The following is a 113,491-nucleotide window of genomic DNA, read 5'->3' as shown; positions in this document are numbered from 1 at the left end:
CGTCGCGCAGCACCGAGCCGCGCGGCAAAATCAGGGCGGCCGTCGCGCCCGAAGCGAGGTCGAGGCGCAGGCGGCAGCGTTCGCGCTGGTCGTAAGCCAGCACCACCTCGTCGGTGATCCGGTCGGCCCGCTCCAGGCGGGTATGCAAGGTCAGCATCGGCGTCTCCTCAAAACAGAAAATAGCGTTGCGCCAGCGGCAGCTCGGTGGCCGCTTCGCAGGTCAGCAGCTGGCCGTCGGCGCGCACCTCGTAGGTTTCCGGGTCGACCTGCATGACCGGCGTGGCGCCGTTGTGGATCATGTCGGCCTTGGTCAGTCCGCGCGTGGCGCGGACCGGCAGGACGGTCTTGGCCAGCCCCAGGCGCTGGGCGATGCCATCGTCGAACGCGGCCTGCGACACGAAGGTCACGGATTTTTTGAGCCCGCCGCCGAAGGCCCCGAACATGGGCCGGTAATGCACCGGCTGGGGTGTCGGAATCGAGGCGTTCGGGTCGCCCATCTGCGCCATCGCGATCATGCCGCCTTTCAGGATCATCGACGGCTTGGCGCCGAAGAACGCCGGCTTCCACAGCACCAGGTCGGCCAGCTTGCCCACCTCGATCGAGCCCACCACGTGGGCGATGCCGTGCGTGATGGCCGGATTGATCGTGTACTTGGCGATGTAGCGCTTGACCCGGAAGTTGTCGTCGGTGGCGCCCGGCCGGTCCGGGTCGGCCAGCGGGCCGCGCTGCACCTTCATCTTGTGCGCGGTCTGCCAGGTGCGCAGGACGACTTCGCCCACGCGGCCCATCGCCTGCGAGTCGGACGACATCATCGAGATCGCGCCCAGGTCGTGCAGGATGTCTTCGGCGGCGATGGTTTCGCGGCGGATGCGCGATTCGGCGAACGCCACGTCTTCCGCGATCGCGGCGTCGAGGTGGTGGCATACCATCAGCATGTCCAGGTGCTCGTCCAGCGTGTTCACCGTGTACGGGCGGGTCGGGTTGGTCGACGAGGGCAGCACGTTGGCTTCGCCGACCGCGGCGATGATGTCCGGCGCGTGGCCGCCGCCCGCGCCCTCGGTGTGGAAGGTGTGGATCGTGCGGCCCTTGAACGCGCCCAGCGTACTTTGCAGGAAGCCGGCCTCGTTGAGGGTGTCCGAGTGCAGCGCGACCTGCACGTCGAAGCGTTCTGCCACGGCCAGGCAGTTGTCGATCGCCTGCGGCGTGCTGCCCCAGTCTTCGTGCAGCTTCAGGCCGACGACGCCGGCGCGGATCTGTTCTTCGAGGGGGCCCGGCAGGCTGACGTTGCCCTTGCCCAGGAAGCCGAGGTTCATCGGAAAGGCGTCGGCCGCCATCAGCATCGAATGGATGTGCCAGGGGCCGGGCGTGCAGGTGGTGGCGGCCGTGCCCACGGCGGGACCGGTGCCGCCGCCGAGCATGGTGGTGACGCCGCTGCTCAAGGCCTCGTCGATCTGTTGCGGGCAGATGAAATGGATGTGGGCGTCGACGCCGCCCGCGGTGACGATATTGCCTTCGCCCGCGATGATTTCGGTCGCCGCGCCGATCGCCATCGTGACGCCCGGCTGGATGTCCGGATTGCCGGCCTTGCCGATCGCCGCGATGCGCCCGTCCTTCAGCCCGATGTCGGCCTTGACGATGCCCCAGTGGTCGACGATGACGGCGTTCGTGACGACCGTGTCCATCACCTCCGCGTGCAGCCGCTGCGACTGGCCCATGCCGTCGCGGATCACCTTGCCGCCGCCGAATTTCACTTCTTCGCCGTAGTGGGCGGCGGCGTAGTCGTGTTCGATCTCGATGAACAACTCGGTATCGGCGAGGCGGATGCGGTCACCCACGGTCGGTCCGAACATCTCGGCATAGGCCTGCCGGCTGATGGTCGCCATGTCAATCTCCTCCGAGCGGCGGCAGGGCGCCCATCACCTGGCCGTTGAACCCGTACACGACGCGCGCGCCGGCCAGCGCCACCAGTTCGACCGTGCGGTGCTGGCCCGGTTCGAAGCGCACGGCCGTACCGGCCGGGATGTTCAGGCGCATGCCGAGCGCCGCCGCGCGGTCGAAGCGCAGCGCCGCGTTGACTTCGGCGAAATGGAAGTGCGAGCCGATCTGCACGGGGCGGTCGCCGCCGTTCGCGACGCGCAGCGTCACGGTCGGGCGGCCGGCGTTGATGACGATCTCGTCGTCGCGCAGCAGGTATTCACCAGGGATCATGGGAGGCCTTACGCAATCGGGTGGTGGACGGTGACCAGCTTGGTCCCGTCCGGGAAAGTGGCTTCGACCTGGATGTCGGGGATCATCTCGGGCACGCCCTCCATGACGTCGCCGCGCGCCAGGACGGTGGTCCCCGCGTGCATCAGCTCCGCGACGCTGCGGCCGTCGCGCGCGCCTTCCATGATGGCGGCGGAGATGAGCGCCACCGCTTCCGGATAGTTGAGCTTCAGCCCGCGCGCGCGGCGCCGCTCCGCCACCAGGGCGGCGGTGAAGATCAGCAGTTTGTCTTTTTCTCTTGGGGTCAGGTCCATGTCGGCACGGTGCGAAACGAGGGATTTTCAGGTGGCCCAGATGCGGGGGGAAAGGGCGGCGCGGCCGATCACGTGCGGGCGCAGCAGCTGCCACACGCCCGTCATCACGCGGCGCGCGTGTTCGCTGTCGCCGCACAACAGGCGCGCGATGAACACGGATTTCAGCTGGCTCGCTCCGAGCGCCGGATCGAGCGCGCGGATCTGCGCCAGCAGCGCGGCGGGCAGCGCAGGGCCGACCGCGGTGAGCGTGGCGCAGACCGTGTTGCCGTCCAGGCCGAACGGGCCGTTCATTGCCGCCGAACCGGCATCGATGCGGGCCTGTTCGTACCACAGCAACTGGCTGCCGCTCCAGATCTCGGCATGCAGGCGCAACCCGCCGCGCTCGAAGCGTTCGCCGCTGGCCTGGCGGCCGAAGCACAGGATGTCGCAGCCGACATAGCGTGCGCCGGCGCCCAGGCGCACGACCTGGCGCTGCACGGCGCGCGCGCCGTCGAAGTAGATCGTCTCCTGCGGCAGCCATTCGAGCGCCGCGCCGTCGCCGGCGGCCAGCCGCAGCGACTGGTGCGCCGCCCCATCGTCGCCGCGATACCACTTGGCCGCGCCGGGCGAGGTCAGGAACGCATGCGCGGCCGGGCCGACCTGCGCGTCGATCTCGAGCCGGTCGCCGGCGCCGATGCCGCCCGGCGGATGGACCACGATCGCGTGCACGGTCTGCGCGCCTTCCGGGTACAGCGCCTTTTGCACGCGCAGCGGACCATGATGGCGGTTGCGCCGCAGGCGGCTCGCGCCCCCGTCGAAGGCGAACTCCAGTTCCAGCCTGGCCAGCCAGCCGGCAGGGGAGTCGATGTGGTTGTTCGGCTCATCTCGCATGCCGGCCTACGTAGCAGTTTCCGTGCCACGGGTTTCCGCGCGCACGGCATATATCAGTGCATCGCCGCGATGGCGGCGGCCCGCGGTGCACCGTGCCGATGCATTCACGATGCCGTCCGCATGCGATGGGCGACGATGGTGCGGCGGCATGCGGCGGACGCACCGTTTTCGTCCGGTGCGCGCGGACGTCTCGGCGCCGCCACTACGTTGCTTGACGTATGTGCAGGCGCCGTCGAGCTGGCTAATCTGATTGCAACACCGCAACCCCAACCGCAATCAGAAAAGGCTCAGCCATGCGTACCATCTCGCTCCACCACCTTGCCCGCGGCGCCATCGGGATCGCCTGCCTCAGCGTCCTGCAAGCCCATGCCGGCGCCACGATCTCGATGGGCGACGACCGTTCGGTCAGCGTCGGCTTCGGCATGCGCGCCAGCTATGCCAGCATCGAAAACGGCGCGCCGGACGGCAGCTCGCACTCGAACGACTTCAACCTGGACAGCGCACGCATCTTCCTCGGCGCCGCGCTCACCAAGAACATCAAGGGCATGCTCAACACCGAATGGGACGGCGAACAGATCCGCGTGCTCGACGCGGCCGCCATGTTCAGCGTGTCGCCCGAACTGAACGTGTGGGCCGGCCGCCTGCTGTCGCCCAGCGACCGCGCCAACATGGCCGGTCCCTACTATTCGCTGGGTGGCGGCTACTGGGCCGGCGTCGCCTCGCGCTACGGCTACAACGGCGGCATCTTCCGCGGCCGCGACGACGGCGTGGTCGTGTGGGGCAACGCCATGGACGGCAAGCTGGGCTACTCGTTCGGCGCCTTCGAGGGCCACACCTTCGGTATCGGCTCGCTCACCCAGTCCCAGGCCCGCGCGGCGCACGTGGACGCGGGCGACTCGCTCATGTACGCGGGCCGCCTGCAGCTCGACCTGTGGGACGCGGAGCCCGGCTACTACGGCACCGGCAACTACCTGGGCGACAAGGACATCCTGGCGTTCGGCGTCGCGGCACGCACCCAGAAGGACGGCGTGCTGACGGCCGCGCGCAGCGGCGACTATCTCGGCTACAACGTCGACTTCCTGCTGGAGAAGAAGCTGCCCGGCGGCGCCGTCGGCGTGGAAGCCGCCTGGTACCGCTACGACACCGGCAACGTGGTCCGGTCCGAGCAGGGCGACGCCTGGTCGACCGGCCTGTCGTGGGTCTTCGGCCAGGCCATCGGCGTGGGCAAGCTGCAGCCGTTCGTGCGCCTGCAGAAGTTTGCCGCCGACACCGGCATCGACCAGCGCCAGGACGACGTTGGCGTGAACTACATCATCAGCGGCTACAACGCGCAGGTCGGCGCGGTGTATTCGCGCACCCGCGTCACCGGGCAGGCCTCGAACTCGAAGTTCGTCGTCGCCCTGCAGGCCCAGTACTAAGCGATCCATTCTCCTACTTTGACACTCCCGTGAGGCTCACCATGCAAAACCGCCGTACCTTCATCGCCACCCTGACCCGCGGCGCCGCCGCCGCCGCACTGATGGCGGGCAGCTTCGCCGCCCACGCCGCCGACACGATCAAGGTCGGCATCCTGCATTCGCTGTCGGGCACGATGGCGATCTCGGAAACCTCGCTCAAGGACGTGGCCCTCATGACCATCGACGAGATCAACGCCCACGGCGGCGTGCTCGGCAAGAAGCTCGAGCCGGTGGTCGTCGATCCGGCATCGAACTGGCCGCTGTTCGCTGAAAAAGCCCGTGAACTGATCAGCAAGGACAAGGTCGCCGTCGTGTTCGGCTGCTGGACCTCGGTGTCGCGCAAGTCCGTGCTGCCGGTGTTCAAGGAACTCAACAGCCTGTTGTTCTACCCGGTGCAGTACGAAGGCGAAGAACTCGAGAAAAACGTGTTTTATACGGGCGCCGCGCCGAACCAGCAGGCGATTCCGGCAGTGGAATACCTGATGAGCAAGGACGGCGGCGGCGCGCGCCGCTTCGTCCTGCTCGGCACCGACTACGTGTACCCGCGCACGACCAACAAGATCCTGCGCGCTTTCCTGAAGAGCAAGGGCGTGAAGGACAGCGACATCATGGAGGTCTACACCCCGTTCGGCCATTCGGACTACCAGACCATCGTCGCCAACATCAAGAAGTTTTCGGCCGAGGGCAAGACCGCCGTCGTCTCGACCATCAACGGCGACTCGAACGTCCCGTTCTACAAGGAGCTGGGCAACGCCGGCCTGAAGGCGACGCAGGTGCCGGTGGTGGCGTTCTCGGTCGGCGAGGAAGAGCTGCGCGGCGTCGATACCAAGCCGCTGGTCGGCCACCTGGCGGCCTGGAACTACTTCGAGTCGGTCAAGAATCCGGTCAACGCCGAATTCGTCAAGAAATGGCGCGCGTACGCCAAGGCCAAGCACCTGCCGAACGCCGACACCGCCGTGACCAACGATCCGATGGAAGCGACCTATGTCGGCATCCACATGTGGAAGCAGGCCGTCGAAAAGGCGGGCAGCACGGATACCGACAAGGTGATCGCGGCCATGGGCGGCCAGGCGGTGAAGGCGCCGTCCGGCTTCACGCTGACCATGGACGCCACCAACCATCACCTGCACAAGCCGGTGATGATCGGGGAGATCCGCGCCGACGGCCAGTTCAACGTGGTGTGGAAGACCAAGCAGACCGTGCGCGCCCAGCCCTGGAGCCCCTACATTCCGGGCAATGAAGGCAAGCAGAAGCTGTAAGCCGTCCCGAGGAAAGCCGCCGTTCCGCGCCGCCCGGGCGCGGGACGGCGCGCCAGCGCCTCCACCCAACCGCCTTCTTTGGCCGCAGCCATGATTCCAAGATCTCTTTCGCGACGATTTTTCCGCCATTTACTGTGCGCCTTCGCACTGCTTCACTGCGCCCTGGCGCAAGCGGTCGACCCGGCGCTGCTCGGCGCCCTGGCCGGCGACGACACCGATGCCCGCATCGCGGCCGTCCACCAGCTGGCGCTCGCGGGCGACCGCGATTCGCTGCGCGTGCTGGACGCCCTGCACGCCGAGACGGCGTACGTCGCGCCGGATGGCCGCCTGCTGGTGGTCGAGGACGACAAGGCCTGGGACCCGGCCACCGGCGCCACGACGGCGCCGCCGGATGGCGTCGACGGCCTGGTGATCAACAACCGGCTGCGCGCCGCGGTCGACGCGGCGCAGGCAACGGTCGACCTGGGCGCCGCGCAACCGGCAACCCGGCTGGCGGCCGCGCACGCGATCCAGTCCGCCGGCGTCGAGCCGGCCCAGGCGCCCCTGTTGCGCCGTGCCCTCGCCCGGGAGACCGACCCGGACCTGCGCGCGCTGCTGGCGCAACTGGCCGCCAGCGCGGACCTGCAGGCACCCAGCGCGCAGGTCCGCCTCGACGCGGCGCGCACCCTGGCCGACAGCAGCGACGCCCAGGTGCGGCCGCTGATCGAGGCGCGCCTCGCGGGCGGCGAGACCGACGCCCGGGTGCGCGCGGCGCTGGCCCAGTCGCTGCACGCCATCGACAACCGCATCCGCCGCACGGAAATGATCGGCAACCTGTTCTACGGCCTGTCGCTGGCGAGCGTGCTGCTGCTGGCCGCGCTCGGGCTGGCCATCACGTTCGGCCTGATGGGCATCATCAACATGGCGCACGGCGAGCTGTTGATGATCGGCGCCTATACCACCTACGTGGTGCAGACGCTGTTCCGCCACTACCTGCCCGGCGCGCTGGACTGGTACCTGCTGGCGGCCTTGCCCGCGGCGTTCGCCGTGGCGGCGGGCGTCGGCATGCTGCTCGAGCGCAGCGTCATCCGCTGGCTGTACGGCCGGCCGCTGGAAACCCTGCTGGCCACCTGGGGCATCAGCCTGCTCCTGATGCAGACCGTGCGCACGCTGTTCGGCGCACAGAACGTGGAAGTGGCCAACCCGACGTGGATGTCGGGCGGGATCACGGTGCTCGGGTCGCTGGTGCTGGCCTGGAACCGGCTGGTCATCATCGGCTTCGCGCTGGCGGTGGCAGGCGCGCTCTGGCTCATCCTGAACAAGACGCGCCTGGGCCTGTTCGTGCGCGCCGTCATGCAGAATCGCCGCATGGCCGACTGCGTGGGCGTGCCCACCGGGCGCATCGACATGCTGACCTTCGGCCTGGGCTCGGGCATGGCCGGGCTGGCCGGCGTGGCGCTGTCGCAGCTGGGGAACGTGGGGCCGGACCTCGGGCAGTCCTACGTCATCGATTCCTTCATGGTCGTGGTGCTCGGCGGCGTGGGCCAGCTGGCGGGAACCGTCATCGCCGCGCTGGGGCTGGGCGAAGTCGACAAATTGCTGGAACCGCTGGCCGGCGCGGTGATCGCCAAGATCCTGATCCTGGTCTTCATCATCATCTTCATCCAGCGCCGTCCGCAAGGACTGTTCGCGCTGAAGGGCAGGAGCGTCGAATGAAAGCGCAATCGCTGTTCTCGGGCCGCGCGTGGAGCGCGATCCTGGCCTGCGCCGTGGTGCTGGCCATGCTGCCGCTGCTGAATCTCGCGTTCGCGCCCGGCCAGGCGCTGCACGTCCCGGCCTGGATCGTCGCGCTGGGCGGCAAATTCATGTGCTACGCGCTGGCCGCGCTGGCGCTGGACCTGGTGTGGGGCTATACCGGCATCCTGTCGCTCGGCCATGGCCTGTTCTTCGCGCTCGGCGCGTACGCGCACGGCATGTACCTGATGCGCGCGATCGGCCGCGACGGCGTGTATCAGAGCACGCTGCCGGACTTCATGGTCTTCCTCGACTGGAAGGCCTATCCGTGGTTCTGGTCGTTCACCGACAGCTTCGGCTACTGCATGCTGCTGGCGGTGGCGGCGCCCGGCCTGCTGGCCTTCGTGTTCGGCTACTTCGCATTCCGGTCGCGCATCAAGGGCGTGTACTTTTCCATCATCACGCAGGCGCTGACCTATGCGTTCATGCTGCTGTTCTTCCGGAACGACACGGGCTTCGGCGGCAACAACGGCTTCACCGACTTCAAGCGCATCCTCGGCTACGGCATCACCACGCCGCAAACCAAGGCGGCCCTGTACCTGGCGACGCTGGCCGTGCTGCTGGCGGCCCTGCTGCTGTGCCGGGCGCTGGTGACGTCGCGCCTGGGCCGGGTGCTGCAGGCGGTGCGCGATTCCGAAGCGCGGCTGATGTTCATCGGCTACGACCCGCTGTGGTTCAAGCTGTTCGTCTGGACGGTGTCGGCCATGTTGTGCGGACTGGCCGGGGCCCTGTATGTGCCGCAGGTGGGCATCATCAACCCGTCCGAGATGTCGCCGGCGAACTCCATCGAAATGGTGGTGTGGGCCGCGGTCGGCGGGCGCGGGACGCTGGTCGGACCGATCCTCGGGGCGTTTGCCGTCAACGGCCTGAAAAGCTGGTTCACGGCGGCGTTCCCCGACCTGTGGCTGTTCGTGCTCGGACTGATCTTCATCGGCGTGACCCTGTTCATGCAGAAGGGGATGACGGGCGCCTTCGAAGCGCTGTGGCGGATGCGCCGGCGGCGCGCGGCCGCGCCGGCGTCCGGCGCCCCGGCGGAATCCGCGCAACGCGGCAAGGAGGCGGCATGAGCACGGTACTCAAGCAGGACGACGCGGTCGATACCCGCCACGGCGTCATCCTGTACCTGGAAGACGTCACGGTGTCGTTCGACGGATTCAAGGCGCTCAACAAGCTCAATCTCGACATCTCGGTCGGGGAGCTGCGCTGCATCATCGGGCCGAACGGCGCGGGCAAGACCACGATGATGGACGTCATCACCGGCAAGACGCGGCCGAGCGGCGGCTCGGTCTTTTTCGGCCAGTCGCACGACCTGGCGGCGATGACCGAATACGAGATCGCCCACGCCGGCATCGGCCGCAAGTTCCAGCGTCCGACCGTGTTCGAGCATCACACGGTGTTCGACAACCTCGAGCTGGCCATGAAAGCCGACAAGCGGATCTGGCCGACCTTGTTCGCGCGCCGCAGTGCGCAACAGGACGAGCGCATCGACGCCGTGCTGCGCCTGATCCGGCTGCACGACCAGGCCCGGCGCCCCGCGGGGCTGCTGTCGCACGGCCAGAAGCAGTGGCTCGAGATCGGCATGCTGCTGATGCAGGAGCCGCAGCTGATCCTGCTGGACGAGCCGGTGGCCGGCATGTCCGACGCCGAGACCGAACGCACCGCGGAGCTCCTGAACGAATTGCGCGGCAAGCACTCGATCGTCGTGGTCGAGCATGACATGGGATTCGTCGCCGAGATCGCCCGCCAGGACAAGGTGACGGTGCTGCACGAGGGGGCGGTGCTGGCCGAGGGCCGGATGGACCAGGTGCGGCAGGACGAGCGGGTCATCGAAGTCTACCTGGGACGGTAACGCCATGCTGAAAGTCGAACAACTCAATCAATATTACGGCTCGTCGCACACGCTGCGCGGGGTGTCGCTGGAACTGCACCGCGGCGAATGCCTGACGCTGCTGGGCCGCAACGGGGTGGGCAAGACCACGCTGCTCAAGTGCCTGATGGGCGTGCTGCCGGTCGCATCCGGTTCGGTGGCGCTGGACGGGCGCGACATCACGCGCCTCAAGCCCCACCAGCGCTCGCGCGGCGGCATCGCCTACGTGCCGCAAGGACGCGACATCTTCGCCCGCCTGACGGTCGAGGAAAACCTGCTGATGGGGATGGCGAGCCTGCCGGCGCGCGAAGCGTCGCAGGTGCGCGGCGAGGTGTACGAACTGTTCCCGGTGCTGCGGGACATGCTCGGACGGCGCGGCGGCGACCTGTCCGGCGGGCAGCAGCAACAGCTGGCGATCGCGCGCGCGCTGCTCTCCAGGCCGCGCCTGATCATCCTGGACGAGCCCACCGAAGGCATCCAGCCTTCCATCATCAAGGACATCGAGCGCGTGATCCGCATGCTGCGCGAACGCGGCGACATGGCGATCCTGCTGTGCGAGCAGTACTTCGACTTCGCGCGCGCGCTGGCCGACCGCTTCGTGGTGCTGTCGCGCGGCGAAGTGGTGGCCACGGGCGCGGCGGCGCAGATGGACACGCCGGAGGTGCGGCGCCACCTGTCGGTGTAGGTGCAGGTGTAGGCAAGCGCCCGGCGTCAGGCGGCCAGCAGCGGTCCGGCGCCGTCCTGGCCGGCCGTGCGCAGGCGGTTCATGGCCTGCGCCGCCGCCGCGGTGCGGGTCTCCACGCCCAGCTTGTCGAACACGTGTTCGAGGTGCTTGTTGACGGTGCGCGGGCTCATGCCGAGGATGTCGCCGATGTCGCGGTTGGTCTTGCCCATGACGACCCAGTGCAGCACCTCGGCTTCGCGCCGGGTCAGGCGCAGCAGGGACGACAGGCGTTCGACCTGGGCGGTGTCCGATTCTTCGCGCAGGACCACGGTCCACTGCTGCGGGTCGCGCATGTCGGCCACGCTGAACAGGAGCCGGCGCGTCGGCAGGGCGATGGTGAGAACGACGCCGGGGCTGCGCGGCAGCGCGGCGAGCCAGGCGGCCAGGCTCGCGTTCGCGGCGTCGCGGTCCGGCTGCTCGGGACCGGCCAGGTAGGCATCCATCCATTGGCGCGCCAGCGGCGTCTGCCAGATGATGCGGCCGCTCCCCGGCACCACCGCGCACACGGCGTGGCCGAAGGCGTCCAGCGCGCTGCTGGCCTGCTGCATCAGCCGCGCGGCGCGCAGGTGCGACTGGATGCGCGCCAGGACTTCGCTTTGCCGCACCGGCTTGGTGACGTAATCCGTGCCGCCCGCCGCGAATGCCGCCACCACGTGTTCGCTGTCGGTCAGGCCGGTCATGAAGATGATCGGCAGCTGGCGCAGCCGGGGCATGGCGCGCAGGCGGCGGCAGACTTCGAACCCGTCCATGCCCGGCATGACCGCGTCGAGCAGGATCACGTCGGGGACGACCTGTTCGATGCGCTCCAGCGCGGCCGCGCCGCTGTTCGCCACCAATACCGTGTAGCCCGATTCGTCGAGCGTATCGTGCAGGACCGCGAGGTTTTGCGGCACGTCGTCCACGATGAGAATCACTTGCCCTTCAAGGCATCGCTGTAGCACCGGGTCCTCCCTGTTCCAGAAAGCGCGCCAGCACGTCCAGCTCGAAGCGGCTGGCGTGCGCCTGCACGGTATCGCAGAACCCGGCGTAGGCCGGGTCCAGTGCGCGAATGATGTCGAGCCGCGCCTGCAGCCCGCGCACGTAGCCGAGCTTGAGCTGTTCGCGCAGGGCGTCCAGGTGCTCGGCGGGCGGGATCGCGGCGGCGCCGCGCGCCGGGCCCGTGCCGGCGCCGGCCTGCGTCACCCACGTCAGTTCCAGCTTGCGGCCGATCCAGTCCAGCAGCTCGTTGACGTTGACCGGTTTGACGAAGAAATCCTCGCCGGGGATGGCGGCCGGATTCTCCTGTCCCTTGTCGAACGCGTTGGCCGAGACGATCGCGATCGGCACCTGCGACCGGTGCACGTCGCGGATCAGGCGCGCGACTTCCCAGCCGTCGATGCCCGGCATGGCCAGGTCCAGCAAGATCAGGTCCGGCGCCAGCTCGCCGACGCGCCGCAGGCATTCGGGACCGGAACCGGCCTGCTCGACCACGAAGCCCAGCGGCGCCAGCGCACAGCGCAGCATCTCGCGGTCGACCGCTTCGTTGTCGACCACCAGCACGCGTCGGGGCGGGCCCTGGAATCCGATCCGGTCCCGCTGTTCCGCGGCGTTCGGCGGCGGCGCCTGGACGCGCGGCAGGCGCAGGCGGATGCGCACCGTCGTGCCCTTGCCGGGGACGCTGTCCAGCTGCAGCTCGCCGCCCATCAACTGGGTCAGCACCTTCGTGATCGGCAAGCCCAGGCCCGTGCCGCCGGTGCCGGCGCGGTCGCTGGCGCTGCCGCGCGAGAACGGCTCGAAGATCCGTTCCAGTTCGTCGGGCTGGATGCCGGGTCCGGTGTCTTCGACTTCGAACAGCGCCGTCTCGCGCTGGTAGCGCAGGCGCAGCACGACGCTGCCGCGTTCCGTGAACTTGAACGCGTTGCCGAGGATGTTGATGAGGATCTGGCCGAGGCGCTTGCGGTCGGCCAGCACGTGCCCGGCCAGCGTGCCGTCGACGTCGAAGCGGAAATCCAGCCCGCGCTCGGCCGCCTGCTGCTCGAACATGCGCACCAGCTGGGCCATGAACGCCGCGAACGGGAGCGTCTGCATGTTGAAACTGAATTTGCCGCTCTCGATGCGCGCCATGTCCAGCGTGCCTTCGATCAGCGACAGCAGGTGCTCGCCGCTGCTGCGAATCACCTGGATCGCCTGGCGCCGCTGGGCCGGAATGGCCGGGTCGTTGTCGAGCAGCTGCGCATAGCCCAGGATGCTGTTCAGCGGCGTGCGGATTTCGTGGCTGAGGCCCGCCACGTAGCGGCTCTTGGCCTGGTTGGCCTGGTCGGCCGCCCGCTTCGCCTGCTGCAGCTGGGCGTCGGTGCGGCCGTGCAGTTCGATCTCGCGCGTCAACAGGCTGGTCTGGCGATTCGATTCTTCCTGCGCCACGCGCCGGCTCTGGCTGGTCAGCACCAGCCACCAGGCGGCGATGGCGCTCACCAGCGTCAGCGCGCCGAACAGCTTGATGAAGGCCAGGTGCAGGCGGGCCAGGCTGGCGGCGTCGCCGGGCAGCGCCGCCTCGTGCTGGTAGAGCAGGGCAAGCAGCGCGGCGAGCACCGCCAGGATCACCAGCATGAGCAGCACGAAATGCGCCAGGCCGCCGGTGAGGTAAGGCCACGCGGCGCGCGGCAGCATCGCTTTCGCGGCCGCCTCCCACTGGGCCGACAGGCGGGCGTGGGGCTTGCACACGTCGTCGCAGCGCGCATCGAGGCAGCAGCACAGCGAGCAGATCGGACCTTGGTAGGCCGGGCAGTGCGCCGTGTCCTCGGCTTCGTAGCTGCGCTCGCAGATCACGCATGTCTGCTGGCGCGGCGTCGCGTGGGCGGGCGAGGGCGCGCGCGCGATGTAATAGCGGCCCTTCGTCAGCCAGGCGATCAGCGGCGCGGCGGCCAGCGCGGTGGCCAGGGCCACGACCGGAGACAAGGCTTGCGCCGTCGTTCCCAGCGTGCCCGTGTACGCGCAAATCGATGCGAGCGACGCCAGCAGCATGGCGCCCACGCCCACCGGATTGATGTCGTACAGGTAGGCGCGCCGGAATTCGATGCCCGCCGGGCTCAGGCCGAGCGGCTTGTTGATGACGAGGTCGGCCACCACGGCCGCGATCCAGGCGATGGCGACGTTCGCATACAGGCCGAGCACGTGTTCGAGCGCGGTGAACACGTCCAGCTCCATCAGCAGGACGGCGATGAGCGCGTTGAACACGGCCCACACCACGCGGCCGGGATGGCTGTGCGTCAGCCGCGCGAAGAAATTCGACCACGCGAGCGAACCCGCATACGCGTTGGTCAGGTTGATCTTCACTTGGGCGACGACGATGAAGAACACGGTGACGGCCAGGGCGAACGCCGGATCGCCGAAGACCTGGCGGAACCCGGCCAGGTACATGTGGGTGGGATTGACCGCGTCCGCCCAGGACACGCCGGACCGGAGCGCCAGCAGTGCGAGCAGGGCGCCGCCCAGCATCTTGAGCATGCCGAACACGATCCATCCGGGCCCAGCGCCCAGCACGCCGATGTGCCAGCGCAGGCGGTTGTGCGGCGTCTCTTCCGGCATGAACCTCAGGAAGTCGACTTGTTCGCCGATCTGGGTGACGAGCGCCACGCCGACGGCCATGGCCGCGCCGAATCCGGCCAGCGTGAAGCCGGCGGTGGACGACTGGCCGGAAAATCGCGGCAGCTGCGCCAGCACGTCCGGCCGCTTCGCGAAGATGTACGCGAACGGGAGGACCTGCAGGCAGATCCAGACCGGCAGCGTGGCCAGCTGGACACGGCTGATCAGCGTGACGCCGTGCGTGACCAGCGGGATCACGATCAGGGCGCTGACCAGGTAGCCGATGTGCAGGGGCATGCCCAGCGCGAGCTTGAGCGCGTACGCCATGATCGCGGCTTCCAGCGCAAACAGGATGAAGGTGAACGAGGCGTAGACGAACGACGAGATGGTCGAGCCGATGTAGCCGAAGCCGGCGCCGCGCGTCAGCAGGTCCATGTCCAGGCCGTGACGGGCGGCGTAGTAGCTGATCGGCAGGCCGGTGAAGAAGATGACGATCCCCACCGCGATGATGGCCCAGAAGGCGTTCGTGAAGCCGTACGTGACGGCGATCGAGCCGCCGATCGCTTCCAGCACCAGGAACGAGATCGCCCCGAACGACGCGTTCGACACACGGAATACCGACCACTTGCGAAACGCGCGCGGCGTAAACCGCAGCGCATAGTCTTCGATGGTCTCGTTGGCCACCCAGGTGTTGTAGTCGCGCCGGATCTTGATGATGCGTTGTGGCGCTTCCTGGGTAGCGTTGCACTGTTGTGGTGCGCTGTCCGGCATGGGCTAGGGCATTTGGGTTGTGAGTGCGCGTGAATTGGGCCAGGACGAGCTGCTGCAAGAATTGGGCCCGTTGCCCAGGCACGCACCGGTATGGCAGCCATCGATCGAGCTGGCATAAAACCTGCATCAACCTCTTCATCAGCCGCCGCCGCCGCGGTCAATTCGACTCGATCGGAGCCCAAGATGCATGCAGAAACCCTTCCCACCCCGTCCGTCGCCCAGCCCGAGGCCAAGCTGTCCGGCGACATGTTCGGCGTCCTGATCAACCTGTCCGGCCGGCGGCGCTTTACTTCCCAGCGGGTCGTGCTGTATTCGGTACTGGCCTCGATCGGCCATGACGGCGCGGACCAGACCGCCCGTGAAACGCTGGCGGCGTTCAAGGATGCACATATCACGCTGGTGCAGGGCAAGCAGGGGGTGCCGGGCATCTTCTGCCAGCAGTTGCATGACGCCTATTTCGGCACGCTGCGGGGGGACCGGATGATCCGCGATTTCATCGCATTGGCCGAGAATACGCTGGACGCCATCGCCGCGGTGTCGCGGCGCGCGCCGGCGTTGCTCGATGAGCTGGTGCGCAGCGCGACACCGCTGCTCAGCGTGCTCAACGCCCTGACCCTGGTGTACGAAGAACAATCCAAGCGCCATGCGCTCCAGCAGCGCAGGCAGATGCAGGAATTGATGGGTGACATTAAAACCATCGCGCGGCAGGCACGCATGGTCGCCTTCAACGCCCAGGTCGTTGCCGCGCGCGCCGGCCACGTCGGCAGGGAGTTCGCCGTGGTGGCGAGCACGATGAGCGACGTCACCGGCGAGATCGACGAATTGGTGCAGAGCGCCCTGGCGGGGGCGTTGACGGCCTGACGCGGCCTCGTCATTCGAAGCCCAAGTTTGAACTGGCTCAGCAACTTTCCCGCCGTATCGGATCAAAAAATTGTAGTTTCTGCGAGCAACAGTCTCGTGCACTGAGCCATGCTCCGTTCCCCATCGGCGGCGTTCCAGCGTCGCCCCCACCAACCGCATTTCCGGCTTTATCCAACGCCGTTCACGTAACGGCATTTTTCATTCTGGCGCCTCGTATTGTTCGTTCAGTGGCAGCTTGATAAGCCCAACCACGTCCATGGCACAAAATGGCCCAGGGGAAATGCGCTGCCGCTACAATATGACGATGTATACAGCCGGCCTTATCTGCGAACTTGCCCTACGCCTGCACCGTTCCGGTGAAGCGCAGCTTCGGCTCCGCTTTCCGCCACTCGAAGGCGGCGGCTACACAGACCACACTGCTCCGATCCTTCGTTTTGACAAAAAGGCGCATCAGGTCCGTCAGTTCGCCGGTTTTCCAAGCCAGCCAGTTTTCCTCTTGGCCCCTGGCGTGCGCTTGAGCCAAGGGGCTGAGCCGTGCACGCGATCAAACACCTTGCGCCGTATCGGTTGTAGCCGGGCAACAGACCCGCAATTTGGGACGGAGGAACAAGCATGACGCCAGAAACCAAGGCCCGTCAGCAGATCGACCAGAAACTCGAACAAGCCGGCTGGGTGATTCAGGACATGAAACAGTTGAACCTGTCAGCCGGATTGGGCGTGGCCATACGTGAGTACACTACCGACACCGGCCCGGCCGATTACGTGCTGTTCGTGGATCGCGTGGCCTGCGGCGTAATCGAGGCCAAGAAAGACAGCGCTGGCGAGAATCTCACCGCGACCGAAAGCCAGACCGAGCGCTACGCCAGCGCCAACCTCAAATGGCGCCAGGACAACACGCCACTACGCTTTCTGTTCGAGGCCACCGGCCAGATCATCCGCTTCACCGATAACGCCGACCCGGCACCGCGCTCGCGCGAACTGTTCCACTTCTTCCAGCCCGACCAACTCAAGGAATGGCTGGCCCAGCCCGACACCCTGCGACGCTGCCTCGCAGAGCAGATGCCCGCGCTGCCCGAACAAAACCTGCGCGACTGCCAGATCAGCGCCGTCATCGGGCTGGAAAAATCGCTGGCGCAGAACAAGCCCCGCGCGCTGATCCACATGGCTACCGGCGCGGGCAAGACTTTCACCGCCATCACCGCCGTCTACCGCCTGCTCAAGTTCGGCGGTGCCAAGCGCATTCTGTTCCTGGTCGATACCCGTAACCTCGGCAAGCAGGCGCACCAGGAATTCATGGCCTATACGCCGCCGGACGATGCGCGCAAATTCACCGAACTGTACAACGTGCAACGGCTGGCATCTTCCAGCATCGACCCGCACGCGCAAGTGTGCATCAGCACCATCCAGCGCATGTACTCCATCCTTAGCGGCGAGCCCATCGAAGAAGCCGCCGAGGACTTGTCGCTCAACGAGGTGCAGCAAACGGCCAGGCAGGAAAAGCTGGTGCGCTACAACGCGGCGATTCCGGTCGAGGAATTCGACTTCATCATCATCGACGAGTGCCATCGCAGCATCTACAATCTGTGGAAGCAGGTGCTCGACTACTTTGATGCCTACCTCATCGGCCTTACCGCGACGCCGGACAAACGCACCTTCGGCTTCTTCAACGAGAACATCGTTGCCGAATACAGCTACGAAGACTCGGTGGCCGATGGCGTCAATGTCGGCTATGACGTGTACGAGATCGTCACCGAAGTCACCCGGAAAGGCGCGGAGCTAAAGGCAAAAGAATGGGTGGACCATCGCGACCGCGCCACCCGCAAGAAGCGCTGGGCCGAAACTGAGGAAGACACCGCCTACTCTGCCAAAGAGCTGGACAAATCGGTGGTCAATCCGAGCCAGATCCGGCAGGTGATCCAGGCCATGAAGACGGCGGTGGAAACGCAGATCTTCCCCGCCCGCAAGGAAACGCCGAAGACCCTCATCTTCGCCAAGACCGACAGCCATGCCGACGACATCATCAACATCGTGCGCGAGGTCTACGGTCAGGGTAACGCGTTTTGCCGTAAGGTCACCTACAGTGAAAAGGACGCCGATGGCGTGCTGGCGAGCTTTCGCAACGACTTCCATCCACGCATCGCCGTCACCGTGGACATGATCGCCACCGGCACCGATGTGAAACCCCTGGAAGTGCTACTCTTCATGCGAGATGTTCGCAGCAAGGGCTATTACGAACAGATGAAAGGCCGTGGCGTGCGTAGCCTCGACGCCGACAGCCTGAAGCGCGTCAGCGGCAGTGCCAACGGCGCCAAGACTCGCTTCGTACTGATCGATGCGGTGGGCGTGGAAAAATCCTGCAAGACGGAAAGCCGCTCGCTGGAAAAGAAACCCGGCGTGGCGCTCAAGGATCTGCTGCAGGGCGTGGCCTTGGGACACCGCGACGACGACACCGTGCTGTCACTGGCCAACCGCCTGGTACGCCTCAACAAGCAGCTCGACGACAAGGCCAAGGCCCGCATCGAAAAGCACAGTGGTGGCATCCCGCTGGGCGACCTGGGCAAGGCGCTGATCCATGCGCTGAACCCGGATGCCATTGTGCAAACCGCGCTCGCCACGGCGAAAGCGAAGGAAATCACCCGTGACGAAGACAGCTTGCTCCCCGAAGAAATCGAGGCCGCTCGCAAGACCCGCGTGATGGCAGCCTGCGCGCTTTTCGACATACCGGAGCTGCGCGACGAAATCGAAAACGCCCGCCGCGAGCGCGAGCAGCTCATCGACCACATCAACCTTGACCAGGTGACATTCAGCGGCTTCTCTGAGCAGGCCGAGCTGCAGGCACAAAAGGCCATCCAGAGCTTTGCCGACTACCTCAAGGCGCACAAGAATGAAATTACAGCCCTCGGCTTTTTCTACGCCCAACCCTACCAGCGGCGTGCGCTCACTTTCGATATGATCGAAGAGTTGCACGAGCAGTTGAGCCGTCCGCCGCTGATGCTCACCACCGAGCGGCTGTGGAGCGCCTATGCGCGGGTGCAGGCCAGTCAGGTGAAAGGCGTGGATAAGAAACGCCAGCTTACCGATCTGGTGTCCCTCGTGCGTTTCGCGCTCGGGTTGGACGGCGAACTTAAACCGTTTGCCGACGAAGTGGACCGGCGCTTCCAGGCCTGGATCTGGCGTCACAACGCCCAGCGCGGGACGGCCTTCACGCCCGAGCAGACCGAATGGCTGCGGCTGATGAAGGAGCACATCGCCAGCTCATGTTCGATCAGCCGCCAGGATTTTGATTACGCCGAACTGGCCGGCAAGGGTGGGCTGCAGAAGGCTTGGGGGTTGTTTGGCAAGGAGCTGGATACGCTGATGAATGAGATGAATGAGGAGTTGGTGGCGTGAGCAGGTTTCTGAAGCTGCCGCTCGCAGAGCTGTGCGAGAAGATCACTGATGGCACGCATCACTCGCCACCGAATGGCCCAATCGGTGCGTTCAAGTACGTCACCGCGAAGAACATCAAGCCGTGGGGTTTGGACCTTGAAGATATAACTTATGTCGATGCGGAGATGCATGCTGAGATTTATTCGCGTTGTGATGTTCGAAAGGGAGATGTCCTATATGTCAAAGACGGTGCCGGTACCGGTGCGGTCGCATTGAATACACTGGATGAGCCCTTCTCACTGCTATCAAGTGTTGGTGTTCTTCGTCCTGGTCCGGCGCTGTTTCCAAAGTACTTGCTGTACGCGCTCCAAGAGCCGGATACCAAGCGATCAATGCTCGATAACGTTGCCGGTGTTGCAATAACCCGGCTGACGCTTAAAAAGCTCAATGCTTCTGAGATTCCAATCGCGCCGCCGGCCGAACAAGCCCGCATCGTCGCAAAGCTCGAAGAACTGCTGTCCGACCTCGATGCCGGCGTTGCGGAGCTGAAGGCTGCGCAGAAGAAGTTGCAGCAATACCGCCAGTCTCTGCTCAAGGCGGCCGTGGAAGGCGCGCTCACGGCCTCATGGCGTGAAGCACACCGTGCTGCGAACACGCCCCTTGAGACCGGCGCGCAACTGTTGGAGCGCATCCTCCGCGAGCGGCGTGCCCGCTGGGAAAAAAAGCAGCTCGCCAAGTTCAAGGAACAAGGTAAAACCCCGTCCAAGGATTGGCAAAAGAAATATCCCGAGCCCGTCGCGCCAGACACCACTGGCCTGCCGGAGCTGCCGAAGGGGTGGGTGTGGGCATCGTTAGATCAACTGCTGAGCCGATTGCGCAGCGGCACTGCCGAAACCTCGACGAGAGAATTGACGCCGTATCCGGTTCTCAAATCGAGTGCAGTCCGCCAAGGGAAGATTGACTTTGGTGCGCTCAACTACCTGCACGCAGATCAGTGCCGCAATGACGATTACCTGGAGGACGGTGACCTGCTCATCTCGCGGCTGAGTGGTTCGGTGGAATACGTCGGATGTTGTGCCGTTGTCCAAGCGGTTCCGCCGATGTCGGTTCAGTACCCGGACCGGATCTTTTGCGGCAAGCTGTCATCGCCTTCACAACACATAGCTATCCATGTGGTGAATACCCTACGCAGTCCGAGCGCACGCATTCGGATTGAAGCGGCTGCAAAATCCACCGCTGGGCATAAGCGGATTTCCTTGAGTGATTTGCATCCTTTTCCGGTGCCGTTGCCGCCTCTTGCAGAAATGGCAGCTCTCGGAGAAATCGTGCAGACCGCGCTTACATGCTCGGATGATATGGAAGCCGCGCTAGAACTGGCACGCAAACAATCCACCGCTCAACGCCAAAATATCCTCCGCGCCGCCTTCGCCGGCCAGCTAGTGCCGCAAGACCCGGACGACGAACCGGCCAGCATGCTGCTCGAACGCATCCGCAGCGAGCGCGCCGCGCAGCCCGCCACGAAAAAGCCGCGAGGGCGCAAGACAGAGGAAGCCGCAGCATGAATGACTTGGCTGAGGAGCCGTGGAGCGAGGACGATTTCGCCGGCCTGGCCGAATCCTGCGATCTGGAGTGCAAGGCGGCACAGGGGCGCGATGGGCGTGGCGAACTGCCGGAGGATTTCTGGAAGAGCTACAGCGCCATGGCCAATACCGACGGCGGGGTCATTCTATTGGGCGTGCAGGAGAAGCCGCGCGGGCAGTTCCGGGCGCTGGGGCTTTCCGATGTCGAGCGGGTGCGCAAGGCGCTGTGGGATAACCTGCATAACCGCAAGCAGATCAGCCTCAATTTGTTGAGCGAGACCGACGTCCAGCCGATCCAAGTCGCCGGCAAAACGATGCTGCAGGTGCGGGTGCCACGCGCGGTTCGTCAGCAGCGGCCTGTACATGTGGGCAGTAATCCGTTCGGCGGCACGTGGCTGCGCCGCTTTGAAGGCGACTACGCCGCCGATGATGAAGCGGTGCGCCGTATGCTGGCAGAGCGTGTGGAAGATGCGCGCGACGAGCGCGTGCTCAAGGGCTTTGATTTCAGCGACTTGGACATGGACACTGTAGCTGCCTACCGTAACCGCTTTGCAGCAGTAAAGCCGGGGCATGTGTGGACAGATCTGCCCGTGCCGGAATTTCTTGAGCGCATAGGCGCCTGGGGCAAAAACCGCGAAGAAGGCTATAGCGGGCTGCGGCTGGCGGGCCTGCTGATGTTCGGCCGCGCCGAGGTGATTCGCGACGCGTTGCCGCATTACATGGTGGATTTTCAGGAGCGTCCCGAGGCCAAAACCGAGAGGCGCTGGATCGACCGCTTGGTGCCGGACGGTAGCTGGTCAGGCAATCTGTACGACTTTTTCCGCCGCGTGTACCAGAAGCTCACGGCCGAGCTGAAAGTGCCGTTTCTGTTGCAGGATGGGCAGCGGGTGGAAGACACTCCTGTGCACGAAGCTCTGCGCGAGGCGCTGGCCAATACGCTGATCCATGCGGACTACTCGGGACGCGTGTCGGTGCTGGTGGTCAAGCGGCCGGATATGTATGGCTTTCGCAATCCGGGACGGATGCGCATTCCGCCCGAAATCGCCATTCATGGCGGTAACAGCGATTGCCGCAACCGCCGCGTGCAGACCATGTTCCAACTGGTGGGCTATGGTGACCACGCCGGTTCAGGCTTGCCCAAGATTTACACCAACTGGGCAGGCCAGCACTGGCGCCGCCCGGTGTTATACGAGTTGCCGGAGCCTGAGCAGACGCTAATGGAGTTGCGCATGAGCAGCTTGGTGCCGGCGCAAGCCATTGCCGAGCTGACAAAGCTGTTGGGCGCGCGTTTTGCCGCGCTGCCAGAAACCGCGCGCCTGGCCCTCATCACGGCGCAGGTGGAGGGACTGGTTAGCCACGACCGACTCAAGCAGATCTGTACCGACCATCCCGCCGATCTGACAAAGATGCTGCGCGGCCTGGTGCGGGACGGTTTTCTGGTACCGGACGGCGCTGGCCGAGGAATGGTTTATTTTCTCCCTTGGCAACGGCGCTCGGCAGCGACTGTTTTTGACTTGGCCGATCAGGCCGGTTCGGCGACTAGCGCTGATGTTGTACCACCGGAGCTCACTGGCGTATCACCGGAGCTAGCAGCTCTACCACCGGAGCTAGTCGCCGTACCACCGGAGCTTGAGTCGCCAGCTTCCGTGTCGGTCGGGCCTTATCTCGACTGGTCAGCGCTCCCCGAAGCGCTGCAGACCCAACTGATCGAACAGGGCCGCATGGTATCCGGGCAAGGGCGCGTGGCCCCGGCAGCCCTGCGGGAAACTGTTCTGGCGCTCTGTACCAATCGCTTGCTGGGGCTGCGTGTGCTGGCACAGGCACTGCGGCGCGACCCGGACGATCTGCGCAAACGAACACTCACTCCCATGGTCAAGGAAGGCGCTCTGCGCACCGCTTATCCTTCCATGACGGACCCACGGCAAGCGTACACCGCTTCGACCAATTCTGCGGAAAACAAGGAATGAACACTTCCACCCTCATCCAGAAAGTCTGGAACTTTTGTCACACGTTGCGCGATGACGGCGTGGGCTATGGCGATTACCTGGAGCAGCTCACCTACCTGCTGTTCCTGAAGATGGCGCACGAGTATGCGCAGGAGCCGTACAACCGTGACACGCATATTCCCAAGGGCTTTGACTGGGCCGCCCTGCGCGGCAAGACCGGCGAGCCGCTGGAAGCGCACTATCTCGCCACACTGCACAAGCTGGGTTCCGGGCCGGGCATGCTGGGCGCGATCTTCTTCAAGGCGCAGAACAAGATCCAGGACCCGGCCAAGCTCTCGCGCCTGGTGCAGATGATCGACGAGCAGAGCTGGGTGGGCATGGATGCCGACACCAAGGGTGATTTGTACGAAGGGCTGCTGCAAAAGAACGCGGAGGACACCAAGAGTGGCGCTGGCCAGTACTTCACGCCGCGTGCCGTGATCCAGGCCATGGTGGAGTGTGTGCGACCAGAACCGGGCAAGACCATTGCCGACCCGGCCTGCGGCACGGCGGCTTCTTCCTCGGTGCCTACAACTGGTTGACCCGCCCGAACGCCACGTTGAACAAGACGCAAAAGGCTTTTTTGCGCGATGCAACCTTCCATGGCAACGAGATCGTGCCCAACACACGCCGCCTGTGCCTGATGAACCTGTTTCTGCACAACATCGGCGAGTTGGACGGCGAACCTTCGGTTGATCGTTCGGATGCCCTGATCGCGGAACCCAAATGCAAGGTGGATTACGTGCTGGCCAACCCACCGTTTGGCAAGAAGAGCAGCATGACCATCACCAACGAGGAGGGTGAGGAAGACCGCGACGCGTTGACCTACGAACGCCAGGACTTCTGGGAAACCACCTCGAACAAGCAGCTTAACTTCCTGCAACACATCGTCAGCATGCTGAAGGTAGATGGCAAGGCCGCCGTGGTGTTGCCCGATAACGTGCTGTTTGAGGGTGGTGCTGGTGAGAAGATTCGCAGGAAATTGCTGGAGACCTGCGACGTGCACACCATCTTGCGCCTGCCCACGGGCATCTTCTATGCGCAGGGTGTGAAGGCCAATGTGGTGTTCTTCGACAATGCGCCCAAGGACGGCCGTGTTCATACCAAAGGCGTGTGGTTCTACGACCTGCGCACCAACAAGCACTTCACGCTGAAGACACGCACACTGAAGCTCGATGACTTGCGGGACTTTATCGCCTGCTACCATCCGGAAAACCGTCACGAGCGGCAAGAAACCGAACGCTTCAAGTACTACCGCTACGAAGACCTGATCGCCCGGGACAAGGCCAGCCTGGACATCTTCTGGTTGAAAGACGAAAGCCTGGACAACCTCGATAACCTGCCGCCACCCGACGTGCTGCAGCAAGAAATCATCGAGCATCTCGAAGCGGCTTTGGCCTCGTTTCGAGACGTGGCAGTCGGATTGCGTGGAAACTGACATCCACGTAGTTGGACTGTCGCGCATGTCCAAGTATTCAAACATGCTGAACAATTTCGCGTCCAACGTTACCGCGCCGGCCGGCTACATGGACATCAATGCCCGCCACGTCATCGATACAAGCGTTCCCCGCCGTGTCGATGAACTGCGGGCCGATGTCGCTGCGTCGGCGTCGGCGTCGCCATGTTCGAGGATTTCGCCTTGAATACCTGCTGAATCACGTAACGCATCGAGGGCAGCGACGACCAGGCCGATCTTATCGTTGTAAACGAATGCGTTGTTCATGAATTTCTGCCTTTCACGTCACGTGAACGCGGTAAAAATATGAACACGGATACCGCATTTTCACGCCTCCACCTGCGCCCCCAGCGGCATCCGGTTCAGCCGCACATACGCATCCAGCACGTCGGTCTTGTGCACGGCGCCGAGCAGTTCGGGATCGTCGTGGCTGCGCACGGCCGGCAGGCGCTCGCCGTGGTGGCGCATGAACTGGCGCAGCGCGTCTTCCAGTCCCATGTCGGCGCTGACGACCGGCAGCACGTCCGGGCGGACGATGTCGGCGCAGGTGCGGCCCGCGGCGTCGTCCTGCTGGTACAGCGCGGCGACGTCGTGCAGGGCCACCACGCCGCGATAGCGCCGCGTGTCGTCGACGAGGTAGACGTATTTCACCGGGTGCTGGCGGAACAGCGCGGCCGCCTGCGCGATGGAAGCGTCCAGCGGCAGGACGGTGTCGGCGGGGCGGATCAGTTCCTGCATGCGGATGGCGCGCAGGCGTTCGCGTTCGTGCTCGTCGGCTACGCGGCGCGCCGTGATCTCGTACATCGACGGCCCGTTCACGGCGCGCGCGACGGCGAAGGCGACCACGCAGGCCAGCATCAGCGGCAGCATCAACGAGTAGCTGAGCGTCATCTCGAAGATCATCAGGATCGCCATCAGCGGCGCGCTCGTCGCGGCGGCGAGCATGGCGCCCATGCCGACGGCAACGAAGGCGGGCGGCGCCGCCGCCGTTTCCGGCCACAGCGCCTGCGGCACCAGCGCGAACAGGTGGCCGACGGCCGCGCCGACGAACAGCGTGGGCGTGAAGATGCCGCCGATGGCGCCGGAACCGCTGGTGAGCAGCGTGGCCGCGATCTTGCAGACGAGGACCGTGAGGACCGCCTGCCATAGCCACGATTGATGCAGCAGCGAGTTCACGACGCTGTAGCCGTTGCCCCAGACCTGCGGCACCCAGACGGAGATGGCGCCCACGCCCAGGCCGCCGAGCGCGAGCCGCAGCGGCAGCGGCAGGCGGCTCGCGGCGAATAAGCGGCGCGTGTGCTGCAGCGCGTACAGGAAGGCCGGCGCGATCAGGCCCGCGAGCACGCCGAGCAGCACGAACCACACGACCTCCATGTTGGCGATCGGCGCGAAGTCCGGCATCTCGTACGTCGGGTGATAGCCGGGCAGGCGGCGCATGGTGATGTTGGCGACGACGGCGGAGACCATGATCGGCCCGAGGCTGTTCATCGTGATGGCGCCGAGGATGATCTCGGTGACGAAGAAGGCGCTGGCGATGGGGGCGTTGTAGGCCGAGGCGATACCGGCCGCCGCGCCGCAGGCCACGAGCAGGCGCAGGCGCACGGTGTTGAACCGGGCGACGCGGCCGACGACGGACGCGGTCATCGCGGCCAGCTGGATCATCGAGCCTTCGCGGCCGATCGAGCCCCCGGACGCGATCGACAGCAGCGACGACAGGCTGTTGACGAGCGTGAGCTGCACCGGCACCTTGCCGTCGCCGACGGCCACCACTTCCATGTAGTCGGCACGCACGCCGCCGGCATGGCGCCGCGCCAGCACCAGCAGGCAGCCCGCGAACAGGCCGCCGGCGCAGGGCATCAAGAGGCGCGTCAGCCACGGCAGCGAGGTGGCGATGTCGACGAAGGAGCCGCTGCGGCCGAACAGGCGCGCCTGCAGCAGGGTGAGGCCGTCGCGGAAGACGAGCGTCGCCAGCGCGCCGGCGCAACCGACCAGCGCCGCCCACATCAGGATGGCATTGGCGCGCAGCAGCTGCGTCAGTCGTGCGCGCAGTCGATCGGTCGAAGAAGCGTTCATGTTGTGGTGGCAGGGTCTGGCGTGGCGTCCAGGCCGGCAACTATAACAAAGTCGGCGGCGTCCTGCGGTTTTACACGGTTCCCGTCAACATGCCGAAATCGACGCGCACCGCCAGCCCGCGTCCACCGGGGCCGGCATCGAGCGCGATGCGGGCGCCGTTGCGGGCCGCGGCCCGTTCCGCGATCGCCAGACCCAGGCCGCTGCCGCCCTGGTCCTGGCCGGGCACGCGGTAGAAGCGTTCGAACACGCGCGTGCGCAGCGCGGGCGCGATGCCGGGGCCCTGGTCCGTCACGACGATGCACGTCGCGCCATTGTCCAGGTCGAGGCGCACCTCCACGCGGCCGCCGGCCGGCGAATACTTGACCGCGTTGCCGACCACGTTGTCGAGCAGTGCGGCCATGCTCTCGCGGTGCAGCGGCAGGACGGCGGGATGGTCCGCGCGCAGCTCCAGGTCCACGTCGCGCTGCAGCGCCAGCGGCGCGGCCAGGGCCAGGCGCTCGCGCAGCAGGTCGGCCAGGTCCAGGTCCCGCAGCGGCGCGTCCGCCGGGGCCTGGCGCGCCCGCTCGAAGGCGAGCAGCTGGTGCACCGTGTGCGTGGCGCGCGCCACGCCTTCGCGCAGGCCGGTGCCGGCGTCCAGCCGCTGGGCCGGATCGGCCGCCGTCTCCAGCAGGTGGGCATTGATCTGCATGACCGACAGCGGCGTCTTGAGCTCGTGGGCCGCGTCGGCCAGGAATTCGTGTTCGCGCGCCAGCCGGTCGGACAGGCGCCGCATCAGGCGGTTCACGGCGTCCACGACGGGCGCCAACTCGCGGTAGGGCGACGCGGGCAGCGGCGCCAGGCCGGCCCGGGACTCATGTTCGCGCGCCTCGAGCGCCTGCGCCACCGCGTTGAGCGGACGCAGTCCCATGCGCACGATGAACCAGGCCGGCAGCAGCACGAACGGCAGGCTGTAGACGAGCGGCGACAGCAGGTATTTCGCGGCCGAGGGCGTGAACACCCAGTCGACGTTGGGTTTTTCGCGCCGCTCCACCGTGATGCCGCGCGCGGCGTCCCGCTCGGTCCAGCGCTCCCACCCGTCGTCCAGCGGCGCGCCCGGCGCCGAGTCGTACGCGAGCCGGCCGCCCAGCCACACGCGGGCGCGCGCGTGCGTCTCGAAGCCGGCTTCGCGGAACATGTCCAGGCGCAGCGCTTCGATGCCCCGGCCGATGCGCGCCAGCGCCGCCGGATCGGGCGGCAGCGACTGCATGTTCAGCATGATCTGGCGCGTCCAGGCCCGATTGACGATCGCGGTCTGGCGCCGCTGGTCCACCTTTACCTGCCACACGATGTGCGCCAGCGCGGCCAGCCAGATGCCGAGCATGACGAGCAGGAAGCCCGCCAGCAGGCGGCGCAGTAGCGATTTCGGCGGCGCCGCGTCAGCGGCCGTCGTCATGGCGCACCATGTAGCCGACGCCGCGCACGGTGCGGATGTAGCCGTCGCCGATCTTCTTGCGCAGGTTCGAGATGTGCACGTCCAGCGTCTGGCCTTCGCTGTACGGCAGCACGCCCTGTTCCAGTTCCATGCGGGTGACGATACGGTCCGGGTTGCGCACGAGCGCGTGCAGCAGCGCGAACTCGGTCCGGGACAGGTTCACCGGCGCGCCGCGGCAGGTGGTGTGCATGCTGCGCGCGTCGAGGGTCAGGTCGCCGACCTGCCATACCGAATCGGCCTGTGCGCCGCCGGCGCGGCGCACGACGGCGCGCAGGCGGGCCAGCAGCTCGGGGATGTCGAAAGGTTTGATGAGATAGTCGTCGGCGCCGCCGTCGAAGCCCGCCAGGCGGTCCTGCAGGCTGTCGCGCGCCGTGATCAGGACGGCGGGAAGCGCGTGGCCGGCCGCGCGCAGGCGGCGCAGCAGCGCGACGCCGTCGCAGTCGGGCAGGCCCAGGTCCAGCAGCAGGGCGTCGTGGCGGCCCTCGTCCAGCAGGCGCGCGCAGTCGCCGCCCAGGCGCACCCAGGTGACATCGTGGCCGTCGTTGTGCAGCACCGACTGCAGCGCGCGGCCCAGCGCCAGGTCGTCTTCCACGAGTAGGAGTCGCATGAGGACAAGTATAGCGACGCGCTTGCGCGCTGCCTATCTAGCCCGAAGACGGCATGAAGACGGCGTGAAGATTGGGCGTGCCGCGCGCACCTACAATACCGCCACCTCAACGACAGGATCCGCCATGCGCCTGATTGCCCTGCTGTTCGTCTTCCTGAGTGCCGCGGCGCACGCCGCCGACTGGCCCATGTTCACGGGCGGCCCCGCGCATGCGGGCCGCGTGGCCGGCGTCGCCGGCGGCATCCGGGCCTTCCGGCTGGCGGGACGGTTCGACGTCCACGCGGCGATCCACGCGTCGCCGGTGGCGGCGCAGGGCCGGGTGTTCGTCGGCGCGGAGAACGGCAACCTGTACGCGCTCGACGCGGCGTCGCACGCTTTGCTGTGGCTGTACCACGCGCGCGGCGGCATCGCGTCGACGCCGGCCGTGGCCGACGGCACCGTCTACTTCCTCGACCGCGCCGGCAGCGTGCAGGCGCTCGGGGCCGCCGACGGCGTCCCCGTCTGGTCGTTCCGCACCCAGGGCGAGGCGGTGTTCGCCGCGCACGGCATGTTCGGCCTGCCGCGCGACGGCCACCCGGTGCTCGACCCCTGGGATTTCTACTTGTCTTCGCCGCTCGTCCACGACGGCATGGTCTACGTGGGGAGCAGCGACGGCTGCGTGTACGCGCTCGATGCGAAGGATGGCAAGCTGGCGTGGGCGTGGCATACGGGCGGGATGGTGCATTCGTCCCCGGCGCTGGCGGGCGGGAACATCGTCGTCGGCAGCTGGGACGGCGCCGTGTACGCGCTGGATGCGCGCACGGGCGAACTGCGCTGGCGCCACCAGACGGGCGTCGAGCAGAAGGTCAGCATCAACCTGGGCATCCAGGCGTCGCCCGCCGTCGACGGCGACACGGTCTACGTCGGCTCGCGCGACGGCTTTTTCTATGCGCTGGATGCCGCCAGCGGCAGATCGAAATGGCGCTACGACGCCAAGGGCAGCTGGATCGTCGGCACGCCGGCGGTGGACGGCGACAACGTCTACGTCGGCACGTCCGACACCGGCCTGCTGCTGGCGCTGGACAAGCGCAGCGGCCGGGAACGCTACCGCTTCGAGACGAAGGTGTGGACGTTCGCCTCGCCGCTGCGCGTGGGCGACGTCGTCGTGGCGGCGTCGATGAAGGGCGAATTGCACGCGCTCGACGCGGCGACGGGACGCGCGCGCTGGTCGTGGCGCAGCCCGGCGCTGCTTGCCAACGAGGCAGGCGTCGTCGACCCGGCCACGGGCAAGTTCGACAACGACCGCATGTTCAAGGGCGGCGCGTACGCGCTGTATGCGGGGCTGGAACACGTCAAGCGCCTGGGCGCCTTCATCGCATCGCCGGCCTGGTACGACGGCCGGCTGATCGTCGCCGGCGCGACCGGCGAGGTGCTGTTCTTCGAGCCGCTGCGCTGACGCGGGCGAGCGGCGTCATTTGCCGAGAAACTGCGGTCAGCATGTCGCGCCTGAGATACTTTCGCCGGTGCGCAAGTTGAATCCAAAATGACAGGTGTAGCCGTCCGGATCGCGCACGCATGACACGTTGCCCTTGTAACGCTCGTAGTGGCCTTTGTCGCTGCTACACGCATCCTTTGCCTTCGCGTCGGGGTACATCGAATCGAACATCTCTTTCGCCAGCGGGCCGCTGACCGAGAACGAGATTTTCCGGTCGCCGGATGTGGGAGGCTGCTCTTCACCCAGCACGCCCGAATAGATGAGATAGGAGCCCTTGAAGGGCTTGTATTGCCACCATTCGCCCCGTTCGGCGGCGTAGGATAGGGAGAGGGTGGCGATCGCGCCGAGCGCGAGTACAAGTACAAGGGGGCGCTTCATGGCAGCAGCTTGACGTGGAAATGGTGGTCGTGGTCCCTGAACGGCCTCACAAAAGGGATCGAGAGGTCGTTGAACAGGATCGTCTGAACGCCGGCATAGGCGTGGAACATTGCGATCAACTTGGCCGTGGCGTCATGGTCGTACAGCTCGTGCTGATACCAGAAAACCGGGTCGTGGCGGCCATCCTTGCGAAGTGGCCGTATGTCCACTTCCAGCCCGGTCCTGTGCGTATTGTGGTGCTCGTACGGCACGCCGCCCGCGAGACTGATGTTCCCGACGCCGAACTGGCGGCTGTCGATCGCGGACCATTCGCGCTCGACGTACAGCAGCATCGACATCATGGCAGGATGGGCATACTGGCCGCGTCCGTTGGGCGGCGTGCCATAGACGTAGTATCCGGCATCCTCGGGTGCCTGTGGAAGCATGAAGAAGTGCCGCGTGTCTTGCGGCTGGATCGGAACTCCGGAGTTGGCCATGGCCGGCTCCCCATCATGCGACTTTGTTGGCAGCGAGGTCCCAGCCGCCGGCCGTGTTGCCGGCGGTGCCGCCGCCGATCTTCTGCTGGGTGTACTTCCACTTGATTTTCGAGAACCGAAGGCCGATCGAGTCACGCAGAATACTCCCTTCGTGCACGCCCTGGGTAATCGAGGCGATTATGACGTTCTCCAGCTCGACTTCGTAATACTTCACCGGTTTGCCGTCGCCATCGGCCCGCATGAACTCCAGCTTGGCCTTGGGAAGGGTCTTGCCCATCGAGCAGTGCTGCATCAGGATCGGTGAGGCAAGGTCTGCGAGCTTCGTCACCGTCAAAGCCTGGTGCTCGCATCGTTCAGCAGTATGGCCGCCTCCCGTCGATGCCGTTGCGCTCCTGGGTTGGGTCACACCCCAGACGGCGGTCATGAGTTCGATCCACCCCTGATGTGCGGAATCGGCCGACTCGCCCTTGATGCCGTCGATTTGCAAATACGCGTCAATTGCCATGATGCCTCCGTTGAGTTTATTTGTCGAAATTTTGCCCGCTCTCACCTGCGACGGATTGTCTGTCCGCAAGCGAGATCTGCTGCTCGATCAGAGCATGTACCCGTTATTCGGGCCTGGAACCCGTCAAGCGCCTGGCGCCTTCGTCGCATCGCCGGCCTGGTACGACGGCCGGCTGATCGTCGCCGGCGCTACGGCTTGCCGCCCGTGGCCCGGTGCGCCTGGTTGTTGCCGCCTTCGAGGGTGTTGCTGCACTGGAGCACGTTGCCCGCCGCGGTCTGGATCGTGAACGCGGCGATGTCGATGCCCGCGCCCGGTTCGCCCCGGTCGACCAGGTTGAACCAGATGTAGGCCGGCTCGCCGTTCAGGCGCCCGCTGCCGGCGCCGTAATACGTGTCGAACGGCGCGTCCGGCGTGGTGGCGTCGGGACCGGTGCACAGGCCCCGGGTCAGTGACGTCAGGTGGAAGTGCTCACCCGTCGACAGATTGACTTCCAGGTTGTTGGGGCGCGATATCGTGCCGTTCTGCTGGCAATGCAGCTCGTAGCCGAACGTGTAGCGGTAGGCCGCGCCGGGGCAGATGAGGGAGCCGCCGCCCGTCATGCGGCCGGCTTCCGGCGGCGTGCTGCAACAATCGGCCCAGGCCGCACCGAAGGCGGAAGACAGCAACAACGCTGCCAGGACGTGGCGGGACGGGCAAGGTAATGCGTGGGTGTGCATGCGTCGATCTCCGTGATGGCGAGGACTTGGGCAACGGCCCGCCGCAATGGCGGGTCATGACATTTTTGCATGTAATAAAAACATCTTACGGATGTGCGCGTGCGCCAGGGTGACCGCAACCCAGCATTCGCCAACATGTTGAGAACGGTCAGGCGGCTTTACTAAAGAGCCGCGAGGTTGGGCCTGCAGGGCAGGCAGGGGCGTGCCGGCCCCGTCGCGGGCGGTTTAGTGATCATTGCTAAACTGCGCCGCAAAGGCCGTCTCGCGTTTGACCCTCCCATCGGCCCGATGCAGAATCCGCCGCACAACGGTCCCGGCCGCCCCGCGCCGGGACAACACGCCCATTCCCGGAGACTCCCATGCGCCAAGCCAGTTCGGGCCCGTCCACGCCCGTCGCCCGCCTACCCCGTACCTTGAATGTCGCGCTCGCTATGCTGCTGGCGGCGTCCGCCGCGCTGGCGCCCGGCGCCGATGCGGCCACGTGGGGACCGTTCAATGCCGAATTCCCGGCCGCCAGCGATGGCCTCGCCAAGCAGCCTCCCAAGGGCATGACGCTGGCCGGCCAGCGCGGCTTCGCCATCGGCGGCTGGTTCAAGCCGTCCGAGCCGGGCCGCGGGACGGTCCTGTTGGCCGGCGTGGCCGGTATCGGATACCTGTGCAGCGCCGAGGGTAATGTGGCGTTTTGCGGATCGGGTGCGCCCGTTCGCACGGACGTGCCGCTCGGCGCGGGCATCTGGACCCATGTCGCGGCCAGCCGGGACGGCGGCCGCGTCGTCCTGTACGCGAACGGCCGCGAGGTCGGCCGGCAGGACGCGGGCGGCGCGCAAGCCGACGCCCCGCAACTCGTGATCGCGCCGCGCACCGGGGCATCGAGCGGTTTCGCCGGCCGCGTCGCGGGATTGATGGTGGCGGACGAAGCGCTGGACGCGCAGGCCGTCGCACGCCTGGCGGCGGCACGGCCGGACGAGGCGTTGACCGTGTTCGAGACCGGCAGCCCGCATTGGCCCCTGCAGACGCACCAGATGGCCGGCCAGCTTGCGCCGCAGGACGCGTGGACGCTGCCCAGGAGCGCGGCGCCGGCGTCGCGCCCCGTCGCCGTGCCGGCCTACGCCGGAGCGGCGCTGGAAAAGCGCGGCGCCAACACCTGGACGATCCGCGCCTGGACGCTGCAATCCGCGGACAAGGCACCGGAATCCCCCCGCCGGATCTCGAGCGGCGGCTACGATGCGTCGCGCTGGTACAAGGCCACCGTGCCCGGCACCGTGCTCACGACACTGGTCGACCGCGGTGTGTATCCGGATCCGGCGCATGGCCTCGACAACCTCGCGATTCCGGAGAGCCTGAGCCGACAGGACTGGTGGTATCGCGCCAGCTTCGTCCTGCCGCCCGATCATCGGCCGGGCCGGCATCTGTTCGTCACCTTCAATGGCATCAACTACGCAGCCGAGATCTGGGTCAACGGCCGCCGCGCCGGCATGACGCGCGGCGCTTTCGTGCGCGGCACTGTCGACCTGGGTCCGTACGTCGACCCCAACGGCGAAAACGTCATTGCGGTCAGGGTGTCGCCGCCGCCGCATCCCGGCATCGCGCACGAGGAATCCATCGCGGCCGGCGTCGGCGAGAACGGCGGCGTGCTGGCGCAGGACGGTCCGACCTTCATCGCGACCGAGGGCTGGGACTGGATCCCGTCCGTGCGCGATCGCAACACGGGCCTGTGGCAGGACGTCGTCCTGCGCAGCACGGGCGACGTGCGCGTGGGTGATGTGCACGTGATCACCGCGCTCGCGGCCGACAACGGCGAGGCCGACATCGGCATCGAGGTGCCGGTGACGAACGTGTCGAACCGGACCGTGCGCGCGACCGTGCGCGCCACCGTCCGCGACCGTGCCGGCACGCTGACGCCGATCGTCGTGAGCCGGACGCTGGACGTGGCGCCGGGTTTGCGGACGGTGCGGTTCTCGGCGCGCGAATTCGCCGCGCTGAAGATCGAACATCCGCGCCTGTGGTGGCCGAACGGGTACGGCAAGCCGGAATTGCACGATCTCGACGTCGACGTGCTGCAGGGGACGGCGCTGTCAGACCACGCACGCACCGCCTTCGGCATCCGCAGCGTGACGTACGAGCTGTCGCTGGTCGATCATACGGGCCATTTGCGCCGCGTGGAGGCCGACTTCACGAAGGGGCACGAGCTCGGCATCCGCATCACGGACGCCCGCCACGAGGCGCTGCGCAAGATCGCGGACACCCGCTGGGCGACCGGGCTGCGCGCGGAAGCGGAGGGAACACCGGCCATCCGGGACCTGTCCGACACCCGCCTGACGCCTTACCTCGTCATCAAGGTCAACGGCGTGCGCATCGCGGCGCGCGGCGGCAACTGGGGCATGGACGACTTCATGAAGCGCGTCGACCGCGCGCGCCTGGAACCGTACTTCCGCCTGCACCGCGACGCGAATCTGAACATCATCCGCAACTGGGTCGGCCAGGATACGGAAGAAACGTTTTTCGAACTGGCCGACGAGTACGGCCTCATGGTGCTGAACGATTTCTGGGCCTCGACGCAGGACTACAACATCGAACCGCAGGACGTCGACCTGTTCATGGCGAATGCGGTCGACGTCGTGCGCCGCTTCCGTAATCATCCCTCCATCGTCGCCTGGTTCGGCCGCAACGAGGGCGTACCGCAGCCGGTGCTCAACGAACGGCTGGAAAACCTGATCTACGCGGAGGACGGCACGCGCTGGTACACGGGCAGCTCGAACCGCGTCAACCTGCAGAACAGCGGGCCCTACGACTACCAGCCGCCGGAGACTTATTTCACGACGCATGCCAAGGGCTTCGCCGTCGAGGTGGGGACGCCGTCGTTCCCCACGCGGGAAGCGTTCGAGGCCTTCGTTCCGCCGTCCGAGCGCTGGCCGCTGGGCGACACGGCCGCGTATCACGATTGGCACGCCAGCGGCAATGGCCGCGTCGAACCGTTCATGAAGGCGCTCGAACGACAGCACGGCGCGCCCGCCTCGCTCGCCGACTTCGAACGCAAGGCACAGTTGATGAACTACGAATCGCACCGCGCCATCTTCGAAGGCATGAACGCGGGCCTGTGGCGCGAGAACAGCGGGCGCATGCTGTGGATGACGCAGCCCGCGTGGCCCAGCACGATGTGGCAGATCCTCAGCCACGATTACGATACGCACGCCGCCTACTACGGCACGAAACACGCGTCCGAACCCGTGCACGTGCAACTGAACCTGCCCGGTCACGCCGTCGACGTCATCAACAATCCGGTCGCGCCGCTCGAGAACGCGCGTGTCGCGTTCGAGGCGTACACGGTCGACGGCCGGCTGGCCGGCAGCGCCGCGGCCACCGTCAGCGTGGCCGGCGGAGACACGTCCGGCCCCATCGACCTGGGTATCGGCCCGCTGCTGGCACGCGAGGGACTGCTGGTCGTGAAGCTGACGTTGACCGACGGCGCGGGGCGCACGCTCTCGGACAACGTGTACTGGCCGGCCTCGAGCCCGGACCGCCGGCGCAGCCTCGATACGCTCGCCAGCGTGCCGCTGGCCGTGCGCGCCGTCGGCCACGCGGACGGTGCCACGCGCAAGGTCGACGTCACGCTCACCAATCCATCGAAGGTGCCGCTGCTGAACGCGAAACTGACCTTGACGACGGCCGCCGGCGCGCGCGTGCTGCCCGTGTACTGGTCGGACAACTACGTGTCGCTGATGCCGGGCGAGAGCCGGACCGTCAGCGCCGAATTCACGGGCGCGCAGGGCGCGCTCAAGGTCGCCGTGCGCGCCTGGAACGGCCCGGAACGGGCGGTCGCGGTGGAGGCGGCACGGCCGTAATCGTGCTGCAGCGCGGCGCGACAAGCCCGTTGTTTAGTAAAGACGAAGAAACTGAAACGTGTCCGGCGAAATTTTTTGATTTTACGAATCGCGCTTGAAATACTCGTTCGGACGGGATCGGTGCGCCGGTCCCCTGTCCCGACCACGTGCCGGTTCCCGCATCGCCGGCACGCATAATCCAGAAGACCAAGGAGATATGATGCTGCATCCGATGAAACGGACGGCCATGAGCGTGGCCGTCGCCAGTGCCTGCACCTTCGCCGCAATGTCCGTCCACGCACAGACCGACGCCCAGGCCGCGGCCCAGACCGCACAACCCGCCGACACGATCCCGGAAGTGACGGTGACCGCCACCCGCTTCAGCACCTCGCTGCTCAAGACGCCGGTCGCCGTGACCGCGCTCTCGCAGGACCAGTTGACCCGCAAGGGCGCCACCAACATCCGCGACCTGGCCAACGAGATTCCCAACGTCACCATCGACTCGGGCCTGGACAACGGCGTGCAGATCACGATCCGCGGCATCACGTCCACCAACTTCACCGAGACGGGCGACCCGGCCGTGGGCTTTCACGTCGACGGCCTGTACTCGCCGCGGCCGCAGGGCGCGCAGGCGCTGATGTTCGACATCGACCAGCTCGAGGTGCTGCGCGGCCCGCAGGGCACCCTGTTCGGCCGCAACTCGACGGGCGGCAGCATCAACGTGATCACCGCCAAACCCGACTTCACCGGCAACTACGGCAAGGTCGAAACGGACTTCGGCAACTACAACAAGAAGCAGGTCAACTGGGTACAGAACGTCGTCGTCAACGACAAGCTGGCCCTGCGCGGCTCGTTCATGCGCGTGCGCCGCGACGGCTACGCCGACCAGCACCAGGACCTGTCGGAGGCGAACGTGCCGTCGAAGGGCTGGATCCCGAACGGCGTGCCGGACGTGGACATGCGCTACAACCGCCAGGTCCGCCCGTCCGACTACTACACCAACCAGAACGAGTGGGCCGCGCGCCTGCAGGCTCTCCTGCGCGTCAACAAGGACCTGACCCTGCACGCCGCGTACGAGCACTTCCAGGATTCGGGCGCCGGCTACGCGTTCTTCCGCGACTGCGCCGCAGGCGTCGGCACGCGCTACGCCTGCACCCATGACGACTTCTACATCAACGTCAACGTGCCGGGCCAGACCGACATGAAGATCCGCACGGTGCGCGCAGGCGCGGACTGGAACGTCAACGACCGCACCGCGGTCAGCTACAACTTCGCCATCGCCGACCAGCGCCGCAGCCAGATCTCGGACGACGACATGGGCCTGCAGAACGCGCCGTCGTGGGCCGACATCGCCCCGTTCCCGAATACGAAGGACGGCAACTGGGGCACCTGGCCGCTGCGCGACACGTGGCACCGCACCGCGGATTCGCGCTACCTATCGACCGTGCACGAACTGCAGCTCAAGCAGAAGCTGGGCTCCCTGAAATACGTGTCCGGCCTGTTCTGGATGCACGAGCGTAACCGCATCGACTACGAAATGACGGAAGCGATCCAGCATCCGTTCGGCGATCCGGGCAGCGTCGTGTACGCGCAGCCGAACCGCCAGATCGATTCGAAGGCCCTGTTCGGCCAGGCCGACTGGTCGTTCGCGCCGAAGTGGACGGCCACGCTGGGCGCACGCTACAGCCGCGATTCGAAGGAAGACAAGGGCGGCAAGGTGTACGGCGCCAACTGGATCGGCAACCCGGCCTATTACCGCGGCCTGTACGACCGCGGCATTCCGGGCACGCCGAGCTTCGAAATCCACGACGGCACCGACCTGACGCAGCAGATGGGCTGGGCCGGCGGCGGACCGATCGCCTATGCCGGCTACGCCAACGCGACCAACAACGATCACAAGGAAACCTGGGGCAAGACGACGTGGCGCGCCGGCCTGCAGTACCAGATCACGCCGCGCCAGATGATGTACGCGTCCGTCTCGACGGGCTACAAGGCGGGCGGTTTCGCGGACAAGGTCGACAGCTGCAACTACCACCTGTGCGCCGCCACCGGCAAGCCGGGCGTGGCGACCTTCCTGCCGTACGGCCCGGAGACCGTCACCAACTATGAACTCGGCTGGAAAGGCCGCTTCCTCGACAACCGCCTGAGCCTCTCCGCCACCGCCTTCTACATGCGCTACAAGGACATGCAGCTGACGGGTAACTACTTCATCAACCAGATCATCCCGGACGACGGCAAGCCTTGCCCGGCCGACCGGCCCAAGTGCGACGTGTACGAAGCCTGGCGCACGATCAACGTCGGCGACACACGCATTCCGGGCCTGGAACTGGAGTGGGATTACAAGCCCTGGCACGGCGCGCGTCTGGGCGGCGGCTTCGGCTTCATCGACACCAAGGTGCACGGTTTCTACAACTACAGCGACGACTACCAGTGCGGCGACGTGCGCGCGGAATTCGGCGTCCAGCCTTGCCCGGCCATCTACAACGGCCCGGACAAGTCCCTGCTGGGCCGTCGCCTGTACAACATCGACGGCAACCACCTGCCGAACACGCCGAAGTACCAGGTGTACCTGAACTTCTCGCAGGAGTTCGACCTGCCGGGCGGCTACCGCGTCACGCCGTACGTGAAGGTGAACTGGCGCGACAAGGCTTATTTCGACCTGCGCAACTCGGACTGGGCCGGCATCGGCCGCTACCAGGCCGCGTATGCGCTGGCGGATGCGTCGGCGCGCCTCGATTCGCCGGACGGCAACTGGTATGCGGAGGCCTACGTGCGCAACGTGACGGACAAGCGCGCCAAGACGAGCAGCGATTCGCTGTGGGGCGGCTTCATGAAAGCCACCTACGTCGAGCCGCGCATGTTCGGTATCCGCGCGGGCTTCAACTACTGAAGACTGCCTGAAGATATTCCGTTCCCGGCGCGGCTAGAATGAGCCGGGCGCTCATCATGGAGGTCACGGATGGAACGGAATGCCCGGCGGCGGTTCGTGCTCGCCACGGCGGCCTGCCTGGCAGGTTGCGGTGGCGGTGCGCAGGTCGCGGAGGTTGCCGCGCCGGCGTCGGTGCCGGCGTGGCCCGCGGGCACCGTCGAAACGCTCGCCGTCGCCAGCCGCGCGCTCGGGCGCACGATGAACGTCGCGCTGTACCTGCCGCCGGGCGGCGCGCGCCGTCCCATCCTCTTTCTGTTGCACGGCTTCGGCGGGAACGGCGCGTCGTTCTTCGACGCCGGCCTGGCCATCAACCGCACGGCCGACCGGCTCATCGCCGCCGGCACCATCGCGCCGCTCGTCATCGCCGCCCCCGACTACGACAACGGTTTCGGCGTGAACACGACGCCGGCGCAAGGCACCCTGAGCGCCGGCGGCACGATCGGTCCGTACGAGGATTACCTGATCGGGGAGGTGTTGCCGGCCGTGGAAGCCCGTCTCGGCTTTGCGGCCGCGCGCGCGGACCGGCGCATCGGCGGCCTGTCGATGGGCGAATTCGCCGCGCTGCACCTGGCCCTGCGCTACCCGGACCTGTTCGCCCGCGTGGGCGCGCACAGCGCCGCCTTGTGGGATTACGGCGGCGCGGACCAGTTCACGGGCCAGCGCGACTGGCTGTACCCGACGCCGGCCCTGCGCGCCGAACGCGATCCGCTGCTGCTGGCGGCCAGGGCCGACCTGCGCGGCCTGCGTTTCTACCTCGACGTGGGCGACCTCGATGCCCTGCGCCACCAGGACGAAGCGATGCAGGCCGTGCTGGCCGCGCACGGCGCCGCCAGCGAATTCCACGTGGCGAGCGGCGGCCACGACGCCGCGTTCTGGCGCAGCCGCCTCGCGAACTGGCTCGCGTTCTACGGTGCCTAGGGTCTATCTGACTGTCTGTGGGTATCGAGCGATATTTAGAGCGTATTCGCGTAGGGTGGGCACCTTGTGCCCACCGTGCGTTCGCGGACCGGCTTGCGTTTGGTGGGCACAGGGTGCCCACCCTACTGGGATAGGTTCTTTGCGAACCTGGCGGGATAGCGCCAGTGGCGCTATCCCGCCTTCGCAGAGGCGACGGTCTTACTGCTGGCAAAACAAGTCAGTCAGATAGACCCTAGCGCCGCTGACCCTTGCCCGTCGCCGCCCACCAGATCCCCCCCATCAGGTGCGCCAGGTATTGCGGGTCGCGGTACATCTCGACGTCGTGGCCCAGCAGGGTGACGAACACGCGGCCTTTTTCGTAGTTGTGATACCACGCGACGGGATGATCCTTGCCCATGCCCGTCGCGTGCTGGCCCGGCCAGATCCGGGTCGGGTCGTAGCTCGACTCGTCCACGTTCAGCACGGGGTGGATGGCGACGCCGTACGGGTTCGTCGTCTCGTACCACTCGTCGCTCCAGATCCAGCGCGGCGGGATGCCGAACGTCGCGGGAAAGCCCGGGTCGACGACGTCGACGGCCGCCGTCTGCAGGAACGGGTGGATCTTGAACGAGCGGCCCACCAGCTTTTCGTACCACACCCACCCGTTCGGCGGCGTGATCGCGGCGCGGTGCACGACGACGGCGTTGCCGCCCGTGCGCATGTACGCCTCGAAGTGCGCGCGCTGCGCCGGGTTCAGTTCCTCGCCCGGTGTGTTGAGGAAAACGACGGCCGCATACTGCTTCAAGTCGCCGTCGAAGGCATCAAGCTTGTTCGTGTAGGTGAACTCGAACGCGTGCAGCTTGGCCAGCCGTTCCAGGCTGTCGCGCGCGACCGGGATGTATTCGTAATGGTATTTGTTGGGGATGGCCAGCACGAGCAGTTTGTACTGGCTGTCGGCCCGGGCGGCGGGCGTGGCCAGCACGGCTGCCGCGGCCAGCGCCGGCAGGATGCGGTTCATGTGCTTTCCTTTCATGGCGCGGGCACGCCTTCCGGCTTGCGGCCGTTGCGCGGCACGAGCCAGCCGCCGTCGGACAGCCAGTCGGACAGGCGGTCCGGCCAGTGCTGCAGCGAGACGCGCTCGCCGCGCTGTCCGACGTTGAAGGCGTGGTCCGTGTCCGCATACATGTGCAGTTCGGCCGAGACGCCGGCCTTCACGAGCTGTTCGTACAAGGTAAGCGTCGGCCGCATGCAGCACTTGTCGCGCGAGCCGGCGACGAGGAACGCGGGCGGCGCGCCGTCCACGGCCTTGGCGGGCGTGCCGGCATCCCCCGGATATACGAGCACCTGGAAGTCCGGGCGCGCGCTCAGGCGGTCCAGCGCATCCGTCCTGCCGCGCGGAGGCGGCTCGGGATTGTCGGCGACGAGCGGCACGAGTTCGCCGCCGGCCGAAAAGCCCATGACGCCCACGCGCTGCGGGTCGACGCCGTACTCCTGCGCATGCGCGCGCACCCAGCGCACGGCGCGCCGCAGGTCGGCCGCGGCATTGCCCGCGACGGTGTAGCCGGCGGAATCCGGACCGTGCGCGAGCCGGTACTTCAGCACGAACGCCGTCACGCCGACGCGATTCAACATACGTGCCGGCAGCATGCCTTCGTTCTCGACCACGAGCAGGTAGTGCCCGCCGCCCGGGGCGATGACGACCGCCGCGCCGTTGGCGTGGCGCGGGTCGGCGCGCAGCACCGTCAGCGACGGGTCGTGCACATTGGTGGGGTAGGCGCCCTCCACGAGCTGTTCCGGCTCGTTGTGGCGCTTTTCCGAGCCCGGCGCACCGTCGGGCCACAGCCGGAAGACCGGCGGGGCGGCGGGGGCGGTGGAGGCGGCGAGCGCGGGGCCCGCACAGGCCAGCGCCAGCAGGGCGGCAAGGCAAAGACGCTTAGTCGACATGGTTCGCATACAGGCTGTGGTGGGTCAGGATGAATAGTGTACGCTTGGCCGGCCCGCCGAAGACCAGTTGCAGCGGACGTTCCGGCACGTCGATGCGGCCCCGTTCCTTGCCGTCCGGGCCGTAGACGAACACCTGGCCGTTGGCGACGTACACATTGCCGTCCGGGCCCGCCGCCGCGCTTTCGCCGCCGCGGTCGGCCACCTGCTTCAGGTCCGTGATGGCGCCACCTTCGCCCATCAAGCCGCTGAACGTGCGGTTCTCGGAACCGTTCGTGAAGATCACGCGCTCGCCCACGCGGGCGCTCGTGAAGCCGTACGTGTCGAGCGTGTCGGACCAGCGGTAGCCCAGGTGGTCGGTTGGACCCTGGCGCGTCACGCGGTAGGCGGGCAGCACGAGGCTGCCGTCCGGCGACACATATTCCTGCGCCTTCGGCTTCGCCACGTCGCGCGCGAACATCTCGGCCAAGGTGGTGAACTCGTACGTCTTCGGATCGAGCTGGTCGCGGAATTCGCCGTTCTCCCAGAAGTTGGCGGGAACGGCCACGCGCGCATCCGCATGGCTCGTCACGGCCGTCGGCTTGATCATCGTGACGCCTTCCGGCGTCGGCGGCGCGTCCGGCTTGAACGCGTACACGGTCGCGTCGGGGCCGTAGTGCGACACGACCATCACGTCGCCGCTGCGGTCGATGGCGAGGTTGATCGGGTCGAGCGGCGCGTCGCGCACGGTTTCCAGGCCGCGTTCCGGGCTCCAGGCATGGATGCGCTTGAAGTGGCGGTCGATGAAATACAGCTTGCCCCGCGCATCGACGGCGCCGCCGGCAATGGAATAAAAGCCGTCCGCCAGCTTCTCGACCTTGCCCATCGGCGCCGGCGCACTGGCCTGCCTGCCCGTGTAATCGAGGACGGCGAATTCGCGCTCGCGCACCTGGATGCCGTGCGTGACGTCGACGATGGCGTTCTCGTACGGGTATTTCGAGGCGCGCGCATACGTCGTGCAGCCGTTCTCGTCGCAGGTCGCGAAGCCGCTCTCGCCGTTCACGTGCACGTTCCTGAAGCGGATGTCGCTGGAGTTGGCGATGCGCACGGCCGCCAGCGCGGGCTTGATGGAGCGGGTGACGCGGTAGCCGTGGTAGTTCGCGACCAGGATGTGTTTCGAATTGCGGATGTCGAGCGACGTGGAATCCATGCCGTCGCGGACCTCTTCTTCCGTCTGCGGCGCGTAGAACGACCAGTTCTCGACAAAGTCCAGCACGATCTCGTTGCGGATGTGGTGCTCGGCCGACAGTTCGTACACGCGGCCCGGCGTCTTCGTGTTCGTCACGTAGAAGCCCGCCTGCGCATAGCCGCTCGGCGACCAGATGCCGGTGAACGTGCCGCCGCCGCCGTCCGTCACCCAGATGCTCGGGTATTGGCGGTCCCACCATGCGGTCGTGTCCCACCGCGCCGTCTTCTTGTACGGATCGGCGCGCGTGCCGTCGTACAGGCGCGTGCCGTGACCGCCCTGGATGCGCACGTCGTCCACGAGCGAGTGCTCGCCCGCGCGCCACAGCAGCGCGACCGCGCGGTTGTTGACCTCTCCCGTCGCGAGGCCGATGCCGGACACGATGCCGGCGCCGCCGCGCGCGCTCTCCAACAGCGCCTTGGGCGTGTCGACGCCCTGGAACAGGGGCGAGCCGTTCGGCAGCACGAGCTGCGTCAGGCCGGGATGCAGGCCGACGAGCACCGTGTCCGGCTTCATGCGGATCGTGTCGTTCACCATGTAGAAGCCCTGCGGCAGGTACACGACGCGGTGCGTGTCGATGGACTTCTGGACGGCGGCCGTGTCGTCGGCGCGGCCGTCGCCCCGGGCGCCGAAGGTGCGCACGTTGGCCCATTCCTGCGTCGGCGGCAGGGCTTTCAGCACGCGCTGCGGCGCCGGCTTCGCAGCCGGCGGCGCGGTCTTGTAGTTGGTGAAGAAGCGGCCCGGCGCGCCCAGCTGGTCGAGCTTCATGCCGTAGTTGAATTCCGCGACCTCGTACGCGCGTCCCGCGCCCGCGAGCGTGCGGCCGCTGTCGCGAAAGCGCGCGAAGGTCGGCACGTTGCGCGCGCTCGCGTGTTCGAACGCGACCTGCGTGTAGACGTTGTCCTCGTTGCTGATGACGACGGCGGCCTTGGCCACGTTCTCGAAGCGCACGTGCTTGCCCCACAGCCAGTCGCCGTAGCCGCGGTCGATGTCGATGCCGACGGGCGTGTCGCGGATGTCGACGTTGTCCAGCGTGAGCCCGGCCTCGTGTTCGCGGATCGCGGCGTCGCGCTGGCCGTCGAACGTGGAGTCGAGGAGGGTGAACTGCCACGCCGGCGACGTCTTCTCGGCCAGGATGCCGTAGCGGCCGCCGTGGAATTTGAGGTCGTACGCGATGTTGCCGACGTGGTAGACGCCGGCCAGGCCGTCGCCGATGTGGAAATCGATGTGCGACAGGTTCGAGTGCTGCGCGGTGTGCATGCGCACGGCGGTGGCGGCCGGGTTGCCGTCGCCGATCTCGAAGTCGACGTTGGACAGCACGGAATAAAAGGTGGCGGAGTTCGCGTCGCGCACGTCATGCGTCGCGCCGACGGCGCCCGCGACGGGCATCGGCACCTTGCCCACCGTGTACTGGTCGCCGCCGGTAAAGATCACCATGTTGGCGACGCCCTGCTGGAAGCCGGGCGTGCGCGGCGCCAGCACGAACACGGGCCGCGTCGCGCCGACGCCGTACACGCGCACGGCGAGCGGGATCAGGATGGTCTTCGTGATGCGGTAGCGGCCCGACGGCAGGAACACGACGCCGCCTTCGCCCTTGTTGGCGGCGGCGTCGATGGCTTGCTGGATGGCGGCGCTGTCGTCCGTCCGGCCGTCGCCGCGCGCATGCACGACGACGGCGTGCGGATCTTCCGGCATGCTCTGAAAGGCGGACACCGATGCCTGCGCCGGTAATGCGGCCGCGAACATCGTCGCCAGCAGCATGGAAAGCGTAGTCTTCATTGTTGTTATCCCCGGGTGACGAACAGCGACAGCAGCATCACGAACAACAGCCCGAACGTGCCGACGAGGGTCTCCATCATCGTCCACGAGCGGAAGGTGTCCTTCAGCGTGAGGCCGAAGTATTCCTTGAACATCCAGAAGCCGGAATCGTTCACGTGGCTGAACATCAGGCTTCCCGCGCCCACGGCGAGGACCATCAGGTTCGGGTCGACGCCGGACGTCTGCACGAGCGGGCCGACGACGCCGGCCGCCGTCACGCCGGCCACCGTGGCGGAGCCGAGGCAGACGCGGATCAGGGTCGCGACGGCCCACCCGAGCAGCAGCGGCGGCACCGGCATGTGCGCCAGCTGCGTGCCCAGTTCCGCGCTGACGCCGGACTGCGTGAGCACTTCCTTGAGGCCGCCCGCGCCCGCGATGATCATCAGGATCGGCGAGATCTCGCGCAGCGCGCCCGCGGCGCTGTCCGTCACGCGCGCCAGCGGCCGGCCGCGGCCGATACCGAGGGTCACGACCGCGATGCCGTACGAGACGAGCATCACGCTCAACGGGCTGGAAAGGAAGGCCAGCGGTTTCGCCAGGTCCGGGACGGCCAGCGTGACGAGCGTGAGGGCGCCCAGCAGCACGACGGGCAGCAGCGCCGTCGCGAAGCTGTTGAAGGTGCCGGGCAGTTCGCTGTCCGGGATCTCCTGCTGCGCGCTGCGGAACATCGGCGCGGGCTCGCCCCGGATGTGTTTCAGCGACATGGCGAAGACCGGCCCCGCGATGATCAGGGTCGGGATCGCGACGACGAGACCGTACAACAAGGTCTTGCCCATGTCCGCGTGGACGGCGACGACGAGCGCCGTCGCCGACGGATGCGGCGGCAGGAAGCCGTGCGCGATCGACAGGCCCGCCAGCAGCGGCATGCCCAGCGCCACGGCCGGCCGGCCCGACTGGTACACGAGCGAGAAGATCAGCGGGATCATCAGCACGAAGCCGACGTTGTAGTACAGCGGCATGCCGACGACGAAGCCGGTGACGGTCATCGCCACCGGGATCCGGTGCATGCCGAGCCGGCTCACGAGGCTCGTGGCGATGCGCCGCGCCGCGCCGCTGTCGGCGATCAGCTTGCCGAACACGGCGCCCAGGCAAATCACGACGACGAGGGACCCGAGCAGGTCACCGATCCCCTTTTCGATCGCGCCCGGGATCTTTGCGGCGGGCATCCCGAGCATCAGCGCGGCGACCAGCGCGGCGACGACGAACGCGAGGAGCGGCTGGATCTTGCCCCACGCGATCATCACCGTCAGCAGGACCACCGCCAGCAGTACGGACAGCAGGTTCCACACGGCCGGCCTCCGATCAGAAGTTGTAGCGCAGGCCGGCGCGGTAGGTGCGTCCCACGACGTCGTACAGGGCCGGGTTGATCGCGATGCTCGGATTCGGCTGCGGCGCCGGTTCCGGATCGCGGTCCGCCAGGTTGTCGATCTTGAAGTAGACCATCATCTGCTTCGACACGTTGTAGCTGCCGCCGAAGTCGAGATAGGTCGCGCCCTTCATCTTGTTGTCGTAGATGGTCGGGTGGGTCAGGGTCGACACCGGGCAGTTGGTCTGGCACTCGATGTACTCGTTGCTGTACTTGCCGTCGCTGAACCAGCGCTCGGTCAGCGTGAGGCTGAGTTTATCGCTCAGTAGCCCATCCCAGGTCTGCGTGGCGAGCAGCTTCCACTTCGGCGTGTTGCCCAGGTTGACGCCCGCGCCTTCCGACGGGATCGTGCCGACGACGCCCGAATCCGTGATGAAGTGCAGCGTGCGCGTGGCCAGCCCGCGCACGGTGAAGTGGCCCGGCAGGTTGAATTTGCCGAGGCTCGTGCGGTACGCGCTTTCGATGTCGACGCCTTTCAGGTGCAGTGACGCGAGGTTGAAGTTCTGCACCGTGACGTAGTTGTTGCCCGGGCTGTTCAGCACCATCGCCGAGCAGATCTCCTGGTTGCCGGCTGTGCACAGGTCGACTTCCTGCTGGATCGACAAGGTCGAGATCACGTCGTTGACCTTGATGTCGTAGTAGTCGATCGACGTCGAGAAGCCCGGCGCCCAGCTCGGCTGGCTCAGCACGATGCCGAACGAGTTGTTGCGCGCGATTTCCGGCCGCAGGTTCGTGTTGCCGACGGTGCGCTGCTGCACGCTGACCGTATTGCCCTGGTATTGCACCTGGTTGTTGACGACGACGGGCGCCGCGAACAATTCGGAGAGGTTCGGCGCGCGCACGTCCTTCGAGGTGACGGCACGGAAGCGCAGGCCGTCGATGCCCGTCTTCCACGTGGCGCCGATCTTCCAGCTGCTGACGTTGCCGGCCGTGCTGTACTTGGTCTGGCGGTCGGCGACGTTCAGGTTCGCTTCGCCCCATGTGGCCGATTTCAGCACGGGCAGGTTGAATTCGACGTAGGCTTCGCGCACGTTGTAGGCGCCCGCGCCGTTGTGGTAGTTACCCGCGTACCAGTTGTTGCCGACTGCGCTGTTGAGGGTCGGATCGAGCGGATACGCCGCGCCGCCGATCGAATCGGGCGAGACGCCGGCGCCGTACGGGTCGCCGTGCACGTCGTACTTCTCGCGGCGCCACTCGGCACCGGTCGCCATCGACAGCGGACCGGCCCAGCCGTCCCACACTTCGCCGTTGAAGTTGGCGCTGGCCACGTCCTGGCTTTGCGTCGTGCGCTGGATCGGGCCGGCGGCCGGCGCGATGTACGCCCACGCGGCCGGGTCGACCGGGTTGTCGCCGATGACGTTCAGCGGCACGCAACCGTTGGCGGCGGCGACGGCGTTGCGGCAGACGATCTTGCCCGACACCGGATCGCGCACGGCGTCGATCGCGTTGTTGTAGCGGGTGTTCAGCGTGATGTCGTGGACGTTGATGTTGGTCGTGTTCTCGCCGTGCTCGGCGTAGGCGTCGTACGACCAGTCCTTGCCGAACAGCGTGAAGCGGCCGTCGCCGCCGACGACGAAGCGGCGCTGCGTGCGCGTCGGGTGCACGTTGATGTTGGCCGGGAAGATGGCGTTCGCCGTGCCGTACTGGAAGCGGTCGATGTTGTTGGCCGCGCAGGCCGCCGCGATGGACGCCGGCAGGAACGGGTTGTCGCAGCGGATCGTCAGGTTGGCCTGCTTGGCCGCGCCGGGGTTCGGCGAGAAGTGCGATTGCACCTGCGCGTAATTGGCCGTGAAGTAGATCTCGTTGTCCGGATCGAGGTCCCACGACAGGCGCGTGTACGCGACTTGCCGCTTGAAATTCATGGCGAGATTCGTGCCGGCGCCCACGCTGCCGGACAAATCTCCGCCCACGCAGAACGGATTGACGCAGTTGGTGACCTGGCCGGTGCCGGTCGGCACGCCGTTGGAACCGTAGTCGAACTGGTACGGCGCGCCGCCGGCGCCGAACGCGGTGCCTTGCAGCGGGCCGCTCGTGATCAGGCCGTATTTCGAATACTGGTATTGCTGGGCGTGGTCGATGACCTTGTATTCGGGCTGGCCGTCGTTCGTCTGCGACAGCGGACGGCGCTGGAATACCGTGTTGCGGTACCACGTGCGGCCATTGGGGCCCACTTCGCCGTAGCCAGGCGAATCGATGCCGTTCTCCTTGCTGAATTCACCGCTGACGGTCACGTGCAGCCGGTCGTTCATGAAGCCCTTGCCCCAGGCGGCTTGCAGGGTGCCGCTCTTGTCGTCGTGGTAGCGCGTCTGGCCGCCTTCGACGTTCGCTTTAAAGCCCGTGAATTTCTTGTCGGTGATGAAGTTGACGACGCCGCCCACCGCGTCCGACCCGTACGACGCCGAGGCGCCGCCGGTGACGACGTCCACCCGCTTGACGAGCAGTTGCGGGAACTGGCTGACGTCCGTGACACCCGTGACGTTGGCGCCGACGACGCGCTGGCCGTCCAGCAGGGTCAAGGTCCGGATCGGGCCGAGGCCGCGCAGGCTCAGCGACGACAGGCCCTGGATGCCGCTCGACGTGCTGTTGGTGCTCGTCGTGCGGCCCGTGCTGCCTTGCAGGGCGGGCAGTTCGATCAGCGTGTTGAACAGGTTCGGCTGCGCCGCCTTTTCCAGGTCGGACGACGACAGGCTCGTGGTCGGCGTCGGCTGCGAGAAGCCGCGCGCCGCGATGCGCGAGCCGGAGATGTGCACGACCTGCGTCTCGGGGACGGCGGGCGTGGCATCGGTGGCCGGAGCCTGCGGTGCCGGCTGGGCGTCCTGGGCGTGGGCGGCCGCGGCCAGCAGGCCGCAGGCGCTCGCGACGGCCAGGTTGATGAGGGTGCGTTGCAGTGGTGTACGCATGGTAGTCTCCATTATTCTCGTGTGGTTGGCGTGCCGCCTCGACGGTGGGCGGCTGGGCCGGGGTGCGATGATTTATTGGCCGGTCGATGCGATGATGCTGGCCACCAGGGTCTCCGGCGGCCGGGTGATGTCCAGGGTGATGCCGGCTTCGCCGGGCTGCAGCGGCTCGAGGTCGCGCAACTGGCTGTCCAGCAGCGTGATCGGCATGTAGTGGCCGATGCGGGTCTGCATGCGGGCCGCGATCGTGTTGCGCGGGCCCGTCAAGTGGGCAAAGCGCAGGTTCGGATCGGCCTGGCGCAGCAGGTCGCGGTAGCGCTGCTTGAGGGCCGAGCACGACACGACGATGCCGGCGCCCCGTTCGCGGGCGGCGGCGATCTCGCCGGCCAGGGTCTTGAGCCACTCGGCCCGGTCGTCGTCCGTCAGCGGGACGCCGGCCGACATCTTGACCACGTTGGCGGCGGGGTGGTACGCGTCGCCCTCGACGAACCGGGCGCCCAAGGCCTGGGCGAGGGCGGCCGCGATCGTGCTCTTGCCGCATCCGCAGACGCCCATGACGACCCAGCGGGACGCAGTGCCGGGCTGGAGGGATACATCGGTTGGTGGTGCCATGCTGTCTTTGTTCCTTTCGATTCGAAGCGACCGTTAGCGCTATCATTTTTGCCAAGTCTTCAACAAGGCGGCAGGTTTGTAAAGTTTTATTCGTGTTGCGGAGCGAAACGTGCGGGGGTTCCGTTATGCACATTGCATGACGTCGCGCGCCGATGACGCCCGCATCAGAGGAGAAACATCAAGAAATGACTGATAGCGCTATCAGTTGTGCGTAGCGACACCGGACGGGTGATCTGTGGCGTTTACAACACGGTCGGCGCGCTCGTGATCTTGGCCCGGTGCAGGCGCACCTGCACGGCGACCATCCGCAGCGCGGCCAGGAAGGGCACGGACAGGAAGATGCCGGATACGCCCGCCAGCTCCTCGCCGGCGAGCAGGCCGAACACGACGAGGATCGGGGGCACGTCCACGCCTTCGCTCATCAGGTAGGGATTCAGCATGTAGTCCTGGAAGATGCGGTAGGCGCCGATGAAGGCGATGACCCAGCCCACGTGCTCGTAGCCGCTGAACAGGGCCACGCCGACGATGGCCGCCGCCGCGACCAGCGGCCCAAGCACGGGAATCACTTCCAGCACGGCGGCGGCGGCGGCCAGCAGCAGCGCGAACGGCACTTGCAATAACGATAATACGATGCCGTAGGCGAGCAGGGTGGCCAGCGACAGCAGGGCCAGCGCCCGCACATAGCTCGACAGCACGGTGTTCAGGCCGTGCAGCACGTCGGTCCAGAACGCACCGTTGCGGCGCTGCTTCACCGTCAGGAGGAGTTCGTCGAAGACGGGGGCCTGCAGGATCATCAGGAAGCTCAGGATCGGCACGACGACGACATAGATCAGGTTGCCGGCCAGGTGCACGAGCCCGAAGCCGAGGTTGCGCACGAACGGCATCGCTTCCGCCGAGCCGCCCTGCAACAGGTCGCGCAGGAAGCCGGCCACGCGCGCGCGCAAGGGTTCGAGCGGGCCGGGCAGCGGCAGGCGCTTTTCCAGCGTGGCGGGATCGAGCAGGGTGGGCAATTGGTGCGCCAGCGTCGTCGCCTGCTCGGCCACCTGGTTGCCGAACAGCCCGACGGCCAGCACGACGAGCGCGATGACGACGAGGTAGACGAGGCACAGCAGCGGCGTGCGCGGCACGCGGCCGCCGACCCGGCGCTGGGCCTGCACGAACAGCGGATAGATGAGGTAGCTGAACAGCACGGCGATCAGCATCACCAGCAGCGTCGTCCGCACGAGATAGACGCCATACAGGCCTGCAATGACCAGCGCGGCCGTCCACACCACGCGGGCTGTACGCGCATCGATACCGAACACGGTTCCTCCCTGGCAGCGGTCCACCGTCGCGGCGGCCCTTGTCGCCATGATACGGCGAGGACGGTCTCGCCGTCGCGCAACTCGGCGGCACGATTGCGTCCCGTGCCCATCCCGGCGCGGGCATGGTGCTACAGTGGGCATGCACGGAACACGGAAGGAGGCGACGTGAAACGCAGTTATCGCTGGGCCACGGAGCAGGGTGGCGGCCTGGAACATGTCGAACTGGAGAGCGGCGACGCCGGCGCGACGGCCGAAGGCGTCCTCATCGGCCCCGCGGGCGGCCGCTTATTTGCCTGCAGTTATTTGCTACGCTGCGATGAACGGTGGCGCGTGCGCAGTCTCGACGTGCACGTCGCCGGCATGGGCCGGGTATGCCTGCGCGCGGACGGGGCCGGCAACTGGCTCGATGCCGACGGCACGCCGTTGCCGCACCTGCAGGGGTGCACGGACGTCGACCTGTCCGGCAGTCCGTTCACGAATATGCTGCCGATCCGCCGGCTGGGCGAACAATTGCAGCAGCGCCAGGAAATCCGCGTCGCCTACGTCGACCTGCCCAAGCTCGACGTGCAACCCGTGTCCCAGGCATACACGCGCGTGGCACCCGAGCGGGTCCTGTTCGAAAGCCTGTCCCGTCCGTTCTCCGCGGAACTGGAAGTCGACGGCGAAGGCCTCGTGCTGCATTACCCGGGGCTGTTCACGCGCGTCGCCGGCTGAGCGTCCGCGCCGATCCACGTGAGGCGGTGCCACAGCGCTTCCAGCGGCCCCTGCTTGTGGCGCTTGAGCCACCAGGCGCTGAAACAGCCCTGCAGCAGGGCCAGCACGATGCCGACCAGCAGCGCCAGCACGGGGCCCGTCGTTGCGTACTGGCCGAAGCCGTAGCCGTAGTACAGCGTCGTCCCGACGATCGACTGCATCATGTAGCTCGTCAGGCTCATCCGTCCCATCCAGCGGAACACGCCCAGCACGCGCGACCTGCGGGGACGGCGGTACAGCAGCGCGAAGCCCGTCACGAGCAGCAACATGATGTCGAGGTTGAGGAGCGGCAGGCAGATGGTGTCCAGCGGCCGGCTCAGCGCCTCGGCGGCGATCCACGTTGCCAGGTGGGTGTGGACGACGAGCAGCGGACCGAGCAGCAGCAACGCGCCGACGAACACGCGGCGCCAGACGACGCGGTTCCTGTCGTTGACGGCGAACAGCCCGGCGCGCCCGGCCAGCATGCCGAACATGAACAACGCGGGAATCTGCAGGATGCGGCCCATTTCCCAGCTCCACAGCAACACGGCGTGCTTGCCGTTCGTGAGGTTGCCGATCCAGACGTCGAGCAGAGAACCGTGCTTCAGATACTCGTCGGCTTGGCCGAAGAGCGCCCAGGAGGCCGGATCTGGCAGCTTGCCGGGCGCACTGTGCAGCGCCGCCAGCGCATCGAACCAGGCGAACGGCTGCAGGGTGAGGAAACAGGCCAGCAGGAAGACGGTGCGCGTACGCAGGTGCGCGACCGGAATCAGGACCAGGCCGAGCACGGCATATATCGCCAGGATGTCGCCCTGGTAGAACGCCGAATTCACCAGCCCGAACCCGAGCAGCAGGAGCATGCGCCACGCGAAGCGCGGACGGAAATCGTCGTCGCGCCGTGCCCGGGCGTCGGACTGCAGGTGGAACGTGAGGCCGAACAGCAGGGCGAAGATGGCATACGACTTGCCGCCGAACAAGGCGAACATCGTGTCCCAGATCCCTTGCCCCAGCTCTTTCATCCAGGCGGGATCGCCCGGCGGAGAAAAATAGAGGTCGAAATGCTCGAGGTTATGCAACAGCATGATCGAGGCGATGGCAAAGCCGCGCAGGGCGTCGACGAGATCGAGGCGGGACGTGGGCTGGGGTGGCATGGGATTCCTCTCCGTTGTGCCCGGCTATTCTAGGTTGAAAACGTTTCCATACCAATCATTTCTTTGCGCTGTGCCAAGCCCGAGCTCATTGCCAAGAACTCCAGTACGCCTGGGTACTCCAAGCAGCATTACGCGTCTGCCCAGGATGGGAGTCTTCATGCAAAGCGAAATCGATGCCGTGTCCGTCGTCTGGTTCCACGACCGCCAGCTGCGCGAACGCGACTGGCCGGTCATGTCGCAGCCTACCGGCGCATCCGGCGTGTGGGAATGGATCGATGACAACCACCGTTACAACGGCCTGCTGTGGCGCGAGGAAGACCGGGCGCGCCGGCTCGACGTGCCCCCGGCCGAGATCGCGGCCGGCAAGCGCCTGATCGACCGCTACAACCAGAAGCGCAACGACGCCGTCGAGTCCATCGACGATGCGCTGCTGGCCGGCCTGAACCACGTCGTCCGCCAGCCCGGCGCCCGCCTGTCCAGCGAGACGGCCGGCGCCATGATCGACCGCCTGTCGATCCTCGCCCTCAAGATCCACCACATGCGCGCGCAGGCGCAACGCACGGATGCGGACGAGCACCACGTCCGCGTCTGCGCGGGCAAGCTCGAGCGCCTGCTCACGCAGCGCGGAGACCTGATGTCCTGCCTCGACCTCCTGCTGGCGGAGGCGCGGGCCGGGCGGGCGTATTTCAAGCTGTACCGCCAGTTCAAGATGTACAACGATCCCGCGCTCAACCCCTACCTGAATGGCCAGGCGGCGCAACACGGAAGGGCGGCGCCGTGAGCGAGACGATCGACGTCCTGATCCCGACCCGCAACCGGCCGGCGGCGCTCGCGGTCACGTTGACGGCGCTCGGCGCCCAGACCTGGCCGGTCTTGCGCATCGTGCTGGCCGACCAGTCGGACGGCGACGGCGCATGCGCGCACGGCGAAGTGCAGGCCGTGTTGCGCTACCTGCGCGCCACCGGACGCGGCGTGGAGACCTTCCGGCGTGCGCGCCGCCGCGGCATGGCCGAACAGCGCGCCTTCCTGCTGGCCCAGGCGCGGTCCGCGTACTGCCTGTTCGTCGACGATGACGTGATCCTAGAGCCTGACCTCGTCGCCCGCTTGCACGCCGTCATCCGCGCGGAACGGTGCGGTCTCGTCGGCAGCGCCTTGCACGGACTGAGCTACCTGGGACAATCGCGGCCGATGCAGGAGACGATCGAATTCTGGAACGGCCCCGTGGTGCCGGAAACCATCCGGCCCGGCAGCCCGGGGTGGGCACGCCACCACCTGCACAGTGCGGCCAATTTATTCCACGTGCAGTCCCGCCTGAAATCCGGGGATGGGGCGCCCCGGCGCTACAAGATCGCCTGGGTGGGCGGGTGCGTGATGTTCGATACGGCCAAGCTGCGGGCCGTGGGCGGATTCGACTTCTGGCGCGAGTTGCCGGCCCAGCATTGCGGCGAGGACGTGCTGGCCCAGCAGCGCGTCATGGCGCGCCACGGCGGCTGCGCCATCCTGCCGTCCGGCGCGTATCACATGGAACTGCCGACGACGATCACGGCACGGGCCATCGATGCGCCGTATGTGCTGCCGCTGGCCGATCCGCCGCCGGCCGATCCGCCGGGGATGCCCGACGCGGCGGCGTGCCCGGACATGGACAGCCGTTGACATGGACGGCGTGTGCAAGATCGTCGTCCTGCGGCCGGGCGCGGTGGGCGACTTCGTGTTCGCACTGCCGGCCCTGCATGCGCTCGAGCAGGCGTATCCCGAGGCCGAGCTGGTCCTGGCGGGAAAGGCGTGGCACCGGACATTCCTGCACGGGCGGCCCGGCCCGGTGGACCGCGTCGTGGAAGTCCCGCCCGTGCCGGGCGTCGGCGCGCCGTCGGATACCGTGCCGGACGCGCAAGCGGTCGAGCGCTTCGTCGCCGCGATGCGCGCCGAACGCTTCGACCTTGCCCTGCAGATGCATGGCGGCGGGCGCTATTCGAATCCATTCCTGCGACGATTCGGCGCGCGCCTGACGGTAGGGGCGTGCGCGCCCGGTGCGCCCCTGCTCGATCGCTGGGTCGCCTATCGCGAACCGGGCCAGCGCAGGCTGGCCTTGCTCGAGATCGCAGGGCTGGCCGGCGCCGACGTCCGGTTACCGCCTGCGCCGCACGCGGAACTCGCGCTGACGGCAGCCGACCGGCAAGAGGCGGCGGCCACCGTGCCCGTCCTGCCCGGCGAACGTCTCGTGCTGCTGCAGCCGGGATCGACCGACCCACGCCGCCGCTGGCCCGCGCGCGCGTTCGCGGCGCTGGGCGACCGGCTGGCGCAAGCCGGGGCGCGTGTCGCAATCAATGGGTCGCCGGACGAAGTGAGCCTCGTACACGAGGTGGCGGCCGGCATGCGGGCGCCGGCGATCGTCCTCGCCGGCCGGTTGAGCCTGGGCGGACTGTGCGGCCTGCTCGAGCGCGCCACCCTGCTGGTGTCGAACGACACCGGACCGCTGCACCTCGGGTTGGCCCTGGGCGTACCGAGTGTCGGCATTTTCTGGCTGACGAACCTGATCGAAGGGATGCCGCTGCGGCCGTCGACGCTGCACGCGGCCCTGGCGGTGCGAACGCGGTGCCCCGTCTGCGATCGGGACAACCTTCACGCGCGCTGTCCACATGATGTGAGCTTCGTCGCCGACGTCAGCGTCGACGATGTCGAGACGTTGGCGCGCGCAGCCATCGACGAATCCGCGCAACCGCTACCAGTAGGGCCACATGCCGACGCTGCGCTGGCGGCTGGGTGCCGTCCCGGACAGTAATGCACGCGCATGCTGCAGTACCACCTGGGCACGCTCCGCGCCGGGATCCCAGATGCAGCGGTGCGTATGACGGTCGAGGGGCGCCCAGCGGGCGATGTCGGCCTTGCTGAACACGACGACACTCTTGAGCTTGAGGCCGGCCGCGATGTGGGACACGCCCGTGTCGTTGCACAGTAACAGCTTGGCATCGCGCATCAGCACGGCCATCGCCCCGATGGAGATCGGTGCGGCGGCGTCGAGCGGCGTGTGGCGCATGCGGTCCGCGACGTCGGCCGTCAGGTCCGCTTCCGCGGCCGATCCCGTCAACACGACCTTGAGGCCGAATTCGGCCACCAGGCGATCGCCCACCTCGGCAAACAGGCGCGCCGGCCAGCACTTGTCCCGCTTGCGTGCACCCGGATGAATGCAGAGGTAGTCGCCGGGAACGAGTGCGTCGCCGAGGCCGCTGGCTCGCCACTCGTCTTCGTCTTGCCGTGACAGCGGAAATTCCAGATGCATGCCCGTCGGCGGCGCACCCAGTTGCTCCATCAGCGACAGGAGCCGCTCCGGCTCCGTGCCGATGTCCGGATAGGGAAACAGGACGGTCCGGTCGCGGACGACGGGGGCACCGCGGCAGAACCCGGCCATGGCGTGCGCGCCGAAGCCGCTGACGATGTCATTGCTCACGTCGCCGCTTCCGTGCAGCTGGATCGCCAGGGCAAACTGGCGGGTGCACAGCTTCGCATAAAAATGCGCGAGTGCTTCGTGCCGGACTGGTTGCTCGGGCAATAAAGGATGGCCGGGGAAGGCGATGAACTCGTCCACGTACGTGTCGAACCGGTCCGCAAATTGCTGCGCCCACGGCAAACCCACCAGTGCGATGTGGGCGCGGGGCAGCGCAGCGCGCAGCGCGCGGAGGGCCGGCACCGCGCACAGCATGTCGCCCAGGTGGAGGGCGCGGAACACGATGACCGAAGACGGATCTAGGCGTTGCAGCAATGGTCGCCGGTACATGGTTTCCTCCTTTCGACGTCTTGTCTACGCTTTATGCGCGCAACAGTCCGTCCAGGACATTGCGCGTGATGCGCTCCAGCTGACGATCGCGGCCGGCGTCGAGGACTTGCGCCCAGTCGGTGGTCCCGGCCGAGAACACGGTGCCGTTGCGGCTGAACAGGCCCATCGCGGCCGTGTGGATGCCTTCGCCGGCCGCGTGGCGCGCGCGTGCCGGCAGTTCCTGCCAGTCCGGGCCCAGCCGCGCGGCCGCCAGCAAGGTATAGCCGGCCGGTGTGCCGTCCTCGTCCGCCCAGGCCGACAGCATGGCGCCACGGACGGCGTCGAACACGTCGAGGGGGACGCCGTCGCATTCGTAGCCCGCCAGCGGTGGCCAGCTGTGCCGGCACAATGCGTCGCCGTGCGCCAGACCGGTGCCCGCGAACACCCAGTGATCGGGCTGCTGGACGACGTAACCGTCGGTGGTGCGCGGGCCGTCCCACCAGCCGCCGCCATGCCGGTAGCTCGCGCCGCTCAGGCTGTCTTCGGGACGCGCGGCGCCGCAGCGCGGCCACCAGTGGTCCAGGGCGCCGTGCGGGCCGCCCTGGTGGCAGACGATGGCCGTCCCGTCGTCGACGAGATGGATGCGCCACCAGCACACATTGGCGCCGAAGAAGGCAAGATTGCCGCCGCCGGCGACGAAGTCCTCGACGGCGTCGCGGGTCGCCGTGGTCCAGTATTCGTCATGCCCGGCCGACACCAGCAGGCGGTAGCCCGCGAGCAGCGCCGGGTCGGCGTGGATGTCGAGATCGGTGCAGAAGTCGGGGCGATAGCCGTTGCGGTCCATCCAGCGGATGAAGTGCGCGTCCCAGTGGGCGAACGTCTGGCGCGGCGACGTGGCGTCGTAATGATCGGCGGCGCCCCACACCGGTCCGCCGATGCCGCCGCCGGGACGGCGCAGCGACACGCGCGCGCCCGGCGGATCGTCCGACCGCGGCGGGCACGCATAAAAGCAGCCGCCGCCGCCGAAGTTGTACGCGTGGTACGTGGTCACCGGCAGTTTATAGAGCATGCCCCGCCGTATGCGGTAGCCGGGCACGTCGCCCTCGGCGGGACCGTCGCGCGGCGCCGCGTGGTGTGCGTCGTCGGCGGCGTGCGGTCCGCACCGGGCACGCACGACGAACAGGGCGGCGCCGTGGCCGCGGGCGGGGTCGAACGCCATCTTGCGCCCGTCCTCTTCGAAGTCGGCGATGTAGACGGCCGAGGGCCAGTCCGGCGGGATCGGAAAGCGATAGGCCGGCCAGCGCCAGTCGACGTCCGGCGCCGCATCGGCCGCCCAGGCGCCCGGCAGCCAGTCGCTGCGTAGCATCCATATGGGCCCGTCGCCCCAGCGGTAGAAGGTGACGCGGAAACGGCTGCTGTCGGTCGACACGTGCAGGATCAGCGTCGCACCCGGCAGCACGCTGGCCCGCGCCGGATACGCACGGATCATGTGGGCAGCTCCGGTTCGATCCGTTTGGTCACGAGGAACGGCGGTATCGCGAGGGCGTGCAGAGGCATGCGGCGGAACGATGCGAGTGCTTCGTCCGGCGTTTCCACGATCGGCTCGTCCTTGCCGTTGAACGATGTGTTCAGCAGGACAGGCACGCCTGTGCGCGCGTCGAAATCTTCCAGCAGGCGCCGCAGCAGCGGGTCGTCGTCCGGGCCGACGGTCTGCAGGCGCGCGCTGCCGTCCACGTGCGTGATGGCCGGCACGCGCGACACCATGTCCGGACGGACCGGCGCCGCGAACTGCATGAAAGGCGAAGGGCGGGGCAGGTCGAAATACGCGGCCGCCCGTTCGGCGAGCACGACCGGCGCCAGCGGACGAAACCACTCGCGCTGCTTGACCCGGGCATTGATCCAGTCGCGTGTTTCGACGTGGCGCGGATCGGCGAGGATGCTGCGGTGCCCCAGGGCGCGCGGTCCGAATTCGCTGCTGCCCTGGTACAGGGCGACGACGCGCCGCCGGCACAGCAGGTCGAGCATGCGGTCGCACAGCGCCCCGACGTCCGGCAGATGGTCGACGTGCAGGTCGTCGCGGTTCGCCAGCGCGGCTTCGATGTCCTCGCGGCGCGGGGCCGGACCCAGGTAGTCGTGTGTCCAGCGGTAGGCGCAGCCGGCGCCGGCCAGTTCCGTCAAGCCGTACAGCGCGCAACCCAGCGCGGTGCCGGCATCGCCCGGCGCCGGCGGAATGAAGACCTGCTTGAACGGCGTTTCCCGCAGCAGCCGTTCGTTGGCCGAACAGTTCAAAGCCGTGCCGCCCGCGAAGCACAGATTGTCCAGTCCCGTTTCCGCATGCAGCCAGCGGGCCACGGCGAGCATTGCGTCCTCGAAGGCGCGCTGGCCGGCCGCCGCCAGGTTCGCGCAGTCGGCAAAGGCGACGCCCGGCTGGCCGTAGCGGAACCGATCGCGGTCGCGCAGGATGTCGCGCCAGGCCGGCGGCAACGTCACCTGCGCCCCATCGACGTCCAGCGGCGGCAGGCCGAGAGCATGCGCCAGGCCGTGCGGGGCGAGCCCCATCACCTTGCCCTCGTTGCCTTCGCCGGGAAAGATGGCTTGCGTCAGCAGAAAATAGAACATGCCCAGGCCGACGAGGCGCATGTCGTCCCGGTCCCACAGCTGCTTGCCGATGCAGTGCACGCGTTCGCGGTCGGCGCGGTAGAACGACGCCACCTCCCGCCAGTCGCCCGGGACGTAGGCGGCGCCGCTCCAGTGGTCGGTGAGCTCGGCGACGGGGCTGCCCTGGCCGTCGATGACCATGACGGCGGCCTCGCGGAAGGGCGAAGGGTGGAAGACGCTGTACAGGTGGGCCAGGTGGTGCGAGATGCGCACGCGCCGGCAGCCGGGGGCGAGGCGCAGCGCCGATTCGAGTTCCTCGTCGTAGGAGGCCAGGTCGCGCGCTTCGGCGTCGGACGAGAAGCATTCGACGACGACGTCGAGCGGCCGGCCGGGCCACGGCAGGCGCGGGCCGTAATGGGTGCGGACGTCGCCCAGCTTGCCCCAGTGGTGCTTGTGGCGCGTCAGCCGCTCCTTCTGGATGGCCCACAGCAGGCGCGAACCCTGCATCAGGCAGGCGCTGGCGTCCTGGGTCCGGTTAATACCGAGCACGACGGGAACATCGGTCATCGTCTCCTCCTCGTTGGGTTGCGCTGCGGTCCTGCTGAGGCTTGGAGCACGATGAGCCGGATTAGTTCATCCATTCGCGCGGTCGTTGGCGCTTGATCTGGCCGGGGGCGGCCGGGCAGCGTCCTGAACGGTGCGGCGAAAGACGGTATCATCGTTGCACCGCCTTCGATGACCGGATACCCCATGCTCCAGACGCCCGCCTCGTTCACGCCCCTGATGGTTCCGCAGCAGCACGCCGCGCCGCTGTCCTTCGTCTTCCACGGCGGCCGGTTGCTCGTGCGCGAGGCCGACCTCGGCCTGCCCGACGCGGCCGCGATCGCCAGCCTCGCGCTCGATGCGCCGCGCCTGCAGCCGGTCGGCCTGCTGGGCGAGCGCTATTGCCAGGCGACCTGGGTCGACGACGAGGCGCTGGCGCCGGCCGGTTACGCCTGGCGCGGGCTGCGGTCGCTGTTCGGCGAATTCGACGACGCGCAGCTCGGCGTGGCCGCGCGCGCGTACCAGATCGCGGAATGGGCGCGCACGCACCGCTTCTGCGGCGCCTGCGGCAGCGACACCGTGCTGGCAACGGGCGAACGCTGCTTCAAGTGCGGCAATTGCGGCCACATGGCGTATCCGCGCATCTCGCCGGCGATGATGGTCCTGATCCGCAACGGGGACAAGGTCCTGCTGGCGCTGCATACCCAGTCCCCGGCGAAGCGCTTCGTGCCGCTGGCCGGCTTTCTGGAGGCGGGCGAAACGATCGAGGAGGCCGTGCACCGCGAAGTGTTCGAGGAAGTCGGCCTGCGCGTGCACAACCTGCGCTATTTCGGCAGCCAGTCGTGGCCGTTCCCGCACTCGCTGATGATCGCGTTCACGGCCGATTACCTGGACGGCGACATCCGCATCGATCCCAACGAGATCAGCGAAGCGCGCTGGTTCGGGCCGGACGATGCGTGGCCGGAGCGAGTGCCGCACGTGTCGATCTCGAGCATGCTCGTCGACAGCCACCGTCCGCCCGGACGCTGAGACGGCGGCGCTCAGGGCAGCGGCGTGGCCGCGGCCGCGATCTTGCCTTCCACGCGCAGCGACCGCGGCAGGTCTTCCGGCCGGGCACCCGTGCTGCGCAGGCGCACGACGCGCTGCATCAGGTCGAACCAGAACGGCGCGCCGAACAGCGCCGTCGACGCCGTGACGAGCCAGCCCGCCACCTGCAGCGCGAAATCGGCCCCGGGCACGGGCGGGAAGCGGGTCCAGCCGATCGGCAGCGCCATCAGGGCGTCGAGCACGGCCGGGTCGAGCGCGCCGGGAGCGTCGCGCAAATGCGCCGCCAGCGAAGGCTGCTGCCACAGCGTGCGGAACAGGTGGATGCTGTCGATGTTGAACAGGATCGCCAGCAGCAGCGCCAGCAGCAGCGAGATCAGCAACTGCCGCCGTTTATAGGTGCCGGACATGCGCGACATCGCGTTGTCGAACCAGCCGGCCAGCATGTCCTGGAATTGCTGCAGGTCGCGCGCGCGGCCGTACAGCCCGCGCATGACCTGTCTGACTTGCGGATCGGGGATTGTTTCGATCGCGTTGGCGAGCTGGGCGAAGTCGCCCGGCACCTTCCACAGGCTGTCCACCAGGGCAATCGCAAAATGCGCCGGTTCGATGTACGATGGCCGGGAGCGCATCTCCCGCTCGCTCGGCGGGGGGCCGTCCCCGTGCGGATTGACCAGCGGATGCTGGTAGACGGCACGCGCCAGCCCGTCGAAGCACGGATCGTTGAGCATGCTCTTGACGCCCGCCAGCAGCGTGTTGGCACGCAGCCGGAACGCCGCGGCCAGCGCTTCCTGCAAGGTGGTGACGATCAGGGCGACCGTGCCATAACAAAACGTCAATCCGATCGCAACTTCCAGGACAGTGCTTCCAAGCATGGCCGTTCTCCCGCGCATTGACAAGGACACCGACTACGCTAGCGCATCCGCCACAGTATGGCTTTCGTTTTGCGCAAGGAAGCCGCTGCCTTCTGTGGATCTGCCTCATTTTCTATATACTCTCGGCAAGCGTAAATTTTAGGATTCACCATGTCTGACAAAGAAGTCTTCACCGAGCACGACTGGCGCCGCCTGCTGGTAAGCCTTGGCGAAGATCCCAACCGTTCCGGCCTGCACGAGACGCCCGCGCGCGTCGCCAAGGCCTGGAAACACTGGACATCCGGCTACGACCAGGACCCGGTCGAGATCCTCAAGGCCTTCGAAGACGGCGCCGAGGAATACAACGAGTTGATCGTGGTGCGCGGCATCCCGGTCTACAGCCATTGCGAACACCACCTGGCGCCGTTCTTCGGCAAGGCGACGGTGGGCTATCTGCCGAACGGCAAGATCGTCGGGCTGTCGAAGCTGACCCGTCTCGTCGACGTGTTCTCCAAGCGCCTGCAGGTGCAGGAGCGCCTGACGGTGCAGATCGCCAACACGCTGATGGAAGTGCTGGAACCGAAGGCCGTGGGCGTGGTCATCAAGTGCCGACACATGTGCATGGAAAGCCGCGGCATCCGCACGCCGGGCGAGGAAACCATCACGTCGACCCTGCTGGGCGAACTGCAGCCGAACCTGGCGCTGCGCACCGAGTTCCTGGCGCTGGCCCGCGACTGAGCGTCGGGGCGGCGCGAAACCCGTCTTCCGTCTTTTTCGCGCCACCGCTCGCCGGTGGCGCGATGCCGTGCGCATGGCGTCTCAAAAAAGACGGCATGATTCCGAACACGCTGCTAGACTGTATTTACTGGGCGCCCGTGCTCGAATCCGCCGCGACAATGCGCTACGCCCCGTCGATGATCGGGAACCTGTTCCGGATCATATGTCTCCAAGTGATTTTTGAGGCGATCGACATGGCCAGGCATACCTTTCCAAGCGATGTTCCGCGTGAACAGTTCGAGACCGTGCGTGAAATGCTGGAAGCGGCGCGCCGCAAGACCCGGCCGCGCAAGCACGATCTGTACGACGTGTTCTGTGCCGTCCTGTACTTCCTCTCGACCGGCAGCGCCTGGCGCAGCATGCCGCCCGAGTTCCCGCCCTGGCGTACCGTGCACGAATATTTCACGCAATGGACCATGCTGCGTGACGGCGACCGCACCCTGCTCGAGCAGGCGCTCGACCGGATCGGGCGCACGGCCGAAATCGCGCGCCTGCGCCATCTGACCGGGCAGCGCTGATCCCGGACGGCGGGATGGGCCGGGCGCGGCCGCGATTACCGGGCGGCTGCGACCGCGCCTTCCGCGGGCTCGAACACGAGTTTCTTTTTCGCGTCCATGTGGAACACGCCGATCGGCTGGGCCTGGACATTGTCCGATGGCTCGGGCAACTGCTTGCAGTCACTGGTTTCCACTTGCCACATCTCGTCGCCCGAGCGCAGCAGGAACGATTCGTCGCCCGTCGAAAACAGCTCGACGTTCAGGTTGGCCAGCGGCGTCTTGCCGAGGTCGAACTGGCGCTGGCAGTCGGGCAGGCGCGACGCGATCAGCCGCAATCCCACCTGTTTGCTCCAGAAATAATCCTGGGTGACGATCACGGTCAGGGCGTGGTCGCTGCCGTCGATCGTATAGCTGGCGGATTCGTTGACGCAGCCGGCCAGCAGCAAGAGCGGCATCAACAGGAACAAGGTGGAGCGCATGGTCATTTCCGGGTTGACGATGCTTTGATGCATCACGGCACGAGTATAGAGCGCTTCAAACACCGGCCGCAACGGCGGACTTTCGTGTCTGAATCCAAGTCATTGATTTCTTTGAGGAATTAGATTCTGGCGCGCTCCGTGATTTTTTGATTTCGGAGATGATGGAGCATTACGCCCTGCTGGCCTGGATCAAGGCGCGAACAGCGGCGTCATCCCCTTTTGGTCAACGCAGGAACCCGTGCGGACCGGGCCGGTCTGACGGTAGCCTGCCATTTCATTTCGGAAGCGAGCAAAGCCATGCCAGACGACGACCAGAGTCTTACCGGGCGGCGCGCGAACAGCGTGGCGCCGGCCTATGCGCCGCCGCAACCGCTCACCTTGCGGATCAATGGCACCGAGCACAACTTGACGATCGAACCGCGCGTGACGCTGCTGGACGCGCTGCGCGAAGTGCTGGGCCTCACGGGCACCAAGAAGGGCTGCGACCGCGGCCAGTGCGGGGCCTGCACGGTGCTGGTGGACGGCCAGCGCATCAATGCCTGCCTGACGCTGGCGATGATGCACGACGGCCGCGAGATCACGACCGTGGAGGGCCTGGGCCAGGAAGGGCAGCCGCACCCGATGCAGCAGGCCTTCATGGATTGCGACGGTTTCCAGTGCGGTTATTGCACGCCGGGCCAGATCTGTTCCGCGGTGGCGTTGCTGGACGAGGTGAAGGCAAGGCAGGCCAGCATGCTGACCGAAGGCGACCAGCTGGCGCCGGGCGCGCTGTCCCAGGACGAGATCCGCGAGCGCATGAGCGGCAACCTGTGCCGCTGCGGCGCCTATCCCAACATCGTCAAGGCCATCCACAGCGTGGTCTTGCGCCAGGCCTAGGAGGGCGTGCATGCACTCGATCTTCTACGACCGTGCGCGCGACGTGAACCACGCGCTCGAGCTGGCGCGCCAGCCGGGGGCGAAGTTCATCGGCGGCGGCACCAATCTGCTCGACCTGTACAAGAGCGGCATCGAGCAACCCGTCCGCCTCGTGGACGTCAGTCGGCTGGCGCTGGCCGACATCGAGCCGCTGCCGGGCGGCGGCCTGCGCATCGGCGCCATGGCCACCAACACGGCGGCCGCCAACCACCCGCTCGTGCGCCAGCGCTACCGCCTGCTGTCCGAGGCCTTGCTGAACGGCGCGTCGACCCAGTTGCGCAATATGGCGACCGTCGGCGGCAACCTGCTGCAGCGCACACGCTGCTATTACTTCACCGACCCGGCTTTCCCGCACTGTAACAAGCGCGATCCCGGCTCCGGCTGCGACGCCATCGACGGCCACAACCGCATCCACGCGATCCTCGGCGCCAGTCCGCACTGCATCGCCACCAATCCGTCCGACATGAGCGTGGCCCTCGTCGCGCTGGACGCCGTCGTCCACCTGCAAGGGCCGGACGGCGCGCGCCAGATCCCCGTCGCCGACTTCCACCGCCTGCCGGAAGACCGTCCGCAGGACGACACGGTGATCCGCCCGGGCGAGTTGATCACGGCGGTGGAACTGCCGCCGTCGCCGTTCGCGCAGCACGCGCACTACCTCAAGGTGCGCGACCGCGCCAGCTATGCGTTCGCGCTGGTGTCGGTGGCGGCCGCCGTCGACCTGGACGGCGACACGATCCGCGACCTGCGCATCGTGCTGGGCGGCGTGGCCCATAAACCGTGGCGCGCGTCGGGCGCGGAACAGCGCTTGCGCGGCCAGGCGCTGGATGCGCTCACGGACGAAATGCTGGGCCAGGCGGGGGCGGCCGCCGTCGCGGGCGCGCGGCCGTATGCGCACAACGCGTTCAAGGTCGAACTGGCGCAGCGCGCGGTCGCGCGGGCGCTGCGCGTTGCGACCGGCAGCCGCGCCACCGGCGCGGCGGGAGGCATGGCATGAACGTCACCGGCGCACCCATCAATCGCGTCGACGCGTGGGCGAAAGTCAGCGGCGCGGCGCGTTATTCGGCCGAGCATCCGGTCGACGGCGTGGTTCACGCGGTCCTCGTCACGAGCACGATCTCCAGCGGACGCGTCGTTTCCATCGACGACGGCGCGGCCCGCGAGGTGCCGGGCGTGCTGCTCGTGATGACGCCCGCCAACGCCATGCGTCTGCCGCAACAGACGAAGGACGGCAAGCTCCAGCCGCCCACCGGCCGCAGGCTGACCCTGCTGCAGGAAGACGACGTGTATTACAACAACCAGCCGATCGCCGTCGTCGTGGCCGACACGTTCGAGCGCGCGCGCGAGGCCGGTGCGCGGCTGCACATCGAGTACGAGCGTCGGCCGGCCGTGCTCGACTTCGAGCAGGCGAAGCAGTCGCTGCATCCGCCGCAAAACGTGTTGGGGGAAGAAACCGACACGAAACGCGGCGACCTGCACGCCGGGCTGCTGGCAGGCAGCGCGCGAGTCGACGCCACCTACACGACGCCCGTCGAAAACCACAACCCGCTCGAAACGCACGCGACGATCGCCGCCTGGGACGGCGACCGCCTCACGCTGTACGACTCGACGCAATACATGAAAGGTGTGCAGCGCATCGTCGCCACCATCTTCGACATTCCGCCGCAAAACGTCACGGCGCTGTGCCCGTATGTGGGCGGCGGCTTCGGTTGCAAGGGGTCCGTGTGGTCGCACGTGGTGCTGGCGGCCATGGCCGCGAAGCAGGTTGGGCGGCCCGTGAAACTGTCGCTGGACCGCAACCAGATGTTCGGCCCGGTCGGCAACCGACCGAACACCGAGCAGCGCATGCGCATGGCGGCGGTGCCGGACGGACGCATGACGGCATCCGGCCACGACACGATCGCGTACACGTCGATGATCGAGGACTGGATCGAGCCCTGCGGCCTCGTCACGCGCATGATGTACGAGAGCCCGAACCAGGACACGTCGCACCGCCTCGCGCGCATGCACCTGGGCACGCCCACATTCATGCGCGCGCCGGGGGAGGCCACCGGCTCGTATGCGCTGGATTGCGCCATCGACGAACTGGCCCATGAACTGAACATGGATCCGCTCGAGCTGCGCCTGAAAAATTACACGGAGCGGGATCCCGGCAAGGACTTGCCGTTTTCGAGTAAATCGCTGCGCCAGTGCTACGAGATCGGCGCCGAACGTTTCGGCTGGCGCGACCGCAATCCGCAGCCGCGCTCGATGCGCCAGGGGAACAAGCTGGTGGGCTGGGGCATGGCGACGGCAAGCTATCCGACGAGGCGCTTGCCGGCGGAGTGTGCGGCCACCCTCATGCCGGACGGGACCGCGCTGTTCCGCTCGGGCACCCAGGACCTCGGCACCGGCACCTATACCGTGATGACCCAGGTGGCGGCGGACGCGCTCGGCGTGCCGGTCGACCGCGTGCGTTTCGCGCTGGGCGATTCGCAGATGCCGGACGCGCCGGTCTCGGGCGGATCGATGACGGTGGCCAGCGTGGCGCCGGCCGTGCAGGCGGCCGGCAAGGCGCTGCGCCTGAAACTGCTCGGGATCGCCGCCGCGGACGAGCGCTCGCCCCTGTTCGGCGCGACGGCCGACGACGTCGGCGTGGACGCGACCACGGACGGCGGCGAACTGTATTTGTTGGCCGATCCGGCGCGGCGCGAAGCGATGCAGGCCATCGCCGCACGCCACGGCGGCCCGGTGGACGTGACGGCCAGGGCCGAGCCCGGCGACGAAAAGCAGAAATATTCCATGCACGCGTTCGGCGCCGTGTTCGTCGAGGTGACGGTGGACGAAGACCTGGGCGAGATCCGCGTGCCGCGCGTGGTGGGCGTCTACGGCGTCGGCAAGCTGATGAACGAAAAGACGGGCTACAGCCAGCTGATGGGCGGCATCGTCTGGGGCATCAGCCTGGCGCTGTTCGAGGAAACGATGATCGACAAGCGGGAGGGACGCGCCGTGAACGGCAACCTCGCCGAATACCACGTGCCGACGAATGCGGACATCCAGGCGATCGACGTGCAGATCGTCGACGAGGACGACCCGCACGTGAACCCGCTGGGTGCGAAAGGGATCGGCGAGGTCGGCATCACGGGCGTCGGCGCCGCCATCGCGAACGCCGTGTTCCACGCGACGGGCAAGCGGGTGCGGGATCTGCCGATTACGCTGGATAAGCTGTTGTGATCGCCGGGCGCGTCACGGCGCGTGACGCGCCTGCGCCGCCTGCTCGGCCTGCTCCGTTTCGCCATGCTTGGCGTGCGTATTCTCCCAGCCCCCGCCCAGGGCCAGGAACAACTGCACCTGATCCGCCGCCAGCTGCGCGTCCGACGCCGCCAGCATGCTCTCGGCGCCGGCCAGCGTGCGCTCCGCGTCGAGCTGGGACAGGAAGTCCGTGCGGCCGAACCGGTACAGCTTGGCCGACTGGCGCGATGCCAGCGCGCTCTGGTCGCGTGCCGCGCGCAGGGCCGCGTTGCGGTCGAGCTCGCGGGCATAGACGGTCAGCGCGCTTTCCGTTTCGCGCAGCGCGTTCAGCACGACGCCATCGAAGCGGGCCAGCGCCCCGGCCGTGTTGGCCTTGGCCTGGGCGATGTGGGAGCGGGCCGAGCTGGTGGCCGGCAGGCTCCACGAGATCAGCGGGCCCAGGCTGAATTTCCACGTGTTGGCATCGCCGAACTGGTTCATCATGCCGACCGCGCCGACCGACGCGCCCAGGTTGATGTTCGGGTACAGCTCGGCCGTCGCCACGCCGATGCGCGCGGTGGCGCCGGCCAGCTGGCGTTCGGCCTGGCGCACGTCCGGACGGCGGCGCAGCAGGGCGGCGCCGTCGCCTACGGGGATCGTCGCCGCGACGCGCGGCGGTGTCGAGCATTGCGCGACGTCGGCCGGGAACTGGCTCGGCACTTCGCCGGTCAAAACGGCAAGGCGGTACAGCGCCGTGCGGCGGCGGGCTTCCAGTGGCGGCAGGTTGGCGCGCAACTGGTCGAGCTGGGCTTGCGCACGGCTGTTGTCGATGGCGATGCCGCGGCCGCGCTGGACGCGTTCGGCCGTGAGCTTGGCGAATTGCGCCTGCAGGTCCACCGATTGCTGTGCCACCTTCAACTGGTAGCCCGCCGAACACGCCTCCGCATAGGCGCGGGTCGTGTCGGCCGCGACGATCACGTGGGTGAGGTCGCTGGCGGCTTGTGCGGCTTCCACGTCCGCTTCCGACGCTTCGACGGCGCGGCGGATGCGGCCCCACAGGTCGAGCGTATAACCGATCTTGACGTCGCCGTCGTACAAGCCGTCGGTCGGAAGTTGTTCGGGGATGCCCAGCTGCGCGCCCGCGATGCGGCCGTACAGCGGGGCGGCGCTCATCTCGACTTCGGGGCGTTTCTTTTCCTCGACCTCTTCCAGCACGCCGTGCGCGCGCTGCAGGTTGGCGGCGGCGACGCGCAGGTCGGCGTTGTTGGCGAAGGCCTTGGCGATCAGCTGGTCGAGCAGCGGGTCCTGGTACAGCCGCCACCAGTCGGCCGGCAGCGGGTCGGCCTTGAAGGGCCGTTCGGCCGCGCCCATGAACGGGGCGTTGGCCGCATCGCGCTTGATCACGGCCTCGTTCGGCACGTGGTAGTCGGGGCCGACCGTCGTGCAGGCGGCGAGCGCGGCGGCCAGCAGCGACAGTGTGACGGCTTTTTTTGCGAAGGAGCGGTAGCGGTTCATGACGATGCCTTGACGTGTGGTGGCAGCACCTTGACGGTTGCGGTCTGCCCGGCGACGAGGCGGACGTTGGCCGGCACCGGGTCGAGGGCGATGCGGACGGGAATGCGCTGGGCCAGGCGCACCCAGTTGAAGGTCGGATTCACGTTCGGCAGCATGTTGGCGCCGGTGCTGCGGTCGCGGTCGGCAATGCCTTCGGCAAAGCTTTCGACGCGGCCGTGGATCGGCTGGCGCGTGCCCATCAGGGTGACGTCGACCGGGTCGCCGAGCTGGATGTGCGGCAGCTTCGTTTCTTCGAAATAGCCTTCGACGTAGAACGAACCGCTGTCGACGACGGCCATCACGGGATGCGCCGCGGTGGCGTAGGCGCCTTCGCGCAGGTCGAGGTTCGTGACGATGCCGTTCACGCTCGACACGACGTGCGCGCGCTCGAGGTTCAGCCTGGCCGTGTCGCGGTTGACGATGGCTTGCGCCAGCGCGGCGCGCGCCTGGTCGGTGCGGGTCTGACCCTGCTCGCGGGTTTCCTGCGACACGAGGTCGTCGAGCTGGGTGTTGCGCTTGTTTTCGCGCTGCGCCTGGGCCAGCGCGGCCTGGGCCGCCGTCACCTGGGCGTCGGCCTGGCGCAGGGCCAGTTCGAAGCGGGCGCGGTCGATCTCGAACAGCGGCTCGCCGGCCTTCACGCGCTGGTTGTCGTGCACATAGACCTTGGTCACCTGGCCCGTCACGTCGGGCGCCACCTGCACGACGTAGGCTTTTACGCGGCCGTCGCGCGTCCAGGGCTCCACCTCGTAATGGCGCCACAGCTGCCAGCCCGCATAGACCGCGCCCGCGGTCACCACCGCCGTGAGACTTACCCGGCCAATTGCCGACAAAATCGTTTTCAATGCCATGTCAGGACCAGTTGCGTGTGTAATACGCCAGCGCGCCGAGCACGATGACGAACAGGGAAAAATCGAACAGGGCCGGATGCCAGACGAGGCGATAAAAGCCCGTCCTGGCCAGGACCAGGTTGCACAGCCGCGAGACCGCCAGTGCCGCCAGCGTGAGCAGCAGGAGCGGAGGAACGTAGAGGCCGTAGAGGCTGACTTCGCCGATCATCGGATCTCCTTTCAGGTTGCGGGTTCGAGCGACGGCGCATAGGCCGCCGCCTTGGGAAACAGGTCGCGGCGCATGCCGGTCAGCGCCGCCAGGGCTTCGCGCCGGGCGTCGCTACGTTGGGCGCCGTCGCGGGCGCCGGCGCAGATGGCGCGCAGCGCGTTGTCCAGCGCGCCCAGCAGGCTGCGCTCGCACTGCGCGTCGACCTTTGGCCGCAGCGCGAAATGACGCGACAGCTGCTGCATCAGCGGGCCGACGGCCGCGTCGTCGCCTCCCAGTTGGGCGCGCACGCTGTGCAGCAGCGTCATGTTCAAGCCGATGCGCAGGTCGCGCAGCGCGTCGGCGGCTTGCAGGTCCTGGTCCTTGCCGGCCAGCGCCAGGCGCGGGGTCAGCATGCCGACGCGGTCGACCATCCTGGCCGAGAATTCCGGCAGCGACGGCACCCGTTCCCCGCTGCCCAGGCGCGACAGCTCGCTCCAGCCGGCCTTGAGCAGGCGGCGCGCCGTCCAACCGGCGCCGACCGTGCGGAACACGCCGGTGATGACGACGGCGGCGACGAGCCCGGCGATCTGCGCCGTCATGCCGTTGATGAACGACACCATGTCCGCGTTATTCGTGTCCATCATGGCCAGCGTGCCGATGATGCCGAACAGGAAGGGAAAGGCGCGGCCGAAGGTCGCCGGCCGCGCGACGAACACGCCCACCAGCAGGAAGGTCGGGGCGCAGAGCAGCACCAGCGTCTCGAAGTTGTGCGCGGCCGGCAGCAGGGCGAGCAGGTACAGCGCCGACAGGGGGATCGAATAGATCGTGTAGGTCAGGAAGCCCTTGATGAAGGGCACCGGATTGTCCTGGGTCGAAAAGAAGCAGCACAGCACGGCGGCCATCATCGGCGCGGCGGCGCCGGCCGGCCAGCCGGTCAGGATCCAGAACGCGCAGCAGGACAACACGGCGACGGCGGCGGCGAAGGCCGACAGCAGGGCCATGCCGCGGTCCTGGTGCAGCGCGCTGGTCGGCACGCCCGGCAGCTGGCGCACTTCCTCGGGCAGGCTGCCGTGCACGCCGGCGTCGATGTGGCGGCGCAGCGAGCGCGTCTCGACGCAGATCTCGACCAGGCGGCGCAGGCGCGCGCCCAGGTTCAGTTCGATCATGCCGGTCCAGCCGAGTTCCCGGTCCACGTCCGGCGTCAAGACGTCGATGCGCTGGCGCAGTTCGGCGCCGCGGGCCGCGAGCGATGGGCCGCGCGGGGTGTTGGCCAGCGCGACGACGTCCTGCAGCAGCCCGGCCCAGCGTTGCGCGACGCCGGTCGCGCCCAGGTCGCGCAGGGCGGTCAGGCGATCCTCGATGCCGGAGACGATCGGCACGAAGGACGACAGGCGTTCCTGCAGCGCATTGACGGCCCCGCTGGTCCAGCGCAGGTGCGACGTGTCGAACGGCAGGTGGGTGCTCATCAGGCGCAGCTCGGTGATGTCGCCGGCCAGCTTGCGGCGGTCGGCGGCGGCGCGCGCGTCGCCGGCGGGGTTCAGCGCGTCGCGGATCCAGTGCTGGGCGTCGCGCACGGCATTGTCCAGGCGCGCCAGCAGCACCGGCCCGATCGATTGCGGCAGCACCAGGCTGTGCACGAGCGTGGCGCAAGTGATGCCGAGCACGATCTCCTCGACGCGCGCGAGGGCGATGTCGAAGATGGCGGCCGGATTGTTCACGGCCGGGAAACCGATCAGACCGGCGGTGTAGCCGGCCAGCATCAGCAGATAGGAACGCGGCGTGCGGTCCAGCAGCGAGAAATACAGGCAGCCGGCGATCCACAGCGCCAGCGCCAGCGACAGCAGCTCGGGCGAGTTGATCAGGCGCGGCACGAGGAACGTCACCGCGGTCGCGCCCAGGATCGTGCCGCCGGCCCGGTACAGGCCCTTGGAGCGGGTCGGCCCGGCGAACGGCGCGGAGACGATGTACGCGGTCATCATCGCCCAAAACGGTCGCGGCAGTCCGATGCGCATCGATATATACACCGAGAGCATCGCTGCCGCGAATGACTTGACGGAGAACAGGATCTCCGACCGGGTCGGCAAACTCATGTAGCCTGGATCGTCGCGATGGCGGTCGGCAGGCCGGACAGGACGCGTAGCGTGGCCTCGACGTCGGCCGGGTCGAACTCCCCGAACAGCCGGCGGCGGAACGGCGTCAGCGCCTGGTCCATCTGCCGGGCCGTCTTCAGGCCCTCGTCGGTCAGGCGCAGGATCTTGGCGCGGCGGTCTTGCGGATCCTCGTAACGTTCGACGAGGCCCGATCCGATCAGGTGGTCGACGACGCGCACGAGCGACGACGCCTCCAGGCTCAGCGTCTCGGCCAGGATGCCCGGCCGCACGCCGTTTTCGCCGAAGCGGTGGATGACCAGCACCGGCAGCCCGGTCGCCTGGGACAGGCCGAAGTCGGACGCGACCTTGTCGGCGGCGGCACGGTAGACGCGCGACGCGTGGGTCAGCGCGGCGGTGAGACTGCTCAGGGTCTGGTCGGAGAGGTGCATGGCGGGTTCGCGTAAATACTTTGTTTGTTTACTGTTGATATGCGAAAGTTTAGCATGCAAAGTATTTTTCTTCAAGCCACCCGTCGCTGCGTGTGCGCGGTCGGATCAGGACGCTGCGGCGATCCGGCGCAAATCGGCCGGCGCCACGAACTCGGTGGCGCACGCCTCCGCCCGCAAGGCGTCGATGGCGGCATAGCCCCAATGCACGGCGCCGAACGCCACGCCGGCCTTGCGCGCCGCTTCGGCATCGGTGGCCTGGTCGCCGATGTAGAGGGCGTCCGCAGGCGCCACCTTGCACGCGTCGAGCACGGCCCGGATGCGACTCGCCTTGCCGAAGACGGACATGCCGCAGTCGAACCGCCGGACCAGCGCCGTCAACTCCGGTCCCAGCACCGCGCGGACGTTGTGTTCGGAATTCGACGAGACGATGCTCAACATGACGCCGCGTTCGTGCAGGTGGCGCAGCGCGCCGTCGATGCCGTCGAACAGGGGGATCAGGTGGGCGCTGTCGCGCATCATGCCCATGAACGTGTTCGACGCGAGCGGCAGCTTCCAGGCCGGCAGGCCGACATGGTCCATCATCCGCCGCACGCCGTAATGGCGCAGTTCGCCGGCGCGTTCGACGTCGATGCGGCGAAACCCGTGGCGGTCGGCGACCGTGTTGAAGACGCCGAGGAAGAAGGGGAACGAGTCGGCCAGCGTGCCGTCGAAGTCGAAGAGGGCGAGGCGGTAGGTCATGCGCACATGGTACACGCCGCGCCGCTGCCGGCGCCCGTCAGCCGTCGATCGCCTTGCGTGCGAGCGCCGGATCGTCCGAGAACAGGCCGTCGATCCCCGTCTCGAGATAGCGCCGGATCTCGGCGACGGAGCCCGCGTCGTGGCGCACGTTCGGACCGGCGTCGCTGCGGAAGTCGGCCGCGAGGAAGGCGTTCTCCGGACGGAAGGTCCAGACGACGACTTGCAATCCCGCCTTGTGCGCGTCCGCCACGAGGGTCGTCGGCGCGGCGACGTCGGCCGGCTGCTCCTTGTCGTACTCCGCGCCGGCAATGACCAGTTGGGCCAGCGTGACGTTGGACGGCTGGCCGAGGCCCTTGCGCAAGGCCTTCAGGTTGGCGATCTCGAACGACTGCACGACGACCGGCGCGTGCCGCGTGTATGCGTGCGCCTTCAAGGTCGACACGAAGCGGTCTTCCATCGGCAGGCCCGCCTGCGCGAACCACGTCGAGTGCTTGAGTTCCGGGATCAGGCCGATCGTGCGCCCGCGCGCGGCCGCTTCCGCCGCCACGAAGTCGATGATTTCGTCGAAGCTGACGATCTGGAACTGGCCGTCGTACGCGGTGCCGCGCATCTGGGACAGGCGCTCGATGGCGCGCAGCGTTTTCAATTCGGCGAACGTGAAGTCGGAGACGAACCAGCCTTCGTGCGTCTCGCCGTCGATGGTCTTGCGCGTCTTGCGCGCCGCGAACTCGGGACGCGCGGCGACGTCCGTCGTGCCCGTGATCGCGTTTTCGTGGCGCGCCACCAGCACGCCGTCCTTCGTGGCGACGAGGTCCGGCTCGACGAAGTCCGCGCCGTCGGCGATGGCCTTCGCGTACGACTCCAGCGTGTGCTCGGGCCGCAGCGCGCTGGCGCCGCGGTGGGCGTACAAGGTCGGTTTCGCTTCCGGATGCTGGCGCGCCGCCTGCGCGCGTGCCAGCGGCGGCAGCGCGGCCAGGACGGTGCCGGCAGCCGTCGCCTTCAGGAAGCGCCGGCGCTGCGCGGCCGGCAGGAGGATCGTGCGCGTCATCGGATGTCGGCCTTTACGGGGAAAGTGGTCGACAGATTAACTTTGTGAAATGACCGCCCAATGACGCACCGCGGGGCGTTTTTGCACAGCCTCCTGATCAACTGCGCACAATGCTTTGCGCTTGCACATCGGTCAACGTCAACTAAGCTGATTCGGGTCAATCCCACAACGATAATCGGAGACACCATGGGCATCCTGGTCAGGGCAAGACATCTTGTCGTCATCCTCATCGGCTTTTTCGGCGCGAGCGCGTTCGCGGCGGTCGTCGCGCTGCCGAAGTACAACGTCAGCGTGAACGACGTGTCGGTCTCCGGCTTTTCGTCCGGCGCCGACATGGCCGTGCAAATGCATTTTGCGTATTCGAAGACGATCCGGAAGGGCGCGGGCATCATCGCCGGCGCCCCGTATTACTGCTCGCAAGGCAATGCCGCGATGTCGGTCGGCCCGTGCATGGCCAATACCGGTTCCCGCAATGTGCCCTACCTGATGTCGGTGGTGAATACCTGGTCGGGCAACGGCTATATCGACCCGACCGGCAATATGTCCGCATCGAAGGTGTATCTGCTGTCGGGGACGATCGATTCCACGGTGCGCCAGCCCGTCATGGACGATTTGAAGACCATGTACGGCGCGTACCTCCCCGCCGCCAACATCTATTACAAGAACAATCTCGCAGCCGAGCATTCGGTCCCGACGGATTTCTTCGGCAACGGCTGCGCCGTCAACGGCAGTCCCTACGTCGACAACTGCAATTTCGATACGGCGGGCGACATCCTGAAATGGATTTATGGACCGCTGAATCCCAAGAACACGGGGACGTTAAGCGGCAGCTTCATCAACTTCGACCAGTCCGTATTCTGGGGTAACTTCAATCCGAACACCTACAGCATGGCCAGCAGCGGCTACGCCTACGTGCCGGCCAGCTGCGCGGCGGGGCAGGCGTGCCGGCTGCACGTGGCATTCCACGGCTGCCTGCAAAGCGCATCCGTCGTCGGCACGGCGTTCTACAAGAATGCCGGCTATAACCGCTGGGCCGACACGAACAACATCATCGTGCTGTATCCGCAAACGATCGTCACCGCGACCAATCCGGGCGGATGCTGGGATTGGTGGGGCTACGAGGACGCAAATTTCCCGGCCAAGAGCGGCGGGCAGATGGTCGCCATCAAGACCATGATCGACAGGATCGTCAGCGGCAACGCGGCGGCGCCGTTCACTTGCAAACACTGGTATGCCAGCAACGTGTCGCACGTGTCGGCCGGCCGGGCGTATATCGGCGCGGACGGGCAGGTGTATGCGACGGATTCGAACCAGTACCTGGGGTTTTATATGTTGATGGCTTATACGGATGTCAGGGAGACGTCGGCGGGGTATTACGCGTATGGGAGTTGTTCCTGACGGGGCCGGCTTGGCTTCCTGCGTTGCCGTGCATTGTTGATGTCGTTTGATTGACGGAACGCATCGCGCGTCTGCCGGGTTCGGGTGAATACTTCCTCTTTTATCGTCGAAGTGATTCACCCTCAACCTTGGAGACGATCTCATGGCAATCGACGTCTATCTGCAAATTGACGGTATCAAAGGAGAGTCGCAGGATTCCACCCACCAGGGATGGATTGAGCTGACGTCGGCCCAATGGGGCGTTTTGCAGCCCAGATCAGCGACGGCTTCGACTGCCGGCGGCCACACTGCGGAACGTTGCGAGCACCGCAGCATCACGGTCACGAAACTGGCCGACTTGTCGTCACCCCTGCTGATGCAAACGTGCTCGGCGGGGAAGACGATACCCAAGGCCAAGCTCGAGTTCATGCGTGCCGATAGCGACGGCAAACCGGTCAAGTATTACGAAGTCGAACTCGAGAACGTGCTGATTGGCAGCGTGAACCAGGCTGCTCACGAAGGCGACATTCTTCAGGATTCCGTAGCCCTCAAGTTTTCGAAGGTCAAGTGGAAATACACCCAGCAAAAGATCGGCGGCGGCGCGGGCGGCAACACGGCCGGCGGCTGGGACTTGGCAACCAACCGCATCACGTGAGTGGAGGTTGGTCATGCTTGAAGTCCAACCGAAAGATTCGCGTGGCTACTTCATGCTCCCGCAAGCCCCCGAAGACGCTGGCTACTACGTGTATGGGACGCCGGATCAGGGAGGTGGGCAGTATGCACACCCGGTAATGATGACGCTGCTCCTGTTCGTGGAACGCGAGTGGCAGGCGATCGACCGTCGGAAGTTCGGTATCGGGAACATCAGCTTGCCGGGCGGAGGTAAGTTCAAACCGCACGCCTCACATAAGGATGGTCTGCAGGTCGACGTCCGCCCTTTGCGAAAAGATGGCGCTTGTGTTCCAGTAAACTACTTTCAGGCGGCCTATGACAGAGATGCCACGGAGAGGCTTATCGGTCTATTTCAATCTCATCCAGCGGTAATAAAGGTGTACTTCAACGATCTGAGTATTCCGGGTGTAGTTCCGCTAAAGAGTCACGACAATCACTTCCACGTGGAAGTACGGGCAAGGACGCTATGAAGAAGACCCTGGCAATCTTTGCTGCAACTGCGCTGCTTTCATTGGCATACGCCGCCGAACAAGTCCATTGGCCGGCGCCATACCGGCCGCTCAAAGGGGAGTACACCATTTATTCCGGCGAATTGGGAGATCAGCAGGCTCCGACCAAGGAAGATCGGAAGCTATCGTTCATCATCGAAGGACAGCCTGCAAAGGACATCTTCAATGCGATCCCGCCGGATGACAAGGTAACTTGCAGCAGCGAGAAGGGGGCGCGCAGCCGGAGCAAGGAGAATGTGTGGTGCACGTTCGCACCCAGCGACGGCTATACCTGTTACTTCGGGTTTGACCTGAAGACCGGCAAGAGCATCGCCGGCGGTACATGCTGACGGCAACGATGGGTGGCCGTCCGTCCAGGCTTCTTTAGCCAGTTTTCGCGGCCGATATCATCCGCAAAACGCAATCCCGGCCATCGTCTCTCAACCCAATTTGCATCTTTATGTAACAAATTTTACAAGTTGTAAAGCGTGGTCCCGCACGATTGAGCTCGGCTATGATGGCGACCCGCTCAACTGTTCAGGCAACAATGTTGCTTTTTTGCGTTGAGCAACATTGAATGGCTGGGCTCACACATGAACGATTCGGGAGTATCCGGACCGAACGCAACGGTCCAAAGACAGCTTGGTTTGATCAACCTCTTGAAGGCCGGTGCGGCGCAATTGATCGTCTTGCACCACCTGGCGTTCTACGGTCCGATGGCCGACGCCGCGCGTCCGCTGATGCCGTCGATCATCGACTGGTTCGGCCACTACGGCCGCATCGCCGTCCAGGCCTTCCTCGTCATCAGCGGCTTCCTCGCCGCGAAATCCCTGTCGCCCGCCGGCCTGCCCGGCATCGGCAATCCGCTGGGCACGATCTGGCGCCGCTACGTCAAGCTGGCCCCGCCTTTTATCGTAGCCATGGTGCTGGCGATCGGCGCCTCCGCGCTCGCGCGCACGTGGATGATCCACGATTCCATCTCGGCGCCGCCCAATCTTTCCCAACTGGCGGCCCACGTGCTGTTGCTGCACAGCGTGCTGGGCTACGAATCGCTGTCCGCCGGCGCGTGGTACGTCGCCATCGATTTCCAGCTGTATGCGCTGTTCACCTGCTTGCTGTGGCTGGGCGGATGCCTCGCCGGCAACCGTCCCACGACCTGGCTGATGCCCCTGCTGGTGATGCTGGGCCTGAGCATCTCCCTGTTGTACTTCAATCGTGACGCCGATTTCGACGTATGGGCGCCATACTTCTTCGGCAGCTACGGCCTGGGCATCCTGGCGTGGTGGGCGAGCGATCCGCGCCGGCCGTTCGTGGCGACGTTCGCCTTGCTGTTGATGATGGTCGTGCCGACCGTGCTGGCGCTGGGACTGGATTTCCGGAGCCGCATCGCGGTGGCGGCAGTGGTCGCCTGTGTGCTGTTCCTGTTCGGCCGCTCCGGGCTGAGCACATATGCGGGCTCGGGCTGGTCGCTCGTCAACTATCTCGGCAAGATCTCGTATTCGATTTTCCTCGTGCATTTTCCGGTGTGCCTGGTCGTCAATGCGGCGTTCACGCGCTTCGTGCCGGCTGACGCCTATCTGCAGGGCGCCGGCGTCGTGTGGGCGTGGGCGGCCAGCGTGGCGGCCGGGGCCGCGTTCTTCCACGGGGTGGAGGTGCCGCTGGGACGTTTCCTGGCCGGATTGGCGAAGCCGGTCGCGGTGCGGTCTTTCGGCGCGAAGCCGGCCAGAGCACGCGGTTGAAAAGAAAGTCAGCATCAGGTTGCTGACTTTTATTTGTGTTCAAGCTACGCTGTCACAACGAAACGAGGTGACGTGATGAACACCCAGATCCTGGCACTCGATATTGCAGGCAATCCGTTCGACTGGATTCCACCAGAAGACGCCATTCTGTATTACGCGACCGGCAAGGTGGCGTGGGACTTGGGCGACCGCGAGTTCATTTTTCGCGGCGGCTATTCCCGTTCGGGCGTGCAATCGAAAATCGCGGTCAAACCGATTATCGCCATCGCCGGCAGCGAAATCATGACGCGCATGTTCAAGACCGGCCTGCCGTTGACGCACCAGAACGACCTCCTGTTCAAGCGCGACCGCTACACATGCGCCTACTGCGGCAACCGCTTCGCGCACAAGGACTTGTCGCGCGACCACATCCTGCCGAGGTCGCGCGGCGGCAAGGACACGTGGATGAACTGCGTGACCGCCTGCAAGCGCTGCAATCAGGAAAAGGGCAATTTGCTCGTGGAGCAGTTCCGGCCGCTGATCTACGTGCCGTATGTGCCGTGCCGCGCGGAGCATTACCTGCTGAGTGGGCGCAATATTCTTGCTGATCAGCATGACTATCTGGCGGCGCAGTTGCCGAAGCACAGCCGGTTGTTGAATTGACGGCGCTGTGCAAAAAACACAACATCCGCATCGTGATTGTTTGACATGAAAGATTAAGGTGCCGCAGAATCGCACCTCATCGCATCGATTAACCCATTTTTCAGGAAAGGAACGGCAATGCCACGTACGGCTATCCACAACGCGCAACACAGATAGCCCCGGGCACCGCGCTCGGGGCCAGGCACATATGCCTCCTCGAGCCGGCCGTTCCTTCAGAACCCCGGCGAGGAAACTCGCCGGGGTTTTTGCTTTTCGGAAGACGCTTCCACCGCAAGAACGCCGGCATGACGAACCTTTCAAGGACAAGTTATGCCCATCGTACAAACACTGCACAAGGGAAGAGTCCCGGTGCACATCTACACGGACGACGTCGACCACGCGGCGCTGCAGCAATTGCTGAACATCGCCAGCTTGCCGATCGTCCATCCGCACGTCGCCGCCATGCCGGACGTGCACGCCGGTATCGGCGCTACCGTCGGCAGCGTGATCCCGACGCGGTCCGCGATCATCCCGGCCGCGGTCGGCGTCGACATCGGCTGCGGCATGAATGCCGTGCGCACGACGCTCACCGCCAACCAATTGCCGGACAGCCTGGCGCGGCTGCGCAGCGCGATCGAGGCGGCCGTGCCGGTCGGCTTCGAACAGCACGCCTGGGACAAGGTGCGCGGCTCGGCCCATGCCCGCGTCGGACGGCCGCTCAACGACCGGCTGGACGTCATCGTCGGCAAGCACGGCGGCATCATGAAGATGCAGAGCAAATTCACGCAGACGTGGATCTGCCAGCTGGGCACGCTCGGCGGCGGCAACCACTTCATCGAGATCTGTCTCGACGAAGCGCAACGCGTCTGGATCATGCTGCATTCCGGCTCGCGCGGCATCGGCAACGTCATCGGCCGCTATTTCATCGCGGCGGCGCGCAAGGACATGCAACGCCACCAGATCCATCTGCCGGACAAGGACCTGTCCTACTTCAGCGAAGGATCGGCGCTGTTCGACGATTACATCGACGCGGTGGAATGGGCGCAGGATTACGCGCTCATCAACCGCCGCGAGATGATGCGTCGCGTCGTCGACGTGCTGGCTCAGCATGCGCCGCCGTTCAAGCTCGATGGCGAAGCGATCAATTGCCACCACAACTACGTGGCGCGCGAATCGCATGGCGGCGAACACCTGTTCGTCACGCGCAAGGGCGCGATCTCGGCGCGCGAAGGCGAGCTCGGCATCATCCCGGGCAGCATGGGCGCGAAGAGTTACATCGTGCGCGGCAAGGGTGATCCGGCATCGTTCTGCTCATGCTCGCACGGCGCGGGCCGTCATATGAGCCGCAGCGAGGCCAAGCGCAAATTCAACCGCTTCGACCTGGCGGCACAGACGGAAGGCATCGAGTGCCGCAAGGATGGCGGCGTGGTCGACGAGATTCCGGCCGCGTACAAGGACATCGACAAGGTCATGGCGCACCAATCGGACCTGGTCGAGGTCGTGCACACGCTGCGCCAGGTCGTTTGCATCAAGGGGTAGGACATGAAGATCAAATCGATGAAGCCGCGCAATCCGCATGCGGTCGCCGCCAAGCAGCGCAATGCGGGCGCGCACGGCGCGTATCAGGCCGAGCGCAGGCAGCGACGCACGGAGAAGCGCGCGTTGCGCTCGCTGGTCACGGGGCAGGACAGGGACGGAAAAGAGGATGTGTGAAGAGTCCTTCCGCCGATCGTGGCCGCACGCCCCCGGTCAGCGCGCCGCGTTTGCGCGCAGTTCCGGCAGGACGTCCGCGGCGGTGGCGGTCTGCACGCCGCGCGCCAGCATGTCCCGGACGAACGCGTCGTATTGCGGTGCGAAGCCGGCTACCGGACTCATGCAATCGGTCACCAGCACGAGCTTCCTTGCGTCCGCGGGGCCGAATTGGTCGACGATGTGTTCGGTGGTGGCTTTGACGCAGTGGCTGCCGGCCTCGCCGGTAATGTAGACGCGATCGGCCTGGCGCAACAGGTCGATGAAGCCGCGATTCAATTGTGTGGCGGGGTCGTCGGCGTCCGGCACTTCGGCCATGACCGCGGAATAGTGCTCGGTCCACGGGTTGGTCCCCTTGACGACCTTGCCGACGATGCCCAGTGCCGCGTCTTCCCAGCGGTTGTAGGCAGCGCGCACGTCGGCGTGGACGTTGTGGCCCCAGGTGCCGATCTCGCAGTGCACCGGCCAGACCATCAAGCGGTAGCGGCCGGCGGCCTCGAGCGCATCGAGGTAGGCCAATGCGCGCGGAAGACTGGCCGCATCCCGTGGCAGGAACCTGCCGGCGCGGACGTCGGCGGCGGTGATCTCGGTGAACGGCGACACCGCGTCGCCGCCTGCGCCGGTCCAGAACGTGGGATGGGCGACGTCGAGCCGGTGGTGCGAATCCAGCGTGACGCTGATGCCGGTAACGCCTTGGCGCCCCGTGTCGATCAGTTCGGCCACACGCAGCATGTCGGCGTGCGCGCCGGAGACCGGCAGGGCGGGCGCGGCCAGGCTGCCGTCGGCCTGGACCGGACGGTGGCTGGGCGGCAGATCGCAAAAATCGTTCTGCGGGTCAATGATGAGCAGGTGCAGGTTATGTTTCATGATGGGCTCCATGGCGATGATGGCCTCAGTTTAATTTTCTTAGTTTAAAAACGCAACTAACTATGCTATATTTATTTCTTGACGTTTCAGCCCGCAGTCGGGTTGAAGTCTTTGTTAAGTTAAATTGAATACTAAGTATTGTGTTGCCGGAGGGGCCATGCAACAAATTATCTGTACCGTCGACGTGGTATTGCTGACCTTGCAGGACGACACCCTGAAAGTCGCCCTGCTGCGGCGGGACCGCGAGCCCTTCAAGGGCGTGGCGGCCTTGCCGGGCGGGTTCATTCGGCAGGAAGACGATGCGGACACGCGGGACGCCGCCATGCGCGTGTTGCGCGACAAGACCGCGATCGAGCCGCCCTACCTGGAGCAGTTGGCGACGTTCTCCGGCCCGGCCCGCGACCCGCGCGGGTGGTCGGTGTCGATCGTGTATTACGCGCTGGTGCCGTTCGACGTCATCGAGAGCGCCGGCCATCCGGACGTGAAACTCGTCGGCGTCGACAAGCCGCTCAGCCTGCCGTTCGACCACCGCCTCATCGTCGACACGGCCGTGGCGCGCCTGCGCAGCAAGAGCCAGTATTCGTCGTTGCCCTGCTACCTGGCCGGCGAAACGTTCACTTTGCCGCAACTGCAGCGCGTGTACGAGGCGCTGATGGGCGAAGCGCTCAACAAGGTGAGTTTCCGCCGCAAGATGACCGAAATGGACATGCTCGAGCCCATCGAGGGCGCGTTCACCGCCGGCGGCGCGCACCGTCCGGCCCAGCTGTATCGCCTGAAGCCGGCATTGCGTGACCGGCTCACATTGATCGAAAGGGGGTTGTAATCATGTTCAACGTCAAATTCATCAAGTTCCAGCCGACGACATATGTGATGCAGTTCAAGCACGGCGTCGTCAAGCGCGAAGGCGTGGGGCTTGCCTTCTTCTACTATGCGCCGACCACGGCCATGGTGGCGGTGCCGACCAGCAGCGAGGACGTGCCGTTCATCTTCGAAGAGACGTCCGCGGATTTTCAGACGATTACGATCCAGGGCCAGGTCACGTACCGCATCGTCGATCCGAAGCGCATCAGCGAACTGCTGGACTTTTCGATCAATCCGGTGACGCAGAAGTACATCACGGAAGATCCGCAAAAGCTGCCGCAGCGCGTGATCAACGTGGTGAAGGTCGTCACGCGCAAGGGCGTCCAGAACCTGCCGCTGCGCGATGCGCTCAAGGCGACCGACAGGCTCGCCACGCTCGTCACCGAGGCCGTCAAGGGCAATGCCGAGCTGCAGACGCTGGGTGTCGAGATTCTCGGCTTGTCGTTCCTCGCCATCAAACCGACGCCCGAGACGGCGCGCGCGCTCGAAGCGCAGGCGCGCGAGCAGATCCTGCGCGAGGCCGACGAGGCCGTGTACGCGCGGCGCAACGCGGCCGTCGAACAGGAGCGGCGCATCAAGGAAAACGAGCTGAACACAGAGATCGCGGTGGAAACCAAGAAGCGCCAGATCCGCGAAACGCAGATGGAAGCCGAGCGCAGCATCCAGCAGAAGCAGCATGAACTCCAGCAATCCGACATGGAGGCCAAGATCGCACTCGAGGCCAAGAACACCGACCTCGTCGCGCTGTCGATGGAGAACGTCAAGCGCGAGGCCGACGTCAAGGCGCACGCGGTCTCCGCCCTGCTGCAGGCCTATGCCGGCGTCGATCCGAAGACCGTGCAGGCGCTGGCGGTGTCGGGCATGCAGCCGGGCCACATGATTGCGCTGGCGTTCCAGGAACTGGCGGACAAGGCGGGCAAGATCGGCCAGCTCAACGTGACGCCGGACCTGCTGCGGGAAATCATCGCGTCGCCGGCGGGGTGAGATCATGGACCGGCGCACGGAAAACAAGATCGTGCTCGTCACGCGCAAGACGCGATTGGAAGAGCTCGTTGCACGCTACAACACGGCGAACCAGGCGAAGTTCTACATCGAGCACCTCGGCGCCGACTTTTCGGACTATGTGCGCGAGCACGACACGTATCAGGCCTGCATGCGCGACGCCGAGAGCGCGCTGCGGCACGTCGGCCGCGTGCAACTGGTCGAGCGCGGTTTCTTGCCGAACTTCCTGTTCGGACCGGACGACGTGGTCGTCGCCCTCGGCCAGGACGGGCTGGTGGCGAACACGATGAAATACCTCGATGGCCACCCGCTGGTCGGCGTGAACCCCGATCCGGCACGGTGGGACGGCGTGCTGCTGCCGTTTCGGGTGCCGGACCTCGCGACGCTCGTGCCGGAGGTGCTGGCGCGGCGGCGCTCGCTGCAGGAGGTGACGATGGCGAAAGCAACGCTCAACGACGGCCAGGTACTGTACGGCGTGAACGACATCTTCATCGGCCCGAAGTCGCATACGTCGGCGCGCTACACGATCCGGCTGGGCGATCGGGAAGAGCGGCAATCGTCGAGCGGCGTCATCATCTCGACCGGGCTCGGATCGACGGGTTGGCTGAAGAGCCTGCAGGCCGGCGCCGCCGCGATCATGGCGGGTGGCGGAACGCGGCAGGCGCAAGAACAGGCGACGCCGTGGGACGCCGATTACTTGCACTTCACGGTGCGCGAACCGTTTCCGAGCAAGGCATCGGCGGTGTCGCTCGTGGCGGGCGGGATCGCGGCACGCGCGGACCTGACCTTGGTGTCGGCCATGGCCGAGAACGGCGTCATCTTCAGCGACGGCATCGAGGCTGATTATCTCGAATTCAATGCGGGGCTCACGGTTGCGGTGGGGGTTGCGGAGAAGCGGGGGTATCTCGTGGTTTGATAATGACTCGGAACGAGCAAGAAATTTGAACAGTACGCTGGCCAGGTCAGGCAACGGCCGCAGAGCTTCTGAAATATCGAGCGACTGATCCCGGCTGTGCTTCGGCGCCATGCGCAGGACTTCGTTTTTTGACGCAGCCTGGCAAGGCTGATCTTTTACGCTATATCCAAGCCAGATCGTATTCGCCTGGCCCTGCGCGGCCAATCGGATTGGGACATGAAGTCAGGGAAGCTGCACTCCGTGTCACATTATTTTGCACGATCATTATTTATTATCAGGGGGGAGTCCATGGGTACCACAATCCAAGTCGATAGATCGCTCCACTTGGCGCTCCATGAAATCAGGCAGCTGGAAACGGATCTGCATAAACAAGGCAGCACGCTCGACAAAAACGAGTACAAGAAGCTTCTCGAGGACATACTCACGAGTCTTCACAAAAAGCTCAGCCGCGGCGCGCAACACGGCCACACCTCGCGGGAGCAGAAATTCGATACGACAACATCGGTGCCACCTGCGCCGTCAACGCCACATAATGTGGTCGGGACGTATCGCTTGTCCGAATCAAAGGTTCGCGTGGATAAAGTCGGTACAAATTACATTTCCGACAGCATGCTGCGCGATGCCAAATCCCGGGGCGGTCAATTGAAAACCAAGGCGGATTATGATGCCTTTATCGATGCAAACGCGGCTAAATTCGGCCTGGATCCGGAAGTCGTCAAACGAGAATATCGCGTGGAATCCAACGGCGACCCAAGGACGATGGGGGATACCAATCGGAACTGGTCTCAGGGCGGGCCGTCAATCGGTTTGCTTCAGGTAACCAGCGGAATTCTTGCTGGTGGGGTGTGGGCAAAGCCCGGAATGACCACCACATCCGGAACGCAATTGTCGAGCAACGACTTGAAGAATAGCACCGCCGTCCAGTTGCTTGCTGGCATGCAGCACCTGGCGGATTACAAAAACCAGGCGGGCGCGCATTTGGGAGAAAAAGCCCCTCCACAAGCTATTTATACGCAAGCGCTTGGCAACTATGTCGGCCACGATCAAGCCGCTTACATCCACAATATTGAAAATACAAAGTTGTCTTGAGTTTTGGCGTGCACGCGTATTGCCGCAACACGGGCGACGCGTGGCGTCCACGATGGCATTGCGGGCTTGCGCGCTCGGTCCTGGGTGTCAAATCCCGTCTGATTTTCAATGGCGATAAAAAACGGCCTCCGAGGAGGCCGTATTTTTTGCAAATGCTGAGTGCCTGCCGCAGATGCTGGATGAGACCTCGCTCCGCTGCCGGTTCGTCGCCATCGACCGCGCTACGCGCGGGGTCTTCATGCACGTCTACGGCGACATAACCGAGACCAGCAGCGTCGGTTTCCTGCGTCGACTCAAGCTGGCTTCGCCCATCACGATCAGCAAGATCCTTACCGATAACGGCTCGCAATTCACCGACCGCTTCACGACCAAAGACAAGAAGCCCAGCGGCAAGCACGCTGTCGACATGGCTTGCGCAGCTCTGCCTGCCGAGCATCGCCTGGCGCCGCCGCACCACCTGCAAACCGCCAATGGCATGGTTGAGCGCTTCAACGGGTGCATCAGAAGAAGCGGCCGGAATTAGTTGTCAAACGTGTTTACGATCAAACGGGACTCGACATCTAGCCAAACCTTTGAAAGCAACTTACCGGTCGTATTACCCCAGGCTTACTCAGGCCAGCCGACATCTAACGAAAGTGGGCTGCGCTCCGAAGTTGTGTCCAGTTCCTGGTGGCAATTCAAATTTCCGGACCAGTTCAATCCAAATCGGGCGCGAAGGCCGTGAGGAGATCGGCCGACCTGTGCCGAAGTCGACGAGTCCAAGGGAAGTCGGCGTGATAGTTCCAGTTGAGGTTTGTGTACAACGCAGCGGTGAGTTAGGATACAGTTGTTTACCCAATTCAACAGGTGTCAGCTTGCAGGCTTTATACGTTTTCGACTTTCTTCGCACCGTTTCCGAACAGTTAAAGGAAAAATTGGAGTCGTTATCAGCGTCGCCTCTGGATGATGCCGCGCTCCGACAATTACAAGACTTTCAGATCGACGTGCGTTCCGCCCAAGGGGTTTATTTGTTGATTTATGATGGGCAACCTCGTTATATTGGAAAAGCAAACAATGTTAAAGAGCGACTAACGCAACATCTTACTAAACTGCGTGGCCGTCGTCACATTGATCTCGAAAAGCTTACTTACAAAGTTTTGCTACTCGATCAAAGCATGAGTACCGCTGCCAATGAAGATATCTTGATCGGCTTATTCAAGACGCAGTATTCGGATATGTGGAACGGCGCGGGGTTTGGCCCGAAGGACCCTGGAAAAGAACGGGATACTACGAAGCCTGGCAAGTTTGATCAACAGCATCCCATTGTCGAGGACTACCCTGTTGAAATTGAACTCGATCTCGAGGGAAGTATTCAGCTTGGACGCCTTCTCGCCACGATGAAGTCTCAACTGCCGTATGTCTTTCGATACGACGTTCCAGCAAGCGTACAGATGAGTACGATTCACTTGCAGTCCGTCAACCACGTGGCAAATGATTTACTCCAGGTCATCGTTACGCATCTTGGCGACGGCTGGCGAGGAGCGATCATCAGTTACGGTATGGTGCTCTACAAGTCGAGCAAACACTATCCATACGGGATCGAAATCGATCCGTTGTTGGATTAAGCGGCAAGATCGAGCGCTTGCTGCTCAGCGGCCCTCAAGTACTCACATACGCGTTCGGCCATGACGGAAGCCAGGCGGACAGGGACGGCGTTACCCAATTGACGCATGGTTTCAGTCCACGAACCTTGGAAAATGAAATCGTCCGGGAATGTTTGGATGCGTGCGGATTCCCGGACGGTGAAATATCGTACGGTGCCGTCAGGCCGCCGCAACATGTTTTCTCCACCGGGTACGCCGTGGTCGCCGGCTTTCAATGCTTTGGCAGGCTCGTCCAGAGGGCTGCCGGTGTGCCCCGGGTAGATACGAGCGCCAGGTTGGAATTTGTGTGCTTGAATCAGCGATGCCTGTGGGTCAGTTTCCGGATCGGGAAGATCGGAAATCGCATCGCGAACCGTCAACCATGGAGCAAGTTGATTTACGGTCCGGCTCTTTTTTATCACATCGAGAACGCGTTCAATACCAACCGGCCTCACTGGCTGATCGCGTTTGATAATCTGGTGGCGCCGCCAGTAATCTCCGGAATCCCACTGCGCTAACAGTAAGGAATGTTGGCTATGGGTTTCTTCCGGAAACTCGAAATCGATTCCAAGGTCGGTGCGGAATCCGACAATAAAAACACGCATGCGTTTTTGTGGAACGCCGTAGTTAGCTGCGTTCACCAATTTCCACTTGACTCGATATTCGTTCAATGCTCCCGACGTTTTGTGCTGACGGAGTCTATCCAGATGCGTCAACCATTCTTCCGTGGCATCCGCTTGCAATGACGGGAACTCCAACTGCAGAAGAATATAGTCGAAATAATCTTTGAAGGATGTTCGGGTCAAACCTTGGACATTTTCGAAAACGAAAGCGCGCGGGCTGGTCTCGCGTACCGCTCTGACCGCTTGGGGAAACATGTCGCGGACATCCAGAAAGCCCCCGTGTTTTCCGCCGAGAGAAAACGGCTGGCATGGCGGCCCTCCGGTGATCAGATCAATATCTTTTAAATCCTCATAATCGAATGAGCGTACGTCTCCTTCCGTCACATCCGGCCAATGGGCCACAGGCTTCACATTTTCTTTTTTGTTCAAACGAATAGTGTTGCAGGCGTGCGTGTTCCACTCCACCACTGCTTTGTGAGTCACATCGTGACCGGAAAACCCGAGAGCCAATCCTCCGGCGCCAGCAAATAGTTCAATCGAGTTAATCGTCATAGTTTGTTGTGCAAGTGGCAATTGAAAATGGCCGGAACCAACCGACACTTAACAAGGAGCAAGATGTCGGCGCTGCTTCAAACGCAGGTCATGTACATTTTACTGTACATTTGTACAGCAATCCAAGTTGGATGTGCCGTGTAGCGCCTGAAACCTTTAAAAATCGTCGCCTTCCCCCAACTAGAAGCTTAGCATCCGTTGAGTTGTACCAATATTAACGGAAGCATCTTGTGATAGCGAGCCTCGCTGGGGAGGGAAGATGGTTGACACTGTCAGTGTCGCCAGGCGTAGCGAAATCATGTCGCGGGTACGAAACAAGGACACGCGCCCTGAGCTGTTTGTACGGCGCTTGATTCATAACGCGGGGTTCCGTTACAGACTACATGTGTCCAAACTGCCGGGGCGCCCGGACTTGGTATTTCCCGGGCGAAAAAAGGTGATTTTCGTTCATGGTTGCTTTTGGCATTCACACAGCGGATGCCAAAACGCCCGAGTCCCCAAATCACGCGCAGATTTCTGGATGTCCAAGCTCGAATCAAATAAAGAGCGGGACGAACGTAATATGCACGCGCTCATGGATGAGGGGTGGAAGGTTTTGGTAATCTGGGAGTGTGAATTGCGCGATCCTGAGCTATTGAGCAGGATTAAAGATTTTTTAGAAGGAGATACCGATTAACGAGAGAGAGACCGAGTCCCTCTCTCATCATGGTCGCTTAGCACCGCCATTCATAACGTTCGTGCGATGGATGCTTTTCAGGCATTAGTTATCAAACGTCGATATTCCCCGCCTGCAACGCATTCGATTCAATGAAATTCCGCCGCGGCTCCACTTCATCGCCCATCAGCGTCGTAAAGATCTGATCCGCCGCAATCGCATCCTCAATCTGCACCTTCAACAGACGACGCACCGCCGGATCCATGGTCGTCTCCCACAACTGCTCGGGATTCATCTCGCCCAGACCTTTATAGCGCTGCTTGGAGACACCGCGTTCCGCCTCGTCGCGCAGCCATTCCATCGCCTGCTGGAAATCGCGCACGGCGAATTCTTTCATCTTGTCGCCTTCGCCGCGGCGGATGATGGCCCCAATGCCCATCAGGCCCTGGAAGGTCTCGGCCGAGTTTTCCAAGGTTTTGTAATCGGCGCCGGCGACGAAGTCGGCGTCGATCGACGTCACTTGCACGTTGCCGTAGTGGATGCGTTCGATGCGCAGGCTGTGCTTGTCGGACAGCTCGTCGGAGCGCACGCCCACCTTCACGCTCGGGTCGTGGATCGCGGCGGCCAGCGCCTGGCCCGATTTCTCGGCCGTTTCCTGGCTCGACAGGTCCAGCTTCACGCCCGTCATGATGGCGGAAAGGGCCGCGCGGTCGATCACGCGCGACAGGCGCATCATGATCGCGTTCGCCTTGTTGTACTTGTCGACCAGGTCGCCCAGCGCGCCGTCGGTGATCGGCTCCGCGCCTTCCTTCGGCAGCAGGGCGGCGCCGTTCAGCGCGAAGCGCATCATGTAGCTCGCTTCCTCGACGTCGTCCTTCAGGTAGCGCTCGTCGCGGCCGGCCTTCACCTTGTACAGCGGCGGTTGCGCGATATAGATGTGGCCGCGCTCGACCAGCTGCGGCATCTGGCGGTAGAACAAGGTCAGCAGCAGGGTGCGGATGTGGGCGCCGTCGACGTCCGCGTCGGTCATGATGATGATGCGGTGGTAGCGCAGCTTGTCGACGTTGAACTCGTCCGGGCCGATCGACGTGCCCAAGGTCGCGATCAGGGTCGTGATCTGCTCCGACGACAGCATCTTTTCGAAGCGCGCCTTTTCCACGTTCAAGACCTTGCCGCGCAGCGGCAGGATGGCCTGGAACTTACGGTCGCGGCCCTGCTTGGCGGAACCGCCTGCGGAGTCACCCTCGACGATGTACAGCTCGGCCAGCGCCGGGTCGCGTTCCTGGCAGTCGGCCAGTTTCGACGACAGGCCCAGGCCGTCCATCACGCCTTTGCGGCGGGTGAGGTCGCGGGCCTTGCGGGCTGCTTCGCGCGCGCGGGCGGCTTCGACGATCTTGCCGCAGATGATCTTGGCGTCGTTCGGCTTTTCCATCAGGAAGTCGGTGAGCGTCTTCGCCACGATTTCCTCGACCGGGCCGCGCACTTCCGACGACACGAGCTTGTCCTTCGTTTGCGACGAGAACTTCGGCTCGGGCACTTTCACGGACAGCACGCAGGTCAGACCCTCGCGCATGTCGTCGCCCGAGATTTCGACCTTGGCCTTCTTGGCGAAGTCGTTCTCGTCGATGTATTTGTTGATCACGCGCGTCATCGCGGCGCGCAGGCCCGTCAGGTGGGTGCCGCCGTCGCGTTGCGGGATGTTGTTGGTGAAGCAGAGCACTTGCTCGTTGTACGCGTCGTTCCACTGCATCGACACGTCCACGGAGATATTGCTGCCGTTTTCCGACAGGCGCTCGCCGGTCGCCTGGAACACGGTCGGGTGCAGGACGGTCTTGGCCTTGTTGATGTACTCCACGAAGCCGCGGGTGCCGCCCTCGAAGGCGAACATTTCTTCCTTGCCGGTGCGCTGGTCCGTCAGCTTGATGTTGACGCCGTTGTTCAGGAACGAAAGTTCGCGGATGCGCTTGGACAGGATCTCGTAGTGGAACTCGACGTGCGTGAAGATTTCCTCGTCGGCCCAGAAATGCACTTCGGTGCCGCGCTTGTCGGTGTCGCCGGTGATTTTCATCGGGGACACTTCGACGCCGTCGACGACTTCGATGATGCGGTCCTTCGGGACGCCGCGCGAGAATTCCAGCTGGTGCACCTTGCCGTTCTGGCGCACGGTCACGCGCAGCAGCTTCGACAGCGCGTTCACGCACGACACGCCGACGCCGTGCAGGCCGCCGGACACTTTATAGGCGTTCTGGTTGAATTTGCCGCCGGCGTGCAATTCCGTCAGGGCGATCTCGGTCGCCGAGCGCTTCGGCTCGTGCTTGTCGTCCATCTTGATGCCGGTCGGGATGCCGCGGCCGTTGTCGGTGATCGAGACCGAGTTGTCGGAGTGGATCGTGACGTGGATTTCGGAGCAGTAGCCGGCCAGGGCTTCGTCGATCGAGTTATCGAGCACCTCGAACACCAGGTGATGCAGGCCGGTGCCATCCGACGTGTCGCCGATGTACATGCCCGGACGCTTGCGTACCGCTTCCAGGCCTTCCAGGATCTGGATCGACGAGGCGCCGTACTCTTCCGCCTTGGCAAGGGAGGATTCCAAAACTGCTTGAGTGTTCTCGGACATGACTGCTTTCTCAAATAACGTGTGAATCAGACGGCCGGCCCGTGGCCCTGCGGTCTCGATCGTCGATCAGCCGGGCAGGACATCGCGCATGCGCCCCGCACCGGCCGCCGCCGCACGAAGGGCGGCAAACAACGAATATATGGGCCTTTGCCCTAATTAAATACGCATCGGCATGACGACGTACTTGAAGTCGCCATTGTCCGGAATCGACATCAGCGCCGACGAATTCGAATCGCCCAGCGCGATATTCACCTGGTCGCACTTCAGGTTATTCAAGACGTCCAGCAGGTACGTGACGTTGAAACCGATGTCGATCGTGTCGCCGCCGTAGTCGATTTCCAGTTCTTCGACCGCTTCTTCCTGGTCGGCGTTGGTCGAGCTGATCTTCATCGAGCCCGGGGAAATCATGCAGCGCACGCCCTTGAACTTGTCGCTCGTCATGATCGCCGCGCGTTGCAGCGAACGCAGCAGTTCTTCGCGGCCGATCGTGAAGTCGTTCTTGTAGCCTTTCGGGATCACGCGCGTGTAATCCGGGAATTTGCCTTCCACCAGCTTCGACACGAGTTCGATGTCGGCGAAGGTCAGCTTGACCTGCGAGGCGGCGATGTCCAGGCGGACTTCGTCGTCGCTTTCTTCCAGCAGGCGCTGCAGTTCCAGGATGGTCTTGCGCGGGATGATCACTTCCTGGCGCTCGAATTGCTGCTCGGCCGTCACTTGCGCGAACGCGAGGCGGTGGCCGTCGGTGGCGACGGCGATCACGTTGTTACCGTCCAGCACCAGCAGCAGGCCGTTCAGGTAGTAGCGGATGTCTTGCTGGGCCATCGCGAAGTGCACCATGTTGAACAGGTGCTTCAGCGTCTTTTGCGGCAGGGTGACGGTCGCGTTGTAGCTGTCGGCCACGGACACGGTCGGGAATTCCTCGGCGGCCAGCGTCTGCAGCGCGAAGCGCGACTTGCCGCTCTGCACGGTCAGGCGCTTGTTCAGCAGGGTCATCGTGACGTCGCCGGATTCCGGCAGGGCGCGCAGGATGTCGAGGAGCTTGCGCGCGGCGACGGTCGTGCCCGCTTCTTCAGGGCCCGAGCCGATATCGGCCAGGGTCGTGATCTGCACCTCGGTGTCGGTCGACAGGAACGAAACGCTCTCGCCATTCTTGCGGATGAGGATATTGGCCAGAATCGGCATAGTGTGCCGACGCTCGACAATACCACTCACGATCTGCAGTGGCCGGAGAAGCGTGTCTCGGGTGGATTTGACCAGTTGCATAGATATCCTCGGGAGTTAGGGTAAAAATGTTGTTCGCGCAATATTTTGCCAGAAATCATCGGGGGACCGGTTTTTCCCCCATCACGCATCAGCCTTTCAGGGTCTGTTCCAACACGTGCAATTCGTGGTTGCACTCGGCGTTCTTGGCCCGGTCCTGCGCGATCTTGCGCACCGCATGCAGCACCGTCGTATGGTCGCGGCCGCCGAACAGTTCGCCGATTTCCGGCAGACTCTTCTGCGTCAGCTCTTTCGCCAGGTACATCGCGATTTGTCGCGGACGCGCGATGTTGGCCGGGCGGCGCTTCGAATACATGTCCGCGACCTTGATGTTGAAGAAGTCGGCCACGGTCTTCTGGATGTTTTCCACGGAGATCTGGCGGTTCTGTACCGACAGCAGGTCTTTCAGCGCTTCCTTCACGATGTCGATCGTGATGTCCTTGCCGTGGAAGCGCGAGTACGCGAGGATTTTCCTCAGCGCGCCTTCCAGTTCGCGCACGTTCGAGCGCAGGTGTTTCGCCACGAAGAAGGCGACGTCGTCGTTCAGCATCACGCCTTCCGATTCCGCCTTCTTCATGAGGATCGCCACGCGCATTTCCAGTTCCGGCGGCTCGATCGCGACCGTCAGGCCGGAGTCGAAACGGGAGATCAGGCGGTCGTCCATGCCGGTGATCTCTTTCGGATAGGTGTCCGACGTGATGATGATCTGTTTTTTCGCCGCGATCAGCGCTTCGAACGCATAGAAGAATTCTTCCTGCGTGCGGCTCTTGCCGCCGAAGAACTGAATATCGTCGATGAGCAGCATGTCCAGCGAGTGATAGTAATGCTTGAAGTCGTCGAAGCCTTTGCGCTGGTACGCGGTCACGACGTCGCGCACATACTGTTCCGCGTGGATGTAGCGGATGCGCGCGCCCGGCTGGTCGGCCATCACCTGGTTGCCGATCGCGTGGATCAGGTGGGTCTTACCGAGGCCCACGCCGCCGTAGAAGAACAGCGGGTTGTACGACACGCCCGGATTGTTGGCGACCTGGATCGCGGCGGCGCGCGCCAGCTGGTTCGCCTTACCGGTCACGAAGTTCTCGAACGTGAGGTCCGGATTGACGCGGCTCTGCTCGCGGCGCGGATTGTTCGCGATGACGTTGTCCGGCGTGACGACGGGCATGTCCGGCACGGTCTTGTCGGCGGCGGCGTTGATGCCCAGCGCGCCGTTGCTGGACGGCATCGGGGTGGGAGCGCTCGACACCGGTTTCTTCGGCAGGCTGTTCTTCGGGTCGAGCACGAACTGCACGTCGACCGGCCGCTTGAAATAATCGGACGCGAGCGACGTGATGCGGTTGGCGAACTGCGACTTCACCCAGTCGAGCTTGAAGCGATTGGGCGCCGCAATGCGCAGCTTGCCGTCCTCGTAGTCGAGGGCGACAAGGGGTTTGATCCACGCGGTATATTGCTGCGGTGTCAGCTCGAGCTCCAACTGGTTGGAACAGGTCTGCCAAAAGTTATCCATACATCGACTAAGTTAAGCGTAACACTCTATTTTACCTGTCTTCTCGCAAGTTATCCACAGGCGATACAGGAATTTTCCACCGAAGCCGGGACGCTTGACACTCGCCCGCAACCGGTTGCGGCGCACAATGGAGCGGTCTTGACACAACGGTTGCCTTGACAGTTGAACTTGAAATGCTGTCTAATTCAGGGTTCCCCGCCCGTACGCAATGTCGAACAGACAGAATGCACACGGGCGACAAGCTTTGCTGTGGCGTGACGCTGGCTTAACAACTGCGAAATGTCATTGGCGCAATGCTGACTCAGCCAGAGTTCAGCCCACTTTGCATTCTATTTTGCTTTAAGCGAGACCACCATGAAACGTACTTACCAACCTTCCGTCGTTCGTCGCAAGCGCACGCACGGCTTCCGCGCACGTATGGCTACCCGTGGTGGCCGTCTGGTTCTGAACGCTCGCCGCGCCAAGGGCCGCAAGCGCCTGGCCGTCTAAGCCGGAAAGCCGATCGACCGCGCCTACGACATATGTCAGGCGAAGGTTCGCACGACTTCGCGCGCGTTCGGCGCATCGTAAAAACGGATGAGTTTTCATCCGTTTTTCGTTTGCGCCCCGCACAAAAAACCGCGCATTTCGTGCTCTATACCCGACCGAATGCCCTGCCTCATGCGCGGCTGGGCGTCGTCGCGGCCAAGCGTTTTGCCCCGCGCGCGGTGACGCGCAACACCATCAAGCGCGTCACGCGCGAACTGTTCCGCACGACGCCGCTTCCCGGCATCGACTGCATCGTGCGCCTGGCGCGCCCGGTCAACGGCAAGGATGGTCCGGCCACGACGTCCACCCTCAAGGCGCAGTTGCGCGTCGAGCTGGCGCGCCTGTTCGCGTCGCAGCTGCCGCGCGCCCGCAAAGGCCACGCCGCGCCACAGGCGGCGAGCGCTGCGCCCTCAGGCGCGCAACCGGGACTATCATGAACCGGTTGCTCGTCTGGCTGTTGCGCGGTTACCAGTTGCTGGTGTCTCCGATGCTCGGACAGAACTGCCGTTTCTACCCGACCTGTTCCAACTACGCGATCGAGGCCGTCAAGATCCACGGCGCGGCACGCGGCGGCTGGCTGGCCCTGCGCCGCGTCTGCCGCTGCCATCCGTGGAACGAGGGCGGCGTCGATCTCGTACCGCGTCCCGGAGAGCAGCATTCCTCACCAACCGCTTGCGGTTGCAAGCATTCCTGAATAAGACCAATGCAAATCGATAAACGTTTGATCCTGTGGATCGTGTTCGCCGTCTCGCTGATCGTCCTGTGGAACGACTGGATGGTGGCCAACGGCAAGCAGTCGCTGTTCTCGGCACAGCCGCCGGCCAAGGTCGCACAGGCCCCGAATCCGGCCAAGCCGAACGACCTGCCGACGGCCGCGACGACGGCGCCGGCATCGGCCGTCCCGGGCTCGACCGCGCCGGGCGCCCCTGCGCCGGCCGCGCCGGTCCAGACCCAAGTCATCACGATCACCACCGACGTCATGAAGGCCGAGATCGACACGGCCGGCGGCGTGATCCGCCGCCTGGAGTTGCTGAAGTACCACGACAAGGTCGACCCGACCAAGCACCAGTTGCTGTTCGAGACCAATGGTCCGCGCGTCTACGTGGCCCAGACCGGCCTGACGGGCACCAGCGCGGCCGGCGTCCTGCCGAACCATAACACCCCGTTCACGGCCCGCCCGGGTCCGCGCACGCTGGACAATGGCAACCAGGTGCAGCTCGTGCTGGACGCGGAGCAGGGCGGCGTGCGCCTGACCAAGACCTTCACGTTCAAGCGCAACGACTACGTGATCGACGTGCGCCACGACGTGACCAACCTGACCCAGGCCCCGGTCGCGCCGTCGCTGTATTTCCAGCTGGAGCATGACGGCCTGAAGCCGGAAGGCGACACCTTCTTCAACAGCAGCTACACCGGCCCCACGCTGTGGACGCCGGAAGAGCACTACCAGAAGCTGACCTTCGACAAGATTACCAAGGGCACCGCCGACTACGCGAAGAAGGCGAACGACGGCTGGATCGCGATCTCGCAGCACTTCTTCGTTTCCGCGTTCATCCCGCCGGAAAAGGCGCCGCGCGACATCTACACGAAGGCACTGGGCAATAACCTGTTCGCCATCGGCGCCGTCGAGCCGCTGGGCACCATCGCGCCGGGCGCGACCGTCTCGAACGCCGCGCGCCTGTACTCGGGCCCGCAGGTGCAGAAGCTGCTGGAAAAAGTGACCCCGGGCCTGGACCTGGTGCGCGACTACGCCTGGGCCGCGATCATCGCCAAGCCGATCTTCGCCACGATGAACTGGCTGCACTCGATGATCGGCAACTGGGGCTGGACCATCATGGCCTTCACCATCCTGATCAAGCTGCTGTTCTTCCCGCTGTCCGCGGCCGGCTACCGCAGCATGGCCAAGATGAAGACCGTGACGCCGAAGATGCAGGCGATCCGCGAGCGTTACAAGAGCGACCCGGCCAAGATGCAGCAGGCCACGATGGAGCTGTACAAGGCCGAGAAGATCAACCCGCTGGGCGGCTGCCTGCCGATCGTGGTGCAGATGCCGGTGTTCCTGGCCCTGTACTGGGTGCTGCAGGCCGCCGTCGAGATGCGCGGCGCGACCTGGCTGTGGATCCCCGACCTCACGCTGAAGGATCCGTTCTTCATCCTGCCGGTCCTGTACGCGATCTCGATGTTCATCACGCAGCGCCTGAACCCGCAGCCGGCCGATCCGGTGCAGGCCAAGATGATGATGTTCATGCCGCTGGCGTTCTCGGTCATGTTCCTGTTCTTCCCGTCCGGCCTCGTGCTGTACTGGGTCGTGAACAACCTGATCTCGATGGCGCAGCAGTACATCATCACCAAGAAGTTCGCACCGGCCAAATAAACCCGGCCCGGTGACCGAAAAGCCCGTGTCCGCACGGGCTTTTTTGTTTGCACCTACAATCCGACCATGAAACTCGATACCTCCCCCATCGCCGCCATCGCCACCGCCCCCGGACGCGGCGGCATCGGCGTGGTGCGCGCCTCCGGCAAGGACCTGGCGCCGCTCGTCGCCGCGCTGTTCCCCGGCACGACGCTGGCGCCCCGTCACGCCACCTATCTGCCGTTCAAGGATGCCGCGGGCACCGTCATCGACGAAGGCCTCGCGCTGTATTTCAAGGCGCCGCATTCGTACACCGGCGAGGACGTGCTGGAACTGCAGGGCCACGGCGGCCCCGTCGTGCTGCGCATGCTGCTCGCGCGCGTGCTGGAGGCGGGCCGCGACGCCGGCCTGCGCCTGGCGGAGCCGGGAGAATTCACGCGCCGTGCCTTCCTCAACGACAAGCTCGATCTCGCCCAGGCCGAAGCCGTCGCCGACCTGATCGACGCGTCCACCGAGGCCGCCGCGAAATCGGCGTCGCAATCGCTGTCCGGCGCATTTTCCAAAGTCGTGCATGAACTGGTCGAGAAGACGATCAACCTGCGCATGCTCGTCGAGGCCACGCTCGATTTTCCCGAGGAAGAGATCGACTTCCTCGAGAAATCCAATGCGCGCGGCCAGTTGCGGGGCATCGTCGACGCGCTGGAGGCCGTGTTCCGCCAGGCCGCCCAGGGCGCGCTGCTGCGCGAGGGCCTGAACGTCGTGCTCGTCGGCCAGCCGAACGTGGGTAAATCGTCGCTGCTGAACGCACTGGCCGGATCGGACGTCGCCATCGTCACGCCGATCGCCGGCACCACGCGGGACAAGGTCAGCGAGACGATCCAGGTCGAGGGCATCCCGCTGAACATCGTCGACACGGCCGGCATCCGCGCCATCGACGAGGGCATCGACGTCGTCGAGCGCATCGGCATCGAGCGCACGTGGGGCGAGGTCGGCAAGGCGGACGTGATCCTGCACCTGCTCGACGCGGACCTCGGCCCGGCCAAGGCCGACGAGGACATCGTCGCCGCATTCCCCGCCGGCGTGCCCGTCGTGCGCATCTGGAACAAGATCGACCTGTCCGGCCACCATCCCAGCGTGGACCGGGGCCCGGATGCGGTCCACATCTACCTGTCCGCCCACGAAAAGATCGGCATCGACCTGCTGCGCGCGGAACTGCTGCGCATCGCCGGCTGGCAGCAGACGGGCGAATCGCTGTACCTCGCGCGCGAACGCCACCTCGTCGCGCTGCGCAACGCGCGCGAGCACCTGCGTTTCGCCGCCGACCACGCGGCGCAGGACGACCAGTCGCTCGACCTGTTCGCCGAAGAGCTGCGGCTCGCGCAGGACCAGCTGTCCAGCATTACCGGGCAGTTCACGCCGGACGATTTGCTGGGGGTGATCTTCAGCCGGTTCTGTATCGGGAAATAGGGGGTTGTTTCGGGCCGCCGTCACCGCGCGTGACGTGCGCCCGCATGCGGGAAATGCGCGTACCGTCGAGGGGCTGGCTTGCAGCGTCGAGGAGGCGTCATGATGGAACCCGAACCTGCGGATACGTTTCGCGGCCTGCCGCTGACGGCCGAACAGGACAGCGAGATCAGGCACTACATCCACGTCAGGCAGCGCAGCGGCCTGCCATGGGATACGCCGGAGCTGCGGGCGATGCTTGCGGACATGCTCGATCCGCCCCAGGCGGACGACGAAGACCGGCAGGCGCTGTCCGGCAGCATCGGCAAGGAGCGGGCGGCGGCGGTCCTCGACGGTGAGAGCGACCGCGACAGGGCCGATCCACGTCCCGAGTCCTGAGCCGCGGCGTTCGATCCGCCGTGTCGCGTCATCTAGCCCGCTGTCAAGGCGGGGCGCTGCGGCTGCGCCGTCAGTCGTCTTGCGGTGCGGACGGCGTGATCGCTTCGGATACGGACTGCGCGACGCTTTCCCGGCGGCGCAGGCCAGGATGGCCGAGGACACGCTCGATCACGTGGTCCGGCACGTGCTTGTGCCGCATGTAGCGCCTGGCAAGTTCGGCGTCGCGCACCGCCAGGATGTTCAGCCCGCGCGCCACGGCATTGGCCGTCGGCTCGTCGCTGCGCCGCTGGCGCTCGCTCATGTGCATCGGTCCTCCATGGTCGATCCGGTTCATCATACACGCCGGTCCGGCGCGCAACCAGCGATTTCCGCCTTGATTTTCGGGCATGCCGCATGCCACGTATTGGAGGCCTCGGGCGGCATGATGTTCTGGGCTTCGCGCACATGACATCCGCTGCGGATATGCTAGGCTTGCCCCATCCAATGAACGAACGAGGACGAGGCAAATGAAACAAGGCGACATGACACGGCGGCGGATGCTGGCGACGATGGCGGCGGCGGCCGGAAGCGGCTTGCTGGCCTCCTGCGCGACCGTGATCGGGCCGCGCCGCGTCGAGCTGTCGCAATCGCGCCTGCAGGCGGGGCTGGAGCGCCGCTTTCCGCTGCACAACCGGATGCTCGAACTGTTCGACGTGGAATTGACCCGCCCGCGCCTGGCGATCATGCCGGACACCGACCGCGTCGGCCTCGCGCTGGACGTGTCCGTGGCGCCGCCGTTCCTGCGCCAGTCGTGGAACGGCTCGCTGGCGCTGTCCGGCCACCTGGTGCTGGACAATGTGCGCAATGCCGTCGTCCTGTCCGCGTCCCACGTCGACAGCTTCGACGTCGAAGGCATGGACAGCAACCGCGTGCGCGACCTGGGCCGCGCGGCCGACGTGCTTGTGAATCAATTGTTGCGCGACATGCCGGTCTACAGCTTCCGCCCCGAAGACCTGCGCTACGCGGGCGTGCAATTCGTTCCCACCCGCCTCGAGACGGCGCCCGGCGCCCTGTTCGTCACCCTGGAACCGGCGCGCTGAATCGCGCCGAACCGCGCGTCGCAAATCCGACACGGCCGGCCCGCACGATTGAACGGCTCGATGCATACGTTGCCAATACTGCTATTATTTCGGGCAGTTGGATGGTCCGGCATTGGTGACAATGACGTCGGGACACTGTAACTGTTGTTTCTTTAAAACTAGCCGGCAACAAGCGTTGCAGAGGTAGCGCAATCGGCGCACACTGGTTTGAAGGACGGCAACAGCACGTAATGCGGAAGCGGGCACAAGCGCGCTTGCGCTTTCTCATGCACACGGTGTTCCACTAAAGTAATCTCTGCGTTACTGACGTGCTGCCGGTAAGGGGGTAACCTTGGAAACGATACAGGAAAGTGTTCCGGACAAGAGCGTGCCTGTCGAGCCGATCGTCGCCTCATCGATGAGCGCGACGCCGGTGCCAGCCCGTCTGAGCCTGCCGCCCAAGGGCGCGTGCTGGTATTGCGAAAAGCCGCTCGACAGCGTGCGCCGTTTCTGCGGCAAATCCTGCGCCGACTCGTTCGACGAAGAAGCGGAATACAACCGCTGAGCCGCGGCGCGGGTCAGCCAGTGCGTGCGCGCAGCAGCGCCAGGGCGCCGTCGAAGTCGAAGGCTTCGACCAGGTCCGCCATCTGGCGGTAATCGTATTCCCCGAGTTGTGCGGTCAGCGCGTCCCCGGCTTCGCGCACGAGGTCGACCGCTTCTCCATTGCCTTCGTCGAGCAGCGTCATCAGGCGGGCGAGGGCATCGTGATCGTCCCGGGCCGGCCGGCGCGTGGATGCCGCGGGACGGCGCTCGGACAGGGTGGTGGCCAGCACGTCCAGTTCGCGCAGCACCCGTTCCAGTTCATCCTGCAGGCGCGCGAGGCTGCCATGGACGTCGCCTGTGCCCGCGTGCAGCATCCGTTCCACTACGTCCGCCTGGCGCCGCAGCGGCACCGCCTCGATCATGGCGGCGGCACCCTTGAGCGTGTGCACGAGGCGCAGCGCCAGCGCGGTCTCGCCCTGGTCGTGCGCGGCGCGGATGCCGTCGGCGGCCTGGCGGTATTCGTTGCGAAAGCGCGCCAGCACGCGCCCGAACAACGATCCGTCGCCCATCAGGCGCGCAACGCCGCCCGCGTGGTTGACCGCGGGGCCATCGTTCGCATCGGGCGGGGGACGTCGGTCGGGACTGTCCATCGGCCTCATTTCGTCGTGAACGACCAACTGCGGGAGATGGGCGTGCCGTCGACGGCGCCGTTGAAGGTGACGTCGTAGGTGGTGCCGGACGCCAGCGGGGCCGTCGGGATGATCGCCGCGACCGACTGCGACGTCGTCTTGTTCACGTCGGTATCCTTGTCCAGCAGCATGGACTGCAGGTCGGCGCCGGCCCCGTGCGCGCGGATCGTGAAGCTCTGGACCGTCAGCTTGCGCGTGAGGTTCGTGTGCACGCTGACCGGGTAGCCGACCGCATTGATGTTGGGCACCGGATCCGGTTCCTCGTAGTCGCTGAGGAAGGTGCTCGGTACCTGCGTCTGGCCATTGAACGGCCACGTCACGACCGTGCCGGCGGGGATGCCGGGGCCGTAGCCTTCGTTGGCGACGAAGTCGGCGGTGAAATAACTGTAGTTGGCCGACGTGGTCGCCGCGCCCGTACCGATTTCCTTGAACACGGGCTCGAAGATCACGAAGCGGTGGTAGATCGCCGTGATCAATTCCTCGGCCATGTAGAAGCCGGAACCGCCCGAGGTCGCCGAGATGACTTCGCCGATCGCGTTCTCGCCCGTGAAGATGTAGCCGGCCGCCTGCAGGCGGTCCTGCAGGTCCGCGCCCGTGTAGCCCGGTTTGCCGGCAGTCTGGGTGTGGGTGACGATGTTGTTGGTGCGCTGGTAGTTCGAATGGCCCTGGGCCGCCACGTCGATGACGCTGCTGTGCGTGAGGGCCGGCATGCCGATCTGGCCGCGCCGGTAGTTGATCCAGTTCAGGCCGTCGGTAGCGATGTTGTTGGTCGGCGCGGGCGCCGACGCGTCCTGCCCCGAGAACCCGGTCGACTGGGTACCGTTCGATGCGCCGGCATTGCTGCCGCCACCACCGCCGCCGCAGGCGACCAGCGCCCACGCCGCAGTGCAGGCGAGGGCGATCTGGCGCGCCCGATGTATGTTATTCATCATCCAAAACTCCCAACGTCCGTCGAACCGGCTAAAAAGAGCCTCCATTCTAGGCGAAATCGGGGCAGTGTGACGATCGTAAGGACAATCGCGGCCCAGGATAAGCCCATGTAAAATAAGCCATTCTGCCGCCTTTGACGAATCTCAGTGAACGCTACCCGCCAGCAGCGCCTTGCGCGCGCCAAGTTTGCCCTGCCCAGTTTCGTGACCCTGCTGTCGATAGCCTGCGGTTTCGGCAGCATCGTGATCTCGGTCGACAACGCGCCCGTGGGCGATCCGTCCGACTATCGCCTGGCGGCGATCCTGCTGGTGCTGGCCGGCATATTCGACGCCCTCGACGGCTTCGTCGCCCGCGCCACCAACACGCAGTCCGCGTTCGGCGTGCAGCTCGATTCGATCGCCGATGTGATGAATTTCGGCTGCGCCCCCGGCCTGCTGTTGTACTGCTACGGCTTCGCCCAGATGGGCGCCGCGCACCCGACCCTCGTGCGCATGGGCGGCCTGGCCTGTTTCGTGTTTGTCGCGTGCGGCGCGCTGCGCCTGGCGCGCTTCAACGTGATGGTCGGGAAGACGGATCCGCGCTACTTCGTCGGCATGCCCATCACGGCCGGTGCGGCCTGCGTGGCTGCGGTGGTCGTCGCCTGGCCCGACCCGGTGGCGGACATGGCCGGCGCCTTCCTCGTCATGCTGTTGATGGTGGCGGTCGGCACGCTGATGGTGTCGACGATCCGCTTCCCCAGCTCCAAGCAGCCGAAATCGAAGGCGGCCTTCGTCGCGCTGGCGGTCTGCATGGTGCTGCTGGTGTTGTTGCGGACGCGCTTCTTCGCGCTGTTCTTCGTGTTTTATATCGGCGCGACGCTGCTGCTGAATCTCGCGTGGCGCTCCGGTTGGACGACGATCGCGCCGCCCAGGGTGTACGACGACGAGGACGCCGAGGGTTAGGCGAACTTGTCGAACAGGGCCGCCAGCTGCGCCGCGGCCGCTTTCGCTTCCTCGACGTCGCCCGCATTGCCCGTATGGGTGACGATGCTGGCGGTGAGGAGCTGCACGAACGAGCGGTCCAGCGCCTTGCGCGCGGCCGCCATCTGCTGGGCCACGGCGGCGCAGTCGGACGGCGCGTCGGCCAGCGCGACCAGCTTCTGGACCCCGCGCAGCTGGCCCTCCACGCGCGCGAGGCGGTTCAGCAAATCCTTCTTCTGCTGCGCCGTCAGCGCGCGGCCTTCGACGATCTTGAGCGGTTCGGCCATGGCGGCGCGCGCCGTCATGCGACGTCGTGGCCGCGCGCGGCGCGCAGGATCGTGAACCAGTCGGCGCGCGACAGCTGGAACGTCGTGCCGGTGACGGCCACGGCGATCGCTTCGACGCGGCCGCTGCCCGTCAGCGGAACGGGGCGCGACGGCAGTTGCATGATCCACGCGAACACCACGCTGGCGAACGGCTGGTGCAGGCGGTCGGCGATCTCCTTGATCACCAGGCGCAGGTTCTCGGCGTTCGCATCGTTGGCCGTGAACAGGCGGCCGCCGGCCAGCGGCGACCAGATCATCGGCGCGATGCCCTTGTCCTGCAGGCCGTCGAAGGTCTCGTCGAACATCGGCGCCACGTGCAGCGGCGAGAATTCCACCTGGTTCGTCGACAGCGCGATGCGGCGATCGAGCGCCTCGAACTGGTGGTGGCTGAAATTCGACACGCCGAAGTGCAGCACCTTGCCGTCCTGCTTCAGGCGGGTAAAGGCTTGCGCGATCTCGTCGAAGTCCATCAGCGGGTCGGGACGGTGGATCAGCAGCAGGTCCAGGCGGTCGGTGTGCAGCTGGCGCAGCGATTCCTCGGCCGAGGCGATGATGTGCGCGGCGCTCGTGTCGTAGTGCTGGATGGTGTGCTGCGGGCGTTTGTTCGACAGCAGCTTGATGCCGCATTTGCTGATCAGCTGCATGCGGTCGCGCAGCGAAGGCTGGGCGCGCAGGGCTTCGCCGAACAGGCCTTCGACGCCGTAGTTGCCGTAGATGTCGGCATGGTCGAACGACGTGACGCCCAGCGCGATGCACTGCTCGATGAAGGCGATGCGCTGCTCCACCGTCATGCCCCATTCGACCATGCGCCACATGCCGGCGACGACGCGGGACAGTTCGAGGCCGCCGTTCTTGCGGATGGCGATGCGCGGGCAGGACAGGTCGCGGGGGAGGGCAGCGGTCATCGCTCTTCTTCCAGATAATTGTAGGGTCATTATAGGCGTTGGGTGGGCACCCCGTGCCCACCCAACGATGTTACGACAGCGCGGGATTTACTTGATCCACAAGCGCATCGAGTCCCAGGCACGCCCGAAGATCGACGCTTCGCGCACCTCTTCCAGCGCCACGACCGGCAGCGCCAGCAGCGGCTTCCCGTCGACCATCATCTTCAGCGTGCCGACGCGGCTGTGCAGCGCCAGCGGCGCGACCAGCGGATCCTTGCGCTCCAGGACCGGCTTCATCTTCTGGGCGACGCCCTTCGGCACGGTCACCCACACGTCGTTGGGGAAGCCGATCTTCACGTTCGACTGGGAGCCCTTCCAGATTTCAGGCGTCAGGATCGGCTGGCCTTTCGCATACAGCCTCACCGTATCGAAGTTCTGGAAGCCCCAGTTCAAGAGCTTCTGGCTTTCCGCCGTGCGGTTGCCGTCCGACGTGGCGCCGGACAGCACCGAGATCAAGCGGCGTTCGCCGGCCGGGCCGTTCGGGCGGTGCGCCGATGCGATCATCGAATAGCCCGACGCTTCGGTGTGGCCCGTCTTCAGGCCGTCCACGGTCGGGTCCAGCCACAGCAGGCGGTTGCGGTTCTGCTGCTTGATCTTGTTGTACGTGAATTCCTTGATCGAGTCGATCTTGTAGAACTGCGGGAAGTCCTGGATCTCGTGCGAGGCCAGGATGGCCAGATCGTGCGCGGTCGAGTAGTTTTCCGGCGACGGCAGGCCGTGCGGATTGGCGAAGTGCGTGTTCTTGAGGCCCATGCGCTGCGCCTCGCGGTTCATCAGCGTGACGAAGGTCGCTTCGTCGCCCGCCACGGCTTCGGCCAGCGCCACCGCGGCGTCATTGCCGGACTGGATCATCAGGCCGTACAGCAGGTCCTGGATTTTCACCGGGGTGGCCGGGTCGATGAACATCTTCGAGCTGCTGCCGTCGACCTTCCAGGCATGCACCGAGACGTTGACCATCTGGTCCAGCGTGATCTTCTTGTCGCGCAGGGCTTCGAAGACGACGTAGGCCGTCATGACCTTGGTGAGCGACGCCGGCTCGATGCGCATGTCCGGATCTTGCGAGGCGATGACCTGGCCGCTGGTGGCGTCCAGCAGGAGCCAAGAACGGGCAGCGATTTGCGGGGCCGGCACCTGCTGGGCTTGGGCGGCCGACATCAGGAGGGCACTGGCGGCGAAGGCCGCGATTAACTTTTTCATGGAAGACAACTCAGAAGTGAACAGTGAACGATGCTGCGATGGCAATGCCCATAAGCATTGCCTTGAAAGAAGATCGCATCATTATAGGCCAGCGTTCGGCTCAAATGTCACGCCGCCACATTTGCGCGACAAGATTTTTAATGTGAACGAGTTTGCGGTGGAAAAAGTGGTCGGCGCCGGGAATCACGATCACGGGGATGTCGAGCGGGCGGGCCCAGTCGAACACGTGCGCGAGCGGTATCGTATCGTCAAGTTCGCCGTGGATCAGGATCGTGTCGGCCGGGACGTCCGGCACCGGCCACTTGCCGGCGGCCGTGCCGACCAGCGCCAGGCGCTCGGCCGGGCGGCCTTGCTGGACCAGGCGCTGCTGCAGCTGGGCCTGGACGAAGGTGCCGAACGAGAAGCCGGACAGCGCGTACGGCAGGCCCGGATACTGTCCGATCATGTGGTCGAGCATGATCTCCATGTCGTCCACTTCGCCGCGGCCTTCGTCGTGCACGCCTTCCGACTCGCCGACGCCGCGGAAGTTGAAGCGGGCCGTCGCGTAGCCGAGGCCGACGAAGGCGCGGGCCAGCGTCTGCGCCACTTTATTGTCCATGCTGCCGCCGTACAGCGGGTGCGGGTGCGCGACGAGGGCGATGCCGCGCGGCGGGCCTTCCGGTTCGTCCAGCAGGCATTCCATCTTGCCGGCGCGGCCGGTCAGGTAAAACTTGTGCGAATTCTTGTTCATTGCGTACGTCGGTTCAGATCTTCAGGCGCTCGACGATCTCGCCCTTGACGAGGTGGCGGTCGATGATTTCGTCGATGTCGGTCGTGTCCACGTAGGTGTACCACGTGCCCTGCGGGTAGATCACCACGACGGGGCCTTCCTCGCAGCGGTCCAGGCAACCGGCCTTGTTGATGCGGACCTGGCCCGGACCATTCAGGCCCAGCTCCTTGACGCGCTGCTTGGCGTGCTGCTGCGCGGCTTCCGCGCCGCTCTTGCCGCAGCTGGGGCGGCAGTCCTTGCCTTCGCGTTCGTTCAGGCAGAAGAATACGTGGTGTCGATAAAAAGGTTTGTCGTCGTTCATGTCGTTTTCGGATGAGTTGCGGCCCCGTGGGCGCTGGCGCCGTAATGATACGCCGTTATCAGGAGCGGTTCAGCCGGTGCGAAGGCAGCAGCAGGAACCACAGCGCGATGATGGGCCACGCCATGCCGAGGAATTGGGCGGCCCCGTTGAAATTCAGGAATTTACCTTGTTGCCAGGCCTGCAGCGTGGAGACGAAATACGGATTGGCCGGAATCGTATTGACGACGATGAGCGACAGCACGAGCGTCACGACGGCCAGCCGGCGCTGCGCCACCTGGGGCGCGAACGCGAGGCCGGCCAGCATGATCAGGCCGATCAGGAAGCCGCCCTCGGCGCCGGGCGTGACCCAGACGAACGCATTGTCCGGCGCGAAGAACAGCGAACTCGCGAGTGTCTTGACGACGATGCCGACGGCGATCAGCGCCAGCATCAGCGACAGCCGCGGCGCGCTGCGCCGGGTCAGGCACAGCAGGGTGAGGGCGGCGCCCGTCATGCCGCACGCGGTGATGATGGTCTCGGACAGCCAGTACTGCTCCACGCTCATCGGCACGTCGCCGCGCAGCAGGGTGACGAGGTCGATGTCCGTGTCGAGCCAGTCGGACAGCCATTCCGACAGCAGCGGCAGGATCTGGCCATTGCCGAACAGGTAGTTCTGCGGATAGACCTGGGCCAGCGGCCACAGGGCGATGAGGACCAGGCCCTGGCTCGCATGCGCCGCGAACCAGCGTCGCCGCAGCAGGTACAGGCGGCTGCGGTCCAGCAGCATGGGCGCGAACCAGGCGCCGAGCAGCGCGCCGGCCAGGCAGCCGGCGGCATTGGTCAGCAGGTCGAGGTTCGAGGGGACGCGGCTGGGCAGATAGTTCTGCACGACCTCCATCGTCCCCGACACCAGCAGGCCGACGAGGGCCGCGACGGCCACGGCCCACATGCCGCGCACGCGCGGATGCAGCGCCAGCACGACCAGCACGCCGAACGGCATGTAGCCGACGATGTTGACCATGACGTCGAAGCCGGTCCACCAATGCGGCATCCGCAGGGTGAGGAAGGCGAACGGCGACAGCCCGCTGCTGCGCCAGCCGGAAAAGGGGAACCAGCTCGCGTAGACGATCAGCAGCAGATAGGCCAGCAGCGCCGCGCGCGCCACCGGCGAGGCGCGGGGAGAGGCCTCGTCTTCCGTATCGGTCATCGTCGGTCGTTGTCCAAGGTGCGCAGCCAGGTCACGATGTCGGCCGCGACGGCGTCGGTGCCGGCCGCCAGCGCACGCGCGCCGCCGGCCGCGTCGGCGCTGGTTGCGGGGACGGCCCGGCGGAAGCTGCGCTGGTCGACGAGCGTATGGCCCCGGAACACGGAGGCGCGCACGGCGACGATGCCGGTGCTCCGGCTCACGCCGCCGAAGTCCTGCATGAATTCGTCGACGTCGATGCGCAGCAGCGGGACGCCGATGGAGGCGTCCGTTTCCGACAGCACCCGCGCGCCCGCCTGCGCGAGCCGGGTCTTGAAGCGTTGCGTCAGCAGCTGCAGCGGATTCGCCGTCCAGCGGCTGTTGGCATAGGTGCGCGCCTGCAGCGGGTCGGCATAGCTCAGGCGGTAGAACATGCGCTCGTTGTCCAGGGCGCTCGAGCCGGTGACGTCGGTGACGACCACCGGGCCGAGCATACCCGGTGCGGGATCCTGCGCCGCCGGCGGGGGCGCGGCCGGGCCGAAGTCGAACTGCGTCGTCGGCTGGCTTTTTTGCGAGGCGCAGCCGGACATGATCAGGGCCAGGGCCGCGGCGAGAATGAAGCGGGTCGGATGCATGGTCGCTGGATTCCTCAGTGGGTCGGTGGGACGAAACCGGGTTCGCCCGGGCCGGGTTCGGCCGCCGGGGCGCCGAACAGGATGCTTTGCGGGCGCTCGCCCAGGTTCGTCACGGTGCGGCGCACGGCGCGCAGCGACGTCTTCGCTTCGTCGGCCATGTCGACCACGTGCGGGAGCGTCTGCAGCTCGAGGTCGGACGTCACGCCGCCCAGCGAATCGATGGCGGTGCTGGCGCGTTCGACCGGACCGCCCGGCGCCTGCAGGCTCGTCGCGAGGCGATCGTAGTTGTGCGCGGCGGCGGTGACGCTGGTCGACAGCTCGCTCACGGAGCCCATCGTGCGGTCCAGTTTATCCGCCAGCGCGGGCAGGCGGGCCAGCGTCGGCTGCAGCTGGCCCGGGATCTCGGCATACGCGGCGGCGGCCTTGTTGATGCTGTCGAAGGCGCCGGTCAGCTTGTCCTGGTTTTCCTTGCTGAGGACGTTGTTCAGGCTGTCCGTGATGCGTTCCGTCTTTTCCAGGATCGCGAGGCCGCGCTTTTCCAGCTGGTCGAGCAGGCCGGGACGCAGCGGGATGCGCGCCACGTGGTTCTTGTCGCTTTTCAGCAGGGGGGAGCCGGTGCGGTCGTCGTCCAGCTGGATGAACGCGATGCCCGTCACGCCCTGGTAGCCGAGCGAGGCGAACGTCGTTTGCGTGATGGGTGCGCCTTCCTCGATCGACAGCTTGATGAGGATCTGCCCCGTCACGCGCGGGTCGAACACGATGTCGTCCACGCGCCCGACTTCCAGGCCGCGGTAGCGCACGGCGGCTTGCGGATTGAGGCCGGGGATGGTCTGCGTGGTGGCGATTTCGTACGGATGCATCGTGGTGCGGTCGCGGTTCAGCCACAGGCCGATCAGGACGGCCGCCACCAGCAGCGCGACCGTGAAGAAGCCCGTCATGAGGGCATACGATCTGTTTTCCATGTCAGTCTTCCGACTCCTTTCTTGCGATGCGCTCTTCCAGCACTTCGAGCGCCCGCTGGCCGCGCGGCCCCAGGAAAAAGTGTTTGATGAAGGGGTGCTGCACGCGCAGCACGTCGCACGACGGGCCGACCGCGATCACGTGCTTTTCCGCCAGCACGGCGATGCGCGAGGACAGCGCGAACAGCGTGTCCAGGTCGTGCGTGACCATCACGACGGTCAGGTGCAGTTCGCTGTGCAGGGTCTGGATCAGCGCCACGAAGGAATCGGACAGGTCGGGGTCGAGGCCCGCCGTCGGCTCGTCGAGGAACAGCAGCTGCGGTTCGAGCGCGAGCGCGCGCGCGAGGGCGGCGCGCTTGATCATCCCGCCCGACAGGTCGGACGGCATCTTGTTCGCGTCGCCGGGGCCGAGTCCGACCATGTCCATCTTGAGCAGCACGGCGTCGCGCACGACGTCCTCGGGCAGCGCGCGCAGCTCGCGCAGCGGCAGCGCGATGTTCTCGAACACGGTCAGCGCGGAATACAGCGCGCCCTGCTGGAACAGCATGCCCCAGTGGTTGCGCATGCGCTGCAGCTGGTCCGGGCTGGCGCTGCTGACGTCCTCGCCGAACACCCTGACGCAGCCGCTGGACGGCCGCTCCAGCCCGAGCATCTGGCGCAGCAGCACGGTCTTGCCCGTGCCCGACCCGCCGACGATGGACAGGATCTCGCCGGCGTAGATGTCGAGGTTCAGGTCCTGGTGCACGACGGTGCGGCCGAAGCGCGTCCACAGGTTGCGGATCTGGACGACCGCCGGACCGACGTCTTCCTCCGGCTTGCGGTTCAGCTGCTGCGGCGGGCGCTGGGGTTGTTGGGCCGGATTCGCCATCAGAAGCCCACTCCCGAAAAGACGATCGCGAACACGGCGTCGGCCAGGATCACGACGGTGATCGCCGTGACGACGGAGGTCGTCGTGCCACGTCCCAGGCTTTCCGTGTTCGGCTTGATGCGCAGGCCGAAGTGGCACGACACGAGCGCGATCAGCATGCCGAACGCGACGCCCTTGCCCAGGCCGATGTTGTAGTTCACGATCGGCACGGCCGACGGCAGCTTCTGCACGAAGTAGCGCATCGTCAGGTTCAATTCGATCTTCGCCGAGACCATGCCGCCGATCAGGGCCATCGCATCCGTCCACACGACCAGCAGCGGCATCGCCAGCGCGAGCGCTACCACCTTGGGCATGATGAGGCGGTAGCCGTGCGAGATGCCCATCACGAGCATCGCGTCGAGTTCCTCGGTCACGCGCATGACGCCCAGTTGCGCGGTGATCGAGGAGCCGGAGCGGCCCGCCACGAGGATCGCCGCCAGCAGCGGGCCCAGTTCGCGGATGATGCTCATGCCGAGGATGTTGACGAGGTAGATGTCGCCGCCGAACATGCGCAGCTGCTGCGCCGACAGGTAGGACAGCACGACGCCGATCAGGAAGCCGACGAGCGCCGTGATGCCGAGCGCCTGGAAGCCGGAGTGGTAGATGTTGGCCGAGATCTCGCGCCATGGCCCGGTCAGCGGATGGCGGATGAAGCGGCCGATGTCCTGCACCACCTGGCCGATCAGGGTGATCGCGCCGCGCAGGTGCTCGAAGAAGGTCAGCACGCCGCTGCCCAGCGTGATCACCCATTGCATGGGGCTCTTGCGGGCGCGCGGCAGGTTGATGCGGCCGGATTTTTCGATGCGCTCGAACAGCTCTTCCTGGCGCGGGTCGAGCTTCAATTGCGCGGGACGGCGCTTGCCCCAGGAAGTCCAGAACAGTTGGGCGCCGATGTGATCGAGGCTGGCGATCTCGGACAAGTCCCAGGCGACCGGCTTGCCGGCCAGGGATTTCATCGTCTTTTCGATATCCTTGAAGCCGCGCCGCGAGAATGCGTGGACTTGCCATACGCCGCGCGCCACCACGGACTGCTCCGCACCGGCATTGGGATGTTCGACGGTTAATGTTGGCGCATTTTCAATCCGCATTGCGGCAGTGTAAAAGAGATTCGTGGCTGCCGCTACCGGCGCTACGTTACCGTGGCGGACAGGTTGGCGCGTCTTTACGCGGCCAGGTGGCGGACCTGGCGCTCGGGCGCGGCATGCGTGGCCTTGTCGGCCGGCTTGGCCGCGCTGCCCGCGTAATCGCTCGCGATCAGGGCGGCCGCCTCGCCGGCCGGCATGCCCTGGCGCTGCAGCCACGCCTGTACCAGTTTGGCGAGTCGATCGAGCGCGATGCGGTGGGTGGCGTCGAGCTGCGTGTAGAGCCAGTCCGAAAAGGCCATGAAATTGGCGAACGGGCCGTCGCCCAGCAGGACCTTGATCGTGTGGGCGAAGCGGCCGGAGTTCGCGACCAGGTCCCAGTAGCGGGCAAAGCGCACGAGCCGCTGCATGGTGGGAAAGTCGATGCGGTCGGTGGCCAGCACGGTGTATGGCGGATACGGGTCGTACACCATTTTGTAAGGCTCGGTGTGGCGGATGATCGGCGTGCCGCGCAGGCGCTTGAGGATGCCGAACTGGATCTCGTGCGGTCCCAGCGCCACGAGCTGGTCGAAGCCCCGCGCGAAAGAGTCCACGTCTTCGCCCGGCAGGCCGGCGATCAGGTCCACGTGCAGGTGGGCGTGCGAGTGCGTCGTCAGCCAGCGGATGTTGTCCGCGGCCTTGGCATTGTCCTGGCGCCGGCTCACGAGGGTCTGCACGTCGGGATTGAAGCTCTGGATGCCGATCTCGAATTGCAGGGCGCCGGGCGGGAATTGCGCGATCGTCGCTTTCAATGCTTCCGGCAGGTGGTCGGGCACGAGTTCGAAGTGCGCATAGACCGGATCGTCCGGGTTGGCCGCGATCTTATCGAGGAAGAACTGCATGATGCGCTGGCTCGTCTTGACGTTCAGGTTGAACGTGCGGTCGACGAATTTATAGAGCCGCGCGCCGCGTCGGTACAGCGTCTCCATCTCCGCGAGGAAGGTGTCGATCCCGAAGGGCCACGCGGTCTTGTCCAGCGACGACAGGCAGAACTCGCATTTGAACGGGCAGCCGCGCGACGCTTCCACATAGATCGTGCGGTGCGCGATGTCCTCATCGCTATATAAAGAGTAGGGCAGCGCGATGTCGGCCATCGGCGGCTGGACGCCCGCATGCACTTTCATGATCGGCTTGGGGCCGTCGAGGATTTCGGCGCACAGCTTGGGGAAGGTGACGTCGCCCCAGCCGGTGACGACGTAGTCGGCCAGGCGCGCGATCTCCTGCTCGTTCGTCTCGTGCGACACTTCCGGCCCGCCCAGCACGACCGTCACGTCGGGCGCCACGCGCTTGAGCATCGCGACGACCCGCGTCGTCTCTTCGACGTTCCATATATAGATGCCGAAGCCGACGATGCGCGGTTTCCTGGCCAGCAGGCGTTCGACGACCTCCACCGTCTTCGCACCGATGACGAATTCCATCAGGCTCGTCTGCTCCTGCAGCGGCCCCATGTTGGCCAGCAGGTAGCGCAGCCCCAGCGAAGCGTGGGCGTAGCGGGCGTTGAGGGTGGCGAGCAGGATGGTCATGGCGGTGCGGGGAGGACGGCAAAGCGTGCATTGTAGCGGGACTTGCGCCCCGCATGCGACGCTGGTATCATTCGGTCCCTCGTCGCAAACGACAGGCCTTCAAACGGTTCTGAACGCTTCGACGGGAATAAAAAGAAGTTGACGATCATCGCGAAACACCGGATAATCTCGCTTCTCTGCTGCTGACGAACAAAACGATTCGCAAGCGCAGCAAGGCAGTACCGAACACAGTTCTTTAACAATAAACAGTCGATAAGTGTGGGCGTTTGATGAGGTGCCAGTATCGCTTCGGTGATACTGAATACTTAAATTATCAAATGTTCACAAGAAATACAGTCAGTATTTTGAGTGAGCGATCTGCTGTTGCCGGAAACGGCGCAGCAAAAACAGAGATTGAACTGAAGAGTTTGATCCTGGCTCAGATTGAACGCTGGCGGCATGCTTTACACATGCAAGTCGAACGGCAGCGCGGGGCAACCTGGCGGCGAGTGGCGAACGGGTGAGTAATAC

The 113,491-nt window shown here is 65.7% G+C and carries 100 protein-coding genes, 1 rRNA gene and 3 pseudogenes (1 of these 104 cut by a window edge); 50 read left to right on the top strand and 54 right to left on the bottom strand.

Annotated features, from left to right (window positions below; all coding sequences use genetic code 11):
• The 5 genes in view from ureE to ISF28_RS13895 are tightly spaced (at most 27 nt apart) and all read right to left on the bottom strand, a layout consistent with a single transcriptional unit that may run on beyond the window.
• A protein-coding gene (ureE, locus tag ISF28_RS13915) for an urease accessory protein UreE (protein ID WP_198117780.1) crosses the window boundary here: on the bottom strand, positions 1-157 show its 5' end (the start). The gene continues 365 nt to the left of window position 1, outside the view; 157 of the gene's 522 nt are visible here — the first part of the coding sequence; its start codon is at positions 155-157; its stop codon lies beyond the left edge, outside the window.
• 10 nt (positions 158-167) lie between these two features.
• On the bottom strand, positions 168-1,883 hold the full coding sequence (gene ureC / locus ISF28_RS13910; protein WP_198117779.1) for an urease subunit alpha: 1,716 nt from the start codon (positions 1,881-1,883) through the stop codon (positions 168-170).
• Between the two features lies 1 nt (position 1,884).
• Positions 1,885-2,208 carry an urease subunit beta gene (locus tag ISF28_RS13905; RefSeq protein WP_198117778.1) on the bottom strand — a complete coding sequence of 108 codons (324 nt, stop codon included), beginning with the start codon at positions 2,206-2,208 and terminating at the stop codon, positions 1,885-1,887.
• An 8-nt stretch (positions 2,209-2,216) separates the two neighbouring features.
• A complete protein-coding gene (locus ISF28_RS13900) occupies positions 2,217-2,519 on the bottom strand; it encodes an urease subunit gamma (RefSeq protein ID WP_198117777.1) in 303 nt (100 codons plus the stop codon).
• A 27-nt stretch (positions 2,520-2,546) separates the two neighbouring features.
• Positions 2,547-3,389, bottom strand: coding sequence for an urease accessory protein UreD (locus ISF28_RS13895; protein WP_198117776.1), 843 nt, complete (start codon positions 3,387-3,389; stop codon positions 2,547-2,549).
• A gap of 293 nt (positions 3,390-3,682) precedes the next feature.
• On the opposite strand from ISF28_RS13895, the gene ISF28_RS13890 reads away from it, so the two are divergent.
• The 6 genes from ISF28_RS13890 (at position 3,683) to urtE (ending at position 10,430) form a co-directional block, all read left to right on the top strand.
• Positions 3,683-4,807, top strand: coding sequence for a porin (locus ISF28_RS13890; protein WP_198117775.1), 1,125 nt, complete (start codon positions 3,683-3,685; stop codon positions 4,805-4,807).
• 101 nt (positions 4,808-4,908) lie between these two features.
• A complete protein-coding gene (gene urtA / locus ISF28_RS13885) occupies positions 4,909-6,105 on the top strand; it encodes an urea ABC transporter substrate-binding protein (protein ID WP_229519091.1) in 1,197 nt (398 codons plus the stop codon).
• A 90-nt stretch (positions 6,106-6,195) separates the two neighbouring features.
• Entirely contained in the window at positions 6,196-7,800 is a 1,605-nt protein-coding gene (gene urtB / locus ISF28_RS13880) for an urea ABC transporter permease subunit UrtB (RefSeq protein WP_198117773.1), read from the top strand.
• Complete coding sequence (urtC, locus tag ISF28_RS13875) at positions 7,797-8,945, top strand: urea ABC transporter permease subunit UrtC (RefSeq protein WP_198117772.1); 1,149 nt, start codon at positions 7,797-7,799, stop codon at positions 8,943-8,945. Before urtB ends, urtC begins: the two co-directional genes overlap by 4 nt.
• A complete protein-coding gene (urtD, locus tag ISF28_RS13870; protein ID WP_198117771.1) occupies positions 8,942-9,727 on the top strand; it encodes an urea ABC transporter ATP-binding protein UrtD in 786 nt (261 codons plus the stop codon). Before urtC ends, urtD begins: the two co-directional genes overlap by 4 nt.
• Before the next feature lie 4 nt (positions 9,728-9,731).
• Positions 9,732-10,430 carry an urea ABC transporter ATP-binding subunit UrtE gene (gene urtE, locus ISF28_RS13865; protein ID WP_198117770.1) on the top strand — a complete coding sequence of 233 codons (699 nt, stop codon included), beginning with the start codon at positions 9,732-9,734 and terminating at the stop codon, positions 10,428-10,430.
• 26 nt (positions 10,431-10,456) lie between these two features.
• Here urtE and ISF28_RS13860 read toward each other — a convergent pair whose 3' ends face one another.
• Both ISF28_RS13860 and ISF28_RS13855 read right to left on the bottom strand, forming a co-directional pair.
• Entirely contained in the window at positions 10,457-11,383 is a 927-nt protein-coding gene (locus ISF28_RS13860) for a response regulator (RefSeq protein WP_198117769.1), read from the bottom strand.
• Positions 11,384-11,390: 7 nt separating this feature from the next.
• Positions 11,391-14,801, bottom strand: coding sequence for a hybrid sensor histidine kinase/response regulator (locus ISF28_RS13855; RefSeq protein ID WP_198117768.1), 3,411 nt, complete (start codon positions 14,799-14,801; stop codon positions 11,391-11,393).
• A gap of 183 nt (positions 14,802-14,984) precedes the next feature.
• On the opposite strand from ISF28_RS13855, the gene ISF28_RS13850 reads away from it, so the two are divergent.
• The 5 genes and pseudogenes from ISF28_RS13850 (at position 14,985) to ISF28_RS31185 (ending at position 24,034) form a co-directional block, all read left to right on the top strand.
• Positions 14,985-15,662 carry a methyl-accepting chemotaxis protein gene (locus tag ISF28_RS13850; RefSeq protein WP_198117767.1) on the top strand — a complete coding sequence of 226 codons (678 nt, stop codon included), beginning with the start codon at positions 14,985-14,987 and terminating at the stop codon, positions 15,660-15,662.
• Between the two features lie 612 nt (positions 15,663-16,274).
• A complete protein-coding gene (locus tag ISF28_RS13845; protein ID WP_198117766.1) occupies positions 16,275-19,052 on the top strand; it encodes a type I restriction endonuclease subunit R in 2,778 nt (925 codons plus the stop codon).
• Positions 19,049-20,593, top strand: a complete 1,545-nt coding sequence (locus tag ISF28_RS13840; RefSeq protein ID WP_198117765.1) for a restriction endonuclease subunit S — start codon at positions 19,049-19,051, stop codon at positions 20,591-20,593. Before ISF28_RS13845 ends, ISF28_RS13840 begins: the two co-directional genes overlap by 4 nt.
• Positions 20,590-22,578 (top strand): RNA/DNA-binding domain-containing protein, encoded by a 1,989-nt coding sequence (locus tag ISF28_RS13835; protein ID WP_198117764.1) that lies wholly within the window; start codon positions 20,590-20,592, stop codon positions 22,576-22,578. The genes ISF28_RS13840 and ISF28_RS13835 overlap by 4 nt, the downstream gene beginning before the upstream one ends.
• Positions 22,575-24,034 (top strand): annotated as a pseudogene (locus ISF28_RS31185) (class I SAM-dependent DNA methyltransferase). The gene ISF28_RS13835 and the pseudogene ISF28_RS31185 overlap by 4 nt, the downstream one beginning before the upstream one ends.
• A gap of 84 nt (positions 24,035-24,118) precedes the next feature.
• Here the strand turns inward: ISF28_RS31185 and ISF28_RS13825 are convergent.
• The 4 genes from ISF28_RS13825 to ISF28_RS13810 all read right to left on the bottom strand — a co-directional run bounded on the left by ISF28_RS13825 (position 24,119) and on the right by ISF28_RS13810 (position 28,203).
• A complete protein-coding gene (locus ISF28_RS13825; RefSeq protein WP_198117763.1) occupies positions 24,119-24,319 on the bottom strand; it encodes a hypothetical protein in 201 nt (66 codons plus the stop codon).
• 60 nt (positions 24,320-24,379) lie between these two features.
• Positions 24,380-26,125, bottom strand: coding sequence for a ClcB-like voltage-gated chloride channel protein (locus ISF28_RS13820; protein ID WP_198117762.1), 1,746 nt, complete (start codon positions 26,123-26,125; stop codon positions 24,380-24,382).
• Between the two features lie 70 nt (positions 26,126-26,195).
• Positions 26,196-27,557 (bottom strand): ATP-binding protein, encoded by a 1,362-nt coding sequence (locus ISF28_RS13815; protein ID WP_198117761.1) that lies wholly within the window; start codon positions 27,555-27,557, stop codon positions 26,196-26,198.
• Entirely contained in the window at positions 27,541-28,203 is a 663-nt protein-coding gene (locus ISF28_RS13810; RefSeq protein WP_198117760.1) for a response regulator transcription factor, read from the bottom strand. Before ISF28_RS13810 ends, ISF28_RS13815 begins: the two co-directional genes overlap by 17 nt.
• Before the next feature lie 124 nt (positions 28,204-28,327).
• On the opposite strand from ISF28_RS13810, the gene ISF28_RS13805 reads away from it, so the two are divergent.
• A complete protein-coding gene (locus ISF28_RS13805) occupies positions 28,328-29,638 on the top strand; it encodes an outer membrane protein assembly factor BamB family protein (RefSeq protein ID WP_198117759.1) in 1,311 nt (436 codons plus the stop codon).
• Between the two features lie 36 nt (positions 29,639-29,674).
• Here ISF28_RS13805 and ISF28_RS13800 read toward each other — a convergent pair whose 3' ends face one another.
• The 4 genes from ISF28_RS13800 to ISF28_RS13785 form a co-directional block, all read right to left on the bottom strand.
• Positions 29,675-30,055: a hypothetical protein gene (locus tag ISF28_RS13800; protein WP_198117758.1), complete on the bottom strand. Its 381-nt coding sequence runs from the start codon at positions 30,053-30,055 to the stop codon at positions 29,675-29,677.
• Positions 30,052-30,531: a penicillin-insensitive murein endopeptidase gene (locus tag ISF28_RS13795; RefSeq protein ID WP_198117757.1), complete on the bottom strand. Its 480-nt coding sequence runs from the start codon at positions 30,529-30,531 to the stop codon at positions 30,052-30,054. The genes ISF28_RS13800 and ISF28_RS13795 overlap by 4 nt, the downstream gene beginning before the upstream one ends.
• Positions 30,532-30,544: 13 nt before the next feature.
• A complete protein-coding gene (locus ISF28_RS13790; RefSeq protein WP_198117756.1) occupies positions 30,545-31,036 on the bottom strand; it encodes an Hcp family type VI secretion system effector in 492 nt (163 codons plus the stop codon).
• Between the two features lie 188 nt (positions 31,037-31,224).
• Positions 31,225-31,752, bottom strand: a complete 528-nt coding sequence (locus ISF28_RS13785) for a hypothetical protein (RefSeq protein ID WP_198117755.1) — start codon at positions 31,750-31,752, stop codon at positions 31,225-31,227.
• A 359-nt stretch (positions 31,753-32,111) separates the two neighbouring features.
• Between ISF28_RS13785 and ISF28_RS13780 the strand changes: the two genes are divergently transcribed.
• The 3 genes from ISF28_RS13780 (at position 32,112) to ISF28_RS13770 (ending at position 39,420) form a co-directional block, all read left to right on the top strand.
• The gene (locus tag ISF28_RS13780; protein ID WP_198117754.1) at positions 32,112-35,594 is read left to right on the top strand and encodes a glycosyl hydrolase 2 galactose-binding domain-containing protein; all 3,483 of its coding nucleotides are present in this window, start codon (positions 32,112-32,114) and stop codon (positions 35,592-35,594) included.
• Between the two features lie 199 nt (positions 35,595-35,793).
• Complete coding sequence (locus ISF28_RS13775) at positions 35,794-38,463, top strand: TonB-dependent receptor (RefSeq protein ID WP_198117753.1); 2,670 nt, start codon at positions 35,794-35,796, stop codon at positions 38,461-38,463.
• A gap of 69 nt (positions 38,464-38,532) precedes the next feature.
• Positions 38,533-39,420 carry an alpha/beta hydrolase gene (locus ISF28_RS13770; protein ID WP_198117752.1) on the top strand — a complete coding sequence of 296 codons (888 nt, stop codon included), beginning with the start codon at positions 38,533-38,535 and terminating at the stop codon, positions 39,418-39,420.
• Positions 39,421-39,652: 232 nt separating this feature from the next.
• On the opposite strand, the gene ISF28_RS13765 is transcribed toward ISF28_RS13770, so the two are convergent.
• From ISF28_RS13765 to ISF28_RS13735, 7 genes are all read right to left on the bottom strand, one after another.
• Positions 39,653-40,417: a ThuA domain-containing protein gene (locus tag ISF28_RS13765; RefSeq protein ID WP_198117751.1), complete on the bottom strand. Its 765-nt coding sequence runs from the start codon at positions 40,415-40,417 to the stop codon at positions 39,653-39,655.
• Positions 40,418-40,428: 11 nt separating this feature from the next.
• Positions 40,429-41,343, bottom strand: coding sequence for an alpha/beta hydrolase (locus ISF28_RS13760; protein WP_198117750.1), 915 nt, complete (start codon positions 41,341-41,343; stop codon positions 40,429-40,431).
• Positions 41,333-44,344: a glycosyl hydrolase family 28-related protein gene (locus tag ISF28_RS13755; RefSeq protein ID WP_198117749.1), complete on the bottom strand. Its 3,012-nt coding sequence runs from the start codon at positions 44,342-44,344 to the stop codon at positions 41,333-41,335. Before ISF28_RS13755 ends, ISF28_RS13760 begins: the two co-directional genes overlap by 11 nt.
• A gap of 5 nt (positions 44,345-44,349) precedes the next feature.
• Complete coding sequence (locus ISF28_RS13750) at positions 44,350-45,672, bottom strand: GntT/GntP/DsdX family permease (RefSeq protein WP_370663433.1); 1,323 nt, start codon at positions 45,670-45,672, stop codon at positions 44,350-44,352.
• Positions 45,673-45,685: 13 nt separating this feature from the next.
• Positions 45,686-48,649 (bottom strand): TonB-dependent receptor plug domain-containing protein, encoded by a 2,964-nt coding sequence (locus ISF28_RS13745; RefSeq protein WP_198117748.1) that lies wholly within the window; start codon positions 48,647-48,649, stop codon positions 45,686-45,688.
• Positions 48,650-48,721: 72 nt separating this feature from the next.
• On the bottom strand, positions 48,722-49,258 hold the full coding sequence (locus tag ISF28_RS13740; protein WP_229519076.1) for a gluconokinase: 537 nt from the start codon (positions 49,256-49,258) through the stop codon (positions 48,722-48,724).
• 242 nt (positions 49,259-49,500) lie between these two features.
• Positions 49,501-50,610, bottom strand: a complete 1,110-nt coding sequence (locus tag ISF28_RS13735) for an AI-2E family transporter (protein ID WP_229519075.1) — start codon at positions 50,608-50,610, stop codon at positions 49,501-49,503.
• 117 nt (positions 50,611-50,727) lie between these two features.
• Between ISF28_RS13735 and ISF28_RS13730 the strand changes: the two genes are divergently transcribed.
• Positions 50,728-51,276 carry a putative glycolipid-binding domain-containing protein gene (locus tag ISF28_RS13730; protein WP_198117747.1) on the top strand — a complete coding sequence of 183 codons (549 nt, stop codon included), beginning with the start codon at positions 50,728-50,730 and terminating at the stop codon, positions 51,274-51,276.
• On the opposite strand, the gene ISF28_RS13725 is transcribed toward ISF28_RS13730, so the two are convergent.
• Positions 51,243-52,445 carry a DUF418 domain-containing protein gene (locus ISF28_RS13725; protein WP_198117746.1) on the bottom strand — a complete coding sequence of 401 codons (1,203 nt, stop codon included), beginning with the start codon at positions 52,443-52,445 and terminating at the stop codon, positions 51,243-51,245. The genes ISF28_RS13730 and ISF28_RS13725 overlap by 34 nt on opposite strands.
• Positions 52,446-52,602: 157 nt before the next feature.
• Between ISF28_RS13725 and ISF28_RS30525 the strand changes: the two genes are divergently transcribed.
• From ISF28_RS30525 to ISF28_RS13715, 3 genes are read left to right on the top strand one after another with little or no spacing between them, the layout of a single operon-like run.
• Entirely contained in the window at positions 52,603-53,226 is a 624-nt protein-coding gene (locus tag ISF28_RS30525; protein WP_229519074.1) for a DUF4254 domain-containing protein, read from the top strand.
• Positions 53,223-54,098, top strand: coding sequence for a glycosyltransferase family 2 protein (locus ISF28_RS30520; protein ID WP_370663432.1), 876 nt, complete (start codon positions 53,223-53,225; stop codon positions 54,096-54,098). The genes ISF28_RS30525 and ISF28_RS30520 overlap by 4 nt, the downstream gene beginning before the upstream one ends.
• A 1-nt stretch (position 54,099) precedes the next feature.
• Positions 54,100-55,224 (top strand): glycosyltransferase family 9 protein, encoded by a 1,125-nt coding sequence (locus ISF28_RS13715; RefSeq protein ID WP_198117745.1) that lies wholly within the window; start codon positions 54,100-54,102, stop codon positions 55,222-55,224.
• On the opposite strand, the gene ISF28_RS13710 is transcribed toward ISF28_RS13715, so the two are convergent.
• The 3 genes from ISF28_RS13710 to ISF28_RS13700 are packed head-to-tail and all read right to left on the bottom strand — an operon-like array spanning position 55,165 to position 59,361.
• Positions 55,165-56,217, bottom strand: coding sequence for a glycosyltransferase family 9 protein (locus tag ISF28_RS13710; RefSeq protein WP_198117744.1), 1,053 nt, complete (start codon positions 56,215-56,217; stop codon positions 55,165-55,167). The genes ISF28_RS13715 and ISF28_RS13710 overlap by 60 nt on opposite strands.
• Before the next feature lie 31 nt (positions 56,218-56,248).
• Positions 56,249-57,685 (bottom strand): N,N-dimethylformamidase beta subunit family domain-containing protein, encoded by a 1,437-nt coding sequence (locus ISF28_RS13705; RefSeq protein WP_198117743.1) that lies wholly within the window; start codon positions 57,683-57,685, stop codon positions 56,249-56,251.
• Positions 57,682-59,361: a carbamoyltransferase family protein gene (locus ISF28_RS13700; RefSeq protein WP_198117742.1), complete on the bottom strand. Its 1,680-nt coding sequence runs from the start codon at positions 59,359-59,361 to the stop codon at positions 57,682-57,684. Before ISF28_RS13700 ends, ISF28_RS13705 begins: the two co-directional genes overlap by 4 nt.
• 183 nt (positions 59,362-59,544) lie before the next feature.
• Between ISF28_RS13700 and nudC the strand changes: the two genes are divergently transcribed.
• The gene (gene nudC, locus ISF28_RS13695) at positions 59,545-60,366 is read left to right on the top strand and encodes an NAD(+) diphosphatase (protein ID WP_198117741.1); all 822 of its coding nucleotides are present in this window, start codon (positions 59,545-59,547) and stop codon (positions 60,364-60,366) included.
• 11 nt (positions 60,367-60,377) lie between these two features.
• Here nudC and ISF28_RS13690 read toward each other — a convergent pair whose 3' ends face one another.
• Positions 60,378-61,256 carry a hypothetical protein gene (locus ISF28_RS13690; RefSeq protein ID WP_198117740.1) on the bottom strand — a complete coding sequence of 293 codons (879 nt, stop codon included), beginning with the start codon at positions 61,254-61,256 and terminating at the stop codon, positions 60,378-60,380.
• Between the two features lie 150 nt (positions 61,257-61,406).
• Here ISF28_RS13690 and folE point away from each other — a divergent pair, with 150 nt between their 5' ends.
• On the top strand, positions 61,407-61,973 hold the full coding sequence (folE, locus tag ISF28_RS13685; protein WP_198117739.1) for a GTP cyclohydrolase I FolE: 567 nt from the start codon (positions 61,407-61,409) through the stop codon (positions 61,971-61,973).
• Between the two features lie 233 nt (positions 61,974-62,206).
• Positions 62,207-62,482: pseudogene (locus ISF28_RS30515) on the top strand (transposase); the annotation flags it as partial.
• 83 nt (positions 62,483-62,565) lie between these two features.
• Here ISF28_RS30515 and ISF28_RS13675 read toward each other — a convergent pair.
• A complete protein-coding gene (locus ISF28_RS13675) occupies positions 62,566-62,988 on the bottom strand; it encodes a hypothetical protein (protein WP_229519073.1) in 423 nt (140 codons plus the stop codon).
• 255 nt (positions 62,989-63,243) lie between these two features.
• Here ISF28_RS13675 and ISF28_RS13670 point away from each other — a divergent pair, with 255 nt between their 5' ends.
• From ISF28_RS13670 to ISF28_RS13660, 3 genes are read left to right on the top strand one after another with little or no spacing between them, the layout of a single operon-like run.
• Positions 63,244-63,864, top strand: a complete 621-nt coding sequence (locus ISF28_RS13670; protein ID WP_370663434.1) for a (2Fe-2S)-binding protein — start codon at positions 63,244-63,246, stop codon at positions 63,862-63,864.
• Positions 63,865-63,874: 10 nt separating this feature from the next.
• Positions 63,875-64,897: an FAD binding domain-containing protein gene (locus ISF28_RS13665; protein WP_198117736.1), complete on the top strand. Its 1,023-nt coding sequence runs from the start codon at positions 63,875-63,877 to the stop codon at positions 64,895-64,897.
• Positions 64,894-67,113: a xanthine dehydrogenase family protein molybdopterin-binding subunit gene (locus tag ISF28_RS13660; protein WP_198117735.1), complete on the top strand. Its 2,220-nt coding sequence runs from the start codon at positions 64,894-64,896 to the stop codon at positions 67,111-67,113. The genes ISF28_RS13665 and ISF28_RS13660 overlap by 4 nt, the downstream gene beginning before the upstream one ends.
• A 12-nt stretch (positions 67,114-67,125) precedes the next feature.
• Here ISF28_RS13660 and ISF28_RS13655 read toward each other — a convergent pair whose 3' ends face one another.
• The 7 genes from ISF28_RS13655 to ISF28_RS13625 form a co-directional block, all read right to left on the bottom strand.
• Positions 67,126-68,625 (bottom strand): efflux transporter outer membrane subunit, encoded by a 1,500-nt coding sequence (locus ISF28_RS13655; protein WP_198117734.1) that lies wholly within the window; start codon positions 68,623-68,625, stop codon positions 67,126-67,128.
• On the bottom strand, positions 68,622-69,512 hold the full coding sequence (locus ISF28_RS13650) for an efflux RND transporter periplasmic adaptor subunit (protein ID WP_198117733.1): 891 nt from the start codon (positions 69,510-69,512) through the stop codon (positions 68,622-68,624). Before ISF28_RS13650 ends, ISF28_RS13655 begins: the two co-directional genes overlap by 4 nt.
• Before the next feature lies 1 nt (position 69,513).
• Entirely contained in the window at positions 69,514-69,720 is a 207-nt protein-coding gene (locus ISF28_RS13645; protein WP_198117732.1) for a DUF1656 domain-containing protein, read from the bottom strand.
• 11 nt (positions 69,721-69,731) lie between these two features.
• A complete protein-coding gene (locus tag ISF28_RS13640; protein ID WP_198117731.1) occupies positions 69,732-71,789 on the bottom strand; it encodes an FUSC family protein in 2,058 nt (685 codons plus the stop codon).
• On the bottom strand, positions 71,786-72,238 hold the full coding sequence (locus ISF28_RS13635; protein ID WP_198117730.1) for a MarR family winged helix-turn-helix transcriptional regulator: 453 nt from the start codon (positions 72,236-72,238) through the stop codon (positions 71,786-71,788). The genes ISF28_RS13640 and ISF28_RS13635 overlap by 4 nt, the downstream gene beginning before the upstream one ends.
• Before the next feature lie 105 nt (positions 72,239-72,343).
• Positions 72,344-72,976: an HAD hydrolase-like protein gene (locus ISF28_RS13630; protein ID WP_198117729.1), complete on the bottom strand. Its 633-nt coding sequence runs from the start codon at positions 72,974-72,976 to the stop codon at positions 72,344-72,346.
• 37 nt (positions 72,977-73,013) lie between these two features.
• Complete coding sequence (locus tag ISF28_RS13625) at positions 73,014-74,024, bottom strand: glycerophosphodiester phosphodiesterase family protein (RefSeq protein ID WP_198117728.1); 1,011 nt, start codon at positions 74,022-74,024, stop codon at positions 73,014-73,016.
• A gap of 186 nt (positions 74,025-74,210) precedes the next feature.
• Between ISF28_RS13625 and ISF28_RS13620 the strand changes: the two genes are divergently transcribed.
• The 8 genes from ISF28_RS13620 (at position 74,211) to ISF28_RS13585 (ending at position 80,634) form a co-directional block, all read left to right on the top strand.
• The gene (locus ISF28_RS13620; protein WP_198117727.1) at positions 74,211-75,422 is read left to right on the top strand and encodes an extracellular catalytic domain type 2 short-chain-length polyhydroxyalkanoate depolymerase; all 1,212 of its coding nucleotides are present in this window, start codon (positions 74,211-74,213) and stop codon (positions 75,420-75,422) included.
• A gap of 142 nt (positions 75,423-75,564) precedes the next feature.
• The gene (locus ISF28_RS13615; RefSeq protein ID WP_198117726.1) at positions 75,565-76,056 is read left to right on the top strand and encodes an Hcp family type VI secretion system effector; all 492 of its coding nucleotides are present in this window, start codon (positions 75,565-75,567) and stop codon (positions 76,054-76,056) included.
• 13 nt (positions 76,057-76,069) lie between these two features.
• Positions 76,070-76,543, top strand: coding sequence for a penicillin-insensitive murein endopeptidase (locus ISF28_RS13610; RefSeq protein ID WP_198117725.1), 474 nt, complete (start codon positions 76,070-76,072; stop codon positions 76,541-76,543).
• Positions 76,540-76,911, top strand: a complete 372-nt coding sequence (locus tag ISF28_RS13605; RefSeq protein WP_198117724.1) for a hypothetical protein — start codon at positions 76,540-76,542, stop codon at positions 76,909-76,911. Before ISF28_RS13610 ends, ISF28_RS13605 begins: the two co-directional genes overlap by 4 nt.
• A 243-nt stretch (positions 76,912-77,154) precedes the next feature.
• Entirely contained in the window at positions 77,155-78,300 is a 1,146-nt protein-coding gene (locus ISF28_RS13600; protein ID WP_198117723.1) for an acyltransferase family protein, read from the top strand.
• A gap of 75 nt (positions 78,301-78,375) precedes the next feature.
• Positions 78,376-78,942 (top strand): HNH endonuclease, encoded by a 567-nt coding sequence (locus ISF28_RS13595; protein WP_198117904.1) that lies wholly within the window; start codon positions 78,376-78,378, stop codon positions 78,940-78,942.
• Positions 78,943-79,251: 309 nt separating this feature from the next.
• Positions 79,252-80,460: an RtcB family protein gene (locus ISF28_RS13590; protein ID WP_198117722.1), complete on the top strand. Its 1,209-nt coding sequence runs from the start codon at positions 79,252-79,254 to the stop codon at positions 80,458-80,460.
• A gap of 3 nt (positions 80,461-80,463) precedes the next feature.
• Positions 80,464-80,634, top strand: a complete 171-nt coding sequence (locus ISF28_RS13585) for a hypothetical protein (protein ID WP_198117721.1) — start codon at positions 80,464-80,466, stop codon at positions 80,632-80,634.
• 36 nt (positions 80,635-80,670) lie between these two features.
• On the opposite strand, the gene ISF28_RS13580 is transcribed toward ISF28_RS13585, so the two are convergent.
• Positions 80,671-81,537 (bottom strand): cysteine hydrolase family protein, encoded by an 867-nt coding sequence (locus tag ISF28_RS13580; protein ID WP_198117720.1) that lies wholly within the window; start codon positions 81,535-81,537, stop codon positions 80,671-80,673.
• 157 nt (positions 81,538-81,694) lie between these two features.
• Here ISF28_RS13580 and ISF28_RS13575 point away from each other — a divergent pair, with 157 nt between their 5' ends.
• From ISF28_RS13575 to ISF28_RS13550, 6 genes and pseudogenes are all read left to right on the top strand, one after another.
• Positions 81,695-82,360 (top strand): NUDIX hydrolase, encoded by a 666-nt coding sequence (locus tag ISF28_RS13575; RefSeq protein ID WP_198117719.1) that lies wholly within the window; start codon positions 81,695-81,697, stop codon positions 82,358-82,360.
• 2 nt (positions 82,361-82,362) lie between these two features.
• On the top strand, positions 82,363-83,382 hold the full coding sequence (locus ISF28_RS13570; protein ID WP_198117718.1) for an SPFH domain-containing protein: 1,020 nt from the start codon (positions 82,363-82,365) through the stop codon (positions 83,380-83,382).
• A gap of 4 nt (positions 83,383-83,386) precedes the next feature.
• The gene (locus tag ISF28_RS13565) at positions 83,387-84,316 is read left to right on the top strand and encodes a diacylglycerol kinase catalytic domain-containing protein (RefSeq protein WP_198117717.1); all 930 of its coding nucleotides are present in this window, start codon (positions 83,387-83,389) and stop codon (positions 84,314-84,316) included.
• A 288-nt stretch (positions 84,317-84,604) separates the two neighbouring features.
• Positions 84,605-85,405 carry a lysozyme family protein gene (locus ISF28_RS13560; RefSeq protein WP_198117716.1) on the top strand — a complete coding sequence of 267 codons (801 nt, stop codon included), beginning with the start codon at positions 84,605-84,607 and terminating at the stop codon, positions 85,403-85,405.
• A gap of 163 nt (positions 85,406-85,568) precedes the next feature.
• Positions 85,569-85,907: pseudogene (locus ISF28_RS13555) on the top strand (IS481 family transposase); the annotation flags it as partial.
• 238 nt (positions 85,908-86,145) lie between these two features.
• The gene (locus ISF28_RS13550) at positions 86,146-87,009 is read left to right on the top strand and encodes an Eco29kI family restriction endonuclease (protein ID WP_198117715.1); all 864 of its coding nucleotides are present in this window, start codon (positions 86,146-86,148) and stop codon (positions 87,007-87,009) included.
• Here ISF28_RS13550 and ISF28_RS13545 read toward each other — a convergent pair.
• Entirely contained in the window at positions 87,006-88,202 is a 1,197-nt protein-coding gene (locus ISF28_RS13545; RefSeq protein ID WP_198117714.1) for a DNA cytosine methyltransferase, read from the bottom strand. The two genes, ISF28_RS13550 and ISF28_RS13545, sit on opposite strands and share 4 nt — an antisense overlap.
• Positions 88,203-88,461: 259 nt before the next feature.
• Between ISF28_RS13545 and ISF28_RS13540 the strand changes: the two genes are divergently transcribed.
• Positions 88,462-88,878, top strand: a complete 417-nt coding sequence (locus tag ISF28_RS13540) for a very short patch repair endonuclease (RefSeq protein ID WP_198117713.1) — start codon at positions 88,462-88,464, stop codon at positions 88,876-88,878.
• A gap of 91 nt (positions 88,879-88,969) precedes the next feature.
• Here ISF28_RS13540 and gyrB read toward each other — a convergent pair whose 3' ends face one another.
• The 3 genes from gyrB to dnaA all read right to left on the bottom strand — a co-directional run bounded on the left by gyrB (position 88,970) and on the right by dnaA (position 94,238).
• The gene (gyrB, locus tag ISF28_RS13535) at positions 88,970-91,474 is read right to left on the bottom strand and encodes a DNA topoisomerase (ATP-hydrolyzing) subunit B (RefSeq protein ID WP_198117712.1); all 2,505 of its coding nucleotides are present in this window, start codon (positions 91,472-91,474) and stop codon (positions 88,970-88,972) included.
• A 156-nt stretch (positions 91,475-91,630) separates the two neighbouring features.
• Positions 91,631-92,737: a DNA polymerase III subunit beta gene (gene dnaN, locus ISF28_RS13530; protein ID WP_198117711.1), complete on the bottom strand. Its 1,107-nt coding sequence runs from the start codon at positions 92,735-92,737 to the stop codon at positions 91,631-91,633.
• 88 nt (positions 92,738-92,825) lie between these two features.
• Positions 92,826-94,238 carry a chromosomal replication initiator protein DnaA gene (dnaA, locus tag ISF28_RS13525; protein WP_198117710.1) on the bottom strand — a complete coding sequence of 471 codons (1,413 nt, stop codon included), beginning with the start codon at positions 94,236-94,238 and terminating at the stop codon, positions 92,826-92,828.
• Between the two features lie 354 nt (positions 94,239-94,592).
• Between dnaA and rpmH the strand changes: the two genes are divergently transcribed.
• The 6 genes from rpmH to ISF28_RS13495 all read left to right on the top strand — a co-directional run bounded on the left by rpmH (position 94,593) and on the right by ISF28_RS13495 (position 98,958).
• Positions 94,593-94,727 carry a 50S ribosomal protein L34 gene (rpmH, locus tag ISF28_RS13520; protein WP_075796440.1) on the top strand — a complete coding sequence of 45 codons (135 nt, stop codon included), beginning with the start codon at positions 94,593-94,595 and terminating at the stop codon, positions 94,725-94,727.
• 32 nt (positions 94,728-94,759) lie between these two features.
• Positions 94,760-95,203 carry a ribonuclease P protein component gene (gene rnpA, locus ISF28_RS13515; protein ID WP_198117709.1) on the top strand — a complete coding sequence of 148 codons (444 nt, stop codon included), beginning with the start codon at positions 94,760-94,762 and terminating at the stop codon, positions 95,201-95,203.
• The gene (gene yidD, locus ISF28_RS13510; RefSeq protein ID WP_198117708.1) at positions 95,200-95,460 is read left to right on the top strand and encodes a membrane protein insertion efficiency factor YidD; all 261 of its coding nucleotides are present in this window, start codon (positions 95,200-95,202) and stop codon (positions 95,458-95,460) included. Before rnpA ends, yidD begins: the two co-directional genes overlap by 4 nt.
• 9 nt (positions 95,461-95,469) lie before the next feature.
• The gene (gene yidC / locus ISF28_RS13505; protein WP_198117707.1) at positions 95,470-97,137 is read left to right on the top strand and encodes a membrane protein insertase YidC; all 1,668 of its coding nucleotides are present in this window, start codon (positions 95,470-95,472) and stop codon (positions 97,135-97,137) included.
• A gap of 66 nt (positions 97,138-97,203) precedes the next feature.
• A complete protein-coding gene (gene mnmE / locus ISF28_RS13500; protein WP_198117706.1) occupies positions 97,204-98,583 on the top strand; it encodes a tRNA uridine-5-carboxymethylaminomethyl(34) synthesis GTPase MnmE in 1,380 nt (459 codons plus the stop codon).
• A 102-nt stretch (positions 98,584-98,685) separates the two neighbouring features.
• A complete protein-coding gene (locus ISF28_RS13495; protein ID WP_370663431.1) occupies positions 98,686-98,958 on the top strand; it encodes a hypothetical protein in 273 nt (90 codons plus the stop codon).
• Between the two features lie 70 nt (positions 98,959-99,028).
• Here the strand turns inward: ISF28_RS13495 and ISF28_RS13490 are convergent, their stop codons facing one another.
• On the bottom strand, positions 99,029-99,295 hold the full coding sequence (locus ISF28_RS13490) for a hypothetical protein (protein ID WP_229519071.1): 267 nt from the start codon (positions 99,293-99,295) through the stop codon (positions 99,029-99,031).
• A 169-nt stretch (positions 99,296-99,464) separates the two neighbouring features.
• Between ISF28_RS13490 and ISF28_RS13485 the strand changes: the two genes are divergently transcribed.
• Both ISF28_RS13485 and ISF28_RS13480 read left to right on the top strand, forming a co-directional pair.
• Positions 99,465-100,037 carry a DUF1439 domain-containing protein gene (locus tag ISF28_RS13485; protein WP_229519070.1) on the top strand — a complete coding sequence of 191 codons (573 nt, stop codon included), beginning with the start codon at positions 99,465-99,467 and terminating at the stop codon, positions 100,035-100,037.
• A 331-nt stretch (positions 100,038-100,368) separates the two neighbouring features.
• A complete protein-coding gene (locus tag ISF28_RS13480) occupies positions 100,369-100,581 on the top strand; it encodes a hypothetical protein (protein WP_198117913.1) in 213 nt (70 codons plus the stop codon).
• Positions 100,582-100,594: 13 nt separating this feature from the next.
• Here the strand turns inward: ISF28_RS13480 and ISF28_RS13475 are convergent, their stop codons facing one another.
• Together ISF28_RS13475 and ISF28_RS13470 are read right to left on the bottom strand one after the other, a co-directional pair.
• On the bottom strand, positions 100,595-101,209 hold the full coding sequence (locus ISF28_RS13475; protein WP_198117704.1) for an Hpt domain-containing protein: 615 nt from the start codon (positions 101,207-101,209) through the stop codon (positions 100,595-100,597).
• Positions 101,210-101,214: 5 nt separating this feature from the next.
• A complete protein-coding gene (locus tag ISF28_RS13470; protein WP_229519069.1) occupies positions 101,215-102,180 on the bottom strand; it encodes a CAP domain-containing protein in 966 nt (321 codons plus the stop codon).
• 144 nt (positions 102,181-102,324) lie between these two features.
• On the opposite strand from ISF28_RS13470, the gene pssA reads away from it, so the two are divergent.
• The gene (gene pssA / locus ISF28_RS13465; protein WP_198117703.1) at positions 102,325-103,119 is read left to right on the top strand and encodes a CDP-diacylglycerol--serine O-phosphatidyltransferase; all 795 of its coding nucleotides are present in this window, start codon (positions 102,325-102,327) and stop codon (positions 103,117-103,119) included.
• Here pssA and ISF28_RS13460 read toward each other — a convergent pair.
• The 11 genes from ISF28_RS13460 to ISF28_RS13410 form a co-directional block, all read right to left on the bottom strand.
• Positions 103,116-103,442 (bottom strand): metal-sensing transcriptional repressor, encoded by a 327-nt coding sequence (locus tag ISF28_RS13460; protein ID WP_307727441.1) that lies wholly within the window; start codon positions 103,440-103,442, stop codon positions 103,116-103,118. The genes pssA and ISF28_RS13460 overlap by 4 nt on opposite strands.
• On the bottom strand, positions 103,439-104,368 hold the full coding sequence (locus tag ISF28_RS13455; RefSeq protein WP_198117702.1) for an aldo/keto reductase: 930 nt from the start codon (positions 104,366-104,368) through the stop codon (positions 103,439-103,441). Before ISF28_RS13455 ends, ISF28_RS13460 begins: the two co-directional genes overlap by 4 nt.
• 87 nt (positions 104,369-104,455) lie before the next feature.
• On the bottom strand, positions 104,456-105,604 hold the full coding sequence (locus ISF28_RS13450; RefSeq protein ID WP_198117701.1) for a D-alanyl-D-alanine carboxypeptidase family protein: 1,149 nt from the start codon (positions 105,602-105,604) through the stop codon (positions 104,456-104,458).
• Positions 105,605-105,704: 100 nt separating this feature from the next.
• Positions 105,705-106,334: an alpha/beta hydrolase gene (locus ISF28_RS13445; protein WP_198117700.1), complete on the bottom strand. Its 630-nt coding sequence runs from the start codon at positions 106,332-106,334 to the stop codon at positions 105,705-105,707.
• Positions 106,335-106,347: 13 nt separating this feature from the next.
• The gene (locus ISF28_RS13440; RefSeq protein WP_198117699.1) at positions 106,348-106,674 is read right to left on the bottom strand and encodes a (2Fe-2S) ferredoxin domain-containing protein; all 327 of its coding nucleotides are present in this window, start codon (positions 106,672-106,674) and stop codon (positions 106,348-106,350) included.
• Positions 106,675-106,732: 58 nt separating this feature from the next.
• Entirely contained in the window at positions 106,733-107,860 is a 1,128-nt protein-coding gene (locus ISF28_RS13435; protein WP_198117698.1) for a VanZ family protein, read from the bottom strand.
• Entirely contained in the window at positions 107,857-108,471 is a 615-nt protein-coding gene (locus ISF28_RS13430) for an ABC-type transport auxiliary lipoprotein family protein (protein WP_198117697.1), read from the bottom strand. The genes ISF28_RS13435 and ISF28_RS13430 overlap by 4 nt, the downstream gene beginning before the upstream one ends.
• A gap of 14 nt (positions 108,472-108,485) precedes the next feature.
• On the bottom strand, positions 108,486-109,433 hold the full coding sequence (locus ISF28_RS13425; RefSeq protein ID WP_198117696.1) for an MlaD family protein: 948 nt from the start codon (positions 109,431-109,433) through the stop codon (positions 108,486-108,488).
• Between the two features lies 1 nt (position 109,434).
• Entirely contained in the window at positions 109,435-110,298 is an 864-nt protein-coding gene (locus tag ISF28_RS13420) for an ABC transporter ATP-binding protein (protein WP_198117695.1), read from the bottom strand.
• On the bottom strand, positions 110,298-111,425 hold the full coding sequence (locus tag ISF28_RS13415) for an MlaE family ABC transporter permease (RefSeq protein WP_198117694.1): 1,128 nt from the start codon (positions 111,423-111,425) through the stop codon (positions 110,298-110,300). The genes ISF28_RS13420 and ISF28_RS13415 overlap by 1 nt, the downstream gene beginning before the upstream one ends.
• A 74-nt stretch (positions 111,426-111,499) precedes the next feature.
• On the bottom strand, positions 111,500-112,981 hold the full coding sequence (locus ISF28_RS13410; protein ID WP_198117693.1) for a B12-binding domain-containing radical SAM protein: 1,482 nt from the start codon (positions 112,979-112,981) through the stop codon (positions 111,500-111,502).
• 395 nt (positions 112,982-113,376) lie between these two features.
• On the opposite strand from ISF28_RS13410, the gene ISF28_RS13405 reads away from it, so the two are divergent.
• Positions 113,377-113,491 (top strand): 16S ribosomal RNA (locus ISF28_RS13405); the annotation flags it as partial.

Origin of the sequence: Massilia rhizosphaerae (genome assembly GCF_016093545.1) — a bacterium.
Classification (GTDB): Bacteria; Pseudomonadota; Gammaproteobacteria; order Burkholderiales; family Burkholderiaceae_D; genus Telluria; species Telluria rhizosphaerae.
Note: the sequence above shows the minus strand (reverse complement) of the source record. Positions and strands in the feature narration are given on the sequence as shown.

Excerpts from the sequence above, each read along its gene's own strand:
- ureC (WP_198117779.1), bottom strand. The coding sequence starts at position 1,883 with ATGGCGACCATCAGCCGGCAGGCCTATGCCGAGATGTTCGGACCGACC.
- ISF28_RS13905 (WP_198117778.1), bottom strand. The coding sequence starts at position 2,208 with ATGATCCCTGGTGAATACCTGCTGCGCGACGACGAGATCGTCATCAAC.
- ISF28_RS13900 (WP_198117777.1), bottom strand. The coding sequence starts at position 2,519 with ATGGACCTGACCCCAAGAGAAAAAGACAAACTGCTGATCTTCACCGCC.
- ISF28_RS13895 (WP_198117776.1), bottom strand. The coding sequence starts at position 3,389 with ATGCGAGATGAGCCGAACAACCACATCGACTCCCCTGCCGGCTGGCTG.
- ISF28_RS13890 (WP_198117775.1), top strand. The coding sequence starts at position 3,683 with ATGCGTACCATCTCGCTCCACCACCTTGCCCGCGGCGCCATCGGGATC.
- urtA (WP_229519091.1), top strand. The coding sequence starts at position 4,909 with ATGGCGGGCAGCTTCGCCGCCCACGCCGCCGACACGATCAAGGTCGGC.
- urtB (WP_198117773.1), top strand. The coding sequence starts at position 6,196 with ATGATTCCAAGATCTCTTTCGCGACGATTTTTCCGCCATTTACTGTGC.
- urtC (WP_198117772.1), top strand. The coding sequence starts at position 7,797 with ATGAAAGCGCAATCGCTGTTCTCGGGCCGCGCGTGGAGCGCGATCCTG.
- urtD (WP_198117771.1), top strand. The coding sequence starts at position 8,942 with ATGAGCACGGTACTCAAGCAGGACGACGCGGTCGATACCCGCCACGGC.
- urtE (WP_198117770.1), top strand. The coding sequence starts at position 9,732 with ATGCTGAAAGTCGAACAACTCAATCAATATTACGGCTCGTCGCACACG.
- ISF28_RS13855 (WP_198117768.1), bottom strand. The coding sequence starts at position 14,801 with ATGCCGGACAGCGCACCACAACAGTGCAACGCTACCCAGGAAGCGCCA.
- ISF28_RS13850 (WP_198117767.1), top strand. The coding sequence starts at position 14,985 with ATGCATGCAGAAACCCTTCCCACCCCGTCCGTCGCCCAGCCCGAGGCC.
- ISF28_RS13845 (WP_198117766.1), top strand. The coding sequence starts at position 16,275 with ATGACGCCAGAAACCAAGGCCCGTCAGCAGATCGACCAGAAACTCGAA.
- ISF28_RS13835 (WP_198117764.1), top strand. The coding sequence starts at position 20,590 with ATGAATGACTTGGCTGAGGAGCCGTGGAGCGAGGACGATTTCGCCGGC.
- ISF28_RS13825 (WP_198117763.1), bottom strand. The coding sequence starts at position 24,319 with ATGAACAACGCATTCGTTTACAACGATAAGATCGGCCTGGTCGTCGCT.
- ISF28_RS13820 (WP_198117762.1), bottom strand. The coding sequence starts at position 26,125 with ATGAACGCTTCTTCGACCGATCGACTGCGCGCACGACTGACGCAGCTG.
- ISF28_RS13815 (WP_198117761.1), bottom strand. The coding sequence starts at position 27,557 with ATGACGACGGCCGCTGACGCGGCGCCGCCGAAATCGCTACTGCGCCGC.
- ISF28_RS13810 (WP_198117760.1), bottom strand. The coding sequence starts at position 28,203 with ATGCGACTCCTACTCGTGGAAGACGACCTGGCGCTGGGCCGCGCGCTG.
- ISF28_RS13805 (WP_198117759.1), top strand. The coding sequence starts at position 28,328 with ATGCGCCTGATTGCCCTGCTGTTCGTCTTCCTGAGTGCCGCGGCGCAC.
- ISF28_RS13800 (WP_198117758.1), bottom strand. The coding sequence starts at position 30,055 with ATGAAGCGCCCCCTTGTACTTGTACTCGCGCTCGGCGCGATCGCCACC.
- ISF28_RS13795 (WP_198117757.1), bottom strand. The coding sequence starts at position 30,531 with ATGGCCAACTCCGGAGTTCCGATCCAGCCGCAAGACACGCGGCACTTC.
- ISF28_RS13790 (WP_198117756.1), bottom strand. The coding sequence starts at position 31,036 with ATGGCAATTGACGCGTATTTGCAAATCGACGGCATCAAGGGCGAGTCG.
- ISF28_RS13785 (WP_198117755.1), bottom strand. The coding sequence starts at position 31,752 with ATGCACACCCACGCATTACCTTGCCCGTCCCGCCACGTCCTGGCAGCG.
- ISF28_RS13780 (WP_198117754.1), top strand. The coding sequence starts at position 32,112 with ATGCGCCAAGCCAGTTCGGGCCCGTCCACGCCCGTCGCCCGCCTACCC.
- ISF28_RS13775 (WP_198117753.1), top strand. The coding sequence starts at position 35,794 with ATGCTGCATCCGATGAAACGGACGGCCATGAGCGTGGCCGTCGCCAGT.
- ISF28_RS13770 (WP_198117752.1), top strand. The coding sequence starts at position 38,533 with ATGGAACGGAATGCCCGGCGGCGGTTCGTGCTCGCCACGGCGGCCTGC.
- ISF28_RS13765 (WP_198117751.1), bottom strand. The coding sequence starts at position 40,417 with ATGAACCGCATCCTGCCGGCGCTGGCCGCGGCAGCCGTGCTGGCCACG.
- ISF28_RS13760 (WP_198117750.1), bottom strand. The coding sequence starts at position 41,343 with ATGTCGACTAAGCGTCTTTGCCTTGCCGCCCTGCTGGCGCTGGCCTGT.
- ISF28_RS13755 (WP_198117749.1), bottom strand. The coding sequence starts at position 44,344 with ATGAAGACTACGCTTTCCATGCTGCTGGCGACGATGTTCGCGGCCGCA.
- ISF28_RS13745 (WP_198117748.1), bottom strand. The coding sequence starts at position 48,649 with ATGCGTACACCACTGCAACGCACCCTCATCAACCTGGCCGTCGCGAGC.
- ISF28_RS13740 (WP_229519076.1), bottom strand. The coding sequence starts at position 49,258 with ATGGCACCACCAACCGATGTATCCCTCCAGCCCGGCACTGCGTCCCGC.
- ISF28_RS13735 (WP_229519075.1), bottom strand. The coding sequence starts at position 50,610 with ATGGCGACAAGGGCCGCCGCGACGGTGGACCGCTGCCAGGGAGGAACC.
- ISF28_RS13725 (WP_198117746.1), bottom strand. The coding sequence starts at position 52,445 with ATGCCACCCCAGCCCACGTCCCGCCTCGATCTCGTCGACGCCCTGCGC.
- ISF28_RS30525 (WP_229519074.1), top strand. The coding sequence starts at position 52,603 with ATGCAAAGCGAAATCGATGCCGTGTCCGTCGTCTGGTTCCACGACCGC.
- ISF28_RS13715 (WP_198117745.1), top strand. The coding sequence starts at position 54,100 with ATGGACGGCGTGTGCAAGATCGTCGTCCTGCGGCCGGGCGCGGTGGGC.
- ISF28_RS13710 (WP_198117744.1), bottom strand. The coding sequence starts at position 56,217 with ATGTACCGGCGACCATTGCTGCAACGCCTAGATCCGTCTTCGGTCATC.
- ISF28_RS13705 (WP_198117743.1), bottom strand. The coding sequence starts at position 57,685 with ATGATCCGTGCGTATCCGGCGCGGGCCAGCGTGCTGCCGGGTGCGACG.
- ISF28_RS13700 (WP_198117742.1), bottom strand. The coding sequence starts at position 59,361 with ATGACCGATGTTCCCGTCGTGCTCGGTATTAACCGGACCCAGGACGCC.
- nudC (WP_198117741.1), top strand. The coding sequence starts at position 59,545 with ATGCTCCAGACGCCCGCCTCGTTCACGCCCCTGATGGTTCCGCAGCAG.
- ISF28_RS13690 (WP_198117740.1), bottom strand. The coding sequence starts at position 61,256 with ATGCTTGGAAGCACTGTCCTGGAAGTTGCGATCGGATTGACGTTTTGT.
- folE (WP_198117739.1), top strand. The coding sequence starts at position 61,407 with ATGTCTGACAAAGAAGTCTTCACCGAGCACGACTGGCGCCGCCTGCTG.
- ISF28_RS13675 (WP_229519073.1), bottom strand. The coding sequence starts at position 62,988 with ATGCGCTCCACCTTGTTCCTGTTGATGCCGCTCTTGCTGCTGGCCGGC.
- ISF28_RS13665 (WP_198117736.1), top strand. The coding sequence starts at position 63,875 with ATGCACTCGATCTTCTACGACCGTGCGCGCGACGTGAACCACGCGCTC.
- ISF28_RS13660 (WP_198117735.1), top strand. The coding sequence starts at position 64,894 with ATGAACGTCACCGGCGCACCCATCAATCGCGTCGACGCGTGGGCGAAA.
- ISF28_RS13655 (WP_198117734.1), bottom strand. The coding sequence starts at position 68,625 with ATGAACCGCTACCGCTCCTTCGCAAAAAAAGCCGTCACACTGTCGCTG.
- ISF28_RS13650 (WP_198117733.1), bottom strand. The coding sequence starts at position 69,512 with ATGGCATTGAAAACGATTTTGTCGGCAATTGGCCGGGTAAGTCTCACG.
- ISF28_RS13645 (WP_198117732.1), bottom strand. The coding sequence starts at position 69,720 with ATGATCGGCGAAGTCAGCCTCTACGGCCTCTACGTTCCTCCGCTCCTG.
- ISF28_RS13640 (WP_198117731.1), bottom strand. The coding sequence starts at position 71,789 with ATGAGTTTGCCGACCCGGTCGGAGATCCTGTTCTCCGTCAAGTCATTC.
- ISF28_RS13635 (WP_198117730.1), bottom strand. The coding sequence starts at position 72,238 with ATGCACCTCTCCGACCAGACCCTGAGCAGTCTCACCGCCGCGCTGACC.
- ISF28_RS13630 (WP_198117729.1), bottom strand. The coding sequence starts at position 72,976 with ATGACCTACCGCCTCGCCCTCTTCGACTTCGACGGCACGCTGGCCGAC.
- ISF28_RS13625 (WP_198117728.1), bottom strand. The coding sequence starts at position 74,024 with ATGACGCGCACGATCCTCCTGCCGGCCGCGCAGCGCCGGCGCTTCCTG.
- ISF28_RS13620 (WP_198117727.1), top strand. The coding sequence starts at position 74,211 with ATGGGCATCCTGGTCAGGGCAAGACATCTTGTCGTCATCCTCATCGGC.
- ISF28_RS13615 (WP_198117726.1), top strand. The coding sequence starts at position 75,565 with ATGGCAATCGACGTCTATCTGCAAATTGACGGTATCAAAGGAGAGTCG.
- ISF28_RS13610 (WP_198117725.1), top strand. The coding sequence starts at position 76,070 with ATGCTTGAAGTCCAACCGAAAGATTCGCGTGGCTACTTCATGCTCCCG.
- ISF28_RS13605 (WP_198117724.1), top strand. The coding sequence starts at position 76,540 with ATGAAGAAGACCCTGGCAATCTTTGCTGCAACTGCGCTGCTTTCATTG.
- ISF28_RS13600 (WP_198117723.1), top strand. The coding sequence starts at position 77,155 with ATGAACGATTCGGGAGTATCCGGACCGAACGCAACGGTCCAAAGACAG.
- ISF28_RS13595 (WP_198117904.1), top strand. The coding sequence starts at position 78,376 with ATGAACACCCAGATCCTGGCACTCGATATTGCAGGCAATCCGTTCGAC.
- ISF28_RS13590 (WP_198117722.1), top strand. The coding sequence starts at position 79,252 with ATGCCCATCGTACAAACACTGCACAAGGGAAGAGTCCCGGTGCACATC.
- ISF28_RS13585 (WP_198117721.1), top strand. The coding sequence starts at position 80,464 with ATGAAGATCAAATCGATGAAGCCGCGCAATCCGCATGCGGTCGCCGCC.
- ISF28_RS13580 (WP_198117720.1), bottom strand. The coding sequence starts at position 81,537 with ATGAAACATAACCTGCACCTGCTCATCATTGACCCGCAGAACGATTTT.
- ISF28_RS13575 (WP_198117719.1), top strand. The coding sequence starts at position 81,695 with ATGCAACAAATTATCTGTACCGTCGACGTGGTATTGCTGACCTTGCAG.
- ISF28_RS13570 (WP_198117718.1), top strand. The coding sequence starts at position 82,363 with ATGTTCAACGTCAAATTCATCAAGTTCCAGCCGACGACATATGTGATG.
- ISF28_RS13565 (WP_198117717.1), top strand. The coding sequence starts at position 83,387 with ATGGACCGGCGCACGGAAAACAAGATCGTGCTCGTCACGCGCAAGACG.
- ISF28_RS13560 (WP_198117716.1), top strand. The coding sequence starts at position 84,605 with ATGGGTACCACAATCCAAGTCGATAGATCGCTCCACTTGGCGCTCCAT.
- ISF28_RS13545 (WP_198117714.1), bottom strand. The coding sequence starts at position 88,202 with ATGACGATTAACTCGATTGAACTATTTGCTGGCGCCGGAGGATTGGCT.
- ISF28_RS13540 (WP_198117713.1), top strand. The coding sequence starts at position 88,462 with ATGGTTGACACTGTCAGTGTCGCCAGGCGTAGCGAAATCATGTCGCGG.
- gyrB (WP_198117712.1), bottom strand. The coding sequence starts at position 91,474 with ATGTCCGAGAACACTCAAGCAGTTTTGGAATCCTCCCTTGCCAAGGCG.
- dnaN (WP_198117711.1), bottom strand. The coding sequence starts at position 92,737 with ATGCAACTGGTCAAATCCACCCGAGACACGCTTCTCCGGCCACTGCAG.
- dnaA (WP_198117710.1), bottom strand. The coding sequence starts at position 94,238 with ATGGATAACTTTTGGCAGACCTGTTCCAACCAGTTGGAGCTCGAGCTG.
- rpmH (WP_075796440.1), top strand. The coding sequence starts at position 94,593 with ATGAAACGTACTTACCAACCTTCCGTCGTTCGTCGCAAGCGCACGCAC.
- rnpA (WP_198117709.1), top strand. The coding sequence starts at position 94,760 with ATGTCAGGCGAAGGTTCGCACGACTTCGCGCGCGTTCGGCGCATCGTA.
- yidD (WP_198117708.1), top strand. The coding sequence starts at position 95,200 with ATGAACCGGTTGCTCGTCTGGCTGTTGCGCGGTTACCAGTTGCTGGTG.
- yidC (WP_198117707.1), top strand. The coding sequence starts at position 95,470 with ATGCAAATCGATAAACGTTTGATCCTGTGGATCGTGTTCGCCGTCTCG.
- mnmE (WP_198117706.1), top strand. The coding sequence starts at position 97,204 with ATGAAACTCGATACCTCCCCCATCGCCGCCATCGCCACCGCCCCCGGA.
- ISF28_RS13495 (WP_370663431.1), top strand. The coding sequence starts at position 98,686 with ATGGAACCCGAACCTGCGGATACGTTTCGCGGCCTGCCGCTGACGGCC.
- ISF28_RS13490 (WP_229519071.1), bottom strand. The coding sequence starts at position 99,295 with ATGATGAACCGGATCGACCATGGAGGACCGATGCACATGAGCGAGCGC.
- ISF28_RS13485 (WP_229519070.1), top strand. The coding sequence starts at position 99,465 with ATGAAACAAGGCGACATGACACGGCGGCGGATGCTGGCGACGATGGCG.
- ISF28_RS13475 (WP_198117704.1), bottom strand. The coding sequence starts at position 101,209 with ATGGACAGTCCCGACCGACGTCCCCCGCCCGATGCGAACGATGGCCCC.
- ISF28_RS13470 (WP_229519069.1), bottom strand. The coding sequence starts at position 102,180 with ATGATGAATAACATACATCGGGCGCGCCAGATCGCCCTCGCCTGCACT.
- ISF28_RS13460 (WP_307727441.1), bottom strand. The coding sequence starts at position 103,442 with ATGACGGCGCGCGCCGCCATGGCCGAACCGCTCAAGATCGTCGAAGGC.
- ISF28_RS13455 (WP_198117702.1), bottom strand. The coding sequence starts at position 104,368 with ATGACCGCTGCCCTCCCCCGCGACCTGTCCTGCCCGCGCATCGCCATC.
- ISF28_RS13450 (WP_198117701.1), bottom strand. The coding sequence starts at position 105,604 with ATGAAAAAGTTAATCGCGGCCTTCGCCGCCAGTGCCCTCCTGATGTCG.
- ISF28_RS13445 (WP_198117700.1), bottom strand. The coding sequence starts at position 106,334 with ATGAACAAGAATTCGCACAAGTTTTACCTGACCGGCCGCGCCGGCAAG.
- ISF28_RS13440 (WP_198117699.1), bottom strand. The coding sequence starts at position 106,674 with ATGAACGACGACAAACCTTTTTATCGACACCACGTATTCTTCTGCCTG.
- ISF28_RS13435 (WP_198117698.1), bottom strand. The coding sequence starts at position 107,860 with ATGACCGATACGGAAGACGAGGCCTCTCCCCGCGCCTCGCCGGTGGCG.
- ISF28_RS13430 (WP_198117697.1), bottom strand. The coding sequence starts at position 108,471 with ATGCATCCGACCCGCTTCATTCTCGCCGCGGCCCTGGCCCTGATCATG.
- ISF28_RS13425 (WP_198117696.1), bottom strand. The coding sequence starts at position 109,433 with ATGGAAAACAGATCGTATGCCCTCATGACGGGCTTCTTCACGGTCGCG.
- ISF28_RS13420 (WP_198117695.1), bottom strand. The coding sequence starts at position 110,298 with ATGGCGAATCCGGCCCAACAACCCCAGCGCCCGCCGCAGCAGCTGAAC.
- ISF28_RS13415 (WP_198117694.1), bottom strand. The coding sequence starts at position 111,425 with ATGCGGATTGAAAATGCGCCAACATTAACCGTCGAACATCCCAATGCC.
- ISF28_RS13410 (WP_198117693.1), bottom strand. The coding sequence starts at position 112,981 with ATGACCATCCTGCTCGCCACCCTCAACGCCCGCTACGCCCACGCTTCG.